Here is a 95,325-nt window from a genome sequence, read left to right on the forward strand (position 1 = left end):
CCTCGGGAGTTCGGCGCGGATTATGCGGCGGGGTGGGACTCGGCGTCAAGAATGGATCGGGAACAGGGCTGTGGAGGGCCTTTACGAGGACAGCCCGTCGATCGCCGCCCAGCGCCCGATCCCGCGGGCCCGATGCGCCGTCATCCCGCCCAGGGCGATCACCGGCACTCGCGCCCGCGCCGCCAGCAGCCGGAAGCGCACCGGGCCCAGCGAGCGCCCGCCCGGATGCGAGGCCGTGGCGAAGACCGGCGAGAGCAGCACCGCGTCCGCCCGCCGCGCCCGCGCCAGTTCCCGCAGCGAATGCACCGTCACCAGCCGCAGCACCTGCGGGCCGCGCGCCAGCACCGCACCATAGGCGCCGTCCGCGCCCCAGCGCCGCGCCTGCCGCGCATCGCCGGCCAGCACGACGACATGCCCGAACCGCCGCGCCGTCCGTGCAAAAGCGTGAAACCGCGTGCGGCGCTCGTCGGACGGCAGGTGATAGTGGCGGAAGATCAGCCCCGAGCCCCTCGGCAGCTTCGCAAGTGCGCGTTCCAGCACCGCGTCGTTGCGCGCATCGCTGATGAGCCAAAGGCGAGGAAGGGACGACGCTACAAGGGACGACTGGCGGTTCGGCACGGGGACGCTATAGCACCGCGCCATGGATCAGCTAGAAGACATCCGCGAGCGCATCGCCAGTTCCGCCGCCATCGCCGGGCGCAGGCCCGAGGCCGTCGAACTCGTCGCCATTTCCAAGACTCACCCGGCCGAGGCGATCGCACCGCTGCTCGCCGCCGGGCAGCGCGTGTTCGGCGAGAACCGCGTGCAGGAGGCCGAGGCCAAGTGGCCCGCCTTGCGCGACGCTTACCCCGACGTGAAGCTGCACCTCGTCGGCCAGCTCCAGTCGAACAAGGCCGAGGACGCGGTCGCGCTGTTCGACTGCATCCACTCGCTCGACCGTCCTTCGCTCGTCGCTGCGCTCGGCAAGGCGATGGACAAGGCCGGGCGCAAGGTGCCCTGCTTCATCCAGGTCGACATCGGCGAGGAGGAACAGAAGGGCGGCTGCTCGCTCCCGGAAGTGCCCGCGCTGCTTGCCTCCGCGCGCGAGGCGGGGATTCCGGTGATCGGCCTGATGTGCGTGCCGCCGTTCGGGATCGAAGCCGCGCCGTTCTTCGCTCTGCTGGCGAAAGTGGCGGCGGACAATGGCCTCGACCAGCTGTCGATGGGCATGAGCGACGATTTCGAAACCGCCGTGCTGCTCGGCGCTACCCATGTGCGGGTGGGTAGTGCGTTGTTCGGTGCAAGGCCGAAGAACTGAGGGAAACGCAGGGGTTTACCACCCCTGCACCCCGTATATCGTCTAGATCCTGCGCGGAGCTACGTCATGCGCTGATGGTGCGTCGGGAGACATATAGCCTGCGGCGCAATGCGCGCAAAACCATGCTGCGCGCACCACGACGACAGTAATGGGGTCTGGGGCAATGGCCCCAGATTCTTCCCCTTATGCTTTCCGCTTACGTCGCCGTATCCAGCTCGTTGCCGGTCAGCGTCACGATATGCAGCAGGTTGGTCGAACCCGGCACGCCGAACGGCACGCCGGCCAGCGTCACCAGCCGCGATCCGGCCGCGCCGAAGCCGTGGCGCAGGGCCATGCGCTTGCCCTTGGCGATCATCTCCTCGAAGCTGCCGATGTCGCGGGTGACGACCGCGTGCGCGCCCCATAGCAGGGCGATGCGGCGGGCGGTGTTCTGCGAGGGGGTGAGCACCAGCATCGGCGCCGCCGGGCGTTCGCGCGCCACGCGGCGGGCGGAGATGCCCGAGCCGGTGAACACCACGATGCCCTCGATCGTCAGGGTATCGGCGATCTGCGCGCAGGCTTCGGACAGCGCGTCGGCGCTGGTGGCGTCGGGGGGTGTGTGGGTGAGGTGGATGCGCGCGCGGTAGGTGGTGTCGCTTTCGACCTTGGCGGCGATGCGGTCCATGATCGTCACCGCCTCGACCGGCCACTGGCCCGCCGCCGTCTCGGCCGAGAGCATCACCGCGTCGGCGCCGTCGTAGACCGCGTTCGCTACGTCCGAGACTTCGGCACGGGTCGGCGAGGGGCTCGTAATCATCGATTCGAGCATTTGCGTGGCGACCACCACCGGCTTGCCCTGCGCGCGGGTCTTCTCGATGATGTGCTTCTGGATCGGCGGCACTTCCTCGGGGAGAAGCTCGACGCCGAGATCGCCGCGGGCGACCATGATGCCGTCCGACAACTCGATGATCTCGTCGAGGCTTTCCACCGCTGCGGGCTTCTCGATCTTGGCCATGATCGCGCCCTGGCCACCGGACAGGCGGCGCGCTTCGGCGACGTCCTCCGGGCGCTGGACGAAGGAGAGGCCGATCCAGTCCGCCTTCTGCTCGACCGCGAAGGCGAGGTCGCGGCGGTCTTTCTCGGTCAGCGCCGGGATCGGGATCAGGGCGTCGGGAATGTTGACGCCCTTGCGGTCCGAGATCGGCCCGCCGACTTCGGCGCTGCACAGGATCGCGTCCGGTTCGGCACGGATGACGACGAGGCGCAGCTTGCCGTCGTCGATCAGCAGGCGCTGGCCCTTCTGGAGGATGCCGAAGAGTTCGGGATGCGGCAGGCACACGCGCTCGTCGTTGCCCGGGGCCGGGTCACGGTCGAGCGTGAAGTGGGCGCCGTGGCGCAGGAAGGCCTTGCCGCCCTCGAACTGGCCGACGCGCAGCTTGGGGCCTTGCAGGTCGCACAGGATGGCGACGGGGCGTTCCAGATCCTTCTCGACCGCGCGGATGTTGGCGATGGTTTCGCGGTGGGTGTCGTGGTCACCGTGGCTCATGTTTACGCGGAAGGCGTCGGCACCGGCCTTGAGCAGCTTGGCGATCGTTTCCTTGTCGCGGCTGGCGGGGCCGAGCGTGGCGAGGATCTTCACCTTGCGCTGGCGCTTGATGCCGCGATGGTGCGGCGAACGACGATAGGGCATGCTGCCCGAAGGAATGGTGCTGACCAAGTTAACTGCCTCTTCCGGAAACCGGCGTCCATATGGCAAAGGCTGCATTACAAACCAAGGACGATTGGCGCATTATGAACGGGCATGACCGCATTGATACGATAAATGACGCCGTGGCTGCGGCGGCCTTCCGGCGGCTGGTACGGCATCTGCAACACCGGACCGACACGCAGAACATCGATCTGATGGGCCTTGCAGGGTTCTGCCGCAACTGCCTGGCGGACTGGATTCGCGACGCCGGCTTCGAGGGCGACCGGGCCGAGGCGCGAGCAGTGATCCACGGAATGCCGTTCGAGGAATGGAAAGCGCAGCACCAGAGCGAGGCGACCCCCGAGCAGATCGCCCGCATGGAAGAGAGCGTGAAAAGGAACGCGCCCGGGCACTGATGTTCGTCATCCCGGCGCATGCCGGGACCGCGGGCAAGTCTTGAGGCGATGGCTCGCGCCGGGGCGCCCTGAAGCGACGGTCCGCCTAAAGACAGCCCACGGTTCCAGGTAGAGCCCGGGATGACGTCATTGTCAGGGCGTCGCCACCTTCATCAGCACGATCCCGCCGAGGATCAGCGCGGCGGCGAGCAACCGCAGGACGCTCGCCGCTTCGCCGAGGAACACGATGCCGGCCAGGAACGCGCCCACTGCGCCGATGCCGGTCCACACCGCATAAGCGGTGCCCAGCGGCAGCGCGCGCATGGCGGCGGCGAGAAGCCCGAAGCTGGCCAGCATCGCGGCGATCGTCACCAGGCTTGGCCACAGGCGGGTGAAGCCCTGCGACTGCTTCATGGAAAAGGCCCAGACCACTTCCAGCAGGCCGGCGACGAACAGGAGAACCCAGGGCATTCGGCAATCTCTATCTATAGCGCGATTGCCGGGCCGTCCCGGTCTTGAATTCCCCCTGCATGCAAGGAAATGCGAAGGAGGCGCGAACGTGGTCGGCGCACGAAGCAGATAGGGCGGGAGGAAAGCCGGGGCAACCCCGGGCCGTCCTCCACATGATTTCCACAGGGCGGCGCTTTGCCCGAATCCCCGTGTCTCGCTATCAGCCCCGACCAACCGATTCTCACGCATTTACCGGAGCACGTACCCCATGGCCGAAACCACCGACGATCGCCTGCGCCTGCTGATCGAGCGCGTCGAGCGTCTCGAGGAAGAAAAGAAGGGCATCTCGGACGACATCCGCGACGTCTACAACGAAGCCAAGGCGGTCGGCTACGACGTCAAGATCATGCGTGCCATCGTGCGTCTGCGGAAGATGAAGCCCGACGATCGCCGCGAGATGGACATGCTGCTCGACACCTACAAGTCGGCGCTCGGCATCGACTGAGGCCGTTTCCTCCCCGGGCCTTGCTCGGGGAGGGGGCCTCACCCCGCCATCTGCACCAGCGCCATTGCCGAGGCATTGGCGAGCGCATGCTGGAGCATCGCGCCAGGCAGGCCGATTCGCTGGCGGGTGAAGCCCAGCAGCAGTCCGGCCCACAATTGTGGCAGCACCATCGGCAGCGAGAGCGCCGAAATGGCCGGGTAGTTCATCAGGTGCACCCCGGCAAAGCCCAGCGCCACCAGCCAGAATAGCGCCGGATAGGCGGTGCGATAGGCAGCCGGTGCCTCCTCGCGCTTTCTCAGCCACAACCAGCCGCCGAGAGCGGCCACCGCGAGCACCAGCAGGGCGCCGGCCAGCACCAGCGGCGCCAGCGCCTTGGCGCTTGCAACCAGCACCGCGAAGACGACGAGGCAGCCCAGCAGCCACAAGGCGCGCGGGCGTCCGGTCTGCCAGCCCCGGAAGATCAGTTCCTCCAGAACCGGCGCGATGATGATCGTGATCGGCAGCAGCCAGCCTGCGGGCAGCTTGCCGAAGGCGTCGGGCAGCGGCAGGCCCATCGCCTTCTGGTAAAGCCCCAGCAGCGGCAGGATCACCACCAGCAGTCCGCCGACGTGCAGCACGGACAGCACGCAGAGCGAGGCCCAGGCCTCCCGCGATCGCAGGCCCTGCGGCGCCAATAGCCGCGGGCGTTTCAGGAAAATGCCCAGTTCGCGCAGGATCGCGGGGGGAGCGGTGAGGGTCTGCGTGGCCATGGGCGAGTTCTAGCCGGGCGGTCCTTGAGATTTGGTTTGCGCGATTTGGTCGCAGGCGCCGGAGAAGCCGACTCCGGTTGCCCTATGGGCCGCGCCTGTTGTAAGGCCCGCGCCACTTCATTCATCGCAAAGACCCGTGGGCGCCCATGGGCAGGTAACGAGCGGACCGATGGCAGGCCATTCCAAATTCAAGAACATCATGCATCGCAAGGGTGCGCAGGACAAGAAGCGCTCGGCGCAGTTCAGCAAGCTCTCTCGCGAAATCACCGTCGCGGCGAAGATGGGCATGCCCGACCCGGACATGAACCCGCGCCTGCGCGCCGCCGTCAACGCGGCCAAGGCGCAGTCGATGCCCAAGGACAACATCCAGCGCGCCATCGACAAGGCGAGCAAGGGCGACGCCGAGAACTACGAGGAAGTGCGCTACGAGGGCTATGGCCCCAGCGGCATCGCCATCATCGTCGAGGCGCTGACCGACAACCGCAACCGCACCGCCACCAACGTGCGTACCGCCTTCGCCAAGAACGGCGGCAACCTTGGCGCGAGCGGCGCGGTTTCGCACGGCTTTGAACGCCTCGGCCTGATCGAGTACCCCGGCAGCGTGGGCGATGAGGACAAGGTTCTCGAAGCCGCGATCGAGGCCGGCGCCGAAGACGTGCAGAGCGACATGGGCGACGGCGACGAGAACCCCGGCAGCCACCAGATCTGGGTTTCGGTCGATGCGCTCCACGAAGTCGCGCGCGAGCTGGAAAAGACCCTGGGCGAAGCCGAAGGCGTCAAGCTGGCATGGAAGCCCAACCTCACCGTCGATGTCGACGCGGACACCGTCAGCACGCTGATGAAGCTGGTCGACACTCTCGAAGACGACGACGACGTGCAGACCGTCTGGGGCAACTACGAGATCTCGGACGAGGTCATGGAAACGCTTGGCTAAAACCGGGGGCTAAGATGCTGGCACTGATCGCCCGCGCCCTGCTTTCGGGCGTTCTCATCGTGGCGATCGCGGAAATCGGCAAGCGCCTGCCCGCCCTGGGCGCGCTTGTCGCTTCGCTGCCGCTGGTCTCGGTACTCGGCATGATCCTGCTGTGGCAGGGCCGCCCGGATGCCGAGAACATGGCGGTTCATGCGGGGGCGACGTTCTGGTACGTGCTACCCTCGCTGCCAATGTTCCTGCTGATGCCGGTGCTGCTGCGGCATGGCGTGGGCTTCTGGATATCGCTGCTGGCGGGGTGCCTGCTGACCGTCGTGCTCTATTCGCTGACGATGCATTTCGGGCCGCGGCTCGGCCTGAAGGTCTGACCTGATGATTATCCTCGGCATCGACCCCGGCCTTACTTGCACCGGCTGGGGCGTCGTCGCCAAGAGCGGCAGCCGCCTCAGCCATGTCGCCAACGGGCAGATCCGCACCGACGCCAAGGCCGGGATGGCCGAGCGGCTGGTCGAACTCGACGCCGCGCTGACCGACGTGATCCTGCTCCACCGGCCCGATACCGGCGCGGTGGAGGAAGTCTTCGTCAACGTGAACCCGCAGTCCACCCTCAAGCTGGGGCAGGCGCGCGGCGTCGCGATGCTGTCGGTGGCGCGCGCGGGCATTCCGGTGGCGGAATATTCCACCAAGCTGGTGAAGAAGGCGATCGTCGGCACCGGCGGCGCCGCGAAGGCGCAGGTGCAGGCGATGCTCAAGGTGCTGCTGCCCGGCGTGACGCTGGCGGGCGAGGATGCCGCCGATGCGCTGGCGGTGGCGATCACCCATGCGAACATGCTGGGCAGCCACAGATAAAAGGGAAGTCCTGGGACCATCGCCCCAGACCCCCAAACTGTCGTCGTCGCGCGCGCAGCAGCGGCGGCCTCACATTGCGCCGCAGGCTTTCAATGTCTCCCGGTTCACCGTCTGACATGACGAAGCGGCGCGCGTGGCCTCGACGCTATACGGGGTGCAGGGGTGGTAAACCCCTGCGTCCTTCTTTTCCTCTGGCGCCCCGAATCCCTTCCTGCCATAGGAACAAACCATGATCGCCAAGCTGACAGGATTGCTCGACGACACCGGCGCCGACTGGGCCATCATCGACGTGAACGGCGTGGGCTACCTCGTCCATTGTTCGGCGCGCACGCTGGACCATCTCGGCATCCGGGGTGACCGCGTCGTCGTCCACACCGAGATGCAGGTTTCGGAGACCGACCAGCGCCTGATCGGCTTCACGTCGGGCGCGGAACGCAACTGGTTCCGCCTGCTGACGGCGGTGCAGGGCGTCGGCTCCAAGGTGGCGCTGGCGATCCTTTCGGCGCTGACGACCGAGGAACTGCAGCGTGCCTGCGCGGGCGGAGACAGCGCCATGGTGGCGCGCGCCAACGGTGTCGGCCCCAAGCTGGCGAGCCGAATCGTCAACGAACTCAAGGACAAGGCCGGCGGCATGCCGACCGCGCCCGGAGCGCCGGGCATCGCGGCGGCGGCGCCTGCGGGTTCGGCCAGCGCCGATGCCGTATCGGCCCTGCAGAACCTCGGCTTCAAGCCTGCGGTCGCGGCGACGGCGGTGGGCAAGGCGGTCGATCAGCTTGGCGAGGATGCGCCCTTGGGCGACCTCATGCGCGTGGCGCTGAAGTTGGCGACGGGGTGAAGATCATGTCTCAGGTCAAACTCGACATTCCTGCAGAGGAATTCCGGTGGATCGAAAGTAAGGTTTCGCAAGGGCGCTTCCTCGATGCTTCTGAATATGTCCGGCATCTTGTTCGCCGTGATTTGGAGCGTACGGAGCAGGAAGCGACCAGATCACGGCATCCGCTCAAATGAGCTTCGGGGATGAACACGAGGATCGACAGCCGCCGCGGATTCTGCCGACGATTCTTGGGCTCGTGGCAAGCCCGATTAGCATCGCCCTCGTGCTATGCGTTATATCTTGGCCCTTTGCGCTTGGATTTATCGGACTGGCATTGCCGCTATGCCTTTTGATTGGTGTTCCCGTCGCGCTCGGTGTCAGAAAGCGAATGGCGCTGTCGTTTCCAAATTGCGCAGTAACGGGCGGAATATCCGGGTTTCTGACCGGGCTTGTGATCATGATCGTGGCGGCCATGCGCGACACGTATTATGAGATTGGCGGCTCTTTCTTCATACTGGCCTTTGGTGGCGTTGTGTGTGGAGGCATAGCTTTCCCGTGGATCAGATGGCTGGATCTGCGCTTTCCAGCTACGGGCAAATCATGACCGACAACCCCATCCTTTCCCCCAATCGCCAGGTCGAGGACGCCGACGCGGCGCTTCGGCCCAAGACGCTCGCCGAATTCGTCGGGCAGGCAGCGGCCAAGGACAATCTCCACGTCTTCATCGAAAGCGCCAAGTCGCGGCGCGAGGCGATGGACCATGTGCTGTTCTTCGGGCCACCGGGCCTCGGCAAGACGACGCTGGCGCAGATCGTCGCGCGCGAACTGGGGGTGGGCTTCCGCGCCACCTCCGGCCCGGTCATCGCCAAGGCGGGCGACCTGGCCGCGCTGCTGACCAATCTGGAGCAGGGCGACGTCCTGTTCATCGACGAGATCCACCGCCTCAATCCCGTGGTCGAGGAAGTGCTCTACCCGGCGATGGAGGACCGCGCGCTCGACCTCATCATCGGCGAGGGGCCTTCGGCGCGCTCGGTGCGGATCGACCTGCCGCCCTTCACGCTGATCGGCGCGACGACGCGGCAGGGCCTGCTGCAGACGCCGCTGCGCGATCGCTTCGGCATTCCGGTGCGCCTGCAGTTCTACTCGGTCGAGGAACTGGAGAAGGTCGTCAGCCGCGGCGCCGGATTGCTCGGCATCGGCATCGACCGGGGCGGGGCGACCGAGATCGCCCGGCGCGCACGGGGCACGCCGCGTGTCGCGGGCCGGCTGATGCGCCGCGTGCGAGACTTCGCGCATGTCGCCGGCTCCGACGTCATCACCCGCGCCATCGCCGACGATTCGCTGACCCGGCTGGAGGTCGATTCGATCGGCCTCGACGCGCAGGATCGCCGCTATCTCAGGATGATAGCGGATATCTACAAGGGCGGCCCGGTGGGTGTGGAAACGCTGGCCGCCGGCCTGTCCGAGCCGCGCGACACGATCGAGGAAGTGATCGAGCCCTACCTCATCCAGCTGGGCCTCGTCGCCCGCACGGCGCGGGGGCGCTGCCTCAACGATCGCGGCTGGAATCACCTCGGGATGACCCCGCCGGCGGGCCCTCAGGGCGGGCTGTTCGATTCGGAGGGCTGAGCGCCGCGGAAGGGCCGGCGGGCCGGCAAAACGTCGGCCTGCTTTACAACCGGGCGAAAGGACAGTCCCGTTTCGGTACACCTCTTGGGTTAGAATGATAAATTAACCGAGTTTCCCGCATCGGGACGCTGAATTTCGGGTGAATGGCGTTGCCGCATTAACCTGTCTCTGCGTTGTTTCTGGCAGATGGAACGCGAATGTCCCGAGAGGGTTTCGCGGCTCCTGTGCGAAACCAAAGAGAGCAACGCATTATGTCGGTTCGGATGGCCCTTGCGAAATTGTCCGCCTGCGCGGCGGGCTGCGCCATCATCGGTGGCGGCGCCGTTCATGTGGCGGAGACCCAGTCGGCGAAGACCGAGTACCGCAAGGTCAAGATGGCCAAGGCCGCTCCGGTGAAGACCGTGAAGCGTCCCGCCCAGCGCATCGTGCGCAAGGACCAGCCCCGCACCACCAAGCGCGTGCGCAAGATCATCAAGCGCACCTGCTGCGACCAGCCGCAGATGGCGATGGTGCCGATGCCGCCTCCCTACACGCCGTCGGGTTCGGGCCCGTCCTATGCAGGCGGCAGCGGCGGTGCGCCGGTGGTGATCGGTGGCGGCGGCGGTGGCTTCGGCGGCTTTGGCGGAGGGTTCTTCGGCGGCTTCTTCGGTGGCGGCGGCAGCAGCGGGGGCGGCAGCGTGGTCATCACCTCGACGACGACCGGCGGCACCACCTCGACTTCCGGCAATGTCTCGACGACCAGTTCGACGACTTCGGGGAACGTCTTCACCTCGACCTCCTCGGGCAATGTCTCGTCCACGACTTCGGGCAACGTCTCCACTTCGGGCAACGTATCGTCCACCACCTCGGGCAACGTCACCTCGACCACGACGACCTCGGGCAACGTGACCAGCACGAGCAGCACCAGCTCGTCGTCCTCGTCCTCCAGCTCCTCGTCGTCGAGTTCGTCCTCGTCGAGTTCGTCGAGCGGCGGGCACCATTCCTCGGGCGGGCATGACCACTCGTCGGGCGGCGCCACCTCGACCGGTTCGAGCAGCTCGTCTTCCGGATCGTCCTCGTCGTCCTCGAGCAGTTCGGGATCTTCGAGTTCCTCCTCGTCTTCGTCGTCGTCGAGTTCCTCGTCGTCGTCCAGCTCGACCTCGGGCGGTTCGACCGGCACGACCTCGGGCGGCACCGACGTGCCCGCACCGCCGATGCTGATCCTGTTCGGCGCCGCTGCTGCCGCGATCGTCGGGCGCCGCCGCCTCTCGCGCGGGAAGGCGGTAGCCGCCTGAACTAGACCGTACATGGGGACAGGCGCTGCCCGCAGCGCCTGATGTGGGAGGGCGATGTAGGCGGACGTCGCCCTTTTCCGTTGCTCAGCGTACCTCGAAAGCCTCCGGCGCAAGGCCGTCCAGCCGCCGCCGGTGCATTTCGGCGAAGGCCTGCTCCACCCGCCGGGTATAACCGATCGTATCGAACAGCGGGTGCGTGCTCCGGTTGGCCGCCAGCCGCGCCCGCAGCGCTGTGAGCCGCTCCGGATCGCGGGCGAGCGCCAGCGCAGTCGCGGCATAGGCCTCGCGGCTTTCCACCGCCATCTCCGGCAGGCCGATCGCATGGACGAGGCTGGCGGCGACGCGCGCGGCGAACTGGTAGCCGGCCAGCGTCAGCACCGGCAGCCCGGCCCATAGCGCATCGCTGGCGGTGGTATGGGCATTGACGGCGAAGGTATCGAGGAACAGGTCGGCATGGACCAGCCGCCCCAGATGCTCGGCATGGGGCAGCGGCGCGGCGAAGACCAGCCGTGCCGGATCGACCCCGCGCGCGGCCGCCTCGCGTTGGAGGTTCGCCTCGGCCCAGGGATTGGTGCGCAGCAGCCACAGCACGCTGCCCTCGACCTCGCGCAGGAGCGTCATCCACACGTCCCACTCGGCGGGCGAGATCTTGTAGCACTGGTTGAAGCTGGCGAAGACGAAGCCCTTTGGCGGCAGGCCCCAGCCCTGGCGGCCGCGCCGGTCCGCCGCGATCGGCCGGGCATCGTCGTTGGCCTGGTAGCAGTGGGCGAGGCGCACCACCTTCTCGTCGAGGAACGCCTCGGCGCCGGGGGGCACGGTCACCCGGTCGGCGATCATGTAGTCCATGGAGGCGTGGCCGATGGTGCCCGGATAACCCATCCAGCTGACCTGCACCGGCGCCAGCCGGTGCCCGAACAGGCGCGTGCGGGTGCCCAGCGTATAGCCCTTGAGGTCCACCGCGATGTCCAGCCCCTGCGCGCGGGCAAGGGCGACCACGTCCTCGTCGCGCATCGCCGCGATCGCGGTGAAGCTTTCCGCCTGCGCGCGCAGCGCCCGCCGGGCGGCGTCGGCCTCGCGCATGGGGCCGTAGCTGAAGCAGTGGGCGGCGAAGCGCGCGGCATCGTGCGCGCGGAAGAACCCCGCCATCAGGTGCATCGTCGCATGATCGTGGAAGTCGGCCGAGAAGTAGCCGATGCGGATGCGGCCGTCCGGGGCGGGCGGCGGATCGGGCAGGGGGCCGGCCACCTGCGGGAACATCCGGGCGGCGCAGGCGCGCGAGCGGCGCTGCTGGTGCGCGGGATCGTCGACGAAGGGCAGCGAGGCGAAGGGCTGCACCGCCGCCGCATCGGGCCGGTCGGTCAGCGCATATTCGCCGCGTCGGTGCCAGTCGCAGACGTGCGCTTCCTCGAACAGCGCCTGGAGCCGGGCCGAGGCGTCGTGCGGATCGACCGCCAGGGCACCGCGGAAGGCGGCGATGGCGGCGGTGCGCTCGCCCTTGAGTGAGAGCGCCTTGCCCCGGTTGACCAGCGCCGGTCGGTGCCGAGGATCGGCGAGGAGGGCGCGGTCGAACGCCGCCAGCGCCTCGTCCGCGTGCTGGTCGGCCAGCAACTGCGCGCCCATGTTGTTGAGCGCGTCGGCGTGGCCCGGGCGCAGGCTTGCGACGGCGGTGAAGCAGGCGATCGCATCGGCCCGCCGCCCCTGCCGGGCGCGCAGGTTGCCGAGGTTGTAATGGGCATCGACGTAGTCCGGCGCGATGGCGATCGCTTCCTCGAACAGGTGCGCGGCCTCGTCGAGGCGGTCGCCGGCTTCGAGCAGCCCGGCCAGATTGTAGCGCGCGTCGGCATAGTCGGGGGCGCGGGAGACGACTTCGCGCAGCACCGCCTCGGCTTCCTCGTCACGGCCCTGGCGGCGCAGCGCGACCGAGAGGTTGTTGCAGGCGGCGCGGGCGTGGGGATCGGCGGCGACGGCGCGGCGGAAGGCAACCTCGGCGCCGAGGTCGTCGCCCAGTTCCAGCATCGCCGCGCCGAGCAGGGTGTGGACCCCGTGGGCATGCGGATGCGCGCGCGACAGTGCCTCGCCGCACGCGGCCGCCTCGGCCATGCGCCCGGCCTCGAAGGCGGCGACCATGCGGTCGAACTGGAGCTGTGCCGGGGTATCGGCATCGAGCGCCCTGAGCCCCTCGAGCGCGCGGGCATTGCGCGGGTGGCGCTCCAGCACCTGCCGGTAGAGTACGCGCGCCGCTTCGGGATCGCCGCGCCGGGCCGCGCTTTTTGCCTTCAGCAACAGGCTTTCCAGTCCGTTCATGGGCTGGTGCATAAGCGAACATGCCTTACGCGCGATCACCGCTGGGCTACGGGAAAATGCGGCTCCCGAGATCGCCCGAAGCACCGGCCCGGATGACGATCGGATACATCCCGGAACCCCGCCTGTGCGATTATAACACATGTTCAGCATTTTCCATTGACGCTGCACGGTGCCGGCGGCAGCCAATGCATACGAAATGACGGCGAAACGATCACCGGGAGAGCATTGAAGATGACCCAACCGCTCGCAGGAAAAGTCGCGCTCGTGACCGGGGCGTCCTCCGGCATCGGCGAGGCGGCGGCGCTGTGCCTGGCCGAGGCCGGGGCCACGGTGGCGCTGTCGGCACGGCGGGCCGAGCGGCTTGCCGGCCTCGTCGCCCGGATCGAGGAAGCAGGGGGCAGGGCGATCGCCATCCCCGGCGACATGGCGGTGGAGGACGATGCCCGCCGTGCCGTCGCCGAGACGGTGGAGAGGCTGGGGCGCATCGACATCCTCGTCAATTCGGCCGGGATCATGGAGGCGGGCGGGATCGAGAACTGCGACACCGCGATCTACCGTCGCGTCATCGACATCAACCTGATGGGCACGGTCTACACCAGCGCCGCCGCCGTGCCGCACATGCTGGAGCAAGGGGTGGGCGACATCATCACCATCTCCTCGCTGGCGGGGCGCAAGGGCGGGCCGATGACCAGCGCCTATTCGGCCAGTAAGCACGCGGTCAACTTCATGACCGACGGGATGCGGCAGGAGCTGGGTGGCCGCAACATCCGCGTCACCACGCTGATGCCCGGCGCCACCGAGACCGAGGTGGGCGACAACATCTCCGACCCGAACTGGCGCGCCGCGATCCAGGCGCATGTGGCGAAGGACGGCGCGGTCAAGCCGCGCGACATCGGCGAGGCCATCGTCTTCATCCTGGCGATGCCGCGCCGCACCAACATCTCGGAAATTTCGATCCGGCCGACGATCGATACCTCGGCCTAAGGGAGAAGGACAATGGCCGGAAGGCTTCAGGACAAGGTCTGCGTCATCACCGGCGCGGGATCCGGCATGGGCCGGGCGATGGCGCGGCTGTTCCATGCCGAGGGCGCGCGGCTGGTGCTCGCCGACATCTCGGGCCGGCAGGACGAGGTGGCGGTACAGCTTGGCGAAGAGGTTGTCGCGGTCCACTGCGACGTTTCGGACGAGGCGCAGGTCAGGGCGCTGATCGCGGCGGCGGAGGATCGCTTCGGCCGGCTCGACGTGCTGTGCAACAACGCCGGCTTTGGCGGCGGCATGGCGGCGCTGCACGAACAGCCGCTGGAGCTGTGGGACAAGGTCCATGCCACCAACATCCGGGGCGTGTTCCTGGGCATGAAGTACGGCATCGCATCGATGCTGAAGACCGGCGGCGGCGCGATCGTCAATACCGGCTCGGCCTCGGCGGCGGTGGGGTGGAAGCACCACGGCGTCTACAGTTCGGCCAAGGCGGGCGTCCACCAACTGACCAAGGTGGCCGCGCTCGACTATTCGGACCGCAACATCCGCGTCAACGCGGTGGCGCCGGGCACGATGTGGACCGGCCTGGTCGAGGCCTCGAAGACCCATGACGCCCCGCCCGAGGGTTTTCCCACGCTGGCCGGTATCCCGATGGGCCGCTGGGGCAAGGCGGAGGACATCGCTGCCGCCGCACTGTTCCTCGCCAGCGAGGAGGCCAACTATATCACGGGCGTGATCCTGCCGGTGGACGGGGGCTATTCGATCGGCTTCTCCGGCATGGGCGCCGAGCGGCCGGGGATCGTCAGCGTGAATCCGGACGGGGGGTGACGGCCTGGAGCCACGGCGCCACCGCGATCCCCTCGAGCGCGGGATCGGCCCAGAGGTATTCGGTATAATGCCCGATGCGCCTGCGCGTATCGACGTAGCAGAAGCACAGTCCCGCCTCTGCCGAGGGCTCGGGCGGGAACAGCAGCGCCAGCTGGTCCCCGCTGGCGCGGACGTCGGCCAGCAGCGCTTCCCATGCCGCGTAAGGCCCCGGCACCGCGACCGCGACGTGGTGGAAGGCAAGCACATGCGCCGAAAGGTCCACCGCATCGGTATAGACTTGGGTGACGCCGGAGACCGGCTCGATGATCTCGAACTGTCGCAGCGTGCCTGCACCGGCGCCTACCTCACCGACGTTGGCTATCGCCGATTTCACTCCCAGCCGCCGCTGCTCGCCGTAAGACAGCACCGCGATTTCCGATTCGCTGCGGCGAAACCCGGCGATGCCCAGCTGCGTCTCGGCATGGGCGACGGCCATGTCCATGTCGCGCGTGGCGTAGCTCATCTGGATCAGCTGGCCGTAGCGCGCGCCGAGGTGTGTCATGGGCCTGTGCTCCCGCCGTATCGTCGGGGCGGTGATGCGGGGCGGGGGCGTTCCTGACAAGATAGTGCATGCTACTCCCCTGCCGGGGCGGCGCTCGGCGCCATGCGAGAGGAGAGGCGAAACCCATGGATTCGAGCGAGGCGAAGCATGCCGTGGCAACCGGCGGTGCGCGTGGGATCGGGCCAGGTATCGTCGATGCGATGGCCCGGGACGGCGGGGCGTGACGGGCGACCGGCTGGCGCGGCTGGAGGCGCAGCTTGCCATCGCGGATCTCGTCCACGGCTATGCCCGCGCGGTACGGCGCGAGGCCTACGAGGATATCCCGGCGCTGTTCGCGCCGGATGGGACGTTCGAGGTCCGCTCGGGCGCGCCTGACCACGCGGAGTTCGCGGTGCGTCAGCGCTTCGAGACGCCCCGAGCGCTCATGGCGTTTCTGCTCGAGGGAAAGGGCCGGCCGCATCCGGTGCCGCTGATCCACAACCTGATCGTCACGGTCGAGGGCGACACGGCGCAGGCCAATGCCATGATGACCGCGCGCATCACCGGCACCGACCGGGCGGTGACCGGCGAATATCACGACAGCTTCGTGCGGCATCAGGGGCGCTGGCTGTTCGCCGCGCGGATATACACGATGTTCGCCGCATAAGGACGTCTCCGGGGATCGGGCAAGTGCCGGATCAGGAGCCGGCCGCCCCTTTCGCGCGCCGGATGCAAGCAATCCGCCCCAAGCCCGCAATTGCATCGCGCGGGCGCGGCGCGTAGCACGCGCGCATGATCGCGCACGTCGAACCCTTTCACGCCACCACCATCGGTCGCCTCGCCTACGAACTCGCCGCCGAGGGGCGCGACGTGATCCACATGGAGTACGGCCAGCCCTCGACCGGGGCACCCGCCGCCGCCATCGCCGCCGCCCACGCGGTGCTCGACGCCGAGGCCGGCGGCTACTGGGAAAGCCCGGCACTGCGCGAACGCATCGCCCGCCATTACCGCGAGGCCTATGGCGTCACGGTCTCGCCCGAGCAGGTGTTCCTTACCTGCGGCGCCTCGCCCGCCTTCGTGCTGGCGCTCTCGTGCCTGTTTCGCCCCGGCGCGCGGGTGGCGCTGGCGCGGCCGGGCTACGTCGCCTACCGCAATGCCATGCGCACGCTCTATATCGAGCCGGTCGAGCTGCCGTGCGGCCCGGCCGAGCGCTACCAGGTCACCGCCGTCGCGCTCGATGCGCTGGACCCGGCGCCGGAGGGGCTGATCCTCGCCAGCCCGGCCAATCCCACCGGCACCGTCATCGCGCCCGAGGAACTGGGGGCGATCGCCGCAGTCTGCGCGCGCAAGGGCATCACGGTGATCTCGGACGAAATCTACCACGGGCTGACGTACGACATGACGGCCGATTCGCTGCTCCAGCATGTGCCGGACGCGCTGGTGGTGAACAGCTTTTCCAAGTGGTTCTCGATGGCGGGCTGGCGGCTCGGCTGGCTGGTGGTGCCGCCGCGCCTGATCGACGCGGCGCGCGCGCGGATCGCCAACCTGTTCCTGACCCCGCCGGTGCTGGCGCAGCACGCCGGGCTCGTCGCCTTCGACTGCATCGAGGAGCTGGAAGGCCACCACGCCAATTACGCGCGCAACCGCGAGCTGCTGCTGGCCGCGCTGCCGCGCCTGGGCCTGCAGCGCATCGCCCCGCCCGACGGCGCCTTCTACATCTGGGCGGACATCGGCCACCTGACCAATGACAGCTTCGCGTTCTGCCGCCAGCTGCTGGCCGACACCGGCGTCGCGACCGCGCCGGGGATCGACTTCGACCCCGTGGACGGCCACCGCTTCATCCGTTTCAGCTTCGCGGTATCGACGCCGGAAATCGAGGACGCGATAGAACGCATGGCGGCCTGGTTCGCCGCCCGGCAGGAGGCCGTCGGCGCTTGACTTGTCTTTCCTGACTGCGATCCTGTGTGGATCATAAAAAGGGGAGAGGCAGATGGCGACTTTTGTTCTGGTCCACGGCGGCGGCCATGGCGGCTGGTGCTACAAGCCGGTAGCGCAGCGCCTGCGCGCGCTGGGGCACGAGGTCCACGCGCCCACGTTGAGCGGGTTGGCCGATCGCGCTCACCTGCTGAGCGGGGACATCGACCTCGAAACGCACATCGCCGACGTCGCGGGTCTGCTGGAGTTCGAGGATCTGGCCGGGGTCATCCTGGTCGGCCACAGCTATGGCGGCATGGTCATAACCGGGGCAGCCGATCGCCAGCCCGGGCGAGTCGGCCACCGTGTCTACCTCGACGCCGCCTATCCGCGCGATGGCGAGTCGCTTTACGAACATGCCTACGAGGCGATCCACGGCGCGCGGCAGGGGCTGCACGAAGTGGCCGGGGTGCCGCTGGTCATGGCGCCGATGGCCGGGATGGCGGCGTTCTTCGGCGTGACCGACCCGCAGCTCGGCGCCTGGACCGACGCCCGGCTGACCGCGCAGCCATGGAAATGCTTCGACCAGGCGCTGGTGCTGCAGAACGAGGCGGCGATGCGCAAGATACCGGAAAGCCACCTTATTTGCAGCTCGACCGTCCCGGGGCGAGACATGGCGCTGCTGACCGAACGGTCGCAGGGGCGGGTGTGGGACATCGATACCGGGCACGACCTGATGCTCACCGAACCGGACTGGGTGACCGGGCGGCTGGATGCCATCGCCGGCCTCTGAATCGCCGCTTCGCCTCCGGAAAATTGCCCAAGGGCTCTGCGCAGGCTCGAATACACGGGTGCTTCACCCGGGCTGGATAAGATGTAACAAGGTGGGACGCCGAATCCGGGCTATGGGGAACTGCGTATTGACGCTGGACCACGTCTGGGGACTGTGGCGCACCTTCGGAACGCGAAAGAAAACGGCAACGGCGATGGCAGGCATCTTGGACAAGTTCGGCGGCGGACGCGCGCGCGCGAAGCGGCTGCGCGATTTCCTCTACGATTGCGCGGGCAGCGCCCCGTGCGAAGAGGCGGACCGCGTCCGCGAGGCGGTGCAGTTGCTGGGCGGCGGCGGCATCGATGCCGCCGCCCCTCTCGATCATGCGCGGATCGAGGTCATGCTGGCTTGCGACGCGGCAATGAACGCGGTGCTGGAAATCCTTGGCCCCGACATGGCCTTCATGCTCTCCCGCGGGGGGAACGAGGCTTGCCTGGCGACGGTGGTGCCCCCCGGCCGCGCGGAAGAAGCGGTCGCCGAAGGATCGACGCTGGCGCTCGCCATGCTGGCTGGCCACGTCGCGGCGGTGCTGGCGCGTCTCGAGACCGAAGAGCATGTGGCCGAGGCCCAGATCGCCCCGGCCTCGATGCGGCTGCACTGAATTCGCCCGGACTGGATCAGGGCGGCTTCGGCTGCGGCAGCTTTCCCGGCAATCTGGGCAAAAGCCGCCGTGCCGGTTACGCCCTCTTGGCGGACATGCAGCCTTCCGAGCCGCCCCCTGCGCCGCCTCGTGCCGCAGTGCCGGCCTATGAACCCCGCTCAGGCTGAGCTTGTCGAAGCCCCTGCCGCGCTGCGCAAAGGGCCTGTCCCGCGACAGGCCCGGCCGGGAGGGGAATACGGCCGGGCCTGCGCCTTCGACTGCGGATCAGGCGTCGGCGCCCTGGCAACCAATGGGGACAAAGGACGGCGCCGACAGCCACGGTCTAGCCCCTTCATGGCTAACATCCGGTTCACGGTGCATTAGGGCTTGTTCCGGATTATCCGTCAGTTCACCAGTGCCGCCTCGATCGCGATGCGGATGGCGTCGGACGTATGGTTCGCGCCTAGCTTGTTGAGCATGTTGGCGCGGTGGATCTCCACGGTGCGCGGACTGATCGAGAGCTTTTCGCCGATCAGGCGATTGGACAGGCCGTTGGCGACGCCGCCCAGCACCTCGCGCTCACGCCGCGTCAGGCGATCGATGCGGGCGCGGGCCATGACTTCGCGCAGCTTGGCGTTGCCCAGGCTTTCGGCACGGGTGATCGCCTTGCCGAGGCTGTCGGTTAGTTCCTCGGGCGAGATGGGCCAGGCGATGTAGTCGATCGCGCCGTCGAGGATGGCCTGGACGATCCGCTGCGCGCCGGGTTCCTCCGAGAAGGCGATGATCGGGAACCATTCGCCGTGGCGTGCCATGCTCTCGATCAGGTCGTCGATGGCGCCGGCCTGGTCATGGATCAGCACCACGCCCGAGCGCGGCCAGGCCATCGCCAGTTCGGAGATGTTCTCGAACGGTTCGACATGGATGCCCCCGCTGGACAGCACATGGCTGATGGCCGCGCGGCGGCGCATGTCGCTGTCGATCAGGATCAGGTTGGAGATGAGGTCCACGGCAAGGCTCCCATGATGTGTGCCATTGGGTTTGTGCCTAAGGAGTTATTCGCATCTTCGACGCCGCGTCGCGCGAGACCTGCTCCGAAACCGAGGCAAACGGCGGACTAATCGCGGCTAACGCGTGCTTTTCCGTGACCTACGCAAACACCGAAACGGGTCCGTCCGGGCGCGCCGGGCCTTCTATCCCGCCCGCAATGCCTGGCCGATCTCGGCGAAGTCGGTGCGCAGGGCGGTGATGGCGTCCGCATCGAAGGCCAGCGCATTGTCGAGGATCGTGCGCCGCGCGCCTTCGTAGAGCTGGCCCAGCGCCACGGCCATTCCATCCGCTCCCGCCACGCCCATCTGCAGCGCGGTGATCGCGGTCAGCGCGCGCGTCATCGAGCGGCTCTTGAGGCAGTTGTCGCCGTTCAGGTCGGCGTGGACGGCGGTGCCCAGCGCGCTGACGAGGTGTTCGTAGCACAAGTGGACCAGTTCGGCGGGGCCGGCGCCCGCCACGCGCGCGTCGAAATCGACGCGGCGGTAGGCTTCCTGGGGGGAGCAGGGCTTCAGCATCGTCAGCTCGACTTGTTCCACTGGGCGATCTGGTTCGTCAGCATCGAGCCGGTCGACTTGAACGCGCCGATCCGCGATTCCGACGCGGTGTACTGCGCCACCAGCCGCGCGCGCAGCTTTTCCTGCTGGTCGGCAAGGTCGGTCTTCTCGGTGGCGATGCCGGTCTTCTTCTTGGTGTAGCCCGCGATCGAGCTGCCCAGCGAATAGGCGTCGGTGGTCGAAGTGGCGCTGCGGTAGATCTTGTCGATCGTGCCGAAGACGCCGTTGACGCCGTTGGTGAACATCGCCGCGACGCCCTTGGGGTCAGCGGTCTGCGTGGCCTTCAGCCGGTCGGTGTCGAGCGTGAACGTGCCGTCGCGCTGGATCTTGAGGCCAAGGTCGGACAGCGTCTTCGCCGCGCCGGTGGCGCCCGGCATGATCGCGGCGCCGCCAAGGCTCGCCAGCGAGCGCTTGAGCGCCCGCGCACCCGCGTCGTTGGCGAGGTCGCCGCCGATGGAAGTCGCGGTGTTCAGCGCGGAAACCACCTCGTTCAGCGCATCGACGAAGTCCTGCATCGAGGTGGCGATGGCGCTCGACGGGTCGGAGAAGCTGACGGTGGTGGGGGCGCCGGTGTTGCTGGCGGTCAGTTGCAGCTTTACGCCGGGGATGGCGTCGGTGACGGTGTTGGACTTCGCCGTCATCGACAGGCCATCGATCTTGAAGGCGGCGTCGGTGGCGGTGTTCATCAACTGGCCGTTCGCCGATCCCGGCGACCACGCCAGCACGGACAGGCCCGCGTCGGCGCTCTCCAGCACGAAGCCGTTAGCCGCGCCTTCCGCGCCCTTGAGCACCAACTGCGCGCCGTCCACCGTGGTGGTGACATAGGCGCTGACGCCCGCATCCGCGCCGTTGATCGCGCTGGCGACATCGGCGAGGGTGGCGCCTTGCGGGATGGCGATGTCCACGGCAGCGTGGGCGCTGTCCTGCGCGAAGCTGCTGCCCGATACGGTGCCGAACTTCAGCGTCAGCGTGCCCGAGCCGACCGGGCTGGTGGTCGCGGCGAAGGGCGCGCTGGCGAGTTGCTGGCGGCTGGCGAGCTGCGTCACTTCGAGCGAATAGCTGCCGCTCGGCTGGCTGGAGCCGGACAGCGAGGCGCCGGCGACTGCGGCATTGGCGAGACTAGGCGTGCGCGCAAGGCTGCCCGAACGCACCAGCGTGCCGAGCGAGGTGTCGAGGCCGAGCATCAGCGACTTGATGTTGGAGGCGGCGGAAATCTGCGCGTCGAGCTTGTCGGACTTCGCGGCAAGCCTGTCGTTGCGCGAGGCGAACTGGGCCTGCGCTAGGTTATTCGCCAGCGCGGTCATGTCCACCCCGCTGCCCCCGCCGAGCGCGGTCACGAGCGAACTCGTGGTGGTGGCCGAAGTCGTGGAGGAGGTGGTGGTCATGGCTGCTAGAACGGCGGCTTGCGGGCGGGGTTAAGAGTTTCACGCGGAGGTGCGGAGAAGAAAAGGGAAGGGTGGTTCACGCAAAGGCGCAAAGGCGCGGAGGGGTAGCGGTTGCGGCGCATCCACTTCTTGATCTGACGCTGCGTATTACGCCGGGTCTGGCGATGAAATGAGCCTGCGGCGCAGCATGATCTCTTTGCGCCTTCGCGCCTTTGCGTGAACCCTTCTCCGCGTCTCCGCGTCTCCGCGTGCAACCGAATCACGAAACCGACCCCGGATCGAGCCGCCCGTCCACATCGAACCGCAGCGTCACCGGCACCGAAACTTCGGGGTTCGGCCGCTTCTCCCCGCGTTTCAGCGCCAACACGAAGGCCAGCAGCGCCGCCACCGCGACATAGTGTTCCTCGCGGATCACCTGCCGCTCGCGCGTGGTGTAGAACACCGAGCGGGCCAGCGCCGGGTAGTGCAGCACCGGCACCGCGTATTCGGCGGCGAGGTCGCGGATCGCCAGCGCGGTGTCGCCGCGCCCCTTGGCGACGAGGATCGGGGCGGAGGCCTTGGCCGGATCATAGGACAACGCGACCGCGAAGTGCGTCGGGTTGGCGATCACGAACTGAGCCTGCTTCATTGCGGGCACGAGGCCGCCACTGGCGATCTTGCGCTGGCGTTCCTTGATCGCGGCCTTCTTCTCGGGCGCGCCTTCGGCTTCCTTGGATTCGTCGCGGACGTCCTGCAGGGTCATCATCAGGCGCTTGTTGCGGCGGAACAGCTGGATCGGCAGGTCGATCAGCGCGATCAGGAACAGCCCGGCGGAGAGCCAGAACAGCAGCAGCACGATGGTGTTCCATGCCCACGCCAGCTGCGCGAAGACGTCGCCGCGCCCCAGCCGTGCGAAGGCGTCGATGCGGCCCTCTGCCCAGACCCACGCGATCACGCCCAGCAGCGCGACTTTGGCGAGGCCCTTGGCCATCTCGATCCAGCCGGAGGGACCGAACACCCGCTTCAGCCCCGACATCGGGTTGATGCGCGAGCCCTTGGGCGCAAGGTTGCCGCCGAGCCAGCGGCCCTGCCCGAAACTAAGCTGCGCGATGAGCGAGATGGCGACGATGCCGAGGCCCAGCACCGCGATCGGCGGCAGCGCGGCGACCAGCGCGCCGGTCAGCATGGTGCCGGGGGCGAAGTCGTCGAGCGCGGCGCGGTCGAAAGTGAAGCTTGCGCGGATCAGGCGCTCGCACAAGTCGAGCAGCCATGGTCCCGCCAGCAGCAGCCATGCGCCGCCGACCGCCATCGAGGCCGCGATCGCCAGTTCGCGCGGGCGGATGACATCGCCGCGCTTCGCCGCGTCGCGCAGGCGCTTTTCGCTGGGGGCGAAGCTCTTCTCGCCCTCTTGTTCGCTCATTTGGCCTGCCCGCTCACTGGAACAGCTCCTCGGCGTGGCTGAGGGCTTCGGCGGAGAGGCGGGTGACGAGATCGGTGAGGACGGGCGCGGAGATCATCAGCGCGGCGATCCCGCCCAAGACACCCATCGGCAGGCCCAGCGAGAACAGGTTGAGCGCCGGGGCCGAGCGGCTCAGCACGCCCGCCACCAGCTGCACCACCAGCAGCACCAGCGTCACCGGCAGGGCGATGGCGACGGCGGTGAGGAACATCTGGCTGGCGAACCCGGCGATGAGGTCGAACCGTTCCGGCCCCAGCCACGTCTGGCCGGGCGGGAACACCTCATACGAACGCACCACCAGCGCGAACCATTGCAGGTGCGCGCCGAGCGCGAGGAACACCACGGTCATCACCACCATGAAGTACTGACCGATCGCGGGGGACTGCGTGCCCGCGACGGGATCGACCGCGACCGCCATGTTCATGCCCATGCCGCCGCCTATGATCTCGGCCGCGATGACCGGCGCGGCGAACGAGAGCTGCAGGATGAAGCCGAGCGTCAGGCCGACCAGCACTTCGCCCATGACCGACAGGATGCCCATCGCCGAGAGCATCTGCGCGGGCGCCTGCACCGGCGTCCAGGCGCAGACCAGCACCGCCACGCCCCCCGCGACCATGACGCGCACTTGCGGCGGCACCGTCACCGCGCCGAACAGCGGGGCGGCCACGAGCGCGGCGCCAATGCGGGTCATGACGAAGACGAGGCGCCAGAACTCGGCCTCCAGCGGGCCGTAGCCGAAGTCGATGCCGTTCATCAGCCACCCACTTCGTCATTGCGAGCGTAGCGAAGCAATCCAGAGCCGTTCCGCACCGCCCTGGATTGCTTCGCTACGCTCGCAATGACGGAAGGTGAGGGCATCATTGCGCCTGCGTCTGCTGCCCGGTGGCGGCGATCTGGGCGAAGATGTCCTGCGTGTAGTCGGCGATCAGCGTCATCATCGAACCACCCAGCAGCACCAGCACCAGCGCGATGACCGCCAGCTTGGGCACGAAGGTCAGCGTCTGCTCGTTCACCGAAGTCGCCGCCTGCACCACGCCGATGACGAGGCCCACCGCCAGCGAGGCCAGCAGCACCGGTGCGGCCACCAGTGCGGTCACCCACAGCATCCGGTCGGCAAGGGCGAGGAGGGCGCTTATGTCATCCATGGCGATGCCTTGCGCGATGGGGCTTCGAGGGGCCGCGCTTGACCCTTCGACAAGCTCAGGGTGAGCGGGGGTAGTGTAAACCTCTCAAATCCGCTCAGGCTGAGCTTGTCGAAGCCCCATCGTAAAGACCGCAAGCCCATCACCCGAAACTCTGCGCCAGCGAGCCCATCAGCAGCGACCAGCCGTCCACCATCACGAACAGCAGCAGCTTGAAGGGCAGCGAGACCACCATCGGGCTCATCATCGCCATGCCCAGGCTCATCAGGACGGAGGACACCACCAGGTCGATCACAAGGAACGGCAGGAACAGCATGAAGCCGATCTGGAACGCGGTCTTGAGTTCACTGGTGACGAAGGCGGGCAGCAGGATCGAGAACGGCACGTCCGCCGCGCTGGCGAACCGCGGCGCCTTGGCCATCTCGGCGAACATGAGGAGGTCGCGCTCGCGGGTCTGGCGGATCATGAAGGCGTGGAAGGCGCGGCCGCCGTTCTGGATGGCGGTCTCGGCGTTCATCGTGCCAGCCGAATAGGGGGCGATGGCGGTGCGGTTCACGGCCTCCAGCGTCGGCGCCATCACGAACAGCGAGAGGAACATCGACAGCCCGATCAGCACCTGATTGGGCGGCGACTGCTGCAGCCCGATCGCCTGCCGCAGGATCGACAGCACCACCAGGATGCGGGTGAAACTGGTCATCATGAGGATCAGGCTGGGCAGGATCGTCAGCAGCCCCATAATGAGAAGCAACTGCAGCGACATCGTCATGCCGGGGCCGTCAGTGCCGCCCAGCGAGCCGAACGCGCGATCGAGCGCGCCGGGGATGGCGGCGGGGGCGTCCTGGCCGTGGGCGGTGGTGGAGAGGAGGAGCGCAGGGAGAGCGGCGCAGATCCTCCCCCAACGGGGGAGGGGGACCATGCGAAGCATGGTGGAGGGGCACCCTCGGCTAACGAGACGTCGCGTCATCGGCGCGTGCCCCTCCACCACCCTGCGGGTGGTCCCCCTTCCCGTCCCGGGGTGGACCGTCATTCCGCCCGCTCCCGCGCCGGGGCCTCGGCCAGCCGCGTCAACCCATTGCGCGAGGCGGAGACCAGTATCTCGCGCCCATGGAACTCGATCACCGCCAGCTTCAGCGTCGGCGAGAGCATCGTCGTCTCGACGATCCGGATACTCTTCGACCCCGCCCCGATCCCCGCCCGCGCCTGCACCATCTTCGCAAGGCGCAGGCATCCCCACACCATCGCCGCGATCAGCGGCAGCAGCACCAGCAGCTTGACCACATACCACAGCATCAGGCGTCACTTTCGCCCGGCAGCCCCAGCGCGTCGTCGGGCGCGGCGGTTTCCTCCACGCCCAGCATCTCGACGATGCGCAGGCCGAAGCGGCCGTTGTGCGAGACGACCTCGCCCTTGGCGATCGGCTTGCCGTTGACCAGTACGTCGAGCAGTTCGTCGGTCATGCGGTCGAGCATGACCAGGCTTTCCGGCCCCAGCGCCAGCACGTCCTTCAGTTTCATCTGTGTCCGGCCCAGCTCGACCGACAGGCGCACGTCGACGTCGCGAAGGAAATCGAGGCCGCGGGAATGGATGCTCATGTCGTCAATCGTTCCTCAAAAGGCATTCTGGAGCTGGACCGCGACACGGTCCTCGACTTCGCCGACGGTGCCCGCCGCGATGGTGCGCCCGTCGACCCTGAGCGGCACCGCGCGCGCCACCGTCACCGGCAGCACGTCGCCGGGACGCAGGGCGGAGAGGCGCGAGAAGGGCAGGGTCATGTCCACCAGCACCGCCGTCACCTCGATCGGGAGCGAGGCGAAAGGTTCGTCACCCGGCCCGGCCCGGCGCGTGCGGGCGGGCACCCGCCGCTTGCGACGCGGCGCGACGAGCGCGCTGGCGAGCGTGCCGAGCGGGAAGGCGAGCGCCAGCGACCATGCCTCGACGCCGGTTTCCTCCACCTCCAGCACGATCCGCAGCAGCGGTTCGCCGGGGCCGAACGGGGCCAACTGCGCGAGCACCGTGTCGCGCCGCAGCGGCACCACGCGGTGCACTTCGTCCCCGCCCATCCCGGCGGACAACGCATTGGCGATGGCGTCCTCCATGCGCGCCAGCAGCAGTTCGGCAGAGAGCGGAAAGCGCGTGGGCAGAGGATCGGGCAGCAGCCCGCGCCCGCCGAAGGTGCGGTCGAGCAGGCGCAGCACCGGCGCCGCCTCGAAGCTGGCGAGCAGCGGCAGGCGCTTGGGCCCAAGCCCCATCAGCGAATGCGCGGCGAGGCCGGTCTCCTCGGCGATCAGCGCATCGAGCGTGCCCTCGGCCGGGATGCCGATGCGGACCACCGGCGGCTCGCCGCCTGCCACGCGGGCGAGACCGGAGGGCAGCGTGCGCGCCAGCGTCTCGCCCAACTGCGTCAGCGGGCGCACCATCTCGGCGATCGACGGCCCCGCGCCCAGCAGTTCGGCGGCATGGCGCGCCTTCCTGGAGGAAGCGCTCGCCATCATTGCACGATGAAGTTGCGGAAGTAGACGGCATCGACGCCGCCGAACCCTTCCTTCTGGATCAGCACCTGGTTGATCGCGGCGGTCATCCGCTTTTGCAGGCGGTCCTTGCCCTCGGGCGTCGAGGCATCGTCCTCCGAGGTATCGGCAAGGATGCTGAGCAGCTGCGAGCGGATCGCCAGTTCGTGCTTGGCGAGCCACTGCAGCACCCGCCCGTCGCGCCGGGTGGAACAGGCGATGCTGGCCTGTACCATCGCGTCCGAACCCTTGAGGTTGGAGGTGAAATCGTCGGTGAAGGTGAAGTAGGCGGTGCGATATTCGTCGCCGCCCTCGCTCTCGGCCTCGGGCGCGCCGCCTTCGCCCTCGCCTTCCTTGGCGGGCGGGGCGTAGGGATCGACTTCGCCCTTCTTGATGAACTGCGGGCCTTCGGGCTTCTTCTCCTCGGCATGGCCGCCGCCGATGACGCCCGCCGCCATCAGCCCGAACACGCCGCCGCCGCCCACCGCCAGCATGGCGACAGCGATGATGATGATGCCCAGCTTGCCCTTCTTCTTCTTCTTCGGCGCCTCGTCATCGCCAGTGGACGGCTTTTCACTCATTCACGAAAATCCCCTGTTGTGCTGACGGCTCAGGCGTAGACGCCGCCCTGCTGCGGTTCGCCGCGCGGGCGGGGGCCGGAACCGGCGGACGGGTGCTGGTCCTGCTGGCGGGAGGCATGGCCTTCGCGGCGCTGCTGGCTCCCGTTGTGACCGGTGTTCTGGCTGGCGTTCTGGCCGGAGGCCTCGGCGCGGGCCTGCTGGCCCTGACCGTTCGGATTCTGCTGCTGCGAGGTCGGCGCATCGCGGTGCTGCTGATCGGCATTTCCCCCCGCCGCGCTGCTCGCCACGGCGGCGGCCGCAGCCTGAACGGAGGGCGCGAAGTCCGCGTCGCGGCTGGAGAGCGTCACCGACAGTCCGTTTTTGTCCTGCCCCAGCTGCATCGCCACGCGGCCGAACTCGGCATGCTCGAAGGCGGTGCGCACGACATGCGGCGATGCCGCCTCGCGCGCTTCGGCAAGGCGCGAGACGAGGGTGTCGAAGTCATGCGGCGTCTCGGTGGGAGCCGAAGGCGCGGGCGCGGAAGCCGCATCCTGAGCGACGGGGCCAAGATCCGCCGTAAGCGGCTGGCCAGACGCCGGGCGCGCTGCCATCTCGACGGGGCGGGCGGCAGGCTTGTCGGCCTCGGCGGGCGAGCGCGTTTCGGCTTCGCCCGAGTCTTCCAGAGCGATGCGGACGGATGCCGCGTCCGCGTGCTCCGGGCGTGCGGACGGAGTGGCGATCGGAGGCACGGTCGGCGTTGCGATGGCGATGGTCGTCGGCGAAGCGGTTGGTGCCGCCGTCGGGGCCGGCCCTGCAGGCGCGCCATGCGCCTCGCCAGTTGCTGGCCGTGCGAGCGGATCGCTTGCAGCGACCTGTGGCTTCGCAGGGATGTTATTGACCGCTTGGCGATCTGGCTCGGCCGCCGGGACGGTGGCCATCGGATCGGCCAGAGCGGACTTGGGAGGTGCAACGATCGGCGCGGCAGTCGCATTCACGAGCGGGGGCGCGATAGGCGAAGGTTCGGCATCGCCCTGAGGGACGATCGGCAGTGCTGCGCGACCGGGCGTCATGGGGAGCACCGCGTCGGCCACAGGCCCGACTGTCGAACCAGCCGCTGCCCGGACCGGCCTTGCGGGAGAGCGCACGATTTCGATCGGCTCGAACCGGATGGCGCGCACTTCGGCGGGGATCACGGTGGCAGCGGCGGGACGCGGAGCTACCGGCGTCGCCGCGTCCTGTGTCGGAGCGGCTGCGGGGCGAGGAACCGACGCTTCGGGAACCGGCGGAGCAGCGCCCGCAATCGGCGCGGCGATCGGAAGATCCACGCCGACCTTCGCCGTTACCCCGCCATCGCCCGGCTGACCGACTGGAGCAGCATTGGACTGCGATGCGTCGGAGGGTGTGGTCTCGCCCTTGGCTTTGGCAGGCCGGGCCTCGGCGGCCGGCGGCAACAACTTGCCGGAGGGCTTGCCGTTCTTGCCGTCCGACTTCACGATCGGCAATGCCTCCGCGTCGGCCTTCGGCAGGGGAGCGTCGGCGATGACAGCCGCCTTCGCGGGCGTCGGCGTCGTTTTCGGAGCGTATTCGCCAGCCTTCGCAGGGACGGGCATCGGCACGGCAGCGGCCGCAGGCGCGCTTTGCTCGGCGGGCTGCGCAAGCGGGGCAAGATGCGCCGTCAGGGCAATCGGCGAGGTGGCGGACGAAGGCGTGGCGAGGGTGGCCGAAATTGCCGGATTTCCGGGCGCCACGGGCAAGGAAGTCGTAGGCGCTTGTAATGCCGCACCGGCCTGCCGGACCAGTGCTGCAAGGCCGTCCTGCGCGCCTTTCAGCGCTTCGGACAGGGGTGTCTCGGCCATTTCGGGCAGCGTGCTTGCGGGCTTTGGTTCTGCTACCGGCAATGCTTCGACCATCGGCAAGGCAGCGCCTTCTACCTGCACCGCCGTAACCGCAGGCGCTACGCCCAGCAGGGCCGCGAAGTCACCGCCTGCCGTGGCGGCGACGGCGGCACCGCTCGCCGGAGAAAAGGCGGGGGTCAGGGAAGGGGCGGTGCTCTGGATCATGCGGCTTGGCGTCCTGCTGGAAGGCGATTCGGCAAAAGGTTAATCAAGTTCCGTGCCATTCTTGCGCTTCGCTCCCAGCGCGGGCACTTGCGCCTTGCTGGCGACCACGCGGGCCTGCGCGGCGGCGCGATCCTCGATGGCGGCGCGGCGGCGTTCGGCTTCGACGAGGGCCTGCTGCTTGGCATCGGCGATCGCGCGGGCGCGCAGGGTTTCGCCGTCGGTGGTGCTGGTGATCGTGCGCAGCCCGCTGACGAAGCGTCCCACCTGATGCAGCGCGGCGCCGTCAGGCGCGTCACGGCGCGCGGCGTAGTTCGCGGCAAGGGCGCGGGTGCGCTCGGCCAGGTTCTGCAACTGCGCCAGCGTGCTTTCGGCCTGCGCGGCCTCGGTGGCGGCGGTCTGCTTGGCGATCGCGCGCAGCTTTTCCAGCCGGTTAAGTCGGGCGAGTTTCTTGCGTTCGGGGGTCATCCCAGCAAAGCCAACAACTGCGCGGCGCTTTGCTGCAGCGTCACGACTTCGCCCTGCGGCTGGCACAGGAAGCCGGTGAGGGCGCCGTGCATGGCGATGGCGCGGTCGAGCTGGGCGTCGGCGCCCTGCCGGTACGCGCCCATCAGCACGAGGTCGCGGTTGGCCTCGTAGCTGGCGGTGAGCGCGCGGAAGGTGCGCGCGGCCTGCTGGTGCTCTCGGGGCACGATGTCGTTCATCACGCGGCTGAGCGAGGCGGCGATGTCGATCGCGGGATACTGCCCGCGCTGCGCCAGATCGCGCGAAAGCACGACATGCCCGTCGAGGATCGAGCGGGCGGTGTCCACCACCGGGTCGTCCTGGTTATCGCCGTCCGCCAGCACCGTGTAGAGCCCGGTGATCGCGCCGCCGCTGGCCGCCGAATTGCCCGCGCGCTCGACCAGCTTGGTGATCGTGGCGAGTGCGGAGGGCGGATAGCCGCGCGCGGCGCCGGGCTCGCCCAGCAGCAGGCCGATCTCGCGCCCGGCGTGGGCGACGCGGGTGAGGCTGTCGAGGATCAGCAGGACATTCCGGCCCTGTGCGCGAAAGTGCTCGGCCATCGAGGTGGCCAGCATCGCGCCGCGCAGACGCAGGTTGGGGGCGTGGTCGGCGGGGACGGCGACGATGACGGTCTTGTGGCGCTTGGCATCGTGCATGTGGCGCTCGACGAAATCCGAGACTTCGCGCGCGCGCTCGCCGATCAGGCCGACGATGATGATCTCGGCGCTGGCGCCGTGGGCGATCATGTCGATGAGGACCGATTTGCCGACGCCCGATCCGGCCATCACGCCGATACGCTGGCCCACGCCGAACGTGGTCATCGCGTTGAGCGCGCGCACCCCGGTGTCGAAGGGTCGGCGCACCGGGCTGCGGTCGAGCGCGGAGGTGCGCACGCCGCCCGAGGGCCATTCGAGGCGGGTGTGGATGGGCAGGCCGCCGTCGATCGGCAGCCCCTCGCCATCGACCGCGCGGCCGAGGAACGCCTCGCCCACCGGGAGCATGCCGGGGTGGCCCTCGGGCACCACGCGGGCGCCGGGGCGCAGGAGGATGGTATCGCCCAGGAGCATCATCATCGTGCGGCCGTTGCGGAAGCCGATCACCTCGGCGGCGAGCGTGGAGCGGCCGTTGAACACCTTGCACAGCGCGCCGACCGGGATGGAGAGGCCGCTGACCTCCAGCAAGCCGCCGTCGCAGGCGCTGACGATGCCGAACCGGCGCGGGCCGAGTTCGGCGGGCGCGGCAGCGAAGTCGGCGAGGATCCGGGCGTGGGGGGAGGTCATCTCACTGCCTCTCCACCACCCGTTCGTCATTGCGAGCGTAGCGAAGCAATCCAGGGCAGTTCAGCGCCGCCCTGGATTGCTTCGCTACGCTCGCAATGACGAAGGTGGAGGGTGTGTCGAGGGTGGAAGGCGTCGAGCGCGCGAAAAGCATCGTTCACGCCTGATGCAGCGCTTCGGCGATGGCGAGGCGCCAGGCTGCCGGGCCGTCCTCCACCCCGCCGGTCGCGGTTTCGACGCGCACGGTGCCGCGTTCCAGCGAGGGGTCGCCCTGCACCGTCCAGTCGGCCTGAAGGCGCGCGGAAACGAGGGCGATGTCGGCGGGATGCAACCGCACCACCCGCTCGTCGTCGGCGCGCGCCAGCATGGAAACGGCGCGGGTGATGCGGTTCATCAGCGCCACTTCGTCCAGCGCCAGAGGCCCCAGCGCCGCCTCGCACAAGGCCGCGACGGTATCGCGCAGGCGCAGGCGCAAGTTCTCGGCCAGCCCCGCGTCGAGGCGGGCGAAGGACAGCGCCAGTTCCTCGCGCGCGCGGTCGTCGGCCAGCAGACGCGCGGCGGCTTCGGCGCTGGCGGCGGCGTGGCCCTCGGCATAGCCGCGTCCGTAGGTCTCGGCGAGGATGTCGGGCGCGTCGGTCGCCAGTTCGTGATGCGGCGCGATCATTTCGGGCAACCCGCAAAGCCGCGCATTCGGGCGGAACGCGGGCGCCTGCCCCAGCGCCTCGGCCAGCGACAGCTTCGGGCGCGGGATACCCATGGAAAAGCCCATGTCAGACATAGTCGTCGTCCCCCGAGGAGCCGAACACGATCGTCCCGTCCGCCGCCAGCTTGCGGGCGACGGCGACCACCGCCTTCTGCGCGGTGACGACATCGGCCAGCTTCACCCGGCCGCGCGCGGCGATCTCGTCGCGCACGCCATCGGCGGCGCGGCTCGACATGGCGCGGAAGAACACCTCGCGCTCGTCTTCCGAGATGCCCTTCAGTGCATCGATCAGCGTCTCGTTGGGCACGTCGCGCAGCAGGGTGCCCATCGCCTGCGGGTCGAGCACGAAGAGGTGTTCGAACTTGAACATCTCCTCCTCGATCTGGCGGGCGAGCACCTTGTCGCGCTTGGTCAGCGCGCCCATGACGTGCTTTTCGGCGATCTTGCCGATGGAATTGATGATCTGCGCCGCCTCGCGCGCGCCGCCCATCTGCAGCGGGCGTTCGCCGTGGGCCTCGGAAATCCGGCGCGAAAGCACTTCCTCCAGCATCTCCAGCGCATGCGGGGCGACGGGGCCGAGGGTGGCGATGCGGTGGACGATCTCTGGCTGAACCTCGGGCGGCAGCCCGTGCATCACGGCGGCGGCGACTTCGGGGTCGAGCTGGATCAGCAGCACTGCGATCGCCTGCGGGTGCTCGCCCCGGACCAGCGGGATCAGCGCATCGGGGGTCAGCCAGCGGGCGAGTTCGAGCGAGGAGGTCGGCCCCGGCGCGGCCGGCGCGATCCGGCGCATCATGTTCTCGGTCTTCACCTCGCCGATGGCGCGGTGCATCATCGTGCGCACCTGCCCGACGCGGTCATGGACGACGAGGCCCATCTTCTCGGTCTTCTCGACGAAGCCGGTGATGGCGCTGGCGATCACGTCGGGGCCGATCTCGCCCAGCTGCACCATCTTCTCGCCCAGCAGGCGCAGTTCATGCGGCTCCAGCGCGGCAAGGATGTGCGTGGTCTGGTCCTCGTCGAGCAGCATCATCATGACCGCCGCGTTGTCGACGGGGGCCAGTTTCGCGATTTCGGTCATCAGGCGGCTTTCTGGTCGTCAGGCGGGCTGAGCATCTGGCGAAGGACGAGGACGGCGCTGTCGGGCTTCTCGGCGACGAGGCGCTGGGCGATCTCCAGCTGGCGGGCGAGCAGTTCGGCCCGGCTGATCTCGACGGCGACGCCTTCCACATCGCCGATCTCGGGCCGCGCGGTGAGGGCGGCAGTGGTGGAGGGCAGCGAGTCGTCCAGCTGGACGTCGCCCTTCTTCCCCTTCTTCGGCTTCGCGCTGCCGCGCATCGCGGTGATCATCGGCCGCACGCCGAGCAGCAGCACCAGCAGCACCGCGAGCACCGCCGCGCCGTTGCGCACGATCATCGCGAACCAGTCGGTTTCGTAGAACGGCGTGGCCTCGACCACGACCGGGCTAAACGCGCGGGTGACGATCTTGACGGTATCGCCGCGCGCGGGATCGGCCCCGACCGCCGCACTGACGAGCGCTTGCAAGTCCTGGATTTCCTGCGGTTTCGCGCCCTTCATCGCATCCTTGCTGATGGCGACGGCGACGGTCAGGCGCTTGATGTTGCCGGGGCCGGTTTCCGACACCGAGACCTGACGGCCCAGTTCGTAGGTACGGCTCGACGAGCTTTCGCCGTTCTGCGGGGCAGCGGCATTCGGCGCCGTCGTGGGCGTGCCCTGCGGCGCGCCCGGGACGGCCTGCGTCTGCGGCGGCGGAGTGTTGGAGAGCACGCCGGGCACGCCGCCCGCCTGTCCCGGCCCGGTGGTCTGCGACTGCTGCTGCTGTTCGGAGCGGACGACGCCGTCCTTGTCGTAGCTTTCGCGCGCGGCGGTGACCTGATCCATGTTCAGTTCCACCTGCGTCTCGGTGGTGAACTTGCCGTCGCCCAGCATCGGCGTGAGCAATTGCGACACCTGTTCGCGCAGCTTGGCTTCGAGGCGCGACTGCATGTCGAGGCGCTGGTTGTCGCCATTGTTGCCGCCTTCGGAAAGCAGCTGGCCGTGCTGGTCCACCACCCGCACCGCGTCGGGTGAAAGCCCCGGCACCGATCCGGCGACAAGGTTGACGATCGCGCCGACCTGGCTCTGGCTGAGGCTGCGGCCTGAGCGCAGGCGCACCATCACCGAGGCGGTGGGCGCCACGTTGTCGCGCACGAAGACCGAGCGTTCGGCCTCGGCGAGATGGACGCGCACGGCCTCGACGCCGTCGATCTGGCCGATCGTCAGTTGCAGGTCGTGCTCGCGCGCTGAGCGCAGGCGCTCACCCTCAAGGGTGCGGCTGGCGCCCATCGGCAGCTTGTCGAGCATCGCGTCGCCGCTCTCGGGCGTGGACAGCGCGCCGTCCTGCGCCACCAGCATGCGGGCCTTGTAGTAGTCCGCCTCGGACACGGTGAGGGCGCCGGTCTGGTTGTCGATGCGGTACTTGATCTGCGCGCCGTCGAGCGCCTCGGCCACGCCTGCGCGTTCGGAATCGTCGAGCTGGGCGTAGAGCACGCGCTGGGGCGTCGGGGCCATCAGGCTCCAGGTCAGCGCGGCGCCGCCGATCGCGGAGAGGCCGATGAAGACCGGCATCATCTTCTTCACGGCGGGCTGCTGGGTGATCGCGGACAGCCGCGTCAGCACGCTGCCGCCACCGGCGAAGGCTGACGCGGGACCGCCTGCGGGGACGAGATCGGCCATCTACTCAGACCCCCATCCGCATGATGTCCTGGTAGGCGGACAGCAGCTTGTTGCGGACCTGAAGCGTGGCCTCGAAGGCGACGCCCGCCTCCTGCCGCGCCAGCATGACCTTGGCGACGTCGGTGACTTCGCCCTTTTCGTAGGCGGTGGAGAGCGCCTCGGACTTTTGTTGCACGGCGCTGACGCCGTTCAGCGCGCTCTGCAGCGAGGACGCGAACCCGCCCGCCGGGGCCTCGGTGGCCGAGGGCTGATTGGCCGCCTGCGCGGTGTGGATTTCGCGCAGCAGGTCGTTGCGCGAGATAATCTGCTGGCGCAGCGCGAGGATCTGCTGGATGCCGCCGCCTGCACCGATACTCGGAAGGCTGTTCATCGGCCGCCTCCGAAGGCCCGGTGGCCGATCTCGATGCCCGCCTCACGCATCGAGGCGAGGCGGTAGCGCAAGGTGCGCTCCGAAATGCCGAGTTCGCGGGCCGCGCGCAGGCGGTTGCCGCCGCAGGCGTCGAGCACTTCGACGATGTGGCGCGCCTCGGAATGCTGCACGATGCTGGAGAGCTTGCGGGTGCCTTCGTCCACGTCCGGCACCATGCCCGCACCGCCATGGGCCACCGCCAGCCCGCCGATCGCGAGATGGCTGACCAGCCGCGCCGGGCTGTCGAAGACGATGTGCTCGGGCGCGATCGTCGCGCTGCCGTGGGCGAGGAGCAGGGCGCGGCGCACCACGTTCTCCAGCTCGCGCACGTTGCCCGGCCACGAGTGCAGCTTGAGCATCGCCAGCGCGCCCTCGGTGAAGCACGGCGTCGCACCCTGCGAGTGGCGCAGCGCCAGCGCGAAGGCGAGGGGGGCGACGTCGTCCGCACGCTCGCGCAAGGGGCGCAGCGTCAGCGGGAAGACGTTGAGGCGGTAGTAGAGGTCCGCGCGGAAGCGGCCTTCGGCGACTTCGGCGGGCAGGTCGCGGTTGGCGCAGGCGATGATGCGCACGTCCACCTTGATGGCCTTGGTCGAGCCGATCGGCACCACTTCCTGCTCCTGCAGCGCGCGCAGCAGCTTGGCCTGCAGTTGCAGCGGCAGTTCGGCGATCTCGTCGAGCAGCAGGGTGCCGCCGTCGGCCGCGCGCATGAAGCCCTCGCTGGCGGACGTCGCGCCGGTGAAGGCGCCCTTCTGGTGGCCGAACAGCATGGCCTCCAGCATCGTCTCGGGCATCGCGGCGCAGTTGACCGCGATGAACGGGCCATCCTTGCGGTTCGAGCGGGTGTGGATGAAGCGGCTGAGCACTTCCTTGCCGGTGCCGGTCGGGCCGTTGATGAGCACGGGGATGTCGCTGACCGCCAGCCGCTCGGCCAGCGCGAAGACCGAAAGGCTTTCGGGGTCGGCGGCGATCGGGTCTTCCGGCCCGGCCATCGCGGCCAGGATCATCGCCAGCGAGCGTTCGCTGACGGGGTCGGTGTACGTGACGCAGGTGTGCGACGATCCCTCGCGCACGATCCCCGGATTGGCCCCGCGCGAAAGGCTGACGCGGCGGGCGCGGGGCTTGCCCGGCGCGGTATCGGCCGCATCGCGAAAATCGATTGCAGCGGCGTCGAAAAGAGAGGCGGCGATCGCGCCCGCGCGCTGCATCAGCGGCCCGTGCAGGCGAGCCATGTCATGATTGCTCGGCAGTCCGGTCATGTCGCGCTCCTTCGGGAATTAACCGTGTTCCGAAGGCGGTTATGCGGGGGGGACGGCAAAAAGAGCGGTAATTTAAGGGGGAGGAGATGTGCTTAAAGGACAGTCCCTTAGTTGCCTGAAACCCGCTGATATCGGGGATTCCGGCTACTCCAGAGCAAGCCGGTCCAGCCTGCAGGCCATGCGATCGGTAATAATTCTTTACGCGCGGGCGGCCCGGCCTGCACGCGGCGAATCGGCAGAGACCGATTCCTGCTCACCTCCCTTTCGTCATTGCGAGCGCAGCGAAGCAATCCAGGGCGGCGCAAAACTGCCCAGGGTTGCTTCGCTGCGCTCGCAATGACGATGTGCGAGGCAGCAAACGATTGCCCAACCCCGCCCTTAAACTTCCCCGCCCCCTGCCGGTCTAGGGGCTGGCGGCGCTGGAAACCTACCCGCCGGGACCAACGGGACACTTCACGGGAACACGCACAATGTCAGTCATCAACACCAACATCAGCGCGATCCGCGCCTCGAACGCATCGAATTCGGCCACCAAGGCGCTGGGTACGGCGATGGAGCGCCTGTCGACCGGCAAGCGCATCAACTCGGCCAAGGACGATGCGGCGGGCCTTGCCATCTCGACCTCGATGACCTCGCAGATCCGCGGCATGAGCCAGGGCATCCGCAATGCCAACGACGGCATCTCGCTGGCCCAGACCGCCGAAGGCACGCTGTCGGAAGTCGGCAACATGCTGCAGCGCGTGCGCGAACTGGCGATCCAGTCGGCCTCGGGCACCTACCAGGCCTCGGACCGCGCGGCGATGCAGCAGGAAGTCGCGGCGCTGACCACGCAGATTTCGGACAGCTTCACCCAGGTCAAGTTCAACGGCAACACGCTGATCTCGACGACTTCGGGCACCGACCTGACCTTCGACATCCAGACCGGTTCGAACGCCGGCCAGAAAGTCACGCTGACCTCCAAGGCGATCGACGGCGCCAACCTGACCGCCACGGCGCTGGACGTGACCGACGCCACCAAGGCCGCCGCGACGCTGACCAGCGTGGACAAGGCGCTGGCCGACGTGAACTCGACCCGCGCCTCGCTGGGTGCCGGCCAGAACCGCCTGGAATCGGCGATCAACAACCTGACCAACACCACCACCAACCTGTCCGACGCCCGCAGCCGCATCGAGGACGCCGACTACTCGGCCGAAACCACCGCGATGGCCAAGGCGCAGATCCTCTCGCAGGCTTCGACCGCGATGCTCGCGCAGGCCAACCAGAGCCAGCAGAACGTCCTCTCGCTGCTGCGCTGAGACTGACGCATAGAGCCTCCGTACCCCCGGAGAGCCCGGAAACCCGGCGGTCGTCCCCATGACCGCCGGGTTTTTTGGTTTTGGCTTTATGTGAGAATGGGCATCCGCCCATTCTGCGGCACCGGCCCATTCCCCCACCCGACCACCCAACGATAGTACCCTATGGGTGGTCGGGTGGGGGAGTGGGCCGGTGCCGCATTGAAAATGCGCTCTTTCGCGCATTTTCAAATGATCTCTCACCCCTCGCTGCGCACCTCCACCGCGTCGAAGCCGCCCCAGCGCCACATTGCCCAGCTTGCCAGCCAGCACACCGCGAACAGGCCGATGATGAGGAAGCCGAGCGTGTTGAACTGCTCCGACAGCGATGCCGCGCCCGACCACACGCCACCTTCGAGGCCGAACTTCTCGGACAACAGCGCCGCCGTCTGGATCGAGCCGATCACCAGCGCCACCGCCGCCGAGATCGCGGTGATGACGATGTTGTAGTAGAGCTTGCGGATCGGCTTGACGAAGGCCCATTCGTAGGCCCCCAGCATCAGCACGCCGTCGGCGGTGTCGAGCAGCGCCATGCCCGCCGCGAACAGCACGGGGAACACCAGAACGGTCCCGATCGAGACGCCGTCCGCCGCATGCGCGCCCGAGAGGCCGAGGATGGCGACTTCGGTGGCGGTGTCGAAGCCCAGCCCGAACAGGAAGCCCAGCGGCGCCATGTGCCAGGCATGGCGCACCAGCCGGAACACGGGACGCAGGATGCGGGCGATCAGCCCGCGCCCGGCGAGCAGCATGTCGAGGTCCTCTTCGGCATAGGTGCCGCCGCGCCGCACGTCGCGGAAGCGCTGCCACACACCGCGCAGGATCGCGAGGTTCATGATGGCGATGGCGAACAGGAACAGCGCCGAGACGATCGTGGCGATGACACCGCCGGACCGCCCGAATGCCTCGAAGTCGTCGAGCGTCCCCGCCGCCAGGGCGATGGTGGTCGCGGCGATCAGGACGATGGCGGAATGGCCCACGGCGAACCACAGGCCGACGGTGACCGGGCGCTGGCCGTCCTGCATCAGCTTGCGGGTGACGTTGTCGATCGCGGCGATGTGATCGGCATCCACCGCGTGGCGCAGGCCCAGGCTCCAGGCGAGCAGGGCGGTGCCCAGCATCACCGGATGGGCGTGGAAGGCGCTGAAGGCCCAGGCCCAGGCGGCGCAGTTGGCCGCCACCAGCGCGGCGAACAGCAGGGTGATCCGGCTGCGAAGAGAAGTACGTGTGGAAGGCATCGGGCAACAAGTCCGCTCGGCGTCGGCGACCTGACGGGGAGCCTCCGCGCTTGGCGCGGCCGGTCCGGATCGTCGGACGGACGCGGCTGGCGCCCGGCGATCCTGCGCCGATGCGGCCCCCGCCGCACATGCGTCGCTCAGACGGATGGACCGTGCCGCGGCCATCCCCTGGACCAAGGCAAGAGCGACCGGACGCAGGCAGGTCTCCTGGCTCGCGGGTCATGGCTCGATGCATGGCCTTCCCGCGGCCTCGCATGTTTCAGCGTCCGGCCCAGTGGCTGCGACGGGGCACCTTTGGCCCGCCGCGCTATGCATCGCGCTATCCGCTTACAGTTGCAGGGACAGCCCCGGATTCGGATGCGGACATCCTCACCGTGTTCCCTTTTAAGCCCCTTGCGGGGGCACCGGCGCGATCTTTCGTCCGTGGCGGATGCCGCGGACGGAGGTGGGGTAACGGGGGCGGGGAGGGTTGGCAAGGGGATCAGCACGCCCACGCCCGTCGCCTCTGCTTTGCGGGAGGGACGGGGTGAGAGGGAGACATGCGCACCTTGGAGTGCGACGACTTTGAATCGCCCCCCCTTCGTCATTGCGAGCGCAGCGAAGCAATCCAGGGCGGCGTAGTACTGCCCTGGATTGCTTCGCTGCGCTCGCAATGACGATTCAAGGTAGAGTCTCGCACTTCAGGGCAGCGCTGTTGATCGACCATCGCCTCAAGACCTGCCCACGGTCCCGGATCAGGTCGGGGATGACGGGGCGGGTCAATCCATCACCGTCACCGAAATCCGCCGGTTCCTCGGATCATGCGGATCGTTCGGGATCAGCAGTTCGCGGTCGGCCACGCCTTCGATGCGGCGGAAGCGGTCTTCGGCGATGCCGTCGCGCATGAGGGCCTGCCGGGTGGCCTCAGCGCGCCCGGCCGAGAGCGACCAGTTGTTGCCGACGATGCCCGGCTTGTACGGCAGTGCATCAGTGTGGCCGCGCACCGTGAGGCCGCCGTGGCCCTCTTCCAGCGCCTGCCCGAGCGCGACCAGCAAATCGTTGGCCTCGGGCGTCAGCACCGTGGTGCCCATGCGGAACATCGAGAAATTGGCGTCGTCCACCAGATCGATGCGGATGCCTTCGGTGGTGTCGACCATGCGGACCTGCCTGGCCAACTGGCGCAGGCGCGCGGTGGAATCGAGCTTCTTCTGGATTTCCTGCCGGGTGGTGCGGCGGGCGCCTTCCTTCGATCCGCCGGTGGTGTCGCGGGGGATGGTGATCGCCTTGTTGCCGCTGCCGCCGGGGTGCGGCAACTTGTCCTGCGCGGTCAGCGAAGTGCCGCCCAGCAGCCCGGTGCCCGAGCCGGTGCCCGACTTGCGGTTCTTGACCAAGGTGGGCGAGAAGTAATCGGCGATGCCCTTGCGCTGCTTCTCGGTGGTGGCGCCGAGGATCCACAGCAGCAGGAAGAACGCCATCATCGCGGTCACGAAGTCCGCATAGGCGACCTTCCACGCGCCGCCATGATGCCCGCCCGCGACGACGGTGACTTTCTTGACGATGATCGGACGGACCGGCTCGTCGGGCTTCTTGGCCACGTCACTTTCCTCGCATCGCGTCGAGCAGTTCGGACAGGCTCGGCCGGAAGGCATGGCCGAGCCCCGAGCGCGCAGATTCCACCACCAGCGGCTGCGGCCAGCCGTGCAGGCTTGCGATGATGACCTGCTTGACCGCGTGGAAGATCTGTTCGTCTGCCTCCAGCACCTGCTTGAGCCGCCCGGCCATCGGCGCGACGATGCCGTAGGCCAGCAGCACGCCCATGAAGGTGCCGACGAGCGCCGAGCCGATCATCTCGCCCAGGATCGAGGGTGGCTTGTCGATCGAGCCCATCGTCTTCACCACGCCCAGCACCGCCGCGACGATGCCCAGCGCCGGCAGCGCGTCGGCAAGGCCCTGCAGCGCGTGCTGCGCCTCGTGCTCTTCGTGGAAGTGGGTCTTGAGGCCGTTGTCGATCACGTCCTCGACCGCGTGGACTTCCAGCGTGCCGGAGGAGACGATGATCAGCGTCAGCGTATCGGCGATGACGTGGACCAGCGCGTCGTTGGCGAGAAGGCGGGGAAACTCCGCGAAAATGGCGGAAGATTTGGGGTCGGAGACGTGGCTTTCCAGCGCCACCGGGCCTTCGGAGCGCAGCATCTTCATCAGGCGGGCGGTGAGGATGATCGCGTCTATGTGGTCCTGCTTGTTGTGCTTGGGCCCCTTGAACACCTTCACCGCGCCGCCGCCGATGCCCTTGAGTTCATGCATCGAGTTGCCCGTCACCACCGCGCCGATGGCGGCGCCGCCGATGATCAGCATCTCGTGCGGGATCGCGTGCATCACCGGCCCCAGCGCGCCGCCGGTGATCGCGAAGCCGCCGAAAACCATCACCAGCAGGATCACGACGCCGATGATTGCAAACATTAGGGACTCCGGGAGCGTGGATAGGGATGGTTGCCGCGCGAGGGGGCTTCGACAAGCTCAGCCTGAGCGGATTTGGAGGTAGTTTTCCTTGCAGTGCTGCGCGTTGCAGGATCAGCGCAGCTGGTCGAACAGCGAGAGGCTGGAGAGCTTGGTGAAGCTGGCCTGGCTGGCTTCCAGCACGGTCAGCGTCTCCTGCAGCCGCGTCATCGTCGTGGCGAGGTCGGCGCCGCCGATGTCGGCCTGCTCGGTCGAGCGTAGTTCGGACAAGTCGGTACGGCGATCGGTGGTCAGCTCGATCCAGTTGAGGCGGCTGCCCACCACGGTCTGCGCGGTGGTCAGGGTATCGAGGCCGGTCTGCAGGTCGGTCAGCGCATCGGTGGCGGCCCCAGTGGCAGCTACGGTTCCGGTGCCCGATTTCAGCGCGTCGGACAGCGCCTGCACGGTCGCCATCACGTCGGTCGCGCTGCCGTTCTTGCCGGTGAAGCTGAGGAATTGCGGCCCGGTCATCGAGCGGGTGACGCTCTGCCCTTCGCCCAGCGGCAGGTCATCGACTTGCGCGGTGCCGACGTATTGCGCCTTGCCGGTGGCGTCGAGCTGGTAGGCGTCGCCGGCAGCCTCGCCGCCGAACAGCGCGTGGCCGTTCGAATCGCGCGCGTTGGACAGCGCGAACATCGAGTTATGAAGCTGGTCCAGTTCCGCCGCGATCGCGCTGCGCTGGTCGCCGGTCAGGGTGGAGGAAGCGGCCTGCGTCGCCAGTTCCTTCGCGCGGATGATCGCGTCGGCCATGTCGGACATCGTGCCGCCGGCCAGCGTCAGGTCGGCATTCGCGCGCTCGGCATTGGCGGTGTCGATCTTCGAGAGCGAATCCATCCGCGCCAGCGCCCGCAGGCGCGAGGCCGCCACCGGGTTGTCGGAGGAACGGTCCAGCTTGTTCCCGCTCGACAATTGCGACTGCAGGGTTTCGGCCTGCGAACTCAGCGATTTGATGTCCGAGCGCGATCGTTCGAAGAAGGCGCCGGTGCTGGTCGTGATGCTGCTCATCGGAAGCCTTATCTGATGCCGAGGATGGAATCGAACAGGTCGGAGGCGACCTGCATGACGCGCGCCGAGGCCTGATAGGCCTGCTGGTAGCGCATGAGATTGACCGCCTCGTCGTCGAGGTTGACGCCCGCCTGGCTCTGCAGCGAGACTTTGGCGCTGCTGGCGATCGTGTCGAGCGCATCGCGCGTGACGGTGCGACCCGCGACGGCGCTGGAGACGGTGAACAGCAGGGTGTCCATCTGCCCCGCCGGATCGGCGCCGTCGAAGGCGGAGCGCATCGCGGTGAGGTTGGCGACGTCGCGGCTGTTCGCGGCGGCGCCTGCGGGCGCGGTGGCGATGGCGCTGCCGCCGCTCGCCACCATTTTCAGGCTGGCGGCGCCGTTCCCTGAGAACAGCGGCTGGCCCGCGTTGCCCTGCAGGTCCACGCCGGAGGCCTGCGCGGTGTTGATGGTGCTGGCGATGCTGGCGGCGATGCCGTCGAGCGCGGTGCGGGCGTTCGACAGTTCCACCAGCGCCTGCGCCTTGCCCGCGATCGCGCCGGAACTCAGCGTCACCGCCTGGCTGTTCACCGTGAAGTTCAGGGTGCCGTTCGCAGCGGTGCTCATCGCCAGCGTATTGGCGCTCGCCCCCGACACCAGCGCCGAGCCGGTGGGGCCGCCGAGCATGACCGAGACGGTCTTGTCGGGATTGATGGTGGTGGTGATGTCCGCCTGCCCGCTCAGCTTCTGGAGCAGGGTGTCGCGCTGGTCGAGCAGGGCGCTCTGGTCGCTCGACGAATCCGTCGAGCGCATCAGGCGCAGGTTGACGCGGGCCAGCTCGCCCGCCGTGGTGTTGATCTGGTCGACGCCGTCCTGTGCCTCGAACTGCAGGCCCTTGGCGGCGGAAGTGAGGCTCTGCGCGGCGGTGTTGAAGGTCTGCGCCAGGGTGCGGCCGTCCTCCGCCACTTGCGCGCGAAGGCTGCCGTCGGTGGGGTCGGAGAGCAGCTGCTTCAGGCTGCCTTCGAAGCTGACGATGGAATCGTACACGCCGGTCTGGTCGAGCGCTGCCTCGACGTTCTCCAGCCCCTGCACTTCGGCGGCGGCGCGCGCGGCGTCGGAGCCGGTGCGGCGTACCTCGGACTGGCGGAAGGTATCGGCATTGCGCACGATCCCGGTGATCCGCGCGCCCGACAGGTTGATCGCGCTCGGCGTGGTGAGGCTGACCCCGTTGGCCACTTCCGACACCGCGACCGACCGGCGCACGTAGCCTTCGGTCGAGGCGTTCGCGATGTTGTTCGACGTCACCTCCAGCGCCGCGCGGGCTACGCGGGCGCCGGATTTGCCGATCGAGAGGAGGTCGGAGGCCATGGGTTCGCCGGGTGTCCGTGTTCGCGCGCCGGGGGCTTCGATGCTTCGACAAGCTCAGCACTCAGCCTGCGCGGGGTTGATGGGGTTGCTTGTCAGAACGGCAGCAGGGCGTCTGGTTAAAGGGCTGGGTGGAGGAAGCGGCCCTCGGCACATCACACGCCCTCGTCATTGCGAGCGCAGCGAAGCAATCCAGGGCGGTTTACGCGGCCCTGGATTGCTTCGCTGCGCTCGCAATGACGAGGTGAGGGGGCGGACGAAAGAAGGGGGCGAGGGTTGGGCGAAAGGGGGACGGCGGCGGGGGATGGGGTGCGAGCGGGTCACTTGGCCTTCGGGTTCGCGTCCGGCGTGGTTTCAGCACCACCTTCCGCTCGTCCTGAGCTTGTCGAAGGACCATCCACGAACCGCGCCATCTGCGCTTCCAGCATTTTCGCCAGACCGATGGTGCCGGTATCCGCCGTGGCGTCCGCGAAGTGTTCGTCCTGCAACTGGCGGAAGGTTTCCATCGCCTGCCCGCCCGAGATGTCGCCCGCGCCGCCATCCCCGCCGAACGAGGTGGCGCGCGCGGCGCTCAGCATCTGGCGCAGGAACACGGCCTCGAACTGCTTGGCGACGGTGTGCAGCTTTTCGCGGTCGGTCTGCTCGGTCTTCACTGTCATGCCCGAAGCGGGGGGGAGGATCGTGCTCATATCACCACCATCTCCGCCTTCAGCGCCCCCGCCTGCTTCAGGGCTTCGAGGATCGCCACGAGGTCGGACGGCGTCACCCCCAGCATGTTGAGCGCATCGACCACCTTGGACAGCGAGGCCCCGCCCCGGAACAGCGCGACCGAGCGGTTCTCCTCCTCCACCGAGACGTTGGAGCGGTTTTCGGTGCGGGTGCTGCCGCCGCTGAACGGGCCGGGCTGCGAGACGCGCTCGTTCTCCTCCACGCGTACGGTAAGCTTGCCGTGGCTGATGGCGGCGGGCGAAAGGCGCACGGCGGAATTGATGACGACGGTGCCGGTGCGGCTGTTGACGATGACGCGCGCGGCGGTTTCGGCCGGGTTCACGTCGATCATCTCGATCGCGGCCATCATGCTGGCGCGGCTGTCGGGATCGGCGGGCATGCGCAGGGCCAGCGTCACGCCGTCCTCGACCGAGGCGATGCCGGGCACGCGGCTGTTGATCGCGTCGCGCACCCGCGCGGCGGTGAGGAAGTCGGCCTCGAACAGGTTCCAGCGCAAGGTGTCGCCCGCATCGAAGCCGGTGGCGACGGCGCGTTCGACGCTGGCCCCTTCGGCGATGCGGCCCACGGTGGGGATGTTGACGGTGACCTTGGAGCCGTCCTTGCCCGAGGCGTCCAGCCCGCCGACCGCCAGGTTGCCTTGCGCCATTGCGTAGATCTGGCCGTCGGCGCCGTAGAGCGGCGACAGGATCAGCGCGCCGCCGCGCAGGGACTTGGCCTTGCCGATGGTGGAGACGGTGACGTCGATGCGCTGGCCGGGCTTGGCGAAGGCGGGCAGGTCGGCGGTTATCATCACGGCGGCGGCGTTCTTGAGGCCGGGGGCCACGCCCGGCGGCAGGGTCAGGCCCATGCGGCCCGAAACGCCCTTCATCGCCTGCGTCAGGTATTCGAGGTTGTCGTCGCCGGTGCCGGGCAGGCCGACGACGACGCCGTAGCCGGTCAGCTGGTTGGTGCGCACGCCCTGGAACTGGCCGAGATCGCGGACGCGCTCGGCGTGGGCGGGGGTGGTGAGCGTGGTGAATGCAGCGAAGAGCAGCGCCAGCAACATCCCCCACTTCGCCCCACCCCACCTCGTCATTGCGAGCGAAGCGAAGCAACCCAGGGCGGAGCCACGCCGCTCTGGATTGCTTCGGCCCTGCGGGCCTCGCAATGACGAGGGGAGGGAAAGCTGCAAGGTCACGTCGGGCCTCATCAGAACGGTGATATCTTGTTGAAGAACCGGCCCAGCCAGCCCTGCTTGCTGGCCTGCTGCAGCGCGCCCTTGCCGGTATATTCGATGCGGGCATCGGCCACGCGGTCGGACGCGATCTGGTTCTCCTGATCGATGTCCGCCAGCCGCACGATGCCGGAGAAGCGCACCCATTCGTCGCCCTGGCTGATGAGCATCTTCTTCTCGCCCCGCACCAGCGCGGTGCCGTTGGAGCGCACTTCGGCGATCGTCACTGACAGCGTGCTGCTGAGCGAGGAGGTCTGCGCCGCGCTGCCTTGTCCGGTGAAGGTGGAGTTGGACCCCGCCTTCAGCGCATCGGCGTCGAGCAGCTTCGAGATCAGCCCCTTGGTCGGCGGGGTGACGCCGAGCGAGCCGGACTTGCCGCTCTTGGAGCTGACCGCCTTGGAGGCGGTGGTGCTCTCGACCAGCAGGATCGTCAGCGGATCGCCCACGCGCGCGGCGCGGGTGCCCTGATAGAGCGCCGCGTAACCGGCCGAGGCGGCGAAGATCGAGCCGTTCGCCGCCACCGGCGCGATGGGCGCGGCGACGGGCAGGGTGGGCTCGAAGCCGGAGGGCTTGGGCTCCTTCTTGGCCAGCGCAGGGGCACTCATCCCCGTCATTGCGAGGAGCGAAGCGACGAAGCAACCCAGGGCGGCGGTGCGCGGACCTCTGGATTGCTTCGCTGCGCTCGCAATGACGAGCGGAGGGGAGATGAGGGAACGCGTCCTTTTCATCACAGCGTCTGGTTGGCGTTGCGCAGCATCTCGTCCACGGCCGAGATCATCTTCGAGTTGATCTCGTAGGCGCGCTGCGTTTCGATCATGTCGACCAGTTCCTCGACGACGTTGACGTTCGAGGCTTCGAGCATGCCCTGACGGATATGCCCGCGCCCCTGCTCGCCCGCCGGGCCGATCTGTGCGGGGCCGCTGCCTGCGGTCTCGAGCATGAAGTTGTCGCTGGCGGCCTGCAGCGCCACCGGGTTGGTGAAGCTGGCGATGGTGATCTGCCCCAGCTGCGTCGGCTCCGACTGCCCCTGCAGCGTCGCCGAGACGGTGCCGTCGTCGGACACCGTGATCGAGGTCGCGCCCTCGGGCACGGTGATGCCGGGCTGCACGGGGTAACCCTGCGAGGTCACCAGCTGGCCCTCGGCGGTGCGGCTGAAGTTGCCCGCGCGGGTATAGCCGAGCTGCCCGCCCGGCATCTGGATCTGGAAGTAGCCATCGCCGTCGAGCGCAAGGTCGAGCGCATTGCCGGTGGTCTGGAGCGAACCCTGCGTCTCCATCCGCGTGGTCGACTGCACGGCGACGCCGGTGCCGAGATTGAGGCCGGTCGCATAGGCGGTCTCGGTCGAGGACTGGGCGCCGGCGACACGGGTGTCCTGGTAGGCCAGCGTCTCGAAATTCGCGCGGTCGCGCTTGAAGGCGGTGGTCGAGACGTTCGCCAGATTGTTGGCGATCACGCGCATGCGCGTGTCCTGTGCCTCTAGACCAGTGCGGGCGACCTGAAGTGCGGAACTGGGCATGGTGTGTATCCTCTATGTCGGCCTGTGTCGGTTCATGTCGGTTTATGTCGGCTCTATCCGTCGAGCCGCATGAGGCGCGCTCCGGCCTCGTCGAGATCGCCCGCGGTCTTCACCAGCTTGGTGCGCATGTCGAAAAGCCGCTGCGCCGCGATCATCTCCGTCAGTACTTCGGAAGGGTTTACGTTGGACTGTTCGAGGGCTCCGGGAATCACCTGAGCGTTCTCGTCCACCGGCAGGATTCCGCCGTTCGGCACGCGGAACTGGCCCGCGATGTCCTTGGCGATCTCGGTGCCGGCGGTGCTGACGAGCTTAAGCTTATCAAGCACTTGCGGCGCGGCATCGGGCGTATCGGGATCGCTGGCGAGCACTCCGCCGTCCGGCCCGATGGTGACTTTCGAACCCGGCGGCACGGTGATCGGGCCGGACTGACCGATGACCGGTAGCCCGTCGCCGTTCTGCAGCACTCCGGTCACGGTGATCGAGAGATCGCCGCGCCGGGTGTAGCTTTCCTGCCCGTCCGGCGCCTGCACCGCGAGCATGGCATCGCCCTGCATCGCCACGTCGAGCGGCTGGCCCGTACGGTTGAGCCCGCCCGCCTTCATCGACGCCGCCGACACCTCCGCGCTCGAAAGCGCGCGCACTTCAAGCTGTGGGCCTTCCAGTGTGGTGGGTGTCGCCTGCAGGATTTCCGCTTTGAAACCAATGGTTTGTGCGTTCGCCATGTTGCTGGCGATGACACGCTCGCGGTTCATCGAGGCGTTCATGCCCGAGACGGCGGTGTAGATAAGGCGGTCCATGGTCTGTCCTTTGGGGGGCAGTGCTTGTAGCAGGGGCTTCGACAGGCTCAGCCTGAGCGGGGTTGGGAGGTCCTACCCCCGCTCACCCTGAGCTTGTCGAAGGGTTACAGCGCCTTACGTGCGCAGGTTGATGACGGTCTGCGAGATCTGCGTGGCGGTATCGATCGCCTTCGCATTGGCCTGGAAGTACCGCTGCGCGCTGATGAGATCGACGAGTTCCTCGGCGATATCGACGTTGGAGCGCTCCAGCGAGCCCGAGTTGATCGACCCGAAAGCGCCCGAACCCGGGGCACCGTAAGCGGCCGGGCCGGACTTTCCGGTGACCTTCCAGCTGGAATCGCCGACCTGCTTCAGTCCCGTCGGCGCGGTGAAGTTGGCGAGCGCCAGAGTGCCGATATTGGTGTTGGTGCCGTCGTCGTAGGAGGCGACGACCTGGCCCTCGTTGTCGATCGTCACGCTCGCCAGCGTCGAACCGGCGGCATTCTGCGGGGCGACCAGCGCATCCTGATGGGTCGCAGTGTTGACGGTGCCGTTCGTGTTCGGGAACACCTGCAGACGGCCGCCCTCGGCATTCTTGATGTAGCCGTTGCCGTCCACGCTGAACGCGCCGTTGCGGGTGTAGGTGGTCTGGCCCGAGATCGGCGAGGCGGTGGTGAAGAAGCCTTCGCCGCCGATCGCGAGGTCAAGCGCATTGCCGGTCTGCTCGATCGCCCCAACGCCGAAGTTCTGGCGGATTTCCGCCACGCGAGAGCCGATACCCACGGTCAGCGAGGGGTCGGTGATGACCGAGGACGAGATGATGTCGGCGAACTGGGTGTTGCTCTTCTTGAAGCCGTTGGTCTCGGCATTGGCGATGTTGTGCGAGATGACGTTGAGGTCGGTCTGCGCGTTCTTCAGGCCGGTGAGCGAGGTGTAGTAGGACATCTGTTATCTCCGAAAATGAGGGTCAGGCAGAGGGGGTCTGAGAAGCGGCGAGCTTGGCGATGGCGGCGGCGGTGTCGTTCTGCGCCGAGACGACCTTGTCGAGCTTGTCGGCGATCGACTGCAGCGTCTCGCCGCTCCTGGTGCTGCTCGCGAGCGAGGAGAACTGCGCCATCTGGGCCAGCATTTCGTTGTTGTCGGTCGGGTTCGTCGGGTCCTGCTGCTTGAGCTGGGCCGTCATCAGCTTGATGAAGTCCCCCGAATCGAGATCGGCGAGCGAGTTCTTGGCCTTCACGGTCGAAGTTGCCGTGGTCGAGGTTACGGGATTGACGGTCATTTCATCCTCAGGGTGTCGAGCATCAGCTGCTTGGCGGTGGAAAGGGCCTCGACCATGTTCTGGTATTGGCGCGAGGCTTCGAGCATCTCGACCATTTCCGCGTTCTCATCGACCGGAGCGGTCCACACGTCGCCATTGGCATCGGCGAGCGGGTGATCGGGGTTGTGCTGGCGCACCGCGGCGGCCTTTTCGCGCACCACGCCGCTGACCTTCACCGAGGCGAGGCCGCTGGCGCGGTCCAGATCCTCGGAGAAGACGGCGCGGATCGGCTTGTAGGCGTCGTCCTCTGTGGCCGAGACGGACCCTGCGTTGGCAAGGTTCGAGGCCGCCGCGTTCATCCGCACCAGCTGTGCCGACATGCCCTTCTGGGCGACGCCGAAGAGGTTCATCGGGCTGCTCATAGCTTATTCGCCCCGCAGCGCGCGCTTGACGGTGTCGACCCGTCCGCGAATGAAATCGAGCGTGGCCGAATAGCCGACCGCGTTCTCCGAGAAGGCAAGCTGCTCGTTCTGCAGTTCCACCGTGTTGCCGTCGAGCGAAGGCATCACTGGCACGCGGTAGAGTTCGGCGCCCTTGGCGGCCTGATCGGCGTCAGCGCCCTTGTCGGCGGCGCGGATCGCGGCCGAGAAGTCGATGTCCTTTGCCTTGTAGCCCGGCGTGCCGGCATTGGCGATGTTCGAGGCGATCAGGCCCATGCGCTGCGAACGCAGCTCCAGCGCCTTGCCGTGTATTCCGAAAAGGTCTTGCGACATGGGTTTTGCGGTCCCGAAAACTGTGTTGCCGGGTACTTCGCAAAGGGCGTGCCAAACGGTTGCAGCTGTTGGGAGAAGGCTGGACGAACCGCGTGAAAGCGCCCCTTTTCCGTCATTGCGAGCGCAGCGAAGCAATCCAGGGCGGCGCACAACGGCCCTGGATTGCTTCGCTGCGCTCGCAATGACGAAGAGGAAGGCGGCAAACCTTTGCCGGTCGGCGGCAAATCCGCGCTGCCGCCTGAAATCGTCGCTTCGCTGACGTTCTATGTCTTCAAAAGGAGGACTTGTCCGGATGCTTTTCTCCACCCTGTTCGACCCGCTCGGCGCATCGATCGTCGTGGGGGGCACCTGCCTTGCCACCGTTTTGCGCTGCGGGCTGGGCGATACGAGTGCGGCGCTCGGCGCGGCGGGGCGGCTGTTTCAGCCGCGCTTCAAGGCCTCGCGAGCAAGGGCCGAACTGGCGACGCAGGTTCAGGAAATCCAGCAGGACGGCGTCATCCGCGCCGAACCGCACCATGTTGGCGACGCCGAGATCGACGACGTCACCGACGCCCTGATCGGCTCACGCTCGATCGAGGCGCTGCAGGAGGCCCACGTCGCGCACAAGCGCCGCCGTCTGCGTGAAAGCCGGCGCGCCATCCGCACGTTCGACCAGGCGGCGGAGTTGTCGCCGGTGTTCGGCCTTGCCGGAACGTTGGTGTCGCTCACCCGCCTGCCCGCCAACCCGGATGCAGCGGCGGATTTCACCAGCGCGATCTCGATGGCGGTGCTGACGACGCTCTACGGGCTTCTGCTCGGCAACCTGCTGTTCGCGCCGGTCGGCCGCATGATCGCCCGCCGCGCCGCGCGCGAGGAGGGCGAGCGCCAGCGCGTGCTCGACTGGCTTCAGAAGCAGGTCGTCGGCGCGCTGCCGCACCTGCTGGAGGCGAAGCGATGAAGCATGGTTCCTTCGGCTGGCAGACCTCGCTTGCCGATCTTTCGCTGATCCTGTTCATGCTTGCCGCTGCGGCGCTGCACCAGCGGCCGCCTGCAAAGCAGCCCGACCGGGCCTCGCCGCAGTCGGAGCCGGTGGCGGTCTACGAAGCCGCATCCGGCGCACCGCGCCTTGACGACTGGCTGGCGCAGCAGGCCGCCGATCCGCGCCAGCAGCTGACTATCATCACGCGTTACGGGCCGCGGCCCGGTGCGCGAGAGGCGGCCTTGCGCGAAGCCGCGCGGCTGCTGGAGGAAGCGGGGCAGGCGGGCCGCGCCGCGCGGATCGTCGTGGAACCGGGCGGCGGACCTGCCCGCGTGGCGCTCGCTTACGATACGCCGAATGGCACGGGACTTGCTCCTTGAGGGGGTGAACCTGTTCATCGCCTTGGAGGTCGCTCCCTAGAATGTCCCTCAGTCTCGTGGTGCTCGCCGCCACTGTCTCGGCGCAGTTCGCCGATCTCGATGCCATAGACCGGCAGGTCGTCGCCTTTACCGGTGCCCAGGTCGGGCAGGCGGGAGGCGCGATCACGCCGGTTGACCGGAGGTTGCGCCTGCGGCCCTGCCGCACCGGCATGGCGCTGTCATGGCGCACGCCCGCGCAGGACAGTGTCGTCGTCCAGTGCGGCGATGCGGGCGGCTGGCGTATCTTCGTGCCGGTCCGCAGCGCCGGGGGAGCGGCGCAAGCCGGGCCGATCGCGATTGCGCGCGGCGATGCCGTGTCGATCGCCGTTTCGGGCGAAGGCTTCACCGTCTCCCAGCCTGGCGAGGCGATGGAGTCCGGCCCGGTCGGCGGGTGGATCAAGGTCCGCCCGGTCTCCGGCACCGTCGCGCGCGGCGATGTGATGCGCGCGCGGATCGAGCGGCCGGGGCTGGTTTCGGTGCCCTTGCCGTAAGATTGCCGCCTTCCGGCAAAATTCTGCCGCTCTATTTTCGATGCCGCCCTAAAAAGCCCGCCGCCCTTGCCGTTCTGGGGTTCAGGACATCTCAAGGAGCGGCAACATGCCACCAATCGAAGTGGGGTCTGCGCAGCGCGTCGGCGCTATCGAAAGCAGGCTGGCCCGCGTGACGGGCGGTGACACGACCACGACCGTCGCGAAGGCGACGACCAGTTCAACCGTCTCGGCCGCTCCGTCGATCGAGACTTCCCAGGCGCTGGCGGCCGGCAAGGCCCCGGTCGACACCGACCGCGTCGCACTCATCCGCCAGGCGGTGGAATCCGGGACCTATCCCTTGGTCCCGGCCAAGATCGCCGACGCCATGATCGCGGCCGGAATGCTGTTGAGGACAGGACACTGATGATGACTTCCGACCTTCGCGAGAGCCTGCGGCAGATGCTTGCCGTTCTGGAAGAGGAACGGCAGGCGCTTGCCGCTCTCGACCTCGATGCGATCGTCGGGACCACACGCGACAAGGACCGCCTGTGCGGGGCCATAGACGCTTTCGGCGCGCCCGAACTGGACGAGGAATGCCGCTCGATGCTCGACACCGCGCGGCGGCTGAACGAGGTCAACCGGCAGGTGCGCAATATCATCGCCGCCAATGTCTCGCGCCGCCTGAATGCCTTGACCGGGAGCCCGCAGCTCTATCGCATTCCCAAGGGCTACGCGGCGATGGCGAGGGCCTGATACCTAATCTTTCGTCATTGCGAGCGAAGCGAAGCAACCCAGGGCGGCGTAGTGCTGCCCTGGGTTGCTTCGCTTCGTTTCGCTCACGGGTGGCGGGGGGAGCCGCTTGGCACACCTCTTGCTGAAACTGCCCGGCAACCACTTTAGCCGGGAGCAGCATCTTGAGTGACGGACGGGTTCTCAGCGGCCTTGGCACGCTTGCGGCGGCAGGCGCGCAAGTGCGCGATGCCATCGCCAAGGCCGCGCAGGCCACCGGGGTCGACTTCGACTACCTGCTGGCCCAGGCCAAGATCGAGTCCAGCCTCAACCCGGCCGCTCGCGCCAGCACCTCCAGCGCGGCGGGGCTCTACCAGTTCACCTCCGGCACTTGGACCGCGACGATGGGCCGCCACGGCGCCGAGCACGGCATGGGCTGGGTTAACGACGCGCTCGGCACGCCGACCGGCCGCGCGCAGGTCATGGCGATGCGCTACGACCCCGAAGTCTCGGCGCTGATGGCGGGACATCTTGCGGCCGACAACCGCGCCGACCTCACCGCCCGGCTGGGGCGCGAGCCGGATGCCTCCGAACTGTACCTCGCGCATTTCCTCGGTTCGGCCGGAGCGGGCAAGTTCCTGGAGGCGCTCGCTGCCGATTCCACCCAGAGCGCCGTCGCATTGTTGCCCAAGGCCGCCGCCGCCAATCGCGGCATCTTCTTCGCGGGCTCTGCGCCGCGCTCGGTCGGCGGGGTCATGGCGCTGATCCGCGACAAGGTGCAGGGTGCGATGGAGGGCGGTTACACGCCGTCCACGACGATAGACTGGGCCAACCCGCAGATCGGCTACCAGACTGCCGGGCTCGACGCCCACGCCGGGCCGCTCGCGCGAGAATTCCACCAGAACCAGCCGCAAACGGCGACGCCGCAGCGCCCGATGTCCGAAACCCTCGCCGCCGCCTTCGGAGGTTCCAGCACATCCGCTCCCGAGAATGTCCGCGCCGCATACGCCAAGCTTGCGAGGCTCGGTTTGTGAATCTGCTGTCGCGGATCGGCAACCCGGGGGCGATTGCGCTTCCGGCGGGTATCCTCGTTCTCATCTGCCTGATGATCGTGCCGGTTCCGGCGATCGTGCTGGACGTCTCGTTCGTGCTCAACATCGCGCTGTCGGTGGCGGTGCTGATGGCGGCGATGAATGCGGAAAAGCCGCTCGACTTCTCGGCCTTCCCCTCGGTCCTGCTCTTCGCGACGCTGCTGCGGCTGGCGCTCAATGTCGCCTCCACCCGCGTCGTGCTGGTTCACGGGCACGAGGGCGAGGCGGCGGCGGGCAAGGTGATCGAGAGCTTCGGCGCCTTCCTGATCGGCGGCAACTTCGCGGTCGGGATCTTCGTGTTCCTGATCCTGATGATCATCAACCTGGTGGTCGTCACCAAGGGCGCGGGCCGTGTTTCCGAAGTCTCCGCGCGCTTCACGCTGGACGCGTTGCCGGGCAAGCAGATGGCGATCGACGCCGACCTCGCCGCCGGGCTGATGACCGCCGACGAAGCCAAGGCGCGCCGCCGCGAAGTCGCGACCGAGGCCGACTTCTACGGCTCTATGGACGGCTCCTCCAAGTTCGTGAAGGGCGATGCGATCGCCGCGTTGCTGATCCTGGGCGTCAACATCGTCGCGGGGTTCTGCCTCGGCATGATCTCGCACGGGCTGTCCGCCTCGCAGGCCGCGCAGACCTATATCACGCTCGCGATCGGCGATGCGCTGGTGGCGCAAGTGCCCGCGCTGCTGCTGTCGATCGCGGCGGCCATCATCGTCACCCGCGTGTCGGACAGCCGGGGCCTTGCCGGGCAGATCGGCGGCCAGTTCGCCTCGCCCGGCACATGGCTGCCCGTGGGCATGGTGCTGGCCGCCATCGGGGTGATCCCGGCGATGCCGCAGTCGATCTTCCTGCCCGCCTCGGCGATGGCGTTCTGGCTGTGGCACAGCCTCAAGAAGCGCGCCGACCGCGCCCTGATCGCACCGGTGGTGGAGGACTTGCCCGAAGCCGCGCCCGACCCGTCGAAGATCACGCTGGAGGATGTCTCCGACCACACCCTCGTCACCATCGAACTGGGCTATGGCCTCGTCCAGCTGGTGGACGAGCGGCGCGGCGCCCCGCTGGTCAGCCGCGTGACCGGCGTGCGCAAGCAGTTGAGCCAGAGCTTCGGCTTCATCGTCCCGCAGTTCCGCGTGCGCGACGCGCTCGACATGCCGCCGCACGAATATCGCATCGTGCTGGGCGGGGTGAACCTCGGCGGCGCGATGGTGCGGGCGGAGAAGGTGCTCGCCATCGATGCCGGAGAGGCCCGCCCCGGCAGCGCCCTGCGCGGCGAGTCCTGCTTCGACCCCAGCTTCGGCTGCCCGGCGATGTGGATCGACCCCGCCGCGCGCGATCAGGCGACGGCGGACGGGTTCCTGACCGTCGATCCCGGCACCGTCATCGCCACGCACCTCAACCAGCTGCTTTCGGCGCGGCCGCAGGACCTGCTCGGCCCGGATCAGGTGCGCGCGCTGATCGAGGCGCTGAAGGACCACTCGGCGGGGCTTGTCGAGACGGTGACGCCGCAGCCGCTGAGCCTCGCCGCCGTCACCCGCCTGCTGCGCGCGCTGTTGGAGGACTACATCCCGATCGCGCATCTGGTGCCGATCTTCGCCAGCCTTTCGCGCGCCGTGCAGCAGACGGTGGACCACGACCGCCTCGTCGAACTGGTGCGCGCGGACCTCGGCGCGCTGATCGTCGGGCGCATCTGCTCGCCCACGCAGCGGCTGCCGGTGGTGACGCTCGACGCCGGGTTGGAGGGCGCGATCGTGCAGGGCATGGTCGATCCCGCGACCGGCCAGCCGGTGATCGAGCCCGACCTCGCCCGCATGATCGGCGAGCGCATCGTTGCCCTCGGCGACATGCGCGGGCCGCACGCCCTGCCGCTGGCGCTGGTGGTGCAGCCGAGGGCGCGCCGCGCGCTCGCCGCGCTGCTGCGCCTGCGCGCACCGGGGTGCCTCGTCCTCTCGATCTCCGAATTGCCCGCGACGCAGCCGATCGAAGTGATCGACGTGATCGGCGCCGCCGCTCCGCCGCATGAGCCGATGGGCCTCCCCGCCCCTGACGAAGAAAGCACCTCTGAAGAAAGTTGGGCCGCATGAATATCGACCAGATGTCGTTCTCCGCCCGCAGCGCTTACCGGGGCGATGTCGCCGACCGGGTCCGGCGCTTCCTACCGATGGTCAAGCGGCAGGCCTGGCACGTCCACGGCACCGGGCGCCCGGGGATCGAACTGGAGGATCTGGTGCAGGTCGGCCTCGTCGCGCTCACCGAATGCGCGCAGAAGCACGACCTGCCGACCGAGGACGGCTTCGCCGCCTACGCCAAGATGCGGGTGCGGGGGGCGATGGTCGACCTCGTGCGCCGCGCCGCGCCGGGCACGCGCGGGACGTCCGAGCGTCGCCGGATGCTGGCCGATAAGGAGACGCAGCTGCGCGGGCGTCTTGGCCGCGATCCGAGGCCCGACGAACTGGCGCAGGCGATGGGCATGGGCGCGGGTGAACTGGTCTCGCTGCAGGATGCTGCCCGCCCGATGCGCTTCGAGCCGATCGACGAGGTCTATTCCGACCAGTCGATGACTTTCGCGACGGAAACGCCCGACAGCTTCGCGATGCTGGCCGATGCTGAGATGCGCGGCGCGGTCATCGCCGCGATCACCGACCTGCCGGACCGGCTGAAGCTGATCGTGCAGCTCTATTTCGTCGAGGAACTGAACCTCGCCGAGATCGCCGAGGTGTTGCAGGTTTCGATCCCGCGCGTGCATCAACTGAAGGCACAGGCGATCGATAAGCTGCGCGAAAGCCTGAAGGGCGTGGCGGACGTATTGTGAATCTTCTTCTTCGTCATTGCGAGCGAAGCGAAGCAACCCAGGGCGGCGTAGTACTGCCCTGGGTTGCTTCGCTTCGCTCGCAATGACGAATGAGTGGGAATTACTTGTCCAGCCGCACCGCGCGGTTTTCCTGCGGCACCTGACGTACCGGCACGGCCGCGAGCCATTCCTGGAACGCCTCGTTGTCGATCATGCCGCGTTCCACCTCGGTGCCCTGCTTGAAGGTGGCGAAGCCGTCGCCGCCTTCGGCGAGGAAGTTCACCACGGTCACGCGGTACTTCGCGACCGCATCGATCGGCTTGCCGTTGAAGGTCAGCGACACCACGCGGCTGCGTGCCGGGCGGCGCATGTCGTAGGTGAACTTCACGGAGGAGGACGCCGCCAGCACCTGCTTGGCGCCGTCGTCATCCAGGCCGTCCTCGATCACTGCGCGCACCTGCGCGCCGGTCAGGGTCATCGTCACCAGTTCGTTGTTGAACGGCTGCACCGCGTAGACCTGCCCGAAGGTGACGGTGCCGTCCGCCGCCGGGTCGATCGGCGCGCGGATGCCGAAGGGATTGGTGAAGGCGATCTGCGAGCCCGCCGACTTCGCCCCGGCAACCTGCGAATCGGCGATCAGGTTGCCCAGCGGGCCACCGTTGTTGCTCTCGCTCGATCCCTTGGCGGCCGGGCCGGACAGCTTGCCTACCGGACGGGTAATCAGCCCCGCCGCATCCTTCACGTAGCTTGCGACATACTCCGCGACGTCCCCGCGCGGCTGAAACTGGGGGTAGGCGGTGGTGTTGGGCACGTCACCCCGGGCGCTGCTGTAGCCGGGCGACTGGACGATGACGTTGTGCGCCTTCTTGGCGATCACCTTGTGCGATGCCGGATCGATGGTGAGGGTGATGTCGGTCACCAGCTTGCCGTAGACGCCCGCGCTGGTCAGCAGGATCGGGGAACCGTCGCCCGACTGCCCGTACTGGCACACGTACTGCCAGTGCGTATGTCCCGAGACGACGAGGTCGACGCCGGGGTTCAGCCTGTCGAGGATCGGCTTGATGTCGCCGGAGAAGCCATCGCACGAATTGGGATCCTTGGCGGTGGTGGTGCCGCCCTGGTGGATCAGTACGACGACCGCGTCGGCGCCCTCGGCCTTGAGCACAGGGATCGCCTTGTTGATCGCCTCGGCCTCGTCGCCGAAGGTCAGGCCCTTGAGCTGATCGGGTGAAACGAGCAGCGGCACCGTCTTGAGCGACAGGCCGACGAAGCCGATCGTCACCTTGCTCGCGCCTTCGCCGAAAGTCTTGAGGCCGGTGGCGGGGAACAGGGTGGTGCCGTCGTCCTTGTAGGTGGCGGCGGACAGGTACTTGTAGGTCGCGCCCTTGAACTGTTCCAGCTGGCAGGGCTGGAGACGGGTGTTCTTCTCGCAGCCGCCGTTCTGCAGGCGCAGCAGTTCCTTGGGGCCGCGGTCGAACTCGTGGTTGCCCACCGCGTTGAATTCGAGGCCGATGCGGTTCATCACGCCGACCGCCGGCTCGTCGAGGTGGAGCGAGGAGGCCAGCTGCGAGGCGCTGGTCAGGTCGCCTGCCGCGACGACGACGTTGTTGGGATGCTCCGCTTTCAGCGAATCGACCGCCGAGGCCAGCCACGCACCGCCGCCGGCAGGTACGGGGATGGTCTTGCCGTCAGGGCCGGGCGCATCGACCGAGGCCTTCGGCGGCTCCAGCGCGCCGTGGAAGTCGTTGATGGCGATGATGCCCACTTCTACCGGCACGGCGGCAGGCGGCGTCGATGCCTGCCGTGTGGCCTGCGGGGCAGCGCAGGCGGCGGCGAAGATGAGGGCGAGGAGCGGCAGGGCGCGGAAGCGGGGGGAGGTCATGATCCGGCTCTATCGCAACGAAACGTTGCAAACCAAGGACCAATTTCGCCGACGGGGCGTGCTGATTGTCAGCGCACCTGTTCCTCCAGCGCATGCATGTCCTCGTCCGACAGGCCGAAATGGTGGCCGACCTCGTGGATCACCACATGCGTGACGAGGTCTTCGAGGTCCACGCCGGTTTCGCACCATTCGGCCAGCAGCGGCTGGCGGTAGAGCATGATGCGCGGCGGCAGGTCGCCTGAAAGCCAGATCGATTCGCTGTCCATCGGCCGGCCGTGGTAGAGGCCGGTCAGTTCCCAGGCATCCTCGATGCCCATGTCCTGCAGCACCTCCTCGTCGGCGAATTCCTCGATGTGGACGGTGATGCCGTCGAGGTGCCGGGCGAAAGGCTGGGGGATGCGCGCGAAGGCGGCGTGGGCAAGGGCCTCGAACTCGGCGGCGGAGGGGGGAGGTCCGAAACGGCGGGTCATGGACGGGGTTGTGGCAGGTTTTGCAGCGCGGCGTAAGTCGTCGTTCCGGGATGGTCCGAGGGGGCTTCGACAAGCTCAGCCTGAGCGGGTTTGAGAGCTGGTCTTCAAATCCCGCTCAGGCTGAGCTTGTCGAAGCCCCCGCAGCATAGCGCCATCCACACCCACGCCCCTTGCCTTCCTTGCGATTCCGCGCCGTTTCTGCGACCAAACCGGGCATGGTTCCGGCAATCTTCGGCCTCTCCGGCCTGACCCTCACCGACGACGAGCGCGCCTTCTTCCGCGATGCCGATCCGGCGGGCTACATCCTGTTCGGCCGCAACGTCGAAAGCCGCGTGCAGGTCCGCGCGCTGACCGACGAACTGCGCTCCATCCATGGGCGCGACCGGCTGTTCGTCTGCATCGACCAGGAAGGCGGCCGCGTCGCGCGCATGAAGCCGCCGACGTGGGGCGCCTACCCGCCCGGCGAGGCGTTCGACCGGCTCTATCGCCTCGCCCCCGCCAGCGCCATCGAGGCGGCGCGGCTGAACGCGCAGGCGCTGGGGCTGGATCTGGCCGAAGCGGGCGTCAGCGTCGATCTCCACCCGCCGCTCGACTTGCGCCATCCCGGCGCGCACGACATCACCGGCGACCGCGCGCTCGGTGCCGATCCTATGCAAGTGGCCGCGCTGGGGCGGGCGATCCTCGACGGGCTGGGCCGCTCGGGCGTCGCGGGCTGCATCAAGCACATTCCCGGCCACGGCCGCGCGCTGGCGGACAGCCACAAGGAACTGCCCACCGTCACTGCCTCCGCCGAGGAACTGGAGCTGGACATCGCCCCGTTTCGCGCGCTTTCCACCACCCCGATCGGCATGACCGCGCATGTGCGCTACACCGCGTGGGACGGCGAGTTTCCGGGCACGCTCTCGCCCTTCGTGGTGCAGGAGATCATCCGCAAGGCGATCGGCTTCTCCGGCCTGCTGCTGACCGACGACCTCGACATGCAGGCGCTTGTCGGCAGCGTTCCGGAACTGGCGGCGCAGGGAATCGCGGCGGGCTGCGACATCGCGCTCAACTGCTGGGCGAAGATGGACGACATGGTCGGCATCGCGCAGGCCCTGCCGGTGATGGCTGCGGAAACCGCCGCTCGCCTGGATGCGGCGCTGGCCATGACCGGTCCTGCTACCGAGGCCGACCACGCCGACCTGCTCGCCCGCCGCGACGCCCTGCTGGCGCTTCAGGCTGCCTGAAATGGCCAGCAATCCCGGCCTTTTCGACGACTGGGATGAGGAGCGCCAAGCCGCTCAGGCGGACAAGCTGTACCTGGAGATCGAGGGCTGGGAAGGGCCGCTCGATCTGCTGCTCGACCTTGCGCGGCGCCAGAAGGTGGACCTGCTGCGGATCTCGATCCTCGAACTGGTCGATGCCTACCTGACCTATATCGAGCAGGCCGAGGCGGTGCGGCTGGAGCTGGCGGCGGACTACCTCGTGATGGCGGCGTGGCTGGCTTACCTCAAGTCCGCGCTGCTGCTCCCGCGTGAGGAGCAGGAGGATCCGAGCCCCGAGGAAATGGCCCTGCGCCTGCAACTGCGGCTCCAGCGCCTGGGCGCCATGCGCGAGGCGGCGGGCCGCCTGATGGGCCGCGATCGACTGGGCCGCGACGTGTTCCTGCGCGGCGCGCCGGAGGGGCTGCGGGTCGATCGCAAGTCGGCCTGGCAGTGCGAGTGGTTCGACCTCGTAAAGGCTTACGGCGATGTGAAATTCCGCTCGCAGCCGGTGGTGCATATGGTGCGCGAGCGGATGGTTATGACGCTCGACACCGCGATCGCCCGCGTCGCCTCGATGCTGGGCGTGGCGATCGACTGGATGGAGCTGCGCGACTTCCTGCCCGCCGCTCACGGAAGCTGGGAAAGCCCGCAATTGCGCCGTTCCGCGCTGGCCTCCAGCTTCGTCGCGGCACTCGAACTGGCCCGTACCGGCAAGGCCGAACTGGCGCAAAGCGAGACGTACGGCCCCCTGCACCTAAGGGCACTCAAAGGCACCCAACAGTGACACAAGGTGCCCACAGCGACCTCCAGCCCGCCCCGGACGACGTCCAGCGCGCGGTCGAGGCGGCCCTGTTCGCCTCCGCCGAACCGATGACCGCCGACCAGCTCGCGCTGCACCTCGGCTTCACCGAAGGCGGGCGCGAAGTGCGCCCGGCGCTCGCCGATCTGCAGCGCCATTACGAGGGGCGCGGCATCCACCTCGTCGAGCGCGGCGGGCGCTGGCATTTCGAGACCGCGCCCGATCTCGCCCACCTGCTGCGCCGCGAGAAGGAGGACGTGCGCCGCCTCAGCCGCGCCGCCACCGAGGTCTTGGCGATCGTCGCCTACCACGAACCCGTCAGCCGCGCCGAGATCGAGGCGATCCGCGGCGTGCAGACCGCCAAGGGCACCCTCGACGTGCTGATGGAGGCGGGCTGGGTGCGCGTCGCCGGGCGGCGCGAGGTGCCGGGCCGGCCGGTCATCTATGCGACGACGCCGGTGTTCCTCGACCACTTCGGCCTGGCCTCCCTCAAAGAGCTGCCGGGGGTAGAAGAATTGCGCGCGGCGGGCTTGCTCGATCCGGTCGACGAGGACATGATCGAGACGGCGCTGGGCGGCGCGAAACCGCAGGTTCGAACCGAAGATGACTGAGGTGCGACCACCGAAGGACACAACCATGACGGGCTGGCAACTTGGGTTCAAAGCGCCTACATGCCCCCCGTCACCGGTCGGAATCGACCGTATGTTTTGGAGTTGAGGTTATGGGTAGCTTCTCGATCTGGCACTGGCTGATCGTTCTCGTGATCGTGCTCGTGCTGTTCGGACGCGGCCGCGTGTCGGAAATCATGGGTGACTTCGGCAAGGGCATCAAGAGCTTCAAGGACGGCATGAACGAGGAAGAGGCCAAGAAGGCCAAGGAAGCCTCGGCTCCCGCCGTCCAGATTCCGTCGCAGCCGGTCGATCCGGTCGCCCCGCAGCCGACCGTGTCGGCGGAAACCAAGAACGAGCAGCTTTGAGCGCTCGGGGCTGACAGGCGATGTTCGACGTCGGCGCATCCGAACTGTTGATGATCGTGATCGTGGCGGTCGTCGTCATCGGTCCCAAGGACATGCCGATGGCCTTGCGCACGGCCGGTCGCTGGATCGGCAAGATGCGCAAGATGAGCAACCATTTCCGCTCCGGCATCGACGCCATGGTGCGCGAGGCCGAGCTGGAGGAAATGGAGCGCAAGTGGCGCGAGCAGAACGAGGCGATCATGAAGGCCAGCCCGCAGCTGCCTTCGATGAACCCTTCCGCCGACGATATGCAGGCGCCCGCGTCTTCGGCGCCGGAAGGCAATGCTACCGTGACGGCTGACGTGGAAACGCCCAAGGTCGAAGAACCCAAGCAGGCTGAATTCCACCTTCCCCCGCCGCCGCCTTGAGGCGAAATGCCATGAGTTCCAATCACTTTCGTCATTGCGAGCGTAGCGAAGCAATCCAGGGCCGCGTAGACCGCCCTGGATTGCTTCGCTACGCTCGCAATGACGATCAGGGGTCAGGCCCTCCCGCCTCGCACTCTGCCCTGAGGCCGAAATAAATGCAGCCCTTCCGCATTTCCGACATCGACGATTCGCAGGCCCCGCTGCTCGACCACCTGATCGAGTTGCGCGGCCGCCTGCTGCGGGCGTTCATGGCCTTCGCGCTGGCCTTCGCGGTGTGCTTCTACTTCGCGGGCGACATCTTCGCGTTCCTCGTCCGCCCGCTGACCGAGGCGTTTCCGCCCGGACAAGGCAAGCTGATCTACACCAAGCTTTACGAAGCCTTCTTCGTCGAAGTGAAGATCGCGATGTTCGCGGCGTTCTTCGTCAGCTTCCCGGTGATCGCCAACCAGATCTGGCAGTTCGTCGCCCCCGGCCTCTACGCGAAGGAAAAGAAGGCGTTCCTGCCGTTCCTGATCGCGACGCCGGTGCTGTTCACGATGGGCGCGGCGCTGGCCTATTACGTGGTGATGCCCACCGCGTTCCACTTCTTCCTCACGTTCGAGGGCCAGAAGGGCGGCCTCAAGCTGGAGGCTTTGCCGGGCACGGGCGACTATCTCGCGCTGGTGATGCAGTTCATCCTGGCCTTCGGGATCAGCTTCCTGCTGCCGGTGCTGCTGATGCTGCTCAACCGCGCCGGGATGGTGACGCGGGCGCAGTGTGTCGGCGCGCGGCGCTATGCGATCGTCGGCATCTTCATCGTCGCCGCCGTGGCGACCCCGCCCGACGTCGTCTCGCAGCTGCTGCTGGCGGTGCCGCTGCTGCTGCTGTGGGAAGGCACGCTGATCCTGATGTGGTTCACCGAACGCCGCGACGCCAAGGACCGCGCGCGCGAGGAAAAAGCCGTAGAGGAAGCAGCCAAGGCTGCCGGACACGCTGCGGCGGAGTGAGGGCTGCTAAGGTCCGGCGTTGCGCGGGGGCTTCGACACGCTCAGCCTGAGCGGGGTTGGGATTTTTGCGCTACCTCCGCTCACCCTGAGCTTGTCGAAGGGTCAGGCTGAGCCTGTCGAAGCCCCCTGCGGAAAGGCGATACCCTCGCGGGCTTTCCCGTTTCGCGCAAGTTCGCTGACCAGAGACCAGTCTCCCGCCATCATCGCTTCCTTCTTGGCGCGGCCCCAGCCCTTGAGCTTGCGTTCTGCGGCGAAGGCATCGTCGCGAGTCTGGAAATCCTGCGCCCAGAGGAATGTCACGGGCAGGCGGCTTGCCGTGTATCCGCCGAGGGCGCCGGTCCGATGCTGCGCGATGCGGCGTTCGAGGTCATCGGTGTGGCCCACGTAATACGATCCGTCGCGGCAGCGCAGGATGTATGTGTGGAACGCCATGGACTGAGGGTCTGGCGTTGCGGGCGGGCTTCGACAAGCTCAGCCTGAGCGGGTTGGGGTTAAAACTCGGCAAGGGGCGGTCCGAAAAGCAACCTCGTCGTCCCGCTCGGCCCGAGCGGATTGGGGTTAATCCTCGGCAATGGCGCGGTCAGGAAAGCAACCTACCAACCCCGCTCAGCCTGAGCTTGTCGAAGGCCCCGAGGCTGGGCGCGAGGTTCCCGTGCTTCGACGGGCTCAGCATGAGCGGTGTAGGGCGAAAGCAGTGCGCTTACCGCCGCACCCCCGCCTTGCCGCCGTCCTGCGCCGCCGACCATGCCAGCCTGCCGCCGATCCACGTTTCCAGCACATGCGTGCCGCGCAGCGCCTGCGGTTCGGCGGTCATCGGGTCTTCGTCCACGAACAGGAAGTCCGCGCGCATGCCCGGCGTGATGCGGCCGAGGCGGTCCTCGGCGAACAGTGAGTAGGCCGCGCCCGTGGTGTAGGCGCCCAGCGCCGCCTCGCGGGTCAGCACTTCCTGCGGCTGCCAGCCGCCGGTGGGCTGGCCGTCCGCACCGGTGCGGCTGATCGCCACCGCGAGGCCCTCGAAGGGATGCGCGGGCTCTACGGGCGTGTCGGAGCCGAAGGCCAGCTTCGCACCGGTCGCCGCGATCGACTTCCACGCATAGGCCCCCGCCAGCCGCTGCGGGCCGAGACGCGCCTCGGCCATGACACGGTCCGAGGCCTCGTGCTGCGGCTGCATGCTGGCGATCACGCCATTGCGGCCGAAGCGCGGGATGTCGGCGGGATCGACGATCTGCGCATGTTCGATGCGCCAGCGCCGGTCGCCCTTGTAGGTCTGCGAGAGTTCCTCGATCGAATCGAGCACCGTGGCATTGGCCTCGTCGCCGATGGCGTGGACCGCGACCTGGAAGCCGTCCATCGCCGCGCGGCTCATCAGGTTGCCGAGCTGGGTCTGGCTCATCTGCGGCAGACCCTTGGTGTTGGCGTCATCCGCATAGGGCGCCTTGAGCCACGCCCCGCGCGAACCCAGCGCGCCGTCGAGGTACAGCTTCACGCCGTTCATCTTGAGCCGGTCGTCGTCGATCCACGGCGTCGGGCCGGGGCCGCCGATCAGCGTCATCGCTTCGATCCCGCCCGCGTAGGCGACCACGCGCATTCGCAGGAGGTGCTTGTCGGAGGCGCGGCGGAAGGCCTGCCAGTCCTCGATCGAGGTGCCCATGTCGGCGACGGTGGTGACGCCGGCCGCGAGGAACTGCAGCTGCGCCTCGCCGAAGGCGGTGTCGGCATCTTCGGGGCGCGGCTTGGGGCGCTTCTTCTCGACGAGCGCGGTGGCGGCGTCGATCAGCACGCCCGCCGGGGCCCTGGAGCCCGCGATGCGCAGCACTTCGCCGCCCGCCGGGTCGGCGGTGGACGAGGTGACGCCCGCTGCGGCCAGCGCGGCGGAGTTGGCCCAGCCGGCGTGGCCGTCGATGCGGGTGAGCCAGGCGGGCTTGCCGCCGGTCACCGTGTCGAGTTCGGCGGCGGTGGGCATGCGGTCCAGCCCCCAGCTCGCCTGGTTCCAGCCGCCGCCGAGGATCCACGGCGCCTCGGGATGCGCGGCGGTCCACGCGGCGATGCGCGAGAGGGCCTCGTCGAGCGACTTCGCCATCGACAGGTCCAGCGTCATCCTCGCGAAGCCGGTCGCCATGACGTGCCCGTGCGCGTCGATCATGCCGGGCACGACGATGCGGCCCTTGCCGTCGACCTTGTAGTCCACCTTCTTGGGCCGCTTGTCGCCCTTGTGGAAGACTTGCGCGATCTTGCCCTGCGGGTCGATCAGGAAGCCCTCGAAGCGCTCCACGCCGCCCTTGCCGTCAGGGGTGACGCCCTCGACGTTGTCCACGAGGATGTCGGCGAAGGCCGGGGCTGGGAGGAGCGTAAGGGCGAGGGCAATGGCTACAGACCCGCCCCCCTCTCTGTCACCCTGAACTCGTTTCAGGGTCCATCGGGCAGCCTGTCCTGCCATGTGAGACAGCAAACCTACAGGGCAGCTGGCGAACCGGGCCATCGGCCTGAAAGGCCCAATGGACCCTGAAACAAGTTCAGGGTGACGACTGGAGTGAAACGACGAGGGGAAGGGCATGAACGCGGTATTCCGAAACTTCACGATTTACCCTTCTGGGGGAGCCGCTTGATGATGGCGCTCGTGTCGAGCCGCCCGCCGCCCGTGGCCTGCACGTCGGAGAAGAACTGGTCGACCAGCGCCGCCACCGGCAACGAGACGCCAAGGCCCCGGCCTTCCTCGAGGCTGAGGCCCAGATCCTTGCGCATCCAGTCGATCGCGAGGCCGAAGTCGAATTCGCCCGCGTCCATGGTCTTCCAGCGGTTGTCCATCTGCCACGACTGCGCGGCCCCGCCCGAGATCGCCTCGTAGACTTTGTCCATGTCGAGGTGGGATGCCTGCGCGAAACGCACCGCCTCTGCCAAAGCCGCGACGTTGCCGGCGATGCAGATCTGGTTGGCCATCTTGGCGATCTGGCCCGAACCCGCCTTGCCGACGTGGACGATGCGGCTGGAGTAGCTCTCCATGATCGGCCGCGCGGCTTCGAGCGCATCGTCACGGCCGCCGCACATCAGGGTGAGGGTGCCATTCTCCGCGCCGATCTGCGATCCGGTCATCGGCGCGTCGACGCAGTGGATCTTGAGGTCGCGCGCTTCCACCGAGATCTGCCGCGCGATGCGGGCGGAGACGGTGGTGTGGTCGATGAAGGTGCCGCCGCGCTTGAGCATGCGGAACACCCCGTTGGGGCCGAGCACGACGTCGGCAAGATCGTCGTCGTTGCCGACGCAGGTGATCACCACGTCGGCGTCCTGCGCCGCGTGGGCCGGGTTGGCGGCGATGCGGTGGGCGAGGCCGGGGTTGGCGTCGCGCCACTTGCGCGCACGCTCGGGCGTGCGGTTGTAGATCGTGAGTTCGTGCCCGGCCTGCGCGATGTGCCGCGCGATCGCGCCGCCCATGGTGCCCAGGCCGATCATCGAGACCTTGCGCGGAGGTACGGCCGGGGCGGCGGGGGCTTCGGAGGCGGTCTCTTCGGTCATGGCCCGTTCTTAGCGCCTTTTGGCCAAAAGCAAACCGGCGAAGGTGTCCTTCGACGGGCTCAGGATGATCCTTCGACAGGCTCAGGATGAGCGGGGGTGGCGCAAACCTCGCAAATCCGCTCAGGCTGAGCCTGTCGAAGCCCCCGCGTGCGGGCACGACATCCTTTCCATCCCTCGCCATTTCCGGTAGGCGCGCGGGTCTATGGACCAGACTTTGCTCAACACCGCTCCCGCGGGCCTCGAAGACGCCCCGCTGACCGCAGCCGACGTACGCGCGGCGGGGATGCGAATTTCGGGCAAGGTCGTGCGCACGCCGACGCTCTACAGCTCCACGCTGAGTGCGATCACCGGCGCCGAGATCTGGCTCAAGTTCGAGAACCTGCAGTTCACCGCCGCCTACAAGGAGCGCGGCGCGCTCAACGCACTGCTGCTGCTGACCGAGGAGCAGAAGGCGCGCGGCGTCATCGCGGCATCCGCCGGCAACCACGCGCAGGGCCTGAGCTACCACGGCACCCGTCTCGGCGTGCCCGTCACCATCGTGATGCCCAAGACCACGCCGACGGTGAAGGTCATGCAGACCGAGAGCGTCGGCGGCAAGGTGGTGCTGGAGGGCGAGAGCTTCGACGAGGCCTATGCCCACGCCCGCAAGCTGGAGGGCCAGCTGGGCCTCACCTTCGTGCACCCGTTCGACGACCCGAACGTTGCCGCCGGGCAGGGCACCGTGGCGCTGGAAATGCTGGAGGACGTGCCCGAACTCGACACGCTGGTGCTGCCGGTGGGCGGCGGCGGCCTGTCCTCGGGCATGGGCATCGCCGCGCGCGACATCCGCCCCGACATCCGCCTGATCGGCGTCGAGGCGCAGCTCTACCCCTCGATGTACAACCTGCTCAAGGGTACCACCCTGCCGATCGGCGGCGATACGCTGGCCGAGGGCATAGCGGTGATCGCGCCGGGGCTGATGACCTCGAAGGTGCTGCGCCCGCTGCTCGACGAGTTCCTGCTGGTCAGCGAACCGCAGATCGAGAGCGCGCTGGCGCTGCTGCTGCAGATCGAGAAGACGCTGGTGGAAGGCGCGGGCGCCGTCGGCCTCGCCGCAGTCATCAACAACCGCGAGCTGTTCACGGGCCGCAAGGTCGGCCTGGTGCTGTCGGGCGGCAACATCGACACGCGCCTGCTGGCCAACGTGCTGCTGCGCGATCTCGCCCGCTCGGGCCGCCTGGCGCGCCTGCGCATCGGCTTGCAGGACCGCGCCGGGGCGCTGTTCAAGGTGGCGAAAGTATTCCACGAGCACAACGTCAACATCATCGAGGTCTTCCACCAGCGCATCTTCACGCACCTGCCCGCGAAGGGCCTGGTCACGGAGATCGAGTGCGAGGCGCGCGACAAGGAGCAGTTGCAGTCGCTGATCGCGGGCCTTCGCCGCGAGGGCTACGAGGTGAAACTGGTCGAGACCGAGTGACGGTTCGAGGGTAACGATTACACCGGCCCGCCGCCCCGAATTGGCACGGCGGCGGGTCGATGCCGCCAGTCCGGCGCGAATTCACCGCGGAATGGTCGGTTTTTGTGGTTAAAAGACTCGCAAGACGCTGAGCGCGTATGCATATTTGGGAAACAACGCGGACACGCCCGTGAAAAGCCTTCGGGCAATGGGCCGGCCACAACGCTAGAGGAAGATGCAGTTCGGTGACGGCTCCCGTTCGATTCCCGCGATTTTTCGTGACGAGCCCGGCGCCGTGCCCCTATCTGCCGGGGCGTAGCGAGCGCAAGGTCTTCACCGAACTCAAGGGCCCTCACGCCGATTCGCTGAACGATGCGCTGGGTCGCATCGGCTTCCGTCGCAGCCAGACGGTAGCCTATCGCCCTTCGTGCATCGATTGCAACGCCTGCATCTCGGTGCGCGTCGTGGCTTCTGAATTCCGCGCCTCACGCACGCAGAAGCGCACGCTGGACGCGCATTCGGACCTCGTCACCACGGTCTGCCGCCCCTGGTCCACCAGCGAGCAGTTCGACCTGCTGCAGCGTTACCTTTCGGTCCGCCATCCCGAAGGCGGCATGACCACGATGGACGAGGTCGACTTCGCCGACATGGTGGAGCACACGCCCGTCACCAGCTACGTCATCGAATACCGTGAGCCTTCGCGGGACGGGGTCGTTCCCGGCCGCCTGATCGGCGCCTGCCTGACCGACCGCCAGTGCGACGGGCTCTCGATGATCTATTCGTTCTACGATCCCGCCAGCGAGCGGCAGGGGCTGGGCAATTACATCATCCTCGACCATATCCGCCGGGCCAACGACATGGGGCTGGGCTACGTCTACCTCGGCTACTGGGTCGAAGGGTCGGCGCGGATGCAGTACAAGGTTCGCTATCGTCCGCTGGAAAAGCTGGGCCGATCCGGTTGGGAGCGTATCGAGGCGCTGGAGCACGATCGCCTGATCGCCGCCGCCGTCAGCAGCCCGCAGAGCGCCGCCGTCGCGACCGGCCCGAAGGACGGGATGCCCGCCGTCACCAAGGGTTGAAGCGGCCGGGGAAGCCGGCCTTCCCAACGCAAAATTCCTCCCCGAGCTTGTCTCGGGGAGGTGGCAGCCCGAAGGGCTGACGGAGGGGGAAACGCGCAAGGCTCCCCCCTTCTGCCACCGCCTGCGGCCCCTTCCCGAGCAAGCCGGGGAGCAAGGCTACTTGCGTTTCGCCTGGTTGAGCGCCGCTGCCGCGCGCAGCAGTTCCGAGAGCGCGGTTTCGTCGATCGCCTGGCCCTGGTGGATGTCGATGGCGCGGCGCACGTTGCCATCGAGGCTGGCGTTGAACAGCCCCGCCGGATCGGGCAGCGTCGCTCCCTTGGCGAAAGTGAGCTTGACCGCGGCCTTGTAGGTCTCCCCGGTGCAGACGATGCCGCCGTTCGCATACCAGGTGGGAACGCCGCGCCACTTCCATTCCTCGACGACGTCAGGCAGCGCCGCGTGGACCAGGGTGCGCACCTGGGCCAGGGTATCCCCCCGCCAGTCGTCAAGCTGCGCGATGCGTTCGTCGATCAACTGGGCGGGGGTCTTGTCGGTCGGTTCGGTCATGCGGTCCCGTAAAGCTTGGCCTCGTCCGAGCGCCGGTTCTTGAGGCCGGTCATCGGCTTGCCGTCGTTGTAGATCCACTTGCCGAACTGGGCCTGCGCACCGGCGAAGTCACCCGCCTTGTGCAGCTTGCCGAGCGTCGAAGCGGCGATCTTGCCGGTGTTGTAATGGAACGAGACGAGCGCGTCGAACTGGTTCTGCGTGGTCGCCGCCCCGCCGAGGAAGCTGGCGACTTCCTTGACGTAGGAGAGCATGTCGGTGTCGAAGCGGGCGTCGCACTGCGCCTGCGTCCAGACCACGCCTTTCTTCACGTCCGCGCCGGTGGAACCCCAGCCGATCGTCCAGGGCTTGCCGTCGGCGCTGCCGGGGTCCGGGTAGGCGCCGAAAGTGCCGTCGGCGAGGCGCCTGGCGCAGCCTTCCCACTTCTTGATGAGCTTGGCGCCGGCCGTGCCCAGTGCGCGGCCTGTCGTCGGGGCGGCGGCTGGGGGATTGGCGGGAGGACTGGCGGCCGGCTCCGGCGCGAGGCTGGCGGTCAGGGCCCCGGCGGACTGGTCGATGGCCTTGTCGAGGGCATCGACTTCGGCCTGCGTGAACGAGCGGCCCAGCATCTTGCGGACGGCGTCGAAGATCGGCTTGCGATTCATGATCCATGTCCTTTTGCTTGCAACAAGGCACGCAGTATCGCGTGCGGAAAAACTACACTTCGCGCGACCGAATGGAGTGATTGCGACCGTTCGGGCCGCCCGAATACTGCTCCGTCTCTTGCGGAGTGCGACTCGGGTACATTGGCCGGCACGGTGTAGGAAAGCGGATTCTGGCGCGATGCGCAGGCTATCCGGATTTGTCATTGCGCGGGCGTGATCGCCGCCCGAACGCGAAAGGGGCGCCCGGATTGCTCCGGACGCCCCCTCTCGGCGAACTGCCAAACTGGCGAATATCGCCAGCGCTGATCGGATGGATCAGGCGCTGTAGTACATGTCGAACTCGACGGCCGACGGCGTGGTTTCCCAGCGCAGCACTTCGGGCCACTTGAGTTCGAGGTAGGCTTCGATCTGGTCCTCGGTGAACACGCCGCCTTCGAGAAGGAAGGCGTGGTCGGCCGCCAGGGCGTCCAGAGCTTCACGCAGCGAACCGCAGACGGTCGGCACTTCGGCGAGTTCGGCCGGCGGCAGATCGTACAGGTTCTTGTCCATGGCTTCGCCCGGGTGGATCTTGTTCTTGATGCCGTCGAGGCCGGCCATCAGGAGCGAAGCGTAGCACAGGTAGGGGTTGGCCATCGCGTCAGGGAAGCGGAATTCCACGCGCTTCGCCTTGGTGCCTGCACCGTAGGGGATGCGGCACGAGGCCGAGCGGTTGCGCGCCGAGTAGGCGAGCAGAACCGGTGCTTCGTAACCCGGGACCAGGCGCTTGTAGCTGTTGGTGGTCGGGTTGGTGAAGGCGTTGAGGGCCTTGGCGTGCTTGATGACGCCGCCGATGAAGTACAGGCAGGTCTCCGACAGGCCGGCGTAGCCGTTGCCGGCGAAGGTGTTCTCACCCTCGTTCCAGATCGAGATATGCGTGTGCATGCCCGATCCGTTGTCCTTCATGATCGGCTTGGGCATGAACGTTGCGGTCTTGCCGTAAGCCTGTGCGACCATGTGCACGACGTACTTGTAGATCTGCATGCGGTCGGCGGTGGTGACCAGCTTGCCGAAGGTCAGGCCGAGTTCGTGCTGGGCAGCCGCCACTTCGTGGTGGTGCTTGTCGCAGGGCAGGCCCATTTCGAGCATGGTGGTGACCATCTCGGCGCGGATGTCCACGGCCGAGTCGACCGGGGCGACCGGGAAGTAGCCACCCTTGGCACGCGGGCGGTGGCCCAGGTTGCCGGTGTCGTATTCCTTGTTGGTGTTGCCCGGCAGTTCGATGTCGTCGATCTTGAAGCCGTTGCCGTCGTAGCCGTCGTAGAACTTCACGTCGTCGAACATGAAGAACTCGGCCTCGGGGCCGACGAACACGGTGTCGCCGAAGCCTGCCGACTTGACGAACGATTCCGCACGCTTCGCGGTCGAACGCGGGTCGCGGGCGTAGAGTTCACCGGTCGAGGGCTCGACGATGTCGCAGAACAGGATCAGCATCGGGGTGGCCGAGAACGGATCGGTGTAGACCGCGTCGAGGTCGGGCTTGAGGATCATGTCCGACTCGTTGATGGCCTTCCAGCCCTCGATCGACGAACCGTCGAACATCAGGCCGTCTTCCAGCTCATCCTCGCCGAGGACGGTCGAGACCATGGTCAGGTGCTGCCACTTGCCCTTGGGGTCCGTGAAGCGAAGATCGACCCACTCGATCTCCTCGTCCTTGATCTTCTTGAGGACGTCCTTTGCACTAGCCATTTTCTTGGTTCTCCAGCGTTACTCTTCCGATCCCGAAAGAGGATAGGGTTGTTCGTGTTGCGGGAATGCGACGGCCCCCACCATCGCAGCCCGATCCTGTGTAATTACAGCGCGTCGTCGTCGCGCTCGCCGGTGCGGATGCGCACGGCGGTCTCGATCGGCACGACGAAGATCTTGCCGTCGCCGATGCGGCCGGTCTGCGCGGCGTCGGCGATGGCTTCGACCACGCGTTCGGCCAGCGCGTCGGGCACGACGACCTCGAGCTTAACCTTGGGAAGGAAATCCACGACGTACTCGGCGCCGCGATAGAGTTCGGTATGACCCTTCTGGCGCCCGAAGCCCTTGGCCTCGGTTACGGTGATGCCCGAGACGCCCACTTCGTGGAGCGCTTCCTTCACTTCGTCGAGCTTGAAGGGCTTGATGATGGCTTCGATCTTCTTCACGCCTGCCTGAACCCCTGCACTTGCACCCGGACTTTTCCTGTTTGAGGTTACCGGTCCGGGAACCAGATGCCTCGCGCGCGATTCCCATCAAGAATCGTGCCAATGCGGTCGCTCCCCTGATAGGCCGAGTGTGCGTCTGCGAAAAGACCGGATTTGGGCGATTTACCCGGTCAGCAAACAATCTGTCGCATATGCTGCGGCGGGTTTGGGAAATGTTGTGTTCAATATTCGGGCAATCGGTGCCTGAAAATTGTGCATCGCGGTTCCGGAGAGCGCCACCCCTTCCGTCATTGCGAGCAAAACGAAGCAACCCAGGGCAGCACTACGCCGCCCTGGGTTGCTTCGTTTTGCTCGCAATGACGAATTCGAATTTAGAGCCGCAGGCCTGCCGTCTCGTCGAGGCCGGCCATGATGTTGAGGTTCTGCACCGCAGCACCGCTCGCGCCCTTGCCGAGATTGTCGAGGATGGCGATCAGGCGTGCCTGCGTGCCGTCCTTCGCGCCCAGCACGCGCAGGGTGAGGGTGTCGACCGGCTCCATCGATGCGCGCAGCAGCAGTTCGTCCGGCTGGTCGGCCTCGACCCTGACCACCTTGCTGCCGGCGTAGAATTCGCCCAGCGCGGCGCGCAGTTCGTCCGGCGAACCGGCGTCCTTCATCATCGAGAGGTGCAGCGGCACTTCGACCAGCATGCCGCGATGGGCGGGGACCACGGCGGGGGCGAAGATCGGGTCGTGGCCGATGCCGGCCTGCGCCTTCATCTCGGGCACATGCTTGTGGCCGAGCGCGAGGCCGTAGGCGCGGAAGGCGATGTCTGCATCGTCCTCGAACCGGGCGATCAGCGCCTTGCCGCCGCCCGAGTAGCCCGACACGGCGTGGCATACGTAGGGCCAGTCGGCCGGCAGCAGGCCTGCGCGCACCAGCGGCGCGACGAGGGCGATGAAGCCGGTGGGATAGCAGCCCGGATTGCTGACGAAGCGCGCCTGCGCCACCGTCTGGTGGCCGACGATCTCGGGGAAGCCGTAAGTCCAGCCCGCCGCGACGCGATGGGCGGAGGAGGCGTCGATCACGCGGGTGCGATCGTTGGCGATCATGCCGACGGCGGCCTTAGCGGCATCGTCGGGCAGGCACAGGATGACGACGTCGGCGTCGTTCAGCGCCTCGGCGCGCGCGGCGTCGTCCTTGCGCTTGTCGTCGCCCAGCGAGATGAGCGTGAATTCGCTGCGGCCGGCGAGCCGGTCGGCGATTTCGAGGCCGGTGGTGCCCGCGGCACCGTCGATGAAGACGCTGGTGGTCATGCCGCTTCCAGATCCGAGAGGGCCACGTAGCCGACCGCGCCGTCCTCGCCGACCTGGCCCCAGGACCAGGCGCCGGCGATGTCGAGCACGTTGAAGGTTTCCCCTGCGGTCAGGTCGGCGATCGCGTCCGCATCGGCGCGGCCGAACACGCGCAGCACCGCGCCGGTCTTAAGCACGCGCGGCATCGGTACGGCGTAGTGCGGCACGAAGTAGCGGCCGGCCAGCTTGATGTGGGCAAGGTCGCCGCGCACGGGCAGGTGGCCGGGATCCGCGCTCACGCTCGGCCCGGTCATCGCCAGCATGGTCTGGGCGAGCATGCCGTCCGTCTGGTCAGCGCGAGTATACGAATCCACAGATGCCAACGCGGGTGCGTCTCCAAAATCAAAGATGCGCGCGCCTAGCCGAGACACGGGATTTTCGCAAGGTTGGGAGTCGGCGCGGCGTCTTCAGCCATAGCGCTGCTTCAGCATGTGCCACGCCGCGCGCAGGCCGAGCGCCTCGCCGCCCTTGGGACGGCCGGGCTTGGCGGCCGGGCGCCAGGCGAAGGTATCGAAGTGGGCCCAGTCCACGCCCGCCGGCACGAAGCGGTCGAGGAACAGCGCCGCCGTGCTGGCGCCCGCGAAGCCGCCGGTGCCGGCGTTGTTGATGTCGGCGACGTCGGACTTGAGGTATTCGCGGTAGCCTTCGTGCAGCGGCAGGCGCCAGCACGGGTCGTCCACCGCCTTGCCCGCCGCGAGCAGGGCGTCCGCCGTGGCGTCCTCGCGGGTGAAGAGGGCGGGCAGGTCCGGACCGACGGCGACCCGCGCGGCGCCGGTGAGGGTGGCGAAGTCGACGATGAAATCGGGCTTCTCCTCGCCCGCGCGGGTCAGCGCGTCGCCCAGGATCAGGCGTCCCTCGGCGTCGGTATTGCCGATCTCGACGGTGATCCCGGCGCGGCTGCGCAGCACGTCGCCGGGACGGAAGCTGTTGCCCGAGATCGCGTTCTCCACCGCCGGGACCAGAACGTGCAGGCGCACCGGCAGGTTGGCGCTCATCACGAGGCGGGCGAGGGCGAGGGCATGCGCGGCGCCGCCCATGTCCTTCTTCATCAGCAGCATGCCCGAGGACGGCTTGATGTCGAGCCCGCCCGAATCGAAGCACACGCCCTTGCCGACGATGGCCACGCGCGGGTGCTTGGGATCGCCCCATTCCAGTTCGATCAGGCGCGGCGCATGGCTGCGGCCCGCCGCGCGGCCGACCGCGTGGACCATCGGGAAGTCACGCTCCAGCGCATCGCCGCGGGTGACGCGGATGACGGCGCGGAAGGCCTTGTGCAGCGCTTCGGCCTCAGCCTCCAGCTGCGCCGGGCCCATGTCCTCGGCCGGGGTGTTGACGAGGTCGCGCACCAGCATCACCGCCTCGGCTTCGGCGGTCACGGCGTCGATCCGGGCCGGTTCGCCGGTCAGCAGCACGCGCGGGCCCTGGTCCTCGGCATCCGCCTTGTAGCGATCGAAGGCATATTGGCCGAGAATCCACCCCAGCATCGCCGCGCCCGGCTCGGCACCCGGATTTGGATCGACGCGGCGGTAGGTTCCGGCGGGCAGCTTTTCCGCCAGCTTCGCCAGGCACCAGGGCGAGAGCGTGGCGGCATCGGCCACGCCGGCAACCGCGCACCAGCCCTCGCCTTCGGGAAGAATGACGTGGTCTCCGGCACTTGCGGTGAAGCGCGCGGCCTCCAGCAAGGCGCGCTGGGGAACGGTGAGGCCTTTCGTGAATTTCTCCAGTCCATCCTTTTCGACGAGGTGGATGGAGATGGCCTGCTGGCCGCGATCGGGCTGGATCAATGCGTTCTTGTCGCTCATGGCCCGATTCTCTAGCCTCCTCGGGAGCCCGAGTGCGAGAGGAAATTTGATGCGATACGCTGCGATGGTTTCGGTTCTGGCCCTGATGGTGGCAGCCTGTGGCGGTTCCGGGGACAAGTCGGACCAGACTCCAGCCTCTGCCGCCGCCAGCGAGGAGGCCGGGCCGCTTGCCTCCACCGATGAACCTTCGCAGGCGCCTTCGGCTCCTGCCCGTGAAGAGAAGGAGGAAAACGATACCTACAGCTTCGCTTACTCCTATCCGGGCGTAGCGGCCGCGATTCCAGGCCTCAAGGCGATTCTCGATCATGAACTGGACACCGACAGGGAGAACCTCGTCTCCTCGGCGCGCAGCGGCAAACAGGAAGCGGAGAAGGACGGCTATCCCTACCACGCCTACGAACGGCAGACCGAATGGAAGGTGGTCGCCGACCTGCCGGGCTGGCTCTCGCTCTCGTCTACGCATTACGAGTATTCGGGCGGGGCGCACGGGATGACGGTGTCCGATACCCTGTTGTGGGATCGCGGCGCGGAAACCTCGCGCAAGCCGATGGACCTGTTTACCAGCCAGGACGCGCTTCGGGCCGCGGTGCGTGGGCCGTTCTGCGCGGCGCTGGACAAGGCGCGGGAGCAGAAGCGCGGCGCGCCAGTGCAGCAGGGAACCGGGGACAGCTTCTCCGAATGCATCGATCCCACCGCGCAGACGCTGATCCTCGGTTCGTCCGACAAGCACAGCTTCAACCGCATCGGCTTCCTCATCGCCCCTTACGAGGCGGGCCCTTACGCGGAAGGCAGCTATGAAGTGACGCTGCCGGTGACGGGCAAGATCATGGCCGCGCTCAAGCCGCAGTATCGCAATGCCTTCTCGGTGAAACCCTGATCTCGCAATTTCGGCCCGGATGCGCTATCTGGGGCGGATGACCGAATACCAGATCGTAGAGCCGGGCCAGGACGACCTCCTGCGCGACGGCACCATCAAGCTGCATGGCCCCGACGGTTTCGAGGGCATGCGCCGCGCCGGCGCGCTCGCCGCCAGCATCCTCGACGCAATCGCGCCGATGGTGCAGCCGGGCGTCAGCACCGCCGCCATCGACGACAAGGTCCGTGAACTGACCCTGGCGGGCGGCGCGGTGCCCGCGACGCTGGGCTACCGGGGCTATGCGCATTCGTGCTGCATCTCGATCAACCATGTCGTCTGCCACGGCATTCCGTCGGAAAAGACGCTCAAGGACGGCGACATCGTCAATATCGACGTCACCCCGCTGCTGGACGGCTGGCACGGCGACACCAGCCGCATGTACCTGGTTGGCGACGTGCCGCTCAAGGCGCGCCGTCTGGTCGACGTGACGTACGAGTGCCTGATGATCGGCATCGAGCAGGCGAAGCCCGGCAACCGCGTGGGTGACATCGGCGCCGCCATCCAGGCTTATGCGGAATCGAACCGCTACGGGGTGGTGCGCGAATTCTGCGGCCACGGCCTCGGCCGCCTGTTCCATGACGCGCCCGAGGTGGTTCACGCCGGTCGCCCCGGCACTGGCCCGGAACTGCGCCCCGGCATGTTCATGACGATCGAGCCGATGATCAACCTCGGCAAGCCGCCGGTGAAGCTGCTCAACGACGGCTGGACGGCCGTGACGCGCGACAAGTCGCTGTCAGCGCAGTTCGAGCACTCGATCGGCATCACCGAGGACGGCTGCGAGATCTTCACCACCAGCCCCAAAGGCCTGCACAAGCCGCCTTACGCTTGAGGTTCGAGACGGGTCTGCTTTGACCCTTCGACCCGCTCAGGGTGAGCGGAAGTAGCGTAAACTTCCCAATCCCGCTCAGGCTGAGCTTGTCGAAGCCCCATCGGCATACGCCGCACAGGAAAAGGGGCGCCGGAGTTTCCTCCGGCGCCCTTTTGCGTTTCAGGCCGAGCGTTGGCTCAGAACTTGTAGTTCGCGCTGACCATGAAGTTGCGCGGTTCGCCGTAGCGGTACTGGCTGAACGAGCCGACCTGGCTGTAGTACTTCTTGTCCAGCAGGTTCTCGACGTTGGCCTGGACCGAGAACTGCTCGGTCACGCCGAGGCGGGCCATGAGGTTGATGAGCGCGAAGCCCTTCTGGCGCAGCGTGAACGGCACCCCGTTGGTCACCGAATAGGCGCTGGAGCGGTAGTTGACGCCGCCGCCGAAGGTGAAGCCGTTCAGCAGGTTATCGATCGTGTAGGTCGAGAACACCTTGAGCAGGCGGCGCGGCTGGTCGGTGTTGACGTTGGCGCCGGTGGCGTCGTGGACCTTGAACTGGCTGTAGCCGGCGTTGACGTTCCAGCCCGGTAGCGGCTCGCCGGTGGCCTCGATCTCGAAGCCCTTGCTGACCGCGCCCTTGGCGGCGCGATAGGGCTGGAACGGCAGGCCGCCGCCCGGAGGCGTGATCAGTCCGCCGTCGATCTGCCCCAGGTTGTCCTGCTCGATGCGGAACAGCGCGATCGAGGTCTGCAGCGCTTCGTTGAAGAAGTTGCTCTTCAGGCCGACTTCGTAGGACTTGCCGGTGACTGGATCGAGCTGCACGTAGTTGCTGTCACGCAGGTTCTGCGGCTGGTAGATCGTGGTGTAGCTGGCATAGATGCGGTGGTTCGGGGTGATGTCCACCAGCGCGCCCGCATAAGGGATGAAGACGTTCTTGTCCCCGTACGTGGTCGCGGTGCCGTAAGACACGCCGCTGCGCTTCCAGGTCGCGAGACGGCCGCCGCCGATCACCTTCAGCCAGTCGGTCACGTTGACGCGCAGGGCGCCGTAATAGCCGATCTGCTTGATGCGCTCCTGCTCCACCTCGACGCCCGTTTCGAGGAAGCCGGGGTTGGGGTAGGAATTCTCGTTCCAGTTGTTGAAATCGCCCGCCGCCGGGAAGTTGTAGGAACAGATCGGGTCGCCGTTGAGCGGGCAGAAGCTGTCGGTGTGGCGCTTGAGCGTGCTGTTCAGGTAGCCCAGCACCAGATCGTGATCGCGCCCGAACACCGTCAGCTTGCCCTTGAGCTGTGCGTCGTAGCTGTTCTGGATGCTGACGCCGTAAGCCGAATAGGGGTTGCTTCCCAGGCCTAGCCCGGTCTCGCGATCGACCTGGCCGTAGAGGTACAGGATTTCCGTGAACTGCGTGTTGCGCTGGCGGTTGTAGTTGCCCTGAATGCTCCAGCCATTGCCGAAATCGTGGCTGAGAGAGGTGAAGAAGTTCTGGTTGATCGTCTTCCAGGTGGTCCAGGGCTGCGTCGTGGTCTTCGAGCGGCGCCAGTCGGCGACAGTGCCATCGCTGTAGAAGGTCGGCAGGCTGCCCCAGAACACGCCGTGCGGGTCGTTGCGCTGGTGGCTGAAGCCGACGCGCAGCAGCGTGTCGGGCGTGATGTCCGCTTCGAGGGTGCCGTAAAGGACCAGCTTCTTGTTGCTGTAGTAATCGGTGAAGGCATTGCCTTCCTCATACCGCGCCACGCCGCGCACGCGCAGGCGGCCGTCGGAGGTGACGGCACCGCCGGCATCGCCCGAAACGCGCCAGGTGTCCCAGCTGCCGTAACCGGCGTTGAGGTAGCCCGACCAGTCGGTGCGGTCGGCATGCTTGCGAACCAGGTTGATCGATGCGGACGGATCGCCCACGCCGCTCAGCAGGCCGGTGGCGCCGCGCACGATCTCGACGCGCTCGTAGATCGAAAGGTCGGCCAGCGTCTCGCCGCGGTCGCCGCCCAGGGCCCATGCGGTCGGCACGCCGTCGATCTGGGTGTTCTGGATCTCGAAGCCGCGCGCGAAGAAGGAATTGCGCACGTCGTCGGTCTCGTTGACCGCGACGCCGATGCCGTTCTCGACTACGTCCTTAACGCTGATGAGATTCTGGTCGAGGATGCGCTGCGCAGTCACGATCGAGACCGACTGCGGGGTTTCCTGAACCGACAGGCCAAGGCCGGTCGCGGTGTCGATCTTGTCGGCGATGGTGTACTTGCCGGTGACGATGATCTGGTCGCTCTCGGCTTCGTCGCCGGCGGTTTGCGCCATGGCGGGGGCGGCGAAAGCGCTGGCGCAGCCCAGCATCAGAGCGAACTTGAATTTCATAGGTAGTAACCCCTGCTTGCGAGCGTTCGACACTCGATTGCAGGCGCGGCTAACGGCAGTGCGTATCATTCGCAATAGCAATATTGCGATACGATTTCATTTGCTGTGAGATGTTGCGAATCGGTATCAGTAATATTAACGGCATATGGCAACGGGCCGCCGCAGGAAGCGGTTGATCGCCTTCGATTTTGGCGGTCGCCTCGCGATTTCAGAACGAGACGACGGCCTCGCCGATGGCATTCCACACTTCGTCGAGCTGGTCGTCGGTGATGCAATAGGGCGGCATCACGTAGACGGTGTTGCCCAGTGGGCGCAGCAGCACGTCGCGGCTGCGGAAGAAGGCCATGAGTTCGGGGGCGAGGCTGTCCATGTAGCCGCCGGTGCCCATCGTGCGCATGTCCAGCGCGGCGATCGTGCCGAGCGTGCGCGGGTTGTCGAAGTGGCAGAACCGGCCCAGCTTCTCCAGCCAGGCCGACTGACGGCGGGCGAGGTCACCGATGCATTCGCGCACCGGCTCCTCGGCCCAGATGGCGAGGTTGGCGGCGGCGGCGGCGCAGGCCAGCGGGTTGGCGGTGTAGCTGGAGGAATGGAAGAACATCTTCGCGCGGTCGGTGGACCAGTGCGCGGCGAAGATGTCCTCGGTCGCCATGGTTACCGCCAGCGGCAGCGAGCCGCCGGTCAGTCCCTTGGACAGGCACAGGATGTCGGGGACCACGTCGGCCTGTTCGCAGGCCAGCAGGGTGCCGGTACGGCCCCATGCGGTCATGACCTCGTCGGCGATGAACAGGACGCCGTATTTGCTGCAAATCTCGCGCATCGCGCGCAAGGTTTCCGGGCCGTAGACCAGCATGCCGCCCGAGCCGAGGATCAGCGGCTCCAGGATCAGCGCGGCGATGTCGCCCTCGCGGCACAGGGCTTCGAGCGCATCGAGCGTATCCTGCTCGGCTCCGGCGGCGGGATAGGGAATGCGGCCGACGTCGAACAGCAGCGGCGCATAGGGCTGGTTGAACACCCCGCGTGCGCCCACCGACATCGCGCCGATGGTGTCGCCGTGATAGGAATGCTCCATCACCACGATGCGGTGGCGGGCTTCGCCTTGCGCATGCCAGTACCCGAGCGCCATCTTGAGCGCGACCTCGACGCTGGTGGAGCCGCTGTCGGAGAAGAACACCCGCGTCAGTTCGCTCGGCATGATCGCGGTCAGCCCGGCGGCGACTTGCTCGGCGGGTTCGTGCGTCCAGCCCGCGAAGATCAGCTGGTCGAGCTTCTGGGCCTGCTCGGCCACGGCGGCCATGATGCGCGGGTGGCAGTGGCCGTGCGTGGTCACCCACCAGGACGAGATCGCGTCGATCACCGTGCGCCCGTCCGCCGTGTGCAGCAGCGCGCCTTCGGCATGGGTGACGAGCGGGATCGGCTCGCCGAGGCCATGCTGGGTGAAGGGGTGCCAGACGGGGGAAGCGGCCAGAGAGCCAGAACGCGGCAGGGTCACGCGAAGTCCTCCAGGCGGAAGTTGGCGGCGAAGGCGGCGGCCAGCGTCTGTGGCGTCAGCGGATCGAGGCGGGGCAGGCGGCCGAGGCGCTTGACGTTGCCCATGGCGCAGATGGTGGCCTCGCTGTCTTCCACCGGATCGCCGACGAAGGCCACGCCGAGCACGTCCACGCCGCGCGCGCGCAGGGCCTCGATCGAGAGCAGCGAGTGGTTGATCGTGCCGAGCATCGTGCGCGCCACCAGCACCACCGGCGCGCCCCAGCGGGCGAACTGGTCCGCGTAAGTTTCCGTGCGCGAGATCGGCACCAGAGCGCCGCCTGCGCCCTCGACCACCAGGGGGCCGTCGATCTTGGGCAGGGCGAGGCGTAGCGGATCGATGGTCACCCCGTCGATCTCGGCGGCGAGGTGGGGGGAGCAGGGCGTGGTCAGGCTATAGGCTTCGGCGAGCACCTTGCCTTCGGGCAGTCCGCCGAGGAAGCCGACGCGCTGGGCGTCGGGGCCTTCCTCCTCGATCCCCGCCTGCACCGGCTTCCAGTAATGCGCCCGCAGGGCCCTCGCCAGCGCGGCGGCGAAGACGGTCTTGCCGATACCGGTATCGGTGCCGGTCACGATCAGGGTGCGCTGGGTCATTGGGGGCTCACGTAAGGAAATGTCGGGGCGCGGCGCAAGTGGCAGGTCACCACCTCGTAAGTGACGTTGCATCCGCTTTGGGCGAACCGCGCCATCACCGCGCGCAGCTGCGCCGGGTTGAGAGGGCGGTGCGAGGGTGCCGAGGTGCCTGCGCCGATGGCCTTGACCGCACGTACGAAGGCGCGCGGATCGAGGTGGGTTTCGGTCACGTCCTCGACCAGCAGCGTCTCGGGGGAGAGTGTCGCGAAGGCCTCCATCGGGGGGTAGGCGGGGGTGCCGGGAGTTATCCCCTCGGCTTCGTGCGCGGCGCGCCACTCGTGGAAACTGCGCGGTCCCAGCGTGGTGACGACAAGGTGCCCACCCGGCGCCAGCCACTGCGACAGGCGGGCGAGGGCGGCAGGCGTATCGTCGAACCACTGCACCGCGAGGCTGGAGCAGATGAGGTCGAACGGGGCGCCCTCGGGGGTGCCATGCTCCCCGTCGAGGGCGGCGAAACGCAAAGTGCGCACGTCATCAGCAGCAATAAGCGCGGCGCGGCAACGCTCCACCATTTCGGGCGCGATGTCGGTGACCAGCCAGTCGCCGCCGATGCGCTGCGCCATCAGGGCGGAAGTGAGGAAGCCGGTGCCGCAGCCGATCTCCAGCACGCGCGGGGCGGGCGGAAGGTCGAGTGCGGCGATGCGCGCGGCGAGGGTCTGGGCGACCTCGCGCTGGATACGGGCGTGGCCGTCGTAGTCGGGTGCGGCGGCGAACGCGCTGCGGATGCGTTCCCGCCTGCTCACGACAATAGCCCGCGAATGGCGGGGACGCACAGCTGCGGGGCTTGCAGCGGCAGGAGATGGCCGCCCGCTTCGTGGTCGATGCGGCGGACCTGCGCCCCGGTGAACGTGGCGGCGCGCATCTCGGGCGGGAGCAGCGGGTCGGCGCCGCCGTGGATCGCCAGTATCGGCACGTCCAGCAGCGACGGGGCGGCGTCGCGCAGGCGCAGAAGGTCGGCGGCGAGCGCTTCGGGGTCGATTTCTCCGAAGGCATAGGTGGAGCCGCAGGTCTTGCGGAACTCGGCGAGCACGCCGCGCGGGTCGGTCTCGAAGCGGCGCAGCATGCGGTCGAGCACGCGGACCGGGACACCGGGGCGGCCCGGAACGGCGGTGAAGCGCTCGAACCCGTTGATCGCGACGATGCCGGCGAGCCCCGGCGGCGGGGCGGCGAGGACGCGCATGGTGCCGAACGAGTGCGTCACCGCGATGCAGGGGCCTTCGACGGCAGGTTCATGCGGCGCGCCGAAGTAGCCGCGATCGTCGATGACATGCGCCCACTCGGGCAGCAGCGCGGTGAGCGGTTCCCAGAAATGGCGGTCGAAGCCCCAGCCGTGGGCGAACATTAGCTTCACCTGCCAGACCCTGTAACGCTCTCGATCGCGGCGAGCAGGGCGTCGATGTCGGCCTCCGAATGCCCCGCGCGCAGAGCGAGGCGCAGGCGACTGGTGCCGGCCGGCACCGTCGGCGGGCGGATCGCGGAGGCGAGGAAGCCTGCCGCTTCCAGCCTTGCGGACAGCGCCATCGCCTCGTCCTCCGGCCCGATCACGGCGGGCACGATCTGGGTCGAGGACGCGCCGTGATCGAGGCCGAGGCGGGCCAGCCCTGCGCGCAGCCGGTCGCCCAGTGCGGCGAGGTGCGCGCGCTCGGCGTCCATGCCCGGCAGCAGGTCCAGCGCTGCGTCCACCGCGCCCAGCACGGCGGGCGGCGGGGCGGTGGTGAAGATGAAGCCGCTCGCGGCGTTGGTCAGGTAGTCGATCAGCACCCGCGATCCGGCCACATAGGCGCCGAAGCCGCCCAGCGCCTTGCTGAAGGTGCCCATCACGAGGTCCACCTTGCCCGGCACCAGCGCCGAAAGCCCGCGTCCCTCGGGGCCGAGCACGCCGGTGGCATGGGCCTCGTCGACGAACAGCGCGGCGTCGTGGCGCTCGGCGATATCCGCGAGTCGGCGCATGTCGGCGCGGTCGCCGTCCATCGAGAACACGGTCTCGGTCAGGATCAGGCGGGCGGGGGCATCCGCGCCTTTCTCCGCCAGCAGGGTTTCGAGGTGGTCCAGGTCGTTGTGGCGGAAGCGGTGCTGGCGCACGCCCGCCATAGCGATTCCGGCGTGCATCGAGGCGTGGATTAGGCGGTCGGTGAATACCGCGACGCCCGGGATGGCCGCGAGCAGCGCCGGGATCACCGCCGCGTTGGCCTGCCAGCCGCTGGCGAAGATCAGCGCCGCCTCGCAGTGCTTGAATTCCGCGATGCGGGCTTCGAGGGCAAGGTGCGCCGCGCTGGTCCCCGTCACCAGCCGTGAGGACCCGGAGCCGGAACCGTCCCGCGCGGCCCACTCGGCCGAGCGCTCGACCAGCAGCGGATGGCGGGCGAGGCCGAGGTAATCGTTGCTGGAAAAGTCGAGCATCGTGCGCCCGGCGCGCTCGATCCGGCCGCCGGGCAGCAGGGTCGTGGCGCGCAAGGTCCGGCGCTGTCCGGCGCGGGTCACGCGCTCCAGCGCTGCCTCGAGGTGTGAATCGAGCCGGCTCATGCCTCGCCCGGTATGGCAAGCGGGTCCTTGGCACAATGGGCGGTTTGTCCGGGGGGAGGTATGAAGGGGCGTCCGGCGAGGTTTCGGCGATCGTTTCCTCTCTCCCACGGGGCCTTGCCGGATGCTTGCCCCGTCATTGCGAGCGCAGCGAAGCAATCCAGGGTAGTGCCACGCCGCTCTGGATTGCTTCGCTGCGCTCGCAATGACGGGGTTGCGGGAGAGTGGAACCACTCGACCCCGGCCACACCGCGCGATAAGGCGCGTTTCATGGACCTCGAAATCGACATCGAAGAACCCTGGGACGCCGCGACTGACTGGGCCGATCTCGCGCAGGCGGCGCTGGAAGCCCTCGTCACCCTCGCGCCCGAGCTGGACAACGAGCGCCTCACCACCAGCCTGCTGTTCACCAGCGACGCCGAAGTCCACGTCCTCAACCGCGAATGGCGGGCCAAGGACAAGCCGACCAACGTGCTCTCGTTCCCCATGCTGGAGCGCGAGGCCCTGCTCGATCTGGACGAGGACGGGCCGCCCGAAATGCTCGGCGATCTGGCACTCGCCTGCGAAACCTGCACGCGCGAGGCGGCGGAGAAGGGCATTCCGGTCGAACACCACGCCACGCATCTCATCATTCATGGCCTGCTCCATCTGGCGGGCCACGATCATGAGACATCGGACGAGGATGCCGAGGCGATGGAAGCGCTCGAAACAAAGGCACTTGCAGTTTTAGGCATTCCCGACCCATATGGGGACCGCACTGCAGCAACAGGGATTTAACCGTACGATGGCCGACAATGGCCGCCACGCCGACTCCGGTTTCGGAGAAGGGGACAGTACCAACACGCTTTGGCGTGCATTCAAGCGGCTTTTCCACGCAGAGGGCGACCAGTCCCTGCGCGCCCAGCTTGAGGAAGTCATCAACGAGCACGAAGGTGAGGCCAGCGGTGCGCTGACCGGCGATCTCTCGCCGATCGAGCGGCAGATGCTGCGCAACCTGCTGCATTTCAGCGAGCACGATGCCGACGACGTCGCCATCCCGCGCAGCGAGATCGTGGCGATCCCCGCCTCGGCCAGTTGGGCCGAAGTGGTGGAAGCCTTCGCCGAGCACGGCCACAGCCGCATGCCGGTCTACGGAGAGACGCTCGACGCCATCAAGGGCATGATCCACATCAAGGACGTGTTCCCGCTGCTGGCCCGCAGCGCGCCCCCGCCCGAGGACTGGACGACGCTGATGCGCCAGCCGCTCTACGTGCCGCAATCGCGCGGCGCGCTGGATGTGCTGGCCGACATGCGCGCCCAGCGCATCCACCTCGCGGTCGTGATCGACGAGTACACCGGCACCGACGGCATCATCACCATCGAGGACCTCGTCGAGGAGATCGTCGGCTCGATCGAGGACGAGCACGATGATGCGCCCGAGGAATTGCTGGTTGCAATCGACGCAGGTATGTGGGACGCGGACGCCCGAGCCGAACTGGACGATGTGGCCGAGCGGATCGACCCGCGGCTGGCCGAAGTCGAGGAAGCGGTTGATACTCTCGGCGGCCTGGCTTTCGTGCTGGCCGGACAAGTGCCCGAAGTGGGCGCGGTCCTGGACCATGAAAGCGGCTGGAAGATCGAGGTGACGGATGGCGACGAGCGGCGCGTGACGCGCCTGCGCCTGCATCCGCCCGTGGAAGAGTTGGAGAGCGAGGCCGAATAACCGCTGTCGCCGGACCCTCCGGCGGCGGCCATAACCGAGTGAAAAGACCGCAATAGTGCCAGTACGTCGTCTACCTCCCCTGCGTGCGCTCGAAGCTTTCGTGCGCGTGGTGCGTCTCGGTTCCGCCAAGGCGGCAGCCAACGAGCTGGCGCTCAGTCCCTCGGCCCTGTCGCGCCGCGTCGCCGCGCTGGAGGACTTCACCGGCAAGCGGCTGTTCACCCGCCAGCACCAGGCGATGAAGCTGACCGACGAGGGGCAGGCGTTCTACACCGCGATCGCGCCCAAGCTGGAGGAACTGGCCGAGGCGGTGGAGGCGCAGATCGATCGCGGCCAGGTGCTGCGCCTGCATCTGGGCGTGCCTTCGCTGTTCGGCGGCCAGCGGCTGTTCCCGCGCCTCCCCGAACTGCGCAAGCTGCATCCGCGCCTGCACATCGACATCGACACCGGCGCGCATCTGGAAGACCGCGTCGGCGATACGCTGGACGCCGCGATCATCCTCGCGAAGGAGCCGGACCCGCAGTATTACCGGGTGCAGCTCGATCACAACAAGGTCTATGCGATCACCTCGCAGGCGCTGGCCGAGGAACTGGGCCCGGTGCCGGACGAGGCGAAGCTGTCGCGCCAGACGTTCCTGATCCATCAGGATCTGCCCGACAGCCTCGATGCGTGGAAGCGCGCGATCGACCTGCCCGATCTCGACCCGGCCTCGGTCGACCGCTTCGATTCCGGCCAGCTGGTGCTGGAGGCGGCGGCGCAGGGTCTGGGCATCGCGATCATGCACGACGACCACTTCCGCCGCTCGCACGATACCCGCCTCGCGCGGGTCTACGACATCGAGGTGGAGAGCCCGTACCGCTACTGGTTCGTGTGTCGCCCCAAGTCGCTGGAAGCGCGGCCGGTGCGCATCTTCCACGAGTGGTTGCTGCAAGCGGGGCTTTGACCTTTCGGGGGGGACTGACGTTCCCAATCCAGGCTTCGTCACCCTGAACTTGTTTCAGGGGCCATCAAGCCGCAAGCGCCGTGCGTGGGATAGCGAATGGCGATCGCGGCTGGTGATGCCACACCTCCGCACAGGTTGCCCAATGGACCCTGAAACGAGTTCAGGGTGACGAAGTGGGAGTGGCGGCTGCATGACGCTCCACGACCAACCGTCATTTTCATTTTTCCCATAGCGGCGAACGGGATATGCCCTGCGGCGCCCCGTTAGAGTGGGACTGTGGGAGTATCTCAGATGCGTTTCGTCCTTACCGCTTGCGCCGCCCTGCTGGCGTCGGCTTCGCCTGCTCTTGCGGCCGAGCCCGTGGCTGCCACCGACCCGGCGCGTCTTGCCGCTGCGAAGCAGACGGTCGACTACGTGTTCCCGCTCGGCACCTACGCGCGGATCATGAACGGCACGATGGACAAGATGATGGATTCCATCATGGATTCCATGATGCAGATGCCGCTCAAGGACCTTGCCGGGATCAGCGGCGTCGATACCGGGAAGCTGGGCAGCGGCACCATGGCGCAGATCATGGAGATCTACGACCCGGCCTTCAAGCAGCGCATGTCGGCCACCACCCGTACGATGATGACGGACATGATGGGCCTGATGACCCAGTTCGAGCCCGACATCCGCGACGGTCTGGCGAGCGCCTACGCCGGGCGGTTCGACGCGAAGCAGCTGCAGGAGATGAACGCCTTCTTCGCCACGCCGACGGGCAAGGCCTACGCGGCGGATTCCTACATCATCATGATGTCGCCCGAGGTCATGAACAGGATGCAGGCGCTGATGCCCCGGCTGATGAAGGAAATGCCGGCGATCATCGACAAGGTGAAGGCCTCCACCGCCGATCTGCCCGCGCCGCGCAAGTACGCGGACCTCAAGAGCGCCGAGAAGGACAAGCTGGCCGGGCTGCTCGGCATCTCGCGCAAGGAGCTGGACGAAGGCGAGGCGAAGAAGCTGGAGCCTGCCTCCGAATAATTCGTTCGTCATTGCGAGCGAAGCGAAGCAACCCAGGGCGGCGTAGTGCTGCCCTGGGTTGCTTCGCTTCGCTCGCAATGACGAGGAGAGGTTAAGCGTCCGGCCCCTCGTAAGCCTCGACGATGCGGCCGACGATCGGATGGCGCACCACGTCCGCCGCCGTGAAGCGCGTCACCGCGATGCCGTCCACGCCCTCCAGCCGGGCGACCGCGTCGGCGAGTCCGGAATGGCGGTCGCCGCCGGGGATGTCGACCTGGCGCGGGTCTCCGCACACCACCATGCGGCTGTTCTGGCCGAAGCGGGTGAGGAACATCTTCATCTGCTCGCGCGTGGTGTTCTGCGCCTCGTCGAGGATGACGAAGGCATCGGCCAGCGTGCGGCCGCGCATGAAGGCGATCGGCGCGATCTCGATCTCGCCGTTGGCGAGGCGGCGTTCCACCTGCTCGGGCGGCATGCAGTCGTAGAGCGCATCGTACAGAGGACGCAGGTACGGATCGACCTTGTCCTTCATGTCGCCGGGCAGGAAGCCCAGCTTTTCGCCCGCCTCGACTGCCGGGCGCGACAGGATCAGGCGCTGGACCGAGCCGGTCATCAGCTGGCTGACCGCCTGCGCCACCGCCACGTACGTCTTGCCCGTGCCTGCCGGGCCGAGCGCGAAGATGACGTCCGACTTGGCGAGCTGGCGCATGTAGTCGATCTGCGTCGCCGAACGCGGCACGATCGTCTTCTTGCGGGTGCGGATCATGATCGGCGGCGCGCCCGCGTCGCCGGTGATGATGCCTTCGAGGGTGGGTTCGGTGCTCATGGCGATCAGCGATTCGATGGCGCCGGAATCGAGCGCCTGCCCCATCTCCAGCCGGTGATACATGCCCTTCAGTGTGTCGCGCGCGCGGGCCACGGCATCGTCCGGCCCTTCGATCTGGATCTTGCTGCCCCGGGCGGAGATGTACACGCCGAGGCGGTTCTCCACCTGCACCAGATTTGAATCGAATTGCCCGAACAGGGCTCCCAGCAGGACGGGTTCGTCGAAGTCTATTTCGACACGCGCCCGACGGTGAGTCTCAGGGCGGAACTGTGCCGGATCAACGGCACGGGCTGCTTTACGGGCCATGCGCTCCTTTCGTGCGAGATGATTTCTCGTCCTGTCTCGAAGATGGCTCCGCATGGCGCATGCTGCAAGGAGCCAGAGCCGAAATTTCCTGCGTTTCGTCGGGGATAACTGCGCGTTTCGCCGTTCTCGCATGAAACTGTCGCAAGGGTGCGACACTTATGTCCCCACGCTGCACGCGGCATTCCCGGGTCGTTCAGGAGCGCCTGTGCAGTTTCACGAACAGAAGGCCGCCAGACGGCCCCTGACAGGAAGAGAAGGAGAATAACGGTGCGCAAGTTCTTCATGATCGCCATGGCCGCCGGCGTCGCGCTGCCCACGCTTGCGATTCCCAGCATGGCTTCTGCCCAGAGCGCCGGCGAAGTGCGCCACAGCGCCCGCGAGGTCCGCAAGGACGAGCGCGACCTGCGCCAGGCCCAGCGCCACGGCGATCGCCGCGACGTCCGCGATGCCCGCCGCGATGTTCGCGACTCCCGCCAGGAACTGCGCGAGGACTGGCGCGACTATCGCCAGTCGCATCGCAACGACTACCGCCGCCCCGCCTACGTCGGCCCGCGCGGCTATCGCTATCGCCCGGTGACCGTGGGTTACCGCTTCCAGCCCGCCTACTACGGCGATCGCTACTGGGTGCGTGACTATGCCCGCTATCGCCTGCCCGCCCCGCGCGCCGGTCATCGCTGGGTTCGCTACAACAACGACGTGGTGATGATCAACGCGCGCACCGGCCGCGTGGTCACGGTCCACAACGGCTTCTTCTGGTAAGATCGCTTCCCCCATCTTCCCCGAGCCACGGGAAGTGCGAGTGCGGCCCCGGGACTTCGGTTCCGGGGCCGTTTGCCGTGTCAGGCCGCCAGCCAGCCACGCAGGGCGGCATTGACCGCCTCGGGCCGTTCCATCGTCGCCATATGGCCGCAGTCGGGGATCAGGCGCAGCACCGCACCGGGGATCGCCGCCGCCATTTCCTCGGCATAGTAAGGCGGCGTCAGCAAGTCCTGCGCCCCCACCACGACCAGCGCCGGGCAGGATACCGCGCCGAGGCCGGGCAGCGAATCCATGCGGCCGATGATCGCCGCCTGCTGGTTCTCGAATGTCGGCAACCCCACGCGCAGCGCCATCTGCACCACCGCCTCGGCGATGGCGGGATCGGTTTCGGGATGGACCAGTTGTGCCAGGCTGCCGCGGATCACTGCCTCGAAGCCGCGATCGTGCGCGGTGCGGATGGCGAAACGGCGCAACTGCGCCTGCTCCGCGCTGTCGGCGCGTGCATTGGTGTCGAGCAGCGCCAGTCGGGTGACCCGCTCGGGCGCGCGGCGGGCGACTTCCATCGCCACGTAGCCGCCCATCGACAGCCCGGCGATGGCGAAGCGTTCGGGCGCGGCATCGAGCAGACGCGTGGCCATCGCGGCGATGCTGTCGTCGCTCAGGGTATCGGCGACGATCGTTTCGGCGACGTCGGCAAGACCCGCGACCTGTGCCTCCCACAAGGCGGTGTCGCACGAGAGGCCGGGGACGAGAATCAGCGGCTGGCGACTCACGCGGCCATCATGCCGATCTGCACCGCACCGAGGCTGTTCGGCCCGGCGCTGGTGACCTCGACGCGCACGATCTGGCCGACCTGTGCCTCGCCGGTGAAGTGGACCGACTGCAGCCACGGCGACTTGCCGAGCCACTGTCCGGCATGCTTGCCCTTGCGCTCCACCAGCACGTCGCAGGTCTTGCCGACCGTTGCGGCGTTGAACGCGAGCTGGTCGCGGTTGAGTGCGGACTGGAGGCGCTGCAGCCGCTCGTCCATCACGGCGGCGGAGACCTGGTCGCCCATCGTCGCGGCAGGCGTACCGGGGCGGGGCGAATACTTGAAGCTGAAGCACTGCGCATAGCCGACCGCGTCGACCAGCTTCAGCGTATCCTCGAATTCGGCATCGGTCTCGCCGGGGAAGCCGACGATGAAGTCGCCCGACAGCGCGATGTCCGGCCGCACCGCGCGCACCCGGTCGAGAATCTTGAGGTAGCTCTCGACCGTGTGGCTGCGGTTCATCGCCTTGAGCACGCGGTCGTTGCCCGCCTGCACCGGCAGGTGAAGGAACGGCATCAGCTTGGCGTTCTCGCCATGGGCGTCGATCAGGCCCTGCGTCATGTCGTTGGGATGGCTGGTGGTGTAGCGGATGCGCGCCAGCTCCGGGATCGCCGCCAGTTCGCGCGCCAGCCCGTCGAGACCGACCGTCTGCCCCTTGGCGTTCTCGCCGGTCCAGGCATTGACGTTCTGGCCGAGCAGCGTGATCTCGCGCGCGCCGGCCTCGACCAGCAGCTTCGCCTCGTCGATCAGCGCGGAATAAGGGCGCGAGACTTCGGCGCCGCGGGTATAGGGCACCACGCAATAGGTGCAGAACTTGTCGCAGCCTTCCTGCACGGTCAGGAACGCCGTGGGGCCGGACCGCTTGCGGCGGGGCAGGGCGTCGAACTTGGTCTCGGCGGGCATGTCGGTGTCGGTGACGCGCTCGCCCGCGCTGGCGGCGCGGACCATCTCGGGCAGGCGGTGATAGGCCTGCGGGCCGACGACCATCGTTACCGCGGGCGCGCGGGCCATGATCTCCTCGCCCTCGGCCTGCGCGACGCAGCCGGCGACGGCGATCATGGGCGCCGATCCGTCCTCGCGGTCCCAGTTCTTCACGAGGCGGCCGATGTCGGAATAGACCTTCTCCGCCGCCTTCTCGCGGATATGGCAGGTATTGAGCACGACAAGGTCCGCCTCCTCGCCTTCCGGCGCGGCGGTGATGCCCTGTTCGGCGAGCAGTTCGGCCATGCGGTCGCCGTCGTAGACGTTCATCTGGCAGCCGAAGCTCTTGACGCGGTAGGTCCGGGGAGTCGCAGTCGTTTGCATCGCGCGCCGTTAGCGCAAAAGGGTGGGTTTGGACAGGGGGGCTGCTCCGGGGTGGAGAGCGATGGTGCGGAAATAGCCCGTCATCCCCGCGAAGGCGGGGGGGCCATCTGATGCCGGTGCAACACGAGCCGTCAGGAGATGGGCTCCCGCCTTCGCGGGAATGACAATGAGGGGTGGGGAGCGGCCATCTACCGCTCATTTGCCAACTTTGTCATTGCTTCGCTACGCTCGCAATGACGAACCGGGGGTAGCCGTAAAGGGTGGGAAGCTGTCGCCAGTTCCTCCCCGGCACGGGGAGGGGGACCACCCGCAGGGTGGTGGAGGGGCACCCTCGGTTTGCATGCCATCGCGTTGATACGCTTCCCAATGCCCGCCGATCGAGGTCTGGCGATCCACCGCGTGCCCCTCCACCATGCTTCGCATGGTCCCCCTCCCCTAAGGGGGAGGAATGGGGCGCTTACCGACCGCCCGCTTTCCTACAGACCGCCCGCTCCGATACATTGCGCCCATGCCCCGCCCGAACCTTCCTCGCCGCACAAGGTTACACCGCAAGGTGACACATCCCGCTCACAAGGTGACACACCCTCCGCAAAAAGTGTCACCTTACCCCCGCAAGGTGACACTTTCCGGCCCAAGGTGACACCTTTCCCCTCTGGACCGTGTCAACGGTGTAAACCTGCCACCATGCAGCGCCCTGTTTCCCTTCTTCCATACTTGGGCTATCCGCGCGCGTCATGAGCACTACGCAGACCCTTTACGCCGCCTTCGCAGGCCACCTTTCCGCCGCGCTCGATGCGCTGGAAGCAGCGGGCACGCTGCCGGGCGGCCTCAAGCGAGGCGCGATCACGGTCGAGCCGCCGCGCGATCCCTCCCACGGCGACCTCTCGACCAACGCCGCGATGGTGCTGGCCAAGCCCGCCGGCCTGAAGCCGCGCGATCTGGCCGAGGCGCTGGTGGCGGAGCTGTCGAAGCTCGATTCGGTGACGTCGGCCGAGATCGCTGGGCCGGGCTTCATCAACCTGCGCCTCTCTTCCGCCACGTGGCTGGCCGAACTGCGCGCGATCGCCGATCTCGGCGCGGATTACGGTCGCTCGACGATGGGCGGCGGGACGACGGTGAACGTCGAATACGTCTCGGCCAACCCGACCGGCCCGATGCACATGGGCCACTGCCGCGGCGCGGTCGTCGGCGATGCGCTGGCGACGCTGCTGGAGTTCGCGGGCCACAAGGTCACCAAGGAATACTACGTCAACGATGCCGGCGGACAGGTGCAGGTGCTCGCCCGCTCGGCGCACGTGCGCTACCGCGAGGCGCTCGGGCACGACGTCGGCGCGATCCCCGAGGGTCTCTATCCGGGCGAATACCTGGTGCCAGTAGGCCAGCAGCTCGCCGCCGAGTTCGGCGAGACGTATGCCGACGCGCCCGAATCGGAATGGCTGGCGCTGTTCCAGAAGAAGGCCGTCGCCGCGATGCTGGTGATGATCAAGGACGACCTCGCGCTCCTCGGCATCCACCACGATCTGTTCTCGTCGGAGGCGGAACTGCAGGCATCGGGCAAGCCCGACGAGGCCGAAGCCTGGCTGCGCGCCAAGGGCCTCGTCTACGACGGCGTGCTCGAAGCGCCCAAGGGCAAGACGCTGGAGGACTGGGAAGCGGTCGAACTGCCGCTGTTCAAGTCCACCGCGTTCGGCGACGATCAAGACCGCCCTATCAAGAAGTCGGACGGCACCTGGACCTACTTCGGTGCCGACCTCGCCTATCACTTCCAGAAGGCCCAGAGCGCCGACGCCCTCGTCGACATCTGGGGCGCGGACCATGCGGGCACCGTCAAGCGCATCAAGGCCGCCGTGGCCGCCATGACCGGCGCCGATGGCGAACCCACGCCGTTCGAGATCAAGCTGGTGCAGATGGTCCAGCTGCTGCGTGACGGCGAGCCGGTGAAGATGTCCAAGCGTTCGGGCAACTTCGTCACGCTGGCCGAAGTCGTCACCGAAGTGGGCAAGGACGTGGTGCGCTTCACCATGCTGACCCGCAAGCCCGAGGCGCAGATGGACTTCGACTTCGCCAAGGTCGTCGAAGCCAGCAAGGACAACCCGGTGTTCTACGTCCAGTACGCCAATGCCCGCGTCCACTCGACGCTGCGCAAGGGGCTGGCCGAGGGCGGCTTCACTCCCTCGGGCGAGCACGTCGAACTGCTCGGCGAAGAGGAACTGGAGCTGGTCAAGCTGGCCGCGCAGTTCCCCCGCATCGTCGAGGCCGCCGCTGCCGCGCGCGAACCGCACCGCATCGCCTTCTACTTGGGCGATGTTGCGGCGGCGTTCCACGGTTACTGGAATATCGGCAACGACCGGGTGGAAAAGCGTTTCATCGTGGCGCAGGATGCGAACCTCACGGGCGCGCGGCTTTTCCTCGCGTCCCAGATCGGGCAGCTTGTCCGCAATGGTCTCGCGCTGCTGGGCGTCGAGGCGGTGGAGGAAATGTGATCCATGGCAGGCGCTGACGACGGCTATTTCCCGAAACCGGAGAAGAAGAACCCGGTGTTCGGCTCGGGCAAGCAGGGCAGTCCCTACTTCGAGCAGGACGGCGTGCCTTTCGAAGGCGCCTCGTCCGACACGTCCGGGCAGCCGCATCAGCTGCAGCTTGAAGAGGACGTGCGCCTCCCCTGGCTGGAGGGCGACGACGAGGATTACGAAGAGCAACGCGCAGGCCTGGGGCAGGGCGTGCTGCTGGGCGCGCTGGGCCTCGTCGCGCTGGTGGTGATCGGCGGCGGTGTGATCTGGGCGATCAAGAGCCGGCCCGAGCAGCCCTTGGTGGCCGACGGCGGCGTGATCGCCGCGCCCAAGGCGCCTTACAAGGTGCGGCCCGACAACCCCGGCGGCGAAGTCGTCGCGGGTACCGGCGATACCAGCTTCGCTGTGGCCGAAGGCCAGTCCCGCCAGGTTCAGATCGACAAGAGCGACGATACCCCCGCACCGGGTTTCCGCGCCACCGCCGAGCCGAAGCCGGAGGCCAGGGCGACCGAGGCGGCAACTCCGGCGGTCAGCGGCGTTGGCGTACAGGTCGGCGCCTATGCCTCCAAGGAGGCGGCGGAGGCCGGGTGGAACACGCTCAGGACGCAGTACGAACCGCTTGGCGGCATGAGCCACCGCGTGGTTCAGGGCAAGGCGGACATCGGCACCGTCTACCGCCTGCAGGCCGTGCCCGGTGACGGCGCGGCGGCGCGGGCGCTGTGCGCCGGGATGAAGGCCGCCGGGATGAGCTGCCAGGTCAAGAACTGAGGCGGAGCTTGTCCAAGGGCTAGGCGCCGTGGAATTTGTCCACGCCGCCTAGCACTACTTTGGCAGAAGTTTGAAATGCGTGACTGATAGGCTCCCACCGCAATGAGGGCATTGGTCTGGCGGAGGTCTTGATATTCGGTCAATGATGGCCTGTCGGATGGCGGGCATG

103 protein-coding genes and 1 riboswitch are annotated in these 95,325 nt (G+C 67.7%); of the genes, 41 read left to right on the plus strand and 62 right to left on the minus strand.

Going from position 1 to position 95,325, the window contains the following annotated elements:
• Window positions 1–81: 81 nt before the first annotated feature.
• Complete coding sequence (locus V2S85_RS09125) at window positions 82–642, minus strand: thiamine phosphate synthase (RefSeq protein WP_330702549.1); 561 nt, start codon at window positions 640–642, stop codon at window positions 82–84.
• Between V2S85_RS09125 and V2S85_RS09130 the strand changes: the two genes are divergently transcribed.
• Window positions 641–1,297, plus strand: a complete 657-nt coding sequence (locus V2S85_RS09130) for a YggS family pyridoxal phosphate-dependent enzyme (RefSeq protein ID WP_330702550.1) — start codon at window positions 641–643, stop codon at window positions 1,295–1,297. The two genes, V2S85_RS09125 and V2S85_RS09130, sit on opposite strands and share 2 nt — an antisense overlap.
• Before the next feature lie 196 nt (window positions 1,298–1,493).
• On the opposite strand, the gene pyk is transcribed toward V2S85_RS09130, so the two are convergent.
• Window positions 1,494–2,966: a pyruvate kinase gene (pyk, locus tag V2S85_RS09135; RefSeq protein WP_330702643.1), complete on the minus strand. Its 1,473-nt coding sequence runs from the start codon at window positions 2,964–2,966 to the stop codon at window positions 1,494–1,496.
• Window positions 2,967–3,067: 101 nt separating this feature from the next.
• On the opposite strand from pyk, the gene V2S85_RS09140 reads away from it, so the two are divergent.
• Window positions 3,068–3,379, plus strand: a complete 312-nt coding sequence (locus V2S85_RS09140; RefSeq protein ID WP_330702644.1) for a DUF1244 domain-containing protein — start codon at window positions 3,068–3,070, stop codon at window positions 3,377–3,379.
• A 132-nt stretch (window positions 3,380–3,511) separates the two neighbouring features.
• On the opposite strand, the gene sugE is transcribed toward V2S85_RS09140, so the two are convergent.
• Window positions 3,512–3,829 carry a quaternary ammonium compound efflux SMR transporter SugE gene (gene sugE / locus V2S85_RS09145; protein WP_330702551.1) on the minus strand — a complete coding sequence of 106 codons (318 nt, stop codon included), beginning with the start codon at window positions 3,827–3,829 and terminating at the stop codon, window positions 3,512–3,514.
• A gap of 247 nt (window positions 3,830–4,076) precedes the next feature.
• On the opposite strand from sugE, the gene V2S85_RS09150 reads away from it, so the two are divergent.
• A complete protein-coding gene (locus V2S85_RS09150) occupies window positions 4,077–4,313 on the plus strand; it encodes a DUF2312 domain-containing protein (protein ID WP_008827998.1) in 237 nt (78 codons plus the stop codon).
• 38 nt (window positions 4,314–4,351) lie between these two features.
• Here the strand turns inward: V2S85_RS09150 and V2S85_RS09155 are convergent, their stop codons facing one another.
• Entirely contained in the window at window positions 4,352–5,062 is a 711-nt protein-coding gene (locus tag V2S85_RS09155) for a type II CAAX prenyl endopeptidase Rce1 family protein (RefSeq protein WP_330702552.1), read from the minus strand.
• Window positions 5,063–5,231: 169 nt separating this feature from the next.
• Between V2S85_RS09155 and V2S85_RS09160 the strand changes: the two genes are divergently transcribed.
• The 6 genes from V2S85_RS09160 to ruvB all read left to right on the plus strand — a co-directional run bounded on the left by V2S85_RS09160 (window position 5,232) and on the right by ruvB (window position 9,285).
• Entirely contained in the window at window positions 5,232–5,996 is a 765-nt protein-coding gene (locus V2S85_RS09160; protein WP_008827995.1) for a YebC/PmpR family DNA-binding transcriptional regulator, read from the plus strand.
• A gap of 14 nt (window positions 5,997–6,010) precedes the next feature.
• Window positions 6,011–6,361: a DUF3147 family protein gene (locus V2S85_RS09165; protein WP_330702553.1), complete on the plus strand. Its 351-nt coding sequence runs from the start codon at window positions 6,011–6,013 to the stop codon at window positions 6,359–6,361.
• Between the two features lie 4 nt (window positions 6,362–6,365).
• A complete protein-coding gene (gene ruvC / locus V2S85_RS09170; protein WP_330702554.1) occupies window positions 6,366–6,842 on the plus strand; it encodes a crossover junction endodeoxyribonuclease RuvC in 477 nt (158 codons plus the stop codon).
• Window positions 6,843–7,071: 229 nt separating this feature from the next.
• Window positions 7,072–7,677, plus strand: a complete 606-nt coding sequence (gene ruvA / locus V2S85_RS09175; protein ID WP_330702555.1) for a Holliday junction branch migration protein RuvA — start codon at window positions 7,072–7,074, stop codon at window positions 7,675–7,677.
• A 169-nt stretch (window positions 7,678–7,846) separates the two neighbouring features.
• Window positions 7,847–8,260, plus strand: coding sequence for a hypothetical protein (locus V2S85_RS09180; RefSeq protein WP_330702556.1), 414 nt, complete (start codon window positions 7,847–7,849; stop codon window positions 8,258–8,260).
• Window positions 8,257–9,285, plus strand: a complete 1,029-nt coding sequence (gene ruvB / locus V2S85_RS09185) for a Holliday junction branch migration DNA helicase RuvB (protein ID WP_330702557.1) — start codon at window positions 8,257–8,259, stop codon at window positions 9,283–9,285. The genes V2S85_RS09180 and ruvB overlap by 4 nt, the downstream gene beginning before the upstream one ends.
• A 325-nt stretch (window positions 9,286–9,610) precedes the next feature.
• Here ruvB and V2S85_RS09190 read toward each other — a convergent pair whose 3' ends face one another.
• The 3 genes from V2S85_RS09190 to V2S85_RS09200 all read right to left on the minus strand — a co-directional run bounded on the left by V2S85_RS09190 (window position 9,611) and on the right by V2S85_RS09200 (window position 12,875).
• On the minus strand, window positions 9,611–9,757 hold the full coding sequence (locus tag V2S85_RS09190; RefSeq protein WP_330702558.1) for a hypothetical protein: 147 nt from the start codon (window positions 9,755–9,757) through the stop codon (window positions 9,611–9,613).
• Window positions 9,758–9,838: 81 nt separating this feature from the next.
• Window positions 9,839–10,573 (minus strand): hypothetical protein, encoded by a 735-nt coding sequence (locus V2S85_RS09195; RefSeq protein ID WP_330702559.1) that lies wholly within the window; start codon window positions 10,571–10,573, stop codon window positions 9,839–9,841.
• A 70-nt stretch (window positions 10,574–10,643) separates the two neighbouring features.
• On the minus strand, window positions 10,644–12,875 hold the full coding sequence (locus V2S85_RS09200) for a tetratricopeptide repeat protein (RefSeq protein WP_330702560.1): 2,232 nt from the start codon (window positions 12,873–12,875) through the stop codon (window positions 10,644–10,646).
• Window positions 12,876–13,094: 219 nt separating this feature from the next.
• Here V2S85_RS09200 and V2S85_RS09205 point away from each other — a divergent pair, with 219 nt between their 5' ends.
• A complete protein-coding gene (locus V2S85_RS09205) occupies window positions 13,095–13,847 on the plus strand; it encodes an SDR family oxidoreductase (protein ID WP_330702561.1) in 753 nt (250 codons plus the stop codon).
• A gap of 12 nt (window positions 13,848–13,859) precedes the next feature.
• Complete coding sequence (locus tag V2S85_RS09210; protein WP_330702562.1) at window positions 13,860–14,669, plus strand: SDR family oxidoreductase; 810 nt, start codon at window positions 13,860–13,862, stop codon at window positions 14,667–14,669.
• Here the strand turns inward: V2S85_RS09210 and V2S85_RS09215 are convergent.
• Entirely contained in the window at window positions 14,644–15,210 is a 567-nt protein-coding gene (locus tag V2S85_RS09215) for a hypothetical protein (RefSeq protein ID WP_330702563.1), read from the minus strand. The two genes, V2S85_RS09210 and V2S85_RS09215, sit on opposite strands and share 26 nt — an antisense overlap.
• Window positions 15,211–15,430: 220 nt before the next feature.
• On the opposite strand from V2S85_RS09215, the gene V2S85_RS09220 reads away from it, so the two are divergent.
• The 4 genes from V2S85_RS09220 (at window position 15,431) to V2S85_RS09235 (ending at window position 18,536) form a co-directional block, all read left to right on the plus strand.
• Complete coding sequence (locus V2S85_RS09220) at window positions 15,431–15,856, plus strand: nuclear transport factor 2 family protein (RefSeq protein WP_330702564.1); 426 nt, start codon at window positions 15,431–15,433, stop codon at window positions 15,854–15,856.
• A gap of 125 nt (window positions 15,857–15,981) precedes the next feature.
• Window positions 15,982–17,127, plus strand: a complete 1,146-nt coding sequence (locus V2S85_RS09225; protein ID WP_330702565.1) for a pyridoxal phosphate-dependent aminotransferase — start codon at window positions 15,982–15,984, stop codon at window positions 17,125–17,127.
• 52 nt (window positions 17,128–17,179) lie between these two features.
• Complete coding sequence (locus V2S85_RS09230; protein ID WP_330702566.1) at window positions 17,180–17,896, plus strand: alpha/beta hydrolase; 717 nt, start codon at window positions 17,180–17,182, stop codon at window positions 17,894–17,896.
• Between the two features lie 193 nt (window positions 17,897–18,089).
• Window positions 18,090–18,536: a hypothetical protein gene (locus tag V2S85_RS09235; RefSeq protein WP_330702567.1), complete on the plus strand. Its 447-nt coding sequence runs from the start codon at window positions 18,090–18,092 to the stop codon at window positions 18,534–18,536.
• Window positions 18,537–18,919: 383 nt separating this feature from the next.
• Here the strand turns inward: V2S85_RS09235 and V2S85_RS09240 are convergent, their stop codons facing one another.
• The 19 genes from V2S85_RS09240 to V2S85_RS09330 form a co-directional block, all read right to left on the minus strand.
• Window positions 18,920–19,522 (minus strand): response regulator transcription factor, encoded by a 603-nt coding sequence (locus tag V2S85_RS09240; protein ID WP_330702568.1) that lies wholly within the window; start codon window positions 19,520–19,522, stop codon window positions 18,920–18,922.
• Between the two features lie 183 nt (window positions 19,523–19,705).
• On the minus strand, window positions 19,706–20,098 hold the full coding sequence (locus tag V2S85_RS09245) for a flagellar protein FliS (RefSeq protein ID WP_330702569.1): 393 nt from the start codon (window positions 20,096–20,098) through the stop codon (window positions 19,706–19,708).
• A complete protein-coding gene (gene fliD, locus V2S85_RS09250; RefSeq protein ID WP_330702570.1) occupies window positions 20,080–21,501 on the minus strand; it encodes a flagellar filament capping protein FliD in 1,422 nt (473 codons plus the stop codon). Before fliD ends, V2S85_RS09245 begins: the two co-directional genes overlap by 19 nt.
• Before the next feature lie 259 nt (window positions 21,502–21,760).
• The gene (locus tag V2S85_RS09255; protein ID WP_330702571.1) at window positions 21,761–22,900 is read right to left on the minus strand and encodes an EscU/YscU/HrcU family type III secretion system export apparatus switch protein; all 1,140 of its coding nucleotides are present in this window, start codon (window positions 22,898–22,900) and stop codon (window positions 21,761–21,763) included.
• 13 nt (window positions 22,901–22,913) lie between these two features.
• A complete protein-coding gene (gene fliR / locus V2S85_RS09260; RefSeq protein ID WP_330702572.1) occupies window positions 22,914–23,693 on the minus strand; it encodes a flagellar biosynthetic protein FliR in 780 nt (259 codons plus the stop codon).
• A 103-nt stretch (window positions 23,694–23,796) separates the two neighbouring features.
• Window positions 23,797–24,084 (minus strand): flagellar biosynthetic protein FliQ, encoded by a 288-nt coding sequence (locus V2S85_RS09265; RefSeq protein ID WP_330702573.1) that lies wholly within the window; start codon window positions 24,082–24,084, stop codon window positions 23,797–23,799.
• Window positions 24,085–24,223: 139 nt separating this feature from the next.
• Window positions 24,224–25,006 carry a flagellar type III secretion system pore protein FliP gene (gene fliP / locus V2S85_RS09270; protein WP_330702574.1) on the minus strand — a complete coding sequence of 261 codons (783 nt, stop codon included), beginning with the start codon at window positions 25,004–25,006 and terminating at the stop codon, window positions 24,224–24,226.
• Window positions 25,007–25,104: 98 nt separating this feature from the next.
• Complete coding sequence (locus V2S85_RS09275; protein WP_330702575.1) at window positions 25,105–25,371, minus strand: flagellar biosynthetic protein FliO; 267 nt, start codon at window positions 25,369–25,371, stop codon at window positions 25,105–25,107.
• Complete coding sequence (gene fliN / locus V2S85_RS09280) at window positions 25,371–25,673, minus strand: flagellar motor switch protein FliN (RefSeq protein ID WP_330702576.1); 303 nt, start codon at window positions 25,671–25,673, stop codon at window positions 25,371–25,373. The genes V2S85_RS09275 and fliN overlap by 1 nt, the downstream gene beginning before the upstream one ends.
• Window positions 25,674–25,688: 15 nt before the next feature.
• A complete protein-coding gene (locus V2S85_RS09285) occupies window positions 25,689–26,570 on the minus strand; it encodes a FliM/FliN family flagellar motor switch protein (protein ID WP_330702577.1) in 882 nt (293 codons plus the stop codon).
• Window positions 26,570–27,169 carry a flagellar basal body-associated FliL family protein gene (locus V2S85_RS09290; RefSeq protein WP_330702578.1) on the minus strand — a complete coding sequence of 200 codons (600 nt, stop codon included), beginning with the start codon at window positions 27,167–27,169 and terminating at the stop codon, window positions 26,570–26,572. The genes V2S85_RS09285 and V2S85_RS09290 overlap by 1 nt, the downstream gene beginning before the upstream one ends.
• Before the next feature lie 29 nt (window positions 27,170–27,198).
• Complete coding sequence (locus V2S85_RS09295) at window positions 27,199–29,208, minus strand: hypothetical protein (protein ID WP_330702579.1); 2,010 nt, start codon at window positions 29,206–29,208, stop codon at window positions 27,199–27,201.
• 39 nt (window positions 29,209–29,247) lie between these two features.
• Complete coding sequence (locus V2S85_RS09300; protein ID WP_330702580.1) at window positions 29,248–29,673, minus strand: hypothetical protein; 426 nt, start codon at window positions 29,671–29,673, stop codon at window positions 29,248–29,250.
• Window positions 29,670–30,989, minus strand: coding sequence for a FliI/YscN family ATPase (locus tag V2S85_RS09305; protein WP_330702581.1), 1,320 nt, complete (start codon window positions 30,987–30,989; stop codon window positions 29,670–29,672). Before V2S85_RS09305 ends, V2S85_RS09300 begins: the two co-directional genes overlap by 4 nt.
• A 154-nt stretch (window positions 30,990–31,143) precedes the next feature.
• A complete protein-coding gene (locus tag V2S85_RS09310) occupies window positions 31,144–31,764 on the minus strand; it encodes a FliH/SctL family protein (protein WP_330702582.1) in 621 nt (206 codons plus the stop codon).
• Window positions 31,757–32,770: a flagellar motor switch protein FliG gene (fliG, locus tag V2S85_RS09315; protein ID WP_330702583.1), complete on the minus strand. Its 1,014-nt coding sequence runs from the start codon at window positions 32,768–32,770 to the stop codon at window positions 31,757–31,759. The genes V2S85_RS09310 and fliG overlap by 8 nt, the downstream gene beginning before the upstream one ends.
• Window positions 32,770–34,425 (minus strand): flagellar basal-body MS-ring/collar protein FliF, encoded by a 1,656-nt coding sequence (fliF, locus tag V2S85_RS09320; protein WP_330702584.1) that lies wholly within the window; start codon window positions 34,423–34,425, stop codon window positions 32,770–32,772. Before fliF ends, fliG begins: the two co-directional genes overlap by 1 nt.
• A 4-nt stretch (window positions 34,426–34,429) precedes the next feature.
• A complete protein-coding gene (gene fliE / locus V2S85_RS09325) occupies window positions 34,430–34,795 on the minus strand; it encodes a flagellar hook-basal body complex protein FliE (RefSeq protein ID WP_330702585.1) in 366 nt (121 codons plus the stop codon).
• Window positions 34,792–36,090, minus strand: coding sequence for a sigma-54 dependent transcriptional regulator (locus tag V2S85_RS09330; protein ID WP_330702586.1), 1,299 nt, complete (start codon window positions 36,088–36,090; stop codon window positions 34,792–34,794). Before V2S85_RS09330 ends, fliE begins: the two co-directional genes overlap by 4 nt.
• Before the next feature lie 470 nt (window positions 36,091–36,560).
• Here V2S85_RS09330 and V2S85_RS09335 point away from each other — a divergent pair, with 470 nt between their 5' ends.
• The gene (locus V2S85_RS09335; RefSeq protein WP_330702587.1) at window positions 36,561–37,385 is read left to right on the plus strand and encodes a flagellin; all 825 of its coding nucleotides are present in this window, start codon (window positions 36,561–36,563) and stop codon (window positions 37,383–37,385) included.
• A 236-nt stretch (window positions 37,386–37,621) separates the two neighbouring features.
• Here the strand turns inward: V2S85_RS09335 and V2S85_RS09340 are convergent, their stop codons facing one another.
• The 14 genes from V2S85_RS09340 to flgB all read right to left on the minus strand — a co-directional run bounded on the left by V2S85_RS09340 (window position 37,622) and on the right by flgB (window position 49,744).
• Window positions 37,622–38,656 (minus strand): HoxN/HupN/NixA family nickel/cobalt transporter, encoded by a 1,035-nt coding sequence (locus V2S85_RS09340; RefSeq protein WP_330702588.1) that lies wholly within the window; start codon window positions 38,654–38,656, stop codon window positions 37,622–37,624.
• A gap of 179 nt (window positions 38,657–38,835) precedes the next feature.
• Window positions 38,836–39,080: riboswitch (cobalamin riboswitch) on the minus strand.
• 334 nt (window positions 39,081–39,414) lie between these two features.
• A complete protein-coding gene (locus tag V2S85_RS09345; RefSeq protein WP_330702589.1) occupies window positions 39,415–40,230 on the minus strand; it encodes a flagellar motor protein MotB in 816 nt (271 codons plus the stop codon).
• Between the two features lies 1 nt (window position 40,231).
• Window positions 40,232–41,095 (minus strand): flagellar motor stator protein MotA, encoded by an 864-nt coding sequence (gene motA, locus V2S85_RS09350; RefSeq protein WP_330702590.1) that lies wholly within the window; start codon window positions 41,093–41,095, stop codon window positions 40,232–40,234.
• Window positions 41,096–41,206: 111 nt separating this feature from the next.
• Window positions 41,207–42,136 carry a flagellar biosynthesis protein FlgL gene (locus tag V2S85_RS09355; protein ID WP_330702591.1) on the minus strand — a complete coding sequence of 310 codons (930 nt, stop codon included), beginning with the start codon at window positions 42,134–42,136 and terminating at the stop codon, window positions 41,207–41,209.
• Between the two features lie 8 nt (window positions 42,137–42,144).
• Entirely contained in the window at window positions 42,145–43,482 is a 1,338-nt protein-coding gene (gene flgK / locus V2S85_RS09360; RefSeq protein WP_330702592.1) for a flagellar hook-associated protein FlgK, read from the minus strand.
• A 317-nt stretch (window positions 43,483–43,799) separates the two neighbouring features.
• Complete coding sequence (locus V2S85_RS09365) at window positions 43,800–44,168, minus strand: rod-binding protein (RefSeq protein ID WP_330702593.1); 369 nt, start codon at window positions 44,166–44,168, stop codon at window positions 43,800–43,802.
• A complete protein-coding gene (locus tag V2S85_RS09370) occupies window positions 44,165–45,253 on the minus strand; it encodes a flagellar basal body P-ring protein FlgI (protein WP_330702594.1) in 1,089 nt (362 codons plus the stop codon). Before V2S85_RS09370 ends, V2S85_RS09365 begins: the two co-directional genes overlap by 4 nt.
• Before the next feature lie 143 nt (window positions 45,254–45,396).
• Window positions 45,397–46,026 carry a flagellar basal body L-ring protein FlgH gene (locus V2S85_RS09375; RefSeq protein ID WP_330702595.1) on the minus strand — a complete coding sequence of 210 codons (630 nt, stop codon included), beginning with the start codon at window positions 46,024–46,026 and terminating at the stop codon, window positions 45,397–45,399.
• A gap of 122 nt (window positions 46,027–46,148) precedes the next feature.
• The gene (flgG, locus tag V2S85_RS09380) at window positions 46,149–46,937 is read right to left on the minus strand and encodes a flagellar basal-body rod protein FlgG (protein WP_330702596.1); all 789 of its coding nucleotides are present in this window, start codon (window positions 46,935–46,937) and stop codon (window positions 46,149–46,151) included.
• Between the two features lie 53 nt (window positions 46,938–46,990).
• Window positions 46,991–47,734: a flagellar basal body rod protein FlgF gene (locus V2S85_RS09385; RefSeq protein WP_330702597.1), complete on the minus strand. Its 744-nt coding sequence runs from the start codon at window positions 47,732–47,734 to the stop codon at window positions 46,991–46,993.
• 114 nt (window positions 47,735–47,848) lie between these two features.
• Window positions 47,849–48,658, minus strand: a complete 810-nt coding sequence (locus tag V2S85_RS09390; RefSeq protein WP_330702598.1) for a flagellar hook-basal body complex protein — start codon at window positions 48,656–48,658, stop codon at window positions 47,849–47,851.
• Between the two features lie 22 nt (window positions 48,659–48,680).
• Window positions 48,681–48,992, minus strand: a complete 312-nt coding sequence (locus V2S85_RS09395) for a flagellar hook assembly protein FlgD (RefSeq protein ID WP_330702599.1) — start codon at window positions 48,990–48,992, stop codon at window positions 48,681–48,683.
• Window positions 48,989–49,381, minus strand: a complete 393-nt coding sequence (gene flgC / locus V2S85_RS09400) for a flagellar basal body rod protein FlgC (RefSeq protein WP_419198181.1) — start codon at window positions 49,379–49,381, stop codon at window positions 48,989–48,991. The genes V2S85_RS09395 and flgC overlap by 4 nt, the downstream gene beginning before the upstream one ends.
• 15 nt (window positions 49,382–49,396) lie before the next feature.
• On the minus strand, window positions 49,397–49,744 hold the full coding sequence (flgB, locus tag V2S85_RS09405; RefSeq protein WP_330702601.1) for a flagellar basal body rod protein FlgB: 348 nt from the start codon (window positions 49,742–49,744) through the stop codon (window positions 49,397–49,399).
• Window positions 49,745–50,036: 292 nt separating this feature from the next.
• Here flgB and V2S85_RS09410 point away from each other — a divergent pair, with 292 nt between their 5' ends.
• The 8 genes from V2S85_RS09410 (at window position 50,037) to V2S85_RS09445 (ending at window position 56,220) form a co-directional block, all read left to right on the plus strand.
• Window positions 50,037–50,681, plus strand: coding sequence for a MotA/TolQ/ExbB proton channel family protein (locus V2S85_RS09410; RefSeq protein ID WP_330702602.1), 645 nt, complete (start codon window positions 50,037–50,039; stop codon window positions 50,679–50,681).
• On the plus strand, window positions 50,678–51,082 hold the full coding sequence (locus tag V2S85_RS09415; protein ID WP_330702603.1) for a hypothetical protein: 405 nt from the start codon (window positions 50,678–50,680) through the stop codon (window positions 51,080–51,082). Before V2S85_RS09410 ends, V2S85_RS09415 begins: the two co-directional genes overlap by 4 nt.
• Window positions 51,083–51,123: 41 nt before the next feature.
• On the plus strand, window positions 51,124–51,612 hold the full coding sequence (locus V2S85_RS09420) for a flagella basal body P-ring formation protein FlgA (protein ID WP_330702604.1): 489 nt from the start codon (window positions 51,124–51,126) through the stop codon (window positions 51,610–51,612).
• A 106-nt stretch (window positions 51,613–51,718) separates the two neighbouring features.
• Window positions 51,719–52,015 (plus strand): flagellar biosynthesis anti-sigma factor FlgM, encoded by a 297-nt coding sequence (flgM, locus tag V2S85_RS09425; RefSeq protein ID WP_330702605.1) that lies wholly within the window; start codon window positions 51,719–51,721, stop codon window positions 52,013–52,015.
• 2 nt (window positions 52,016–52,017) lie between these two features.
• A complete protein-coding gene (locus tag V2S85_RS09430; RefSeq protein WP_330702606.1) occupies window positions 52,018–52,344 on the plus strand; it encodes a flagellar protein FlgN in 327 nt (108 codons plus the stop codon).
• A gap of 161 nt (window positions 52,345–52,505) precedes the next feature.
• The gene (locus V2S85_RS09435) at window positions 52,506–53,354 is read left to right on the plus strand and encodes a transglycosylase SLT domain-containing protein (RefSeq protein WP_330702607.1); all 849 of its coding nucleotides are present in this window, start codon (window positions 52,506–52,508) and stop codon (window positions 53,352–53,354) included.
• A 71-nt stretch (window positions 53,355–53,425) separates the two neighbouring features.
• On the plus strand, window positions 53,426–55,492 hold the full coding sequence (locus V2S85_RS09440; protein ID WP_419198183.1) for a flagellar biosynthesis protein FlhA: 2,067 nt from the start codon (window positions 53,426–53,428) through the stop codon (window positions 55,490–55,492).
• Window positions 55,489–56,220: a sigma-70 family RNA polymerase sigma factor gene (locus V2S85_RS09445; protein ID WP_330702609.1), complete on the plus strand. Its 732-nt coding sequence runs from the start codon at window positions 55,489–55,491 to the stop codon at window positions 56,218–56,220. Before V2S85_RS09440 ends, V2S85_RS09445 begins: the two co-directional genes overlap by 4 nt.
• Window positions 56,221–56,320: 100 nt before the next feature.
• Here the strand turns inward: V2S85_RS09445 and V2S85_RS09450 are convergent, their stop codons facing one another.
• Window positions 56,321–58,081 (minus strand): bifunctional metallophosphatase/5'-nucleotidase, encoded by a 1,761-nt coding sequence (locus tag V2S85_RS09450; RefSeq protein ID WP_330702610.1) that lies wholly within the window; start codon window positions 58,079–58,081, stop codon window positions 56,321–56,323.
• A gap of 68 nt (window positions 58,082–58,149) precedes the next feature.
• Window positions 58,150–58,551, minus strand: a complete 402-nt coding sequence (locus V2S85_RS09455) for a metallopeptidase family protein (protein WP_330702611.1) — start codon at window positions 58,549–58,551, stop codon at window positions 58,150–58,152.
• 215 nt (window positions 58,552–58,766) lie between these two features.
• Here V2S85_RS09455 and V2S85_RS09460 point away from each other — a divergent pair, with 215 nt between their 5' ends.
• The 6 genes from V2S85_RS09460 to tatC all read left to right on the plus strand — a co-directional run bounded on the left by V2S85_RS09460 (window position 58,767) and on the right by tatC (window position 62,963).
• The gene (locus tag V2S85_RS09460) at window positions 58,767–59,777 is read left to right on the plus strand and encodes a glycoside hydrolase family 3 N-terminal domain-containing protein (RefSeq protein ID WP_330702612.1); all 1,011 of its coding nucleotides are present in this window, start codon (window positions 58,767–58,769) and stop codon (window positions 59,775–59,777) included.
• Window position 59,778: 1 nt separating this feature from the next.
• Complete coding sequence (locus V2S85_RS09465) at window positions 59,779–60,579, plus strand: ScpA family protein (RefSeq protein WP_330702613.1); 801 nt, start codon at window positions 59,779–59,781, stop codon at window positions 60,577–60,579.
• The gene (scpB, locus tag V2S85_RS09470; RefSeq protein WP_330702614.1) at window positions 60,576–61,205 is read left to right on the plus strand and encodes an SMC-Scp complex subunit ScpB; all 630 of its coding nucleotides are present in this window, start codon (window positions 60,576–60,578) and stop codon (window positions 61,203–61,205) included. The genes V2S85_RS09465 and scpB overlap by 4 nt, the downstream gene beginning before the upstream one ends.
• A 110-nt stretch (window positions 61,206–61,315) precedes the next feature.
• Window positions 61,316–61,570: a twin-arginine translocase TatA/TatE family subunit gene (locus V2S85_RS09475; protein WP_330702615.1), complete on the plus strand. Its 255-nt coding sequence runs from the start codon at window positions 61,316–61,318 to the stop codon at window positions 61,568–61,570.
• Between the two features lie 20 nt (window positions 61,571–61,590).
• Complete coding sequence (gene tatB, locus V2S85_RS09480; RefSeq protein ID WP_330702616.1) at window positions 61,591–61,977, plus strand: Sec-independent protein translocase protein TatB; 387 nt, start codon at window positions 61,591–61,593, stop codon at window positions 61,975–61,977.
• A 155-nt stretch (window positions 61,978–62,132) separates the two neighbouring features.
• On the plus strand, window positions 62,133–62,963 hold the full coding sequence (gene tatC, locus V2S85_RS09485; protein ID WP_330702617.1) for a twin-arginine translocase subunit TatC: 831 nt from the start codon (window positions 62,133–62,135) through the stop codon (window positions 62,961–62,963).
• Window positions 62,964–63,065: 102 nt separating this feature from the next.
• Here tatC and V2S85_RS09490 read toward each other — a convergent pair whose 3' ends face one another.
• The 3 genes from V2S85_RS09490 to V2S85_RS09500 form a co-directional block, all read right to left on the minus strand.
• On the minus strand, window positions 63,066–63,395 hold the full coding sequence (locus tag V2S85_RS09490; protein ID WP_330702618.1) for a GIY-YIG nuclease family protein: 330 nt from the start codon (window positions 63,393–63,395) through the stop codon (window positions 63,066–63,068).
• A gap of 268 nt (window positions 63,396–63,663) precedes the next feature.
• Window positions 63,664–65,400 carry an amidohydrolase gene (locus tag V2S85_RS09495; RefSeq protein WP_330702619.1) on the minus strand — a complete coding sequence of 579 codons (1,737 nt, stop codon included), beginning with the start codon at window positions 65,398–65,400 and terminating at the stop codon, window positions 63,664–63,666.
• 137 nt (window positions 65,401–65,537) lie between these two features.
• Window positions 65,538–66,473: an NAD(P)-dependent oxidoreductase gene (locus V2S85_RS09500; RefSeq protein WP_069708942.1), complete on the minus strand. Its 936-nt coding sequence runs from the start codon at window positions 66,471–66,473 to the stop codon at window positions 65,538–65,540.
• A 202-nt stretch (window positions 66,474–66,675) separates the two neighbouring features.
• Here V2S85_RS09500 and V2S85_RS09505 point away from each other — a divergent pair, with 202 nt between their 5' ends.
• Both V2S85_RS09505 and V2S85_RS09510 read left to right on the plus strand, forming a co-directional pair.
• Window positions 66,676–67,932 (plus strand): threonine ammonia-lyase, encoded by a 1,257-nt coding sequence (locus V2S85_RS09505; RefSeq protein WP_330702620.1) that lies wholly within the window; start codon window positions 66,676–66,678, stop codon window positions 67,930–67,932.
• Between the two features lie 224 nt (window positions 67,933–68,156).
• The gene (locus V2S85_RS09510) at window positions 68,157–68,990 is read left to right on the plus strand and encodes an arginyltransferase (RefSeq protein ID WP_330702621.1); all 834 of its coding nucleotides are present in this window, start codon (window positions 68,157–68,159) and stop codon (window positions 68,988–68,990) included.
• A 156-nt stretch (window positions 68,991–69,146) separates the two neighbouring features.
• On the opposite strand, the gene V2S85_RS09515 is transcribed toward V2S85_RS09510, so the two are convergent.
• The 7 genes from V2S85_RS09515 to V2S85_RS09545 form a co-directional block, all read right to left on the minus strand.
• Window positions 69,147–69,536 carry a DUF1801 domain-containing protein gene (locus tag V2S85_RS09515; RefSeq protein WP_330702622.1) on the minus strand — a complete coding sequence of 130 codons (390 nt, stop codon included), beginning with the start codon at window positions 69,534–69,536 and terminating at the stop codon, window positions 69,147–69,149.
• The gene (locus tag V2S85_RS09520; RefSeq protein ID WP_330702623.1) at window positions 69,533–70,177 is read right to left on the minus strand and encodes a lysozyme; all 645 of its coding nucleotides are present in this window, start codon (window positions 70,175–70,177) and stop codon (window positions 69,533–69,535) included. The genes V2S85_RS09515 and V2S85_RS09520 overlap by 4 nt, the downstream gene beginning before the upstream one ends.
• Before the next feature lie 315 nt (window positions 70,178–70,492).
• A complete protein-coding gene (gene glnA / locus V2S85_RS09525) occupies window positions 70,493–71,902 on the minus strand; it encodes a type I glutamate--ammonia ligase (protein WP_271180950.1) in 1,410 nt (469 codons plus the stop codon).
• 104 nt (window positions 71,903–72,006) lie between these two features.
• Complete coding sequence (locus tag V2S85_RS09530; protein ID WP_021233466.1) at window positions 72,007–72,345, minus strand: P-II family nitrogen regulator; 339 nt, start codon at window positions 72,343–72,345, stop codon at window positions 72,007–72,009.
• A gap of 371 nt (window positions 72,346–72,716) precedes the next feature.
• The gene (gene argC, locus V2S85_RS09535; protein WP_330702624.1) at window positions 72,717–73,640 is read right to left on the minus strand and encodes an N-acetyl-gamma-glutamyl-phosphate reductase; all 924 of its coding nucleotides are present in this window, start codon (window positions 73,638–73,640) and stop codon (window positions 72,717–72,719) included.
• Window positions 73,637–73,957, minus strand: a complete 321-nt coding sequence (locus V2S85_RS09540; RefSeq protein WP_330702625.1) for an SH3 domain-containing protein — start codon at window positions 73,955–73,957, stop codon at window positions 73,637–73,639. The genes argC and V2S85_RS09540 overlap by 4 nt, the downstream gene beginning before the upstream one ends.
• A gap of 129 nt (window positions 73,958–74,086) precedes the next feature.
• The gene (locus tag V2S85_RS09545; RefSeq protein WP_330702626.1) at window positions 74,087–75,481 is read right to left on the minus strand and encodes a leucyl aminopeptidase family protein; all 1,395 of its coding nucleotides are present in this window, start codon (window positions 75,479–75,481) and stop codon (window positions 74,087–74,089) included.
• A gap of 49 nt (window positions 75,482–75,530) precedes the next feature.
• Between V2S85_RS09545 and V2S85_RS09550 the strand changes: the two genes are divergently transcribed.
• Window positions 75,531–76,358, plus strand: a complete 828-nt coding sequence (locus V2S85_RS09550) for a PdaC/SigV domain-containing protein (RefSeq protein ID WP_330702627.1) — start codon at window positions 75,531–75,533, stop codon at window positions 76,356–76,358.
• 37 nt (window positions 76,359–76,395) lie between these two features.
• On the plus strand, window positions 76,396–77,226 hold the full coding sequence (map, locus tag V2S85_RS09555; RefSeq protein ID WP_330702628.1) for a type I methionyl aminopeptidase: 831 nt from the start codon (window positions 76,396–76,398) through the stop codon (window positions 77,224–77,226).
• Window positions 77,227–77,402: 176 nt separating this feature from the next.
• On the opposite strand, the gene V2S85_RS09560 is transcribed toward map, so the two are convergent.
• The 6 genes from V2S85_RS09560 to bioF all read right to left on the minus strand — a co-directional run bounded on the left by V2S85_RS09560 (window position 77,403) and on the right by bioF (window position 84,230).
• Window positions 77,403–79,550, minus strand: a complete 2,148-nt coding sequence (locus V2S85_RS09560; protein ID WP_330702629.1) for a TonB-dependent siderophore receptor — start codon at window positions 79,548–79,550, stop codon at window positions 77,403–77,405.
• 208 nt (window positions 79,551–79,758) lie between these two features.
• On the minus strand, window positions 79,759–81,015 hold the full coding sequence (locus V2S85_RS09565; RefSeq protein ID WP_330702645.1) for an adenosylmethionine--8-amino-7-oxononanoate transaminase: 1,257 nt from the start codon (window positions 81,013–81,015) through the stop codon (window positions 79,759–79,761).
• Window positions 81,016–81,035: 20 nt separating this feature from the next.
• A complete protein-coding gene (bioD, locus tag V2S85_RS09570; protein WP_330702630.1) occupies window positions 81,036–81,668 on the minus strand; it encodes a dethiobiotin synthase in 633 nt (210 codons plus the stop codon).
• Window positions 81,665–82,450, minus strand: a complete 786-nt coding sequence (locus V2S85_RS09575; protein WP_330702631.1) for a methyltransferase — start codon at window positions 82,448–82,450, stop codon at window positions 81,665–81,667. Before V2S85_RS09575 ends, bioD begins: the two co-directional genes overlap by 4 nt.
• Complete coding sequence (locus V2S85_RS09580; RefSeq protein WP_330702646.1) at window positions 82,447–83,049, minus strand: alpha/beta hydrolase; 603 nt, start codon at window positions 83,047–83,049, stop codon at window positions 82,447–82,449. The genes V2S85_RS09575 and V2S85_RS09580 overlap by 4 nt, the downstream gene beginning before the upstream one ends.
• A 5-nt stretch (window positions 83,050–83,054) precedes the next feature.
• On the minus strand, window positions 83,055–84,230 hold the full coding sequence (gene bioF / locus V2S85_RS09585) for an 8-amino-7-oxononanoate synthase (protein WP_330702632.1): 1,176 nt from the start codon (window positions 84,228–84,230) through the stop codon (window positions 83,055–83,057).
• Between the two features lie 267 nt (window positions 84,231–84,497).
• On the opposite strand from bioF, the gene ybeY reads away from it, so the two are divergent.
• The 4 genes from ybeY (at window position 84,498) to V2S85_RS09605 (ending at window position 87,892) form a co-directional block, all read left to right on the plus strand.
• Complete coding sequence (gene ybeY, locus V2S85_RS09590; RefSeq protein WP_271180960.1) at window positions 84,498–85,004, plus strand: rRNA maturation RNase YbeY; 507 nt, start codon at window positions 84,498–84,500, stop codon at window positions 85,002–85,004.
• Between the two features lie 7 nt (window positions 85,005–85,011).
• Window positions 85,012–85,929 carry a hemolysin family protein gene (locus tag V2S85_RS09595; protein ID WP_008831117.1) on the plus strand — a complete coding sequence of 306 codons (918 nt, stop codon included), beginning with the start codon at window positions 85,012–85,014 and terminating at the stop codon, window positions 85,927–85,929.
• A 55-nt stretch (window positions 85,930–85,984) separates the two neighbouring features.
• Window positions 85,985–86,869 (plus strand): LysR substrate-binding domain-containing protein, encoded by an 885-nt coding sequence (locus V2S85_RS09600; RefSeq protein ID WP_172705104.1) that lies wholly within the window; start codon window positions 85,985–85,987, stop codon window positions 86,867–86,869.
• A gap of 291 nt (window positions 86,870–87,160) precedes the next feature.
• Complete coding sequence (locus V2S85_RS09605; protein WP_330702633.1) at window positions 87,161–87,892, plus strand: DUF2059 domain-containing protein; 732 nt, start codon at window positions 87,161–87,163, stop codon at window positions 87,890–87,892.
• Between the two features lie 91 nt (window positions 87,893–87,983).
• Here the strand turns inward: V2S85_RS09605 and V2S85_RS09610 are convergent, their stop codons facing one another.
• Entirely contained in the window at window positions 87,984–89,003 is a 1,020-nt protein-coding gene (locus V2S85_RS09610) for a PhoH family protein (protein ID WP_036525997.1), read from the minus strand.
• 267 nt (window positions 89,004–89,270) lie between these two features.
• On the opposite strand from V2S85_RS09610, the gene V2S85_RS09615 reads away from it, so the two are divergent.
• The gene (locus tag V2S85_RS09615; protein ID WP_419198182.1) at window positions 89,271–89,762 is read left to right on the plus strand and encodes an RcnB family protein; all 492 of its coding nucleotides are present in this window, start codon (window positions 89,271–89,273) and stop codon (window positions 89,760–89,762) included.
• Between the two features lie 80 nt (window positions 89,763–89,842).
• Here the strand turns inward: V2S85_RS09615 and V2S85_RS09620 are convergent, their stop codons facing one another.
• On the minus strand, window positions 89,843–90,535 hold the full coding sequence (locus V2S85_RS09620; protein ID WP_330702634.1) for an alpha/beta fold hydrolase: 693 nt from the start codon (window positions 90,533–90,535) through the stop codon (window positions 89,843–89,845).
• Window positions 90,532–91,878, minus strand: a complete 1,347-nt coding sequence (gene miaB / locus V2S85_RS09625) for a tRNA (N6-isopentenyl adenosine(37)-C2)-methylthiotransferase MiaB (RefSeq protein WP_330702635.1) — start codon at window positions 91,876–91,878, stop codon at window positions 90,532–90,534. The genes V2S85_RS09620 and miaB overlap by 4 nt, the downstream gene beginning before the upstream one ends.
• Window positions 91,879–92,612: 734 nt before the next feature.
• Between miaB and argS the strand changes: the two genes are divergently transcribed.
• Window positions 92,613–94,361 (plus strand): arginine--tRNA ligase, encoded by a 1,749-nt coding sequence (gene argS / locus V2S85_RS09630; RefSeq protein WP_330702636.1) that lies wholly within the window; start codon window positions 92,613–92,615, stop codon window positions 94,359–94,361.
• Between the two features lie 3 nt (window positions 94,362–94,364).
• A complete protein-coding gene (locus V2S85_RS09635; protein ID WP_330702637.1) occupies window positions 94,365–95,156 on the plus strand; it encodes an SPOR domain-containing protein in 792 nt (263 codons plus the stop codon).
• Window positions 95,157–95,325 lie beyond the last annotated feature (169 nt).

The organism is Novosphingobium resinovorum (assembly GCF_036352595.1).
Lineage (GTDB): Bacteria > Pseudomonadota > Alphaproteobacteria > Sphingomonadales > Sphingomonadaceae > Novosphingobium > Novosphingobium resinovorum_B.

What these genes read in the sequence shown, in the direction of transcription:
- V2S85_RS09130 (WP_330702550.1), top strand. Translation starts at nt 641, where the DNA reads ATGGATCAGCTAGAAGACATCCGCGAGCGCATCGCCAGTTCCGCCGCC.
- V2S85_RS09125 (WP_330702549.1), bottom strand. Translation starts at nt 642, where the DNA reads ATGGCGCGGTGCTATAGCGTCCCCGTGCCGAACCGCCAGTCGTCCCTT.
- pyk (WP_330702643.1), bottom strand. Translation starts at nt 2,966, where the DNA reads ATGCCCTATCGTCGTTCGCCGCACCATCGCGGCATCAAGCGCCAGCGC.
- V2S85_RS09140 (WP_330702644.1), top strand. Translation starts at nt 3,068, where the DNA reads ATGAACGGGCATGACCGCATTGATACGATAAATGACGCCGTGGCTGCG.
- sugE (WP_330702551.1), bottom strand. Translation starts at nt 3,829, where the DNA reads ATGCCCTGGGTTCTCCTGTTCGTCGCCGGCCTGCTGGAAGTGGTCTGG.
- V2S85_RS09150 (WP_008827998.1), top strand. Translation starts at nt 4,077, where the DNA reads ATGGCCGAAACCACCGACGATCGCCTGCGCCTGCTGATCGAGCGCGTC.
- V2S85_RS09155 (WP_330702552.1), bottom strand. Translation starts at nt 5,062, where the DNA reads ATGGCCACGCAGACCCTCACCGCTCCCCCCGCGATCCTGCGCGAACTG.
- V2S85_RS09160 (WP_008827995.1), top strand. Translation starts at nt 5,232, where the DNA reads ATGGCAGGCCATTCCAAATTCAAGAACATCATGCATCGCAAGGGTGCG.
- V2S85_RS09165 (WP_330702553.1), top strand. Translation starts at nt 6,011, where the DNA reads ATGCTGGCACTGATCGCCCGCGCCCTGCTTTCGGGCGTTCTCATCGTG.
- ruvC (WP_330702554.1), top strand. Translation starts at nt 6,366, where the DNA reads ATGATTATCCTCGGCATCGACCCCGGCCTTACTTGCACCGGCTGGGGC.
- ruvA (WP_330702555.1), top strand. Translation starts at nt 7,072, where the DNA reads ATGATCGCCAAGCTGACAGGATTGCTCGACGACACCGGCGCCGACTGG.
- V2S85_RS09180 (WP_330702556.1), top strand. Translation starts at nt 7,847, where the DNA reads ATGAGCTTCGGGGATGAACACGAGGATCGACAGCCGCCGCGGATTCTG.
- ruvB (WP_330702557.1), top strand. Translation starts at nt 8,257, where the DNA reads ATGACCGACAACCCCATCCTTTCCCCCAATCGCCAGGTCGAGGACGCC.
- V2S85_RS09190 (WP_330702558.1), bottom strand. Translation starts at nt 9,757, where the DNA reads ATGATCTTGCGCACGCGCTTGGTGGTGCGGGGCTGGTCCTTGCGCACG.
- V2S85_RS09195 (WP_330702559.1), bottom strand. Translation starts at nt 10,573, where the DNA reads ATGTACGGTCTAGTTCAGGCGGCTACCGCCTTCCCGCGCGAGAGGCGG.
- V2S85_RS09200 (WP_330702560.1), bottom strand. Translation starts at nt 12,875, where the DNA reads ATGCACCAGCCCATGAACGGACTGGAAAGCCTGTTGCTGAAGGCAAAA.
- V2S85_RS09205 (WP_330702561.1), top strand. Translation starts at nt 13,095, where the DNA reads ATGACCCAACCGCTCGCAGGAAAAGTCGCGCTCGTGACCGGGGCGTCC.
- V2S85_RS09210 (WP_330702562.1), top strand. Translation starts at nt 13,860, where the DNA reads ATGGCCGGAAGGCTTCAGGACAAGGTCTGCGTCATCACCGGCGCGGGA.
- V2S85_RS09215 (WP_330702563.1), bottom strand. Translation starts at nt 15,210, where the DNA reads ATGACACACCTCGGCGCGCGCTACGGCCAGCTGATCCAGATGAGCTAC.
- V2S85_RS09225 (WP_330702565.1), top strand. Translation starts at nt 15,982, where the DNA reads ATGATCGCGCACGTCGAACCCTTTCACGCCACCACCATCGGTCGCCTC.
- V2S85_RS09230 (WP_330702566.1), top strand. Translation starts at nt 17,180, where the DNA reads ATGGCGACTTTTGTTCTGGTCCACGGCGGCGGCCATGGCGGCTGGTGC.
- V2S85_RS09235 (WP_330702567.1), top strand. Translation starts at nt 18,090, where the DNA reads ATGGCAGGCATCTTGGACAAGTTCGGCGGCGGACGCGCGCGCGCGAAG.
- fliD (WP_330702570.1), bottom strand. Translation starts at nt 21,501, where the DNA reads ATGACCACCACCTCCTCCACGACTTCGGCCACCACCACGAGTTCGCTC.
- V2S85_RS09255 (WP_330702571.1), bottom strand. Translation starts at nt 22,900, where the DNA reads ATGAGCGAACAAGAGGGCGAGAAGAGCTTCGCCCCCAGCGAAAAGCGC.
- fliR (WP_330702572.1), bottom strand. Translation starts at nt 23,693, where the DNA reads ATGAACGGCATCGACTTCGGCTACGGCCCGCTGGAGGCCGAGTTCTGG.
- V2S85_RS09265 (WP_330702573.1), bottom strand. Translation starts at nt 24,084, where the DNA reads ATGGATGACATAAGCGCCCTCCTCGCCCTTGCCGACCGGATGCTGTGG.
- fliP (WP_330702574.1), bottom strand. Translation starts at nt 25,006, where the DNA reads ATGCTTCGCATGGTCCCCCTCCCCCGTTGGGGGAGGATCTGCGCCGCT.
- V2S85_RS09275 (WP_330702575.1), bottom strand. Translation starts at nt 25,371, where the DNA reads ATGCTGTGGTATGTGGTCAAGCTGCTGGTGCTGCTGCCGCTGATCGCG.
- fliN (WP_330702576.1), bottom strand. Translation starts at nt 25,673, where the DNA reads ATGAGCATCCATTCCCGCGGCCTCGATTTCCTTCGCGACGTCGACGTG.
- V2S85_RS09285 (WP_330702577.1), bottom strand. Translation starts at nt 26,570, where the DNA reads ATGGCGAGCGCTTCCTCCAGGAAGGCGCGCCATGCCGCCGAACTGCTG.
- V2S85_RS09290 (WP_330702578.1), bottom strand. Translation starts at nt 27,169, where the DNA reads ATGAGTGAAAAGCCGTCCACTGGCGATGACGAGGCGCCGAAGAAGAAG.
- V2S85_RS09295 (WP_330702579.1), bottom strand. Translation starts at nt 29,208, where the DNA reads ATGATCCAGAGCACCGCCCCTTCCCTGACCCCCGCCTTTTCTCCGGCG.
- V2S85_RS09300 (WP_330702580.1), bottom strand. Translation starts at nt 29,673, where the DNA reads ATGACCCCCGAACGCAAGAAACTCGCCCGACTTAACCGGCTGGAAAAG.
- V2S85_RS09305 (WP_330702581.1), bottom strand. Translation starts at nt 30,989, where the DNA reads ATGACCTCCCCCCACGCCCGGATCCTCGCCGACTTCGCTGCCGCGCCC.
- V2S85_RS09310 (WP_330702582.1), bottom strand. Translation starts at nt 31,764, where the DNA reads ATGTCTGACATGGGCTTTTCCATGGGTATCCCGCGCCCGAAGCTGTCG.
- fliG (WP_330702583.1), bottom strand. Translation starts at nt 32,770, where the DNA reads ATGACCGAAATCGCGAAACTGGCCCCCGTCGACAACGCGGCGGTCATG.
- fliF (WP_330702584.1), bottom strand. Translation starts at nt 34,425, where the DNA reads ATGGCCGATCTCGTCCCCGCAGGCGGTCCCGCGTCAGCCTTCGCCGGT.
- fliE (WP_330702585.1), bottom strand. Translation starts at nt 34,795, where the DNA reads ATGAACAGCCTTCCGAGTATCGGTGCAGGCGGCGGCATCCAGCAGATC.
- V2S85_RS09330 (WP_330702586.1), bottom strand. Translation starts at nt 36,090, where the DNA reads ATGACCGGACTGCCGAGCAATCATGACATGGCTCGCCTGCACGGGCCG.
- V2S85_RS09335 (WP_330702587.1), top strand. Translation starts at nt 36,561, where the DNA reads ATGTCAGTCATCAACACCAACATCAGCGCGATCCGCGCCTCGAACGCA.
- V2S85_RS09340 (WP_330702588.1), bottom strand. Translation starts at nt 38,656, where the DNA reads ATGCCTTCCACACGTACTTCTCTTCGCAGCCGGATCACCCTGCTGTTC.
- motA (WP_330702590.1), bottom strand. Translation starts at nt 41,095, where the DNA reads ATGTTTGCAATCATCGGCGTCGTGATCCTGCTGGTGATGGTTTTCGGC.
- V2S85_RS09355 (WP_330702591.1), bottom strand. Translation starts at nt 42,136, where the DNA reads ATGAGCAGCATCACGACCAGCACCGGCGCCTTCTTCGAACGATCGCGC.
- flgK (WP_330702592.1), bottom strand. Translation starts at nt 43,482, where the DNA reads ATGGCCTCCGACCTCCTCTCGATCGGCAAATCCGGCGCCCGCGTAGCC.
- V2S85_RS09365 (WP_330702593.1), bottom strand. Translation starts at nt 44,168, where the DNA reads ATGAGCACGATCCTCCCCCCCGCTTCGGGCATGACAGTGAAGACCGAG.
- V2S85_RS09370 (WP_330702594.1), bottom strand. Translation starts at nt 45,253, where the DNA reads ATGTTGCTGGCGCTGCTCTTCGCTGCATTCACCACGCTCACCACCCCC.
- V2S85_RS09375 (WP_330702595.1), bottom strand. Translation starts at nt 46,026, where the DNA reads ATGAGTGCCCCTGCGCTGGCCAAGAAGGAGCCCAAGCCCTCCGGCTTC.
- flgG (WP_330702596.1), bottom strand. Translation starts at nt 46,937, where the DNA reads ATGCCCAGTTCCGCACTTCAGGTCGCCCGCACTGGTCTAGAGGCACAG.
- V2S85_RS09385 (WP_330702597.1), bottom strand. Translation starts at nt 47,734, where the DNA reads ATGGACCGCCTTATCTACACCGCCGTCTCGGGCATGAACGCCTCGATG.
- V2S85_RS09390 (WP_330702598.1), bottom strand. Translation starts at nt 48,658, where the DNA reads ATGTCCTACTACACCTCGCTCACCGGCCTGAAGAACGCGCAGACCGAC.
- V2S85_RS09395 (WP_330702599.1), bottom strand. Translation starts at nt 48,992, where the DNA reads ATGACCGTCAATCCCGTAACCTCGACCACGGCAACTTCGACCGTGAAG.
- flgC (WP_419198181.1), bottom strand. Translation starts at nt 49,381, where the DNA reads ATGAACCTCTTCGGCGTCGCCCAGAAGGGCATGTCGGCACAGCTGGTG.
- flgB (WP_330702601.1), bottom strand. Translation starts at nt 49,744, where the DNA reads ATGTCGCAAGACCTTTTCGGAATACACGGCAAGGCGCTGGAGCTGCGT.
- V2S85_RS09410 (WP_330702602.1), top strand. Translation starts at nt 50,037, where the DNA reads ATGCTTTTCTCCACCCTGTTCGACCCGCTCGGCGCATCGATCGTCGTG.
- V2S85_RS09415 (WP_330702603.1), top strand. Translation starts at nt 50,678, where the DNA reads ATGAAGCATGGTTCCTTCGGCTGGCAGACCTCGCTTGCCGATCTTTCG.
- V2S85_RS09420 (WP_330702604.1), top strand. Translation starts at nt 51,124, where the DNA reads ATGTCCCTCAGTCTCGTGGTGCTCGCCGCCACTGTCTCGGCGCAGTTC.
- flgM (WP_330702605.1), top strand. Translation starts at nt 51,719, where the DNA reads ATGCCACCAATCGAAGTGGGGTCTGCGCAGCGCGTCGGCGCTATCGAA.
- V2S85_RS09430 (WP_330702606.1), top strand. Translation starts at nt 52,018, where the DNA reads ATGACTTCCGACCTTCGCGAGAGCCTGCGGCAGATGCTTGCCGTTCTG.
- V2S85_RS09440 (WP_419198183.1), top strand. Translation starts at nt 53,426, where the DNA reads ATGATCGTGCCGGTTCCGGCGATCGTGCTGGACGTCTCGTTCGTGCTC.
- V2S85_RS09445 (WP_330702609.1), top strand. Translation starts at nt 55,489, where the DNA reads ATGAATATCGACCAGATGTCGTTCTCCGCCCGCAGCGCTTACCGGGGC.
- V2S85_RS09450 (WP_330702610.1), bottom strand. Translation starts at nt 58,081, where the DNA reads ATGACCTCCCCCCGCTTCCGCGCCCTGCCGCTCCTCGCCCTCATCTTC.
- V2S85_RS09455 (WP_330702611.1), bottom strand. Translation starts at nt 58,551, where the DNA reads ATGACCCGCCGTTTCGGACCTCCCCCCTCCGCCGCCGAGTTCGAGGCC.
- V2S85_RS09460 (WP_330702612.1), top strand. Translation starts at nt 58,767, where the DNA reads ATGGTTCCGGCAATCTTCGGCCTCTCCGGCCTGACCCTCACCGACGAC.
- V2S85_RS09465 (WP_330702613.1), top strand. Translation starts at nt 59,779, where the DNA reads ATGGCCAGCAATCCCGGCCTTTTCGACGACTGGGATGAGGAGCGCCAA.
- V2S85_RS09475 (WP_330702615.1), top strand. Translation starts at nt 61,316, where the DNA reads ATGGGTAGCTTCTCGATCTGGCACTGGCTGATCGTTCTCGTGATCGTG.
- tatB (WP_330702616.1), top strand. Translation starts at nt 61,591, where the DNA reads ATGTTCGACGTCGGCGCATCCGAACTGTTGATGATCGTGATCGTGGCG.
- tatC (WP_330702617.1), top strand. Translation starts at nt 62,133, where the DNA reads ATGCAGCCCTTCCGCATTTCCGACATCGACGATTCGCAGGCCCCGCTG.
- V2S85_RS09490 (WP_330702618.1), bottom strand. Translation starts at nt 63,395, where the DNA reads ATGGCGTTCCACACATACATCCTGCGCTGCCGCGACGGATCGTATTAC.
- V2S85_RS09495 (WP_330702619.1), bottom strand. Translation starts at nt 65,400, where the DNA reads ATGGCAGGACAGGCTGCCCGATGGACCCTGAAACGAGTTCAGGGTGAC.
- V2S85_RS09500 (WP_069708942.1), bottom strand. Translation starts at nt 66,473, where the DNA reads ATGACCGAAGAGACCGCCTCCGAAGCCCCCGCCGCCCCGGCCGTACCT.
- V2S85_RS09505 (WP_330702620.1), top strand. Translation starts at nt 66,676, where the DNA reads ATGGACCAGACTTTGCTCAACACCGCTCCCGCGGGCCTCGAAGACGCC.
- V2S85_RS09515 (WP_330702622.1), bottom strand. Translation starts at nt 69,536, where the DNA reads ATGACCGAACCGACCGACAAGACCCCCGCCCAGTTGATCGACGAACGC.
- V2S85_RS09520 (WP_330702623.1), bottom strand. Translation starts at nt 70,177, where the DNA reads ATGAATCGCAAGCCGATCTTCGACGCCGTCCGCAAGATGCTGGGCCGC.
- glnA (WP_271180950.1), bottom strand. Translation starts at nt 71,902, where the DNA reads ATGGCTAGTGCAAAGGACGTCCTCAAGAAGATCAAGGACGAGGAGATC.
- argC (WP_330702624.1), bottom strand. Translation starts at nt 73,640, where the DNA reads ATGACCACCAGCGTCTTCATCGACGGTGCCGCGGGCACCACCGGCCTC.
- V2S85_RS09540 (WP_330702625.1), bottom strand. Translation starts at nt 73,957, where the DNA reads ATGCTCGCCCAGACCATGCTGGCGATGACCGGGCCGAGCGTGAGCGCG.
- V2S85_RS09545 (WP_330702626.1), bottom strand. Translation starts at nt 75,481, where the DNA reads ATGAGCGACAAGAACGCATTGATCCAGCCCGATCGCGGCCAGCAGGCC.
- V2S85_RS09550 (WP_330702627.1), top strand. Translation starts at nt 75,531, where the DNA reads ATGCGATACGCTGCGATGGTTTCGGTTCTGGCCCTGATGGTGGCAGCC.
- map (WP_330702628.1), top strand. Translation starts at nt 76,396, where the DNA reads ATGACCGAATACCAGATCGTAGAGCCGGGCCAGGACGACCTCCTGCGC.
- V2S85_RS09560 (WP_330702629.1), bottom strand. Translation starts at nt 79,550, where the DNA reads ATGAAATTCAAGTTCGCTCTGATGCTGGGCTGCGCCAGCGCTTTCGCC.
- bioD (WP_330702630.1), bottom strand. Translation starts at nt 81,668, where the DNA reads ATGACCCAGCGCACCCTGATCGTGACCGGCACCGATACCGGTATCGGC.
- V2S85_RS09580 (WP_330702646.1), bottom strand. Translation starts at nt 83,049, where the DNA reads ATGTTCGCCCACGGCTGGGGCTTCGACCGCCATTTCTGGGAACCGCTC.
- bioF (WP_330702632.1), bottom strand. Translation starts at nt 84,230, where the DNA reads ATGAGCCGGCTCGATTCACACCTCGAGGCAGCGCTGGAGCGCGTGACC.
- ybeY (WP_271180960.1), top strand. Translation starts at nt 84,498, where the DNA reads ATGGACCTCGAAATCGACATCGAAGAACCCTGGGACGCCGCGACTGAC.
- V2S85_RS09595 (WP_008831117.1), top strand. Translation starts at nt 85,012, where the DNA reads ATGGCCGACAATGGCCGCCACGCCGACTCCGGTTTCGGAGAAGGGGAC.
- V2S85_RS09605 (WP_330702633.1), top strand. Translation starts at nt 87,161, where the DNA reads ATGCGTTTCGTCCTTACCGCTTGCGCCGCCCTGCTGGCGTCGGCTTCG.
- V2S85_RS09610 (WP_036525997.1), bottom strand. Translation starts at nt 89,003, where the DNA reads ATGGCCCGTAAAGCAGCCCGTGCCGTTGATCCGGCACAGTTCCGCCCT.
- miaB (WP_330702635.1), bottom strand. Translation starts at nt 91,878, where the DNA reads ATGCAAACGACTGCGACTCCCCGGACCTACCGCGTCAAGAGCTTCGGC.
- argS (WP_330702636.1), top strand. Translation starts at nt 92,613, where the DNA reads ATGAGCACTACGCAGACCCTTTACGCCGCCTTCGCAGGCCACCTTTCC.
- V2S85_RS09635 (WP_330702637.1), top strand. Translation starts at nt 94,365, where the DNA reads ATGGCAGGCGCTGACGACGGCTATTTCCCGAAACCGGAGAAGAAGAAC.